The following is a 115,343-nucleotide window of genomic DNA, read 5'->3' as shown; positions in this document are numbered from 1 at the left end:
CCCGTATCATCGCCTTGTTGGCTTCCGGGATCTTATCTGCATCTTCTCCGCATTGATCTAAAAATTCCTGAAATAGGGCATCAATCTCAGCCTGACTCTTTGGTTCTTCACAATGATCTTCCCCAAAGCGCTCATAACCAATATGATATGGGTCACCAAAGATCAAATCTTTTTTCTGGCCCATAGGTTCCATGGTCGCAGGATCCAACTCTATCCCCCAGATAGGTGTCGCATTTGCGCATCCCCAGTAAAAATAGAGTCTGCCATCATCATCCTGGAACAGGTTCGGATCCCAATAATCCATATAGCCCGGTATTTCTTCATACGGCCCATGGATCGGATCCTTGGTGCGATAAAAACTACACTTTACATCCCGGCTAGATGCCGTAAAATACAGATACTCACCTATGGCACGCACATCCGGTGCATAGTCATAAATTGGCATATTTTCTGGCAAAGGATAACTATCCCAATGCGCCATGTCCTCAGAGACCCACACCGAACCTGTCATAGAAGCAAACAGATAATATTTGCCTTGAAACATAACCATCGAAGGATCTGCCGCCTCCCGGTTGACTGTCATTTTATACCGATCCCGTGGATCCTTTTTAAACTGATAAGCATAGGGTACATTTACCGGATTACAATATACTCTCATTTGACCTCTACCTTTCCATAGAAACTTCTGTCTCTGCCATCAATCCATGCATTTTCTGTGATCCGAATGCTATCCTTCAGACGGATATCTTTGCTGGAGGCTCCGATCAAAAGATCAATATCACCCTTTTCTATCTTCCACTTCATATCCTTATCTAAAAATGCAAGTTGAGACGGCGAAATGTGACAGATAATCTCCTTTTCTTCATGCGGTTGCAAAGGAATACGCTCAAAGGCTGCCAATTCCATGACCGGTCTGGTACGGGATGCAAATCGATCTGATACATAAATCTGCACCACTTCATCACCTGCACAGTCTGACACATTTTTCAAGAAAAAACTACATACAATGTCGCCCATGGTATCTACTTCTCTATTTTCTATATGCAGATCCCGATAATAAAACTCTGCATAACTTAAGCCATGTCCAAACGGATAGCGCGGACTATGCGACATATCCACATAATTTGCAAAGCCGATACTGCCACTCTGTGACTCCGCAGACCCCCACGGATGATTGTAATAAATAGGGATCTGTCCGCTTTTATATGCTACCGATACCGGCAAACGTCCCGCCGGATCATTCTCACCAAACAAGGTCTGCACAATCGCCTCCGCACCACACTCAGCACCATTCCATGCCTCAAGGATAGCATGCAATTTTTCATCGGCTATATCAGAAGAAATCGGTCTACCAAAGATATGGACACCCACAAGCGGCTTGCCTATTTCCGCTGCCTGTTCAATAAATGCAACCTGACACTCCGGAAGATTGATATCTGTTGCATCCACACCTTCTCCCATAGATGCCAGAGAGCAGGTGCCGTATTTTCCTCCCAGAGTAAGAATTGCCAGATCTGCCTGCCCGATCATCTGCAATGCCTCATCAAATCCTGATTGATCCTGACCGGCAATATCATAGCCCTTGGCATATACGATCTCGCAGGATGGTGCATACGCTTTCAAATATTCCAAAAGAGACGGACAGTCCGGTTTCTGGGTACGCAAAATAGCATCATACTCTTCCCCCTGATCCAACTGGATATCAGTCCCCGGAACCGTTGGAATAGTCTTACCGGTCGTATTTTCAATCCCGGCAACCCCTGCAATACTGTTCGCCACCGCATAAATAGATTCCATCATAGATATGTGCGTATAACCGCCAAAGAACATACGCGCATTATCCGCATGGGGACCGATCACAGCGATCTTTTTTATCTTATCTTTACGTAAAGGTAAAATACCGTCGTTCTTGAGCAGTGTCATGGATTCCATGGCTGACTGTCTGGTCAGCTGCTTTCCTTTATCCGCCTTCCGATAAACATTTTCCAGTTTGTCATCCATAAGCGGGTAAGGATGTTCAAACAAACCCATGCGAAACTTGGCACAAAGGACACGATATACCGCCTGATCTAACACGCCAATATCCAATGCCTGATTTGCAAATCTTTCCTGTAATTCCTTGCCATAACCGGCAGGACTTGGCATTTCCACATCCATACCGGCAGCCAGTGCCATCTCCCCTGCATCTGCCATACTTTCACCAATACGCTGATAATTATGGCTATTTTCTATGCCACCATAATCACTGATGCACAGACCATCAAATCCCATCTGTTCCCGCAACAAGTCTGTCAAAAGTTTATGAGAAAGAGAAGCCGGCTCTCCATCAATGGAGCAATAGCAAGGCATGATTCCTCTTAATCCGGCTTCCTTGATCGCCGCCTGAAAAGGTTTTCCATATATTTCCTGTAAAAGTCTTTCGGGTGTATCACTATGGGTTCCATGGATTCCACCTTGCGAGTTATGAAATGCCAAAAAGTGCTTCGCCACACTTTCCGCCTGTCTGCCATCTACACTTGTTTCCTGAATTCCTTTGGTATAGGCTACCCCCATGGCACTTGCAAGAGCAGGATCCTCTCCATAACTTTCTCCCTGCCGACCCATGCGGGAATCCCTAGATATATCCAGAACCGGCGCCAGAATATGGGTAATACCACAAGCCAATTCCTGCTCGGCTACACAAGATCCTATTTGTTCTTCCAGATCCGGATCAAAAGATGCCCCTCTGGCAATACCGGACGGAAAACTGGTCGCCTCCTGGATAAAGGCTCCGCAAAGTCCCTCCATGTGAAAAATCGCAGGAATATGATGCGGGCTCTTTTCCATAACCAGCGTCTGCACATCTTTTACCCACTGCGCCGCGCCTTGTAAGGTCGGTATGCGCCGCATTTCCAAGGTACTGACCTCGCCGATACCATAAGGCACTCTCTCAGCGATCCATGCAAGATCCATGGCTTTTTTATCGAATGGGAAAACACAGTTGACCTGTGCCATCTTTTCTTCCAGCGACATATCCAAAAGCAGGTCTTTTGCCCTTTCTTCTACAGATCTCGTTTCATCCAAATAAATTTTATTCTTTCCATGTAAACTCATACTTTCCGTTCTCCACCATCTCAATTTCTTTATTTGCCAGTACTACCCGACAGCTTGTCCCCACCGGAACCTGCACTTGCAGATCATACAGATCATCCTCCCGCTTTTCCCAGCGCACACGGATGATCCCATAAGGGCACCTGTGCCAGCATTCAGCAAAAGTAAGATCGCCGCCCACCAATGGTTGTACCCGGAACCGGCGATAGCCTGCCTCCTCGGCTTCCAGACCGCACACCCTGCGGTAGAGAAAATCTCCGACAGCGCCATATGCATAATGGTTCATGGATCCTTCTTTTATCTCACCGGATTCTGTAATAATGTCCCACTGCTCCCATGTCGTTGTGGCACCTTTTCGGATCTGATATAGCCATGACGGATTGGTGTCCTCCAGTAAAAGTTTGTATGCCTCTTTTACATAACCATGATCCGCAAGCGCAAACAATAAATAAGGTGTTGCCGTAAATCCTGTCTTCAGATGTCCACCATCCGCCTGGATACACTTCCACAGTTCTTCTACCATTGTCTGATTGACCTTCTCAGCCTTTGCCAAGGAAAAATATAAAGGCAAGACATAGCCCGTCTGAAAAGCCTCCGTGTCCGGCATTTTCCCCTTGCCCTGCATAAACTTATCTATATAAGTGTCTGCTACTTTCTCACCTAATCTCCGGTATTCATCCGCATCCCGGTCTTTTCCCAGAATCCGTGCAATTTTTTCCATATAATCACAGGCATGCGCATAATAGGCAGTTCCCGTCCATTTTCCTTTTGCAAGCCAGTCCGGCAGGCTGCCATAAGGTGCACACCAGTCACCAAATTGAAATGGGAGGGAAAATACATAAGGTGTCTTGTTGGCAAGAAGCCCCATATTAGCCCACCTGCGGACATCCTTCATGTATTTTTTCATGACCGGATACATTTCTTCCAAAATCCGCACATTTCCACTATAGCGATACAATTCGTATGGAACGATAATACAGGCATCTCCCCAGCAACTGGTCGTCATGCTCGGTGTGATACCTTTTCTAACGGGAACAACAAAAGGAATGGATCCCGTTTTTCCCTGCTCTGCCTTCATGTCCTTCAGCCATTTCATCAAAAAGTGATCCATGGCAAAATTAAAACATGCGGTAGAAGCAAACAAAGCAATATCTCCTGTCCAGCCCTGCCGCTCATCGCGTTGCGGACAATCTGTCGGAATATCCACCAAGTTACTTTTTCCGCTCCATACAATATTGTTCTGTAATTGGTTCAGATCCTCATTGGAACAGGAAAAACCGCCATCTCCCAGAAGATCGGAATAAACCGCCTGTACCTCTATCTGCATCTGTTCCGGCCGGATGCCTTTGACAGCAATATAACGAAATCCCATATAGGTAAAACGCGGCGAATATGTCTGTTCTCCATCCTTGCAGTGATATTCTATGATCTGCTTGGCAGAACGAAGATTTTGCACATAAAGATCATCACCATCCAGAACTTCCGCATGACGGATGGTAATGACATCTCCTGCTTTTGCCTGCACCGTCATTCTTATGACTCCTGCTAAATTCTGTCCAAAGTCATATAAAAATTCTCCATCCCTGGTCTGTCCGATATACTTTCCCGCAAAGATCTCATGTCCCAAAACAGGCTCTCCATAGCGAACCTGAATAGTTGGTTTTTCTTTCAACTGTGTGTCTTCTGCCTTTTTCCATGCGTAGACAGCACGGCTTGGATCTGCCTCATAAATCTCACCATCATAGAAATCTGCAAAAAGGTATGTCCCGCTTTGCGCCACTTCAAAGGACGCATCGGTACCGACACATTCACTTGTTCCATCCATGTATTCCACAAAAACGTCAGATAAAAAAGCCTGCCTGTCTGCCATCAAAAGAGATCTGCTCTTATTGGTATCCTGTATATAGGTAGACCGTCCCACTGCCCAGCCAGCGGCGACGATCGCCCGCAACTCATAAGTGCCCGGCTGGATATTTTCCAATGGGTAGATACCATATTGTAAATGATGATCATAATCCGTAAATCCCGGTGCAAAGTATTCTGTATTGATCCGTTTTCCATCCCAATACAGATCATAGATCCCTATGGCTGTTGCCATAACTTTCAAGGATCTTACCGACTTTTGCAAAATGATCTTTTTGCGAAATTCCAGAGGTCTCGGTGATAAGGGTGACGTATTAATGATCGATGAATCCGTGATCCAATTCCCCTTCCAAGGTAGTTCCATGCGACCTGTTTCAAAGGTCGCATGGGCTTCTGTATGGTTACCGTCTGTCGTTTTTACCTGCACACGGATCGTATATGTCTGCATCGGCAGGAGTTCTTCTCCCCCATAGATAACATAGGCGATTTCGTCTATTTCCTCCTGCCATCCATTTAAGGAAATACATGCCTTCTCTACACGAATCTTTTGTTCATCACTTTCCATGCAAAATCCAAGCACTGGCTTTGACTGATCCGTATAATAAATGGTATCTTTCCTTTCCAATAAAGAACGATAGTCGATCGTAATATCACTAATTTTAATCATATTTTCCTATCCTTTATTCTTTCACGGCTCCCATCAGAGATCCTTTTTGTAACTGTTTTTGTGCAAATGGCATTGCGATAAGTACCGGCAAAGTGGCAATGATGATCACACAGTAAGATACCAGATAACGGTTCCAATCCGGTGATGTTGCTGTAGTAAGTGTCGCATTATCTGCCACGATCTGCTTGATCCACAACTGTAAAGGCCACAAATTCTTATCACTTGGAACATAAAGCATTGCATTGAACCATGCATTCCAAGAAATGATCGCTGTGTTGATCATGGTTACCGTTACCAGTCCCATAGCCTGCGGAAGCAGAATACGGAACATGATGGTAAAGTGTCCTGCCCCGTCCAACTCGGCTGCTTCGATCGTTGATTTTGGCACCTGTTTGAATGCATTAAGGGTCAAAATGATAAACATGGCATTGGTACAGTCCGGCAGGATCATAGACCATACGGTTCCGGTCATTCCCAGATTCCGGATGACCATATAGGTCGGTACCGTTCCACCATTAAACATAAGGGAAATAATGATAAAGAGCATCATAATTCCGGATGCCTTTGGCTTACGATAGATCACATAAGCTGCGATCACATTTAATACCAAACCGACCAGGACATTGCCCACCACATATAAAATGGTATAGGCATAACTCTTGATAATCGCCATATCATCATAAGATAAAGTCTTAATATATCCGTCCCAGTTTGGTTTTCCGTCCGCTGTTACCCATTTCCATAAGACTCCGTTGTGTGCCAGGAGTAAATTGCCATCGGACAAAGACGCCATCAGGGTATGCCACATCGGAATAATTGCCAATGCCATGCAAGCCAATAAGATAATCCCGATAATGACGTCTGCTACCCTCTCTCCAAGGCTCGGGTGTACGACCATTCCTTCTTTGTATTTCGGTTTTCTAGCCATCTCTCATTCCTCCTTAGAACAGCGACATTTTCGTTGCTTTTTCAGACATTTTGTTACCAAAGATCAGTAACAGGGTTCCGATAATAGACTGCAACAAACCGGATGCTGTTGATAAACTAAAGTCATTTCCTGAAGAAAATGCCATTCGATAGGTGTATGTACTCAGGCAATCTGAAAATTCATAAGTTGTCGGCATATACAAAAGCAATACCTTATCAAATCCTGTCATAAATACCAATCCAATCTGCATGGTAAACATCATAACAACCAGTGGCACAATACTTGGGATTGTGATATTCCATAAGCGCTGCCATCTGCTTGCTCCATCAATACAGGCTGCTTCATAGAGATTCTGGTCAATGCCATTGATGGCTGCTATGTAAACAATAGCTCCATAGCCTGCCCCCTGCCAAATGCCAAGGAAACAGTTAATGAACCAGAACACCGGTGAATTGACTGCCAGCCAGTTCTGGTTTGGAAGTCCAAACATAGTCAGGAACATGGTGATGGCCCCACCTTCTTTTAAAAACTCCTTTGCCAAAGTACACACAACGACCGGTGCAACAAAATATGGCATATATGTGATGGTCTGTACCACACGGGATCTTCTTTTATTTCTGACCTGACTGATCAGAAGTCCCAGGATAACCGGAATGATAAATCCCAATGTCAGATTCAATAGTGCCATATAGACCGTGTTGCGAAAAGCATAACCAAATTGTGCCCCCGCAAACAGTTCCTGAAATTTATCCAGTCCGACCCACGGACTGTCGAATAAGCCTTTCGCGACTTTATAATCCTGAAATGCCATCAAAATCCCCACCATCGGAATATATTTGAAGATCAAGAGAAATGTAAATGGGATCAAGAAGATCAGATAAAGCACTCCATTTTTCTTCAGATCATATTTCCATGTGTTTTTCGGGTTATACGTCGCCGATTTAGATTTTGTTTTTGCCATAGAACCTTCCTCCTTGTTTCTGCTTATACTTTATCATAGGCATCATTCTATGTATTATGTTTTTCATTTTTTGATTGTAAATATCATTTTCCGCACAGGGTAACCTGTACATCATGCACCTTGTTGTCCTGCATATCCGGAAGGATATTGCCTGTAATCTCCTGGCCATCCATAAGAATATGTGCTACTCCCTGCTCCAGATGCATAGGATTATGGATGCAGATCCGATAATCTGCATCGCGGAAATGCCGCACTACCGTCGCCTCATTCCAATCTGACGGAAAACACGGTGCGATCCTTAAACCTTCGTAAGTTCTCTGTAAACCCATGATTCCTTCATAAATACTGCGCAAAGCCCATGCCGATGTACCTGTCGTCCATGACCAGTAGGATTTTCCATAATATCCCGGGTGCGTAGCGTAGCAATTTGTAAACACATATGGTTCTGCCCCGGAATTGCTGGATGGGTTTTGCTCACTATCCGGCATGATCTTTTTCAAAGTACGGATTGCCTTATTGGCGCGTCCCAATTTACAATCCATAAAGATCTTAAAACTGGTCGCATGGCAATATACACCGCCATTTTCAAACAAGCCCGGAAGCATACCGGACATACGCCCTACATTTGGTGAATATTTTTCATAGGCTGGCATATTCAGTGGAAAGCCGAAATCTCCTTCCATGCCATCCACGGAAGCAACCACATCTGCCATACGCTCCGGCGGTACAATCTCTGCCAGCACCGCCCATGTCTGCGCGTTGAGATAAATCTTGCTCCCATCGCTATCCTTTGAACCAATATTTTCCACCTGACTGAGGGCACGCATATACCATTTGCCATCCCACGCATAGGTGTTGATCGCCTGTGCCAATTTTTCATATTCCTGTCGCAAAAAGACGGCATATTCCTCATTGCCGATATAATGCATCAAGGCTTCCATCTCCAGCAGTGCCATACAGAACTGTTCCGACAGCATCACGCTTTCTGCCTCCGGATCGGTCGTGATATTTAAGGCATCGTTCCAATCTGCAAAATAGATCTTGACCAGACCGTGCTTTCCTTTATCACGGATCAGACAGGATACCGCTGCGCGCAGATGCTCCATGACCGTTGCCTGACCGCCATCCTGCCAAGAGATCTTTTGTTCCAGGAGAGAAAGATCCCCCGTTTCCTTGAGCAGTTCGCACACTGCCCATATGATCCAGAACGGCTGATCCGAATAGCGGGTATCATCATATGGATACCATGTCAAGACAGCATGACCATTCTGAAACTGATGGCGTAAACATTCTAAGATCTCTTCTTTTGCCTTTTCCTGCCGGTAATTCAAAAGTCCTACCGCAATCTGCAAATTGTCTCGAACTCCTTTCTTACCGACAATGCAGCAATCCACCTGCTTTTTGATCCACTCTTTCATGATATGGTTCACTTTTGCATCCGGGGTTTCCAGTATAAGGGAACTGTACTTATCCACATTATAGGCGATCGCCTTTTGCAGACTGTCCTCCACAGCCTTTTTCTCTTTATACTGTCTGCCCACAGAAATGGCTTCTTCTACGGATTCGCTCACTCCCATGACCATATAAATTTCTTTACTTTCACCCGGCGCAAGGACGATCTTATGTTGCAGGACTGCCCCTAGGACAAATAAGGCCGCCTCGGAATTACTGCAATCCAGTCCCTTCACAACAATGTCCGGACGTTGAAAGAGTGCATATGCCGACGCATCTAACTTAGTGATCGTTCCTACGCCGCCGCAAAACTTTGAAAGATCTCCGTCAAAAGCAAAGACCGGTTCCGACGAGGCAAGGAATGCGTTATACCGCTTATGCGGAGCAAAAGGATGATCGGAAGAACAGTAAATCCCATTCAGATCCCTATCAAAATGTGTTTCCATGCATCGATAATTTTCATAATATCTGGGATAGGAAAAGCCTTCCAGTTCAAAACTGGTCGCCTCAAAAACACTCAATTTTCTTGTCCGCTGGCTCTCATTTTTTATGCGTATCCGCCAAACCTCGTGATAAGCATCCTTCGGCACATACAGGCACCAGAAAGATGTGATCTGATCCACCTGAGAAGACAACTCTGTATATCCCAGATGATGCGTGCATTTGAAATTTTCCACTTCTTCATTGAGCGGTGCCGCACCTATATTCCAACTCTGCATAGACTCATCATCACGGATATAAACATAGCGTGCATCATTATTATTCAGCATACACATATCCGCTTTCTCATTCAGGTAATAACTTCGTCCATGCCCATTCTGGGAAATCTGCGCACAGTAGCCTTTCTCACTCCAAAGATAATTAAACCAATAGCGTGGCAGTTTGGGCTGATAGATCACGCAGGCTTTTTCATCTTCCGAAAATTCATATAATTTATCTTCCATATATTACCTCTTTCTAATCCATCCACAGATGATAAAATACACTGGCTACATTTCCCGGCAAGTCAAAGACAACCTGACCATTTTTCGCTGCTTTCTCCACAGAAGAGATCACATTGCCCTCAGTATCTAAAAACTCCAGGACTGCCTTATTCTGTGCCTTTATGATCATGCTTCCCTCTAAGGTCTCCGCATATAACTTTCCGTTCATTGTGATACAAGTCATCGTGATACCCGGTGCATACTCCGGTCCGTCTGAGATCACGTTATCATCATTGCCACATCGTCCAAACGCAGAAATCACAAATTCATTGGCATCTGCCAGCTTCATTTTGTCCCTTTCCTCTTGATATAGCGGCATGACGGAGAGTGAGATTCGGTCATTGCATGCCTTGACCAGAATACGATCATCCAGCACAATATTTTCTTCTGGCGCACCACTAAAGTATGCGGCATACGGTGTATGTACCTCAAATCTTGCATATGCCGGATCGAAACAGATCTCTCCTGTTGCCGAAATCAATTTTCCATCCACCAGACCTGTATCCTCCGGGATTAGTTTCCAACACTTCATTGCCTGATCCAGTTTCTCTGCAAACTCTGTATAATCTCCCATACCTGCCATCTGACGGATATCTCTAATGACAAGATTTTTTTCGTCCAGATAAATCTTGGCATCCTCTTCCATGCAGCCTTTACTAGCCTTAGGAAGTCGCTGGTCATCCGGGAATCTTCGAAAAGCATCCCTATCCTTTGACCATGCAAACTGCACAGCATGCTTTGCTTCAGATAAATCTGCAGTATTAAAGTAGCCCGCATTGATCGCAAGATCCGCATCTCCCCGATATTTATGCCCATTTTCCACAAATGCCGCACGCAGACCGGTAATATATGGTGCGATCAGATTGACCATGGCGTACCAATTTGGCAATGTCTCCAAATCCTCCATGGAAAAGACCTGCTCTACTTTGACATTGCTTTTGGCTACCAATCCCTTCAAAAACACATTTGCCATGAACCCCCACTGGCACATAACTGCCGGGTCATTATAGCAATCAAAGACATCATGGATCTCATCATCCGGTTGGTTGTCCTTGTCCGATGTATGATGATTATAGAGGATCAGACCATCCCAATCATTCAAACAAGCGTAGGCGATCATCTGCACAAAAGAAGTCGACCGGAACGGATGTAATCCATAATCATTCCATTCCGTAATCATAAATGGTTTCCCTTCGACACAGGACACAGATCCCAGTGATAAAAGCGTTGTTGCCATCTGTCCAATATATTTTTGTACCGTGAGCGGATTCACTGATACACTTTCCGAGGGCCGCCCCGTCATAAATGTCCTTCCATAGACCGGCAGGATCGGGTGATTAAAATACGTATTATTCTCCATGAAATCACCGTCAATATGTCCATAGACATCCGCGGCACCCGCGATCAGATTGCTGGCAGCAATCGGTACTTTGACTCCCAGAGAGAGCAGATAATTTTTATATTCCCGGTAAAAACGTCGATTGGACCAAAGTCCAAATTCCATATAATCTGCATAACGCGCCGGGCTGACATCGCCTGCCCAGTCATCCCATGCATTGTTGGTTGGCTGGTAAAAAGATCCCCGCACCATCTTAACCGTATTCTTTGCCGGATCCTCATCCTCGCGCAGGGCACATACTCCATCACTGGTCCATGCTCTTGCCAGTTTTTCCCGGTTGTCATACTTCATCAATAGGAAATAATTAAAGCGCCTTTGTACCTCTTCCATATAAGGCAATAACTGTGGATTCTGGTCTACTTCATCAATACCTTTGATCGCCGAATCCTCATTATTCATCTGCACGACAGCTACCGCCGGATCATCCTTATAGGCAAGCCCTGTATAAGGATTGACGTGGCAAAGAAACTTCTTTGCATAGTCTCTTTGCAGATCGATCAGACGCTGGTTAAACATAGGAAAACACTTGATACAAGGAACCATATCTCCCGGATATTCCAGTCCGTCTCCAGCTAGAAATTGGCGGGCAATCAGAAGATCAAAATGCAGATAAATGCCTTTTTCCTTTAATTTAGCTGCCAGATAATCAAAACGATCCAGACCTTCCGGGTTAAACTCTATGCTGGACCCCTCACTATATTTTAGGAGAGGTGCCTCTTTACAACTGCTCCAGGTGCACTCCTCCTGACCGATCGGTGCATCTGCTGCATGCATGCGGATGATATTTACTCCCATGCTTGCAAAGTGGTCTGCCAATTTTTCTGCCAGTTCGTGACTCGGTGTGTTGGATCTCGCTGCAATGTTAAACCCCAAAAAACGTGCTCGTGTACCATCTTCAAAATAGAAATGGTCATCTTTTATCTGCAAAAATCCATGTTTGCCCGCAGGCGCATCCAGTAAATGTGAAAAATCCAAGACTCCCTTGTTGACTTGTGTCTTAGAAAGTTTGATATGCTGCTTCATGTTTTTCTCCTTTTTCCTGAAATTTTGGTATAAAAAGACCGCCATACCGGTATGACGGTCTTAAATATCCTATAAGGCAATATCTTTTTATTTTGCTTTGTCAATCTGTTTCTGCAAGAGTTCGCAAACGCTGGATGGATCATTTGCTTCCATACCTGCTACATATTCATCCCATGTCTTTTCTCCACGGATTACCTGCGGCAGATTCTGGCTCATATAATCTCTAACTGTAGTCTGCATTGTACTCCATGTCTGTGAATCATCCGAATTTAATAAGGATGCATAATCAGATGCACTTCCGGTATCTTCATACTTGGTCCATAATTCATATGCATGCTTTAACACTGCGGATTCGTCTTGCTCTATGGTATAGTCATCTGTATTACCATTCAGCTGCAATCCTACACACATTCTGGTTGCAGTCACAGCACCACCTACAGCATCGTCAAGTGGGATCAGTTGGGTATAAAGCGGCTTTCCATCATCCCCTGTTGTCAATTCATAACTGCCCTTGTATCCATATTCTTCATATAAGTTTGGATCCAACTTGGTTTCGCTGATCTGCTCTTCTGTCAGTCCCAGGTTTGTAAGCAAAGCGCCTTCCATTGTGTAAGTCCAATCAAAGAAGGTAAACAGTGTTGCTAAATCCTTATCCTCACATTTGTTGGTAACACCAAGTGCTGCTGCCTTTCTGCTGTCATGATACATGCAGTCAGGATCTTTAAATTTCTGTGCATCGCTACCGTAAGTATCATTGATTGGAAGTGGTGCAGCCATTGCATAGGCATCTTCCTTATCTGACTCATCCATGCAGGTATCACGGATCACAGAACCTAAAGCGGTTCCTGTGTAAGCAGACCAAAGACCTACCTTACCCTGACTAACGCCTGTGGTATTGATCATATAGAAGATATCTGTTCTGGTATAGAACTGCTTATCCAACCATCCCTGATCGTACCAATTCTGCATACATTCTGTGTATGTCTTAAAGTTTTCAGAAGTTCCGTCATACTCTACCGTTCCATCATTGATGTAATAGTAGCCGTTACCACCACCAAAAGAAGAAACCAGATCGCCTAAGGTACTATTTCCCATATAAGAAATAGAAATGTCATAAGCATCATCCCAGCCTCTTTCTGCGATTGCCTTGTCAAATGCTTCAAACATCCACTCCCAGTCGCTGATGGTCAGAGGATCTGATGTACCACTTGGGAAGATAACATTATCTTCATAGGTATTGTCCGGATCATCTCCATCGCTTGCGCTAAAGGAAGTCACTTCATTTTTCTTCCATCCGGTCAGATTGTTCTGTTTCTTTGCCTCAGAAAGAGGTGTTACTTCCGGATGACCATTTTTCTTTACTGTATCGCTATCCCAATCCCATACATAATCGGTCGGTGTAGCATACTTTACGATCCAGTCACGACGATACATATAGCCCTGCCAAGGATCTCTAACGGAATCGCCCAACATACAGATCTGATAATAATGTGTCTTGCCTTCATCATCTGTTGATGTGCAAAGCATCTTGAGTTCCGGGTTCTGCTCCAGATATGCAACATAATTTGGCATATATTTTTCTACATATTCTGTGATATCCATAAGGATTCCGTCATCTGCCAAGGCTTCTGCATTTTCAGATGAAACCGTAAGATCCAAAAGATCAGGATAATCACCTGTGGAGAGCAGTGTATTAAAGTTATCTGATTCTGATCCGGCAACCGGCACCTGAAAATCAAAATCCAGGCTCTCACCATCGCCAATACCACCATTTTCCGTATCCCATGTCTGCGCCTCTATGTACTGTACTGCTGCGGAATCGTTGTAATCCGTATAATACTTGCCCGCGCCATCTGTCTGAAAGATCCACATTGAGAAATGATCCGGATCATTCGATTTGCTACTCGATTTACCACATCCGGTAAAAACCCCTGCTACCATGGTTGCAGCAAGTGCTACCGATAGCATTCTCTTCCAAGTTATTTTCTTCATAAAAACCTCCTAAAATTGTAGATTCCATTTTCGCGCGCTTGTCATCTTTTTGATGATACAAGAATATCATAGGATTTTTATTCAATATTGCGCTTTTCATTTTGTTATTATGATTTTCATTATTGATTTTTCTTTTTTTTCATTTAAACTGACTTTAAAATCATGATCGGAGGATATATTTTATGGATTATCTTAATTTTTGTAAAAGTTATTTTTCTGCCACAAGTATTCCTGTCAATCTTTTAGACAATGTGAACATACTTTATTCTTCCGTACGGACAGTAACCAATATTCCTCAATATAATGACTATTATGTCCCGGATGATCTTCCAAACTTCCCCTGTTTTAGTCACTATGATCCTTCGATCGAGTATGGCATTGTCCGCGTCCAAGACACTTCCATACACATCGTGATTGGTCCCGTGTTCGAGACTGAGATCACACCTGAGATCCTAAATGCCTACCTTCGTGAAAATAAAATCCCATTCTCTGAAAGAGATAAGATCCAGGATTTTTTATGCTCTATCCCGCGTATGAACCAATTACAATTAGCCAAGCACTTAATTTTTCTTCATCAGGCAATCAATAATGAAACCTGTGAATTATCACACTTTTTTCCGGATTATACCCCGTCAGCAGATGACATGGCGACCAATACCAGATCCAATATCGGAGACGAAGCCAAAGAATATTTCAATACCTATTCCAACGAACTGCGACTTTATGAAATTATTAAAATGGGAAATGAGGAGGAATTAGAAAGTTATTTAAATCAGATTCCATTGAGTATTCTGGCAAAGCCTATGGCAACATCGGCGCTGCGCCAGGCAAAAAATATGTTCATTAGCACCATCACCAATATCGTTATGATCGGAGCCATTCCCGGCGGTGTTTCAACAGAAGTTGCATTTGAATTGATGGGACAATATGTGCAGGAATGTGAAAAACTCCAATCTATCCACGAGATTGAGACTCTACGCTACAATATGCTGGTTAAATTCTGCCAACTTTCCGGCAAGAGCCACATCCCACTTGGGGTATCCAGTGATGTATTCAATAGCATGAATTTTATTCGCAGCCATACAAACGAACCGATCACCGTAACAGATGTTGCAGATAATATCGAACACAGCACTTCCTATGTTACAAATTGTTTCCGTAAAGAACTGGGTATTTCTCCGGGTGCCTACATTTCACGTTGTAAATTGGAAGAAGCCAAGAGCCTTTTAATGTATACCAACATGTCTTTGACGGAGATCAGCAATTATCTCTGCTACTCCAGTCAAAGTTATTTTCAAAATGCCTTTAAGAAAAAATTTCAGTTGACCCCATTGCAGTATCGAAAAAAAATGCAACGGATCAACTGAAATCCTCTGTTTTTCATATTTTATTTATAAGCAAATACCTTCAATTTCACCAGAGTATAGTCATTGTAGCAGAAACGGGATGCCTCATCGCCATTCAAACGACGACCGGCTTTCCACTGTCCATCTACAAATTTGCCTTCTTCCAGTGCGATGATGTCATAGTTTGGTTTTTCCGGGTTTGCAGAAAATGGCGTGATCATGCAGCCATTCGCCAGGATATAATAGGTATCTTCCTCTGCCTTCAATATCAGGCACACACCGTCTTTTCTTGTCACAAGCGGTATGTTCATCATGACCTTGAAGCCAAAGCCGCCAAACATCATGGTGTCATTTTCCGGATCACTATTTGCCATCATTCCGGCAAAGCCCTTAGACGGATCGCTCGGCGTCATATCCATTTTTTCGGAGATCACTGCCTGCAAATCGTTTGTGCCATAAGCCCCTGTCAGAAGCGGCATCATGTCATTTAAGGTTGATGCACACCAGCGATAGTCCTCGACATTCTGTGGTGTCTGTAAGAGCGGATCGGATACGTCCACCCCAAACAGATAGGCAGAAATATCATCGAAAGGCTGCCCCATATCCTCAAAGCCAAACGGCGCAAAACAGGTTGCGTGATAATGGCCGATCGTATAGATCAGACGCGGTGCGCAATGTGAATGTGTCGCTGTCTCCGGGATAAAGAGCGGATTGTCCATCTTGGTGTAGGTATCACAGATCTCGGTAAAGTATGGCACATAGATATCCGGAGAGATCACATCGATCGACGGTGCTGCGTAGCGCCATACCTCCATGACCTTAGCTACCGGTCCACCGGTCGGATATTTTCCAGCTTCTTCGCCCTTATCCAGCCAGCAGTTTGCAGAAAACGGCAGGTCATATACTGCCTTGCCTGCGGCAGCCACTTTCTCCACATAAGATGCCACATAGTATGCAGTAAAGATCTCTCCAGCACATGCTCCAAAGACCTGCTCCCAGTTTCCGGCATGAGCGCCATTTTCCACGGCTTCCCTGACATCGGCCTCCATGCTGTCTGTATGAGCCTTCATATAAGAAACAAATTCTGCCGGAACTTCCTCTGCAAATTTTTCATCAGCAAAATCGGAATGTTCCCGGTCAGATCCCTGCATACCGGTCTCGTTTTCTACCTGCATGCCGATTACAGTACCCACGTTTTCATCGACTTCCTTGATATGTGCCATAAGATGAGCAAAAGCATTCGCATCAGCCTTCACTGTCTCCTCACCAAAAGCGGAAAGCGTCGTGTATTCCATGCCGTAAAATGCCATCAGTCTGGTCTTATTCTTGCCCTTTTCCATCTGGGCTCTCGGGAATCGCACCATATCCTTTTTCACCCATTCCGGCGCATACATACACTGGGCATTCTTCCATGTACCAAACCAGAGGAAGATCAGATGCATTTTTCTTTCTCTCGCCTGGTTGATAAGTGTATCAACTAATGTGAAATCAAATTGTCCTTCCACCGGTTCTGTCAGTTCCCATGTCACAGGGAGCAGTAAGGTATTTAAGCCTTCCTCTTCTGCCTTATCCCATACGCCCTGCATATAGGCGGCATCGGATGAACTGGAGTTGTGTGACTCTCCGGCGATTGCGATAAAAGGTTTTCCATCTACGGTAAATACGGTTCTTTTACTTGTCATAATCCTATCTATCCTTTCTATTTTACTTTCTTTATGATGACTCCTATCCTAACCTCATTTTCCATCGATTGTAATTTCCATTGACGCACACTCTGTCGCTTTTCACTTACCAAATCCGACATGGTATTTTCTTTTTTCCTCCGGCATGTTATACTTTCCCCATGAACATTACAGAATTACTCTCAAAAACAGTTGAAAAAAGCACGGTAGATCAGCCTGTCGTCAATTCTTACGCCGAGCATCAGGCATTTTTAGATACGACTTACCATTTCCAAAATTCTCCGCGCCGCCTGACCTACGACCTGGTCACCTTGACCGGCTGGCACACCAGTCCTCGGTCTAAGCAGGAGTTTTTCTATGCCACGATCTCTGCACCGGACGCTTACACTTTTTTGATTCCTTTTGAAAACGGTATGCGCTGTGCCCTCCATGCACATACACATATTGAACTCATCTACATTGTCGAGGGGTCTTTGCGCATCCATATCGAAGATCAGGACGTCAGCCTTTCACAGGGAGAAATGCTTTTGATCTCTGCCGGTGTCATGCACGGAGAATATCTTCTCGCCAGAGACTGCACCATCCTGTGTCTGGATGTAGACGATTCTTTCTTTGATCAATATATTGGCGCCGACCGCCGCACCGACTATATGCAGGCACTCCGAAAACTTCTCAACCAAAAAAGAAGCGAATATCTCTATATCCGCTTCTCTCCTTTTGATCAGACACCTCTGACCTATCATGCTTTTTATACCATATTGGAAGAACTGATCGCCTGCCGCCCCGGCAAAAAACATATCATCATCGGCTATGTCGAGCGCATCATTGACCTTTTAACACAGGAATTTCGTATGCAGGTCATGACCGAAGATACCAAGGCATGGCACAATGCCCTGCTTTCTGATATCAAGCAGTACATCAATACCCATCTTGCCACTGTGTCAGTATCTGCCGTTGCCAATGCCTTTCACTATAGCCCGGACTATCTGAACCGTCTTTTTCGCGGGGCAGAAGATATTACCCTCTCTGCCTACATACAGGAGATCCGGCTTGCCAAAGCCATGCAGTTTTTACACACGACAGACCGATCCATTGCCTCCATTGCCGAGGCTGTCGGCTACCATAATCAGGGCTTCTTTTACCGAAAGTTCAAGGAACGCTACGGTCTGCTGCCGGGGGATATACGAAGGTGATCCTACTCCGTCTTTCCCAACTCCTTGCAGATACGGTCATATTCTTCCTCATCCAACTTGTAATGCTTCTTATAGAGGAAATAAGAAAGTAGCATCAAAATGCCCGGCACGATGGACATAAAGATCAAAAGCCCCATAGCCTGCTGATTGGTCACATGAGAAAGCACCGCGTCGATCTGGGACAACTTGCTTGCCTCTGTGATCAGGTTCTGATTGCACTGCTGCTCTAATTCTGAAATCTGGTTGGTATAATCGGTAACCCCCAGCAAAATATATGCGGCTGATGTGACCGCTACAATGATGGCTCCACCCAGTTTGGTGATAAAAGGACGTAGGGATGTGATGATGCCTTCATCACGCGAACCAAATTTGAGTTCGTTGTACTCGACCGTATTCATAATAGAGATCATCATAATCAGATAGTAGCAATACTGTCCGAAATTACAGAGCATATAGCCGATCATAAGCACCACAAATTTGCCCATGCCCTTGCCCGGCATCAGCCCGGAGGCAAAGATCATGACATAACCGATGGTTGCGATCACAGCCATATAGCCCATGAGTTTCTTACGATGGATATGGCGTGAAATGGTCGGATAAAAGATCATCAAAAATGCCGTAACCGACATACCGACGGTCGTAAACAAAGAATAAAGTCCACCTTCATATCCATAGATAGAATAAATATAAGTTGAACCGATACCTCCCACGATCAATCCATTGCCGATCTGCTGGATCAAAAAGATGACTGCTACCCAGATCAACTGATCGTTCCGAAAGATCGCATGTACCAGTTTCTTGAAACTGAACTTCTCTTTTGCCTTATTCTCCTGCGCCGTATCGCGGTGCTCCTTAGTACCAAAAATGGTGATACAAAGAAAAAGCGGTGCTAAGATACCGATCACCAGCGCAATCCTACCGTATGCGTAAGCAGCGTTACCGCCAATGGTATTCTTGCCTGTCGTAAAAAGCGGTATCAGGATCGTTGCCGCCGTACCACCAATACCGGCAAAAAGCGTAGCTCTCGAGGCAAACTGGTTTCTCGCATCTGCATCGGAGGACAGCGCCGGAACCATGCCCCAATAAGAAATATCGTTCATGGTATAGGTAATACTAAAGGCAAAATACATGACACCAAAAAATACCACGAACTTCCAGCCCTGCAACTGCACATTAAACATCAGATAAATAACCACCGAGGTCGATAAAATGCCTGCCAAAAGCCATGGCTTGAACTTACCATATTTACTTCTGGTGCACTCGATGATATTGCCCATGATCGGATCATTAAAGGCATCAAAGACACGCGCTCCGATCATAATACCGGTGATGGCGGTCAACTGCGCTGCTGTCAGCGAATGGGTAAACAAGACAAAGGTCAAAAGATAACTGTTAATCAGTGCGTAAACCGCATCACGTCCCATCGTTCCCAGCGGATAAGTAATCAAATTCCGCTTTCTGAGTTTTTCTTCATTCTCCATAAAAAATACCCCTTTCCTACTCTCCATATTATATGTGTATATTCTACAACGAATAGAAAAGATACGCAATTCTTATGTGCAGTTTTCATAATTTATATCCTCTTTTTACAAATATCCGCCAGACAGCATTTATCACAATAAGGTGCAGTCCGCGCGGTACACACGGCACGCCCGTGATCGACAAGACGATGGCAGAGTTCACTGCCCTCCTCCGGTGGCACGATCTTCCAAAGTTCCATCTCCACTTTTTTCGGATCCTTGATGCCGTCCACCAGTCCGATCCGGTTGCAGAGCCGGATACAGTGGGTATCCGTCACGATCGCCGGCTTGCCAAAGACATCCCCCATGATGAGGTTGGCACTTTTTCGCCCCACGCCGGGCAAAGAAAGCAGGGCATCAAAATCATCCGGCACATGGCAGTCATACTGATCGCGCAGCATCTTCATACAGGCACTGATGTCCCGCGCCTTACTTTTGCCCAGTCCACACGGATGGACATATTTTTCGATTTCTTCCGGGGTCGCCTCCGCCAGCGCCTCTACGGAAGGATAAGCCGCAAAAAGATCCTGCACTACAACATTGACTCTGGCATCCGTACACTGGGCAGCCAGACGCACGCTGACGAGCAGTTTCCACGCATCATCATAATCCAGGCTACAATGAGACTCCGGGTATTCTTCCTTTAATCTTTCTATGACAAGTTTTGCTAATTCTTTTTTTCGCATCCTTTTCTCCTCTACTCATACTCCGGCAGATGTATGCTTCCGCCTTCAAATATTGCCTTGACCTCTCCTATAAAATAAAGAGATCCAAAAATAATAATACGTTCTCCTTTTTCTTCTCCTAAAGCGATCGCCTTTTGGAGCCCATCCAAAAGATCTCCACTTACCACAGCAGACATTCCATCTTCCAAAAGATTCTGACACAACTCGTCCGCCTGTAAACTGCGACTGGTATCAACCGTAGCACACAAAAAGGTGTCCGCCAGCGGATACATGGTCCGCATCATGGCTCTGTAGTCCTTATCTGCCATAACTCCTACCAAAAAGACAAATTTTTCATCCGGAAACATATTTTTTAGTGAGTTGAATAACGCTTCAACTCCTTGTGGATTATGAGCTCCATCTGCCAAAACATACGGTTTTTCGGACAAAACCTCCATTCGTCCTGGCCACTTGGCTTCCGCTAACCCTTGTCGAATGATTTCCTCTTTTTTCGACAAAAAGTTATCCCCGAGATATCCACAATGGTTATTGAATAATGTTTCCACTACCCCCACAGCCAATGTGGCGTTAGCCCTCTGAAATACGCCGTTTAGCGGTATTTCGTAGGTTGAGATTTTTGTCAACAAGTTATCCACATTTGTAATGGGGACATCCAAAATCTCCGCCTGTTTTTTTATCACATCCGCTGCTTTTTCATCCATAATTCCAAGAACAGCATGGGTACCTTTTTTCAAAATCCCGGCTTTTTCCGCTGCAATTTCTTCTATGGTATTTCCAAGAATTGCCGTATGATCATATCCAATATTTGTAAACGCACAAACCTCAGGAACAACTGATAATCCCGCAGTCGAATCTTTCGCCCCACCGAGTCCCGTTTCTAAAACAACGAAGTCACAATTCTTCTCTTTAAAATATAGCACTGCCATTCCCAGGCACAAATCAAACATCGTTGTTTCCTGTCTCATCGGAAGTGCTAACACACGTTCTCCTAATCGTATGACATCATCTTTTCCAATTTCTTCTCCGTCAACAACGATACGTTCTGTAAAGCGGATCAGATGTGGTGATGTAAATCTTCCTACAACAAAACCGGCAGCATGTAATATACTACTTACAAATGCTGCCGTTGATCCTTTTCCATTGGTTCCGGCAATATGAATGATTTTCATGCCCGTTTCCGGATGTTCTAAACGTTCCATCATTTCCGCGGTCACATCTCTTCCATATGCCTTTCCAAATCTTCTTTTTGATTGTATGATTTCGATAATTTCTTCGTATTGCATGTGCGCTATACCACCATGATAATGCCTCCATCATTGGCATACATACTGCTGACACCTGCCGTATCAACAATAAAAATATCCTTAAAGGAGGCTACCTTTTCTATTTTTTCTTTTAATTGTAGCGCACGCTCCCTACAGTTACAATGGGAAATTGCCAGAACACGGTTCTCACAGTTCTTGGTCACTTCCATCATGGACTGGACCATACGATCCAATGCCTTATTCATGCCTCTTGCCTGCGCCAACTGTTGAATGGAGCCTTCCTCGGTCGATCCCATGATCGGCTTGATGTTGAGGGTGCTGGCAAGTTTTGCCTTCAGATTGCTGAGACGACCTGCTTTGCGCAGGGTCTCTAAGGTCTCCAGTACAAAGAAAGTGTGCTGGTTTTCGATGTAATTACCGACATTTTCAACCACTGTCTCAAAATCCATACCGGCTTCTTCACAGGATGCAATATAGAGTCCGATCAAAGATTCCCCGACAGAAGCGGACTTGGAATCGATCACACAGATCTTCTTATCCTCATGGTCTTCTAAGAAAAGATCCTTTGCCAGACAGGCACTGTTGTAGGATCCGCTCAACTGTGATGACAGGGTGATCACATAAATATGGTCTGCATCACAATCCATCGCCTGCATATAGGCATCCGGGGAAGGACAGGCTGACTTTGGGCTCTCCTCACTGGCAGCGACCTTTTTCAAAAAATCTGCCTGATCAAAGGTCATATCATCAACGATCTCTGCATCATCGACCTGTAATGTCAGCGGAACATTGGCAAAATGTCCGTTCTCTTTCATTTCTTCTGATAATTCTCCACAAGAATCAATGATTATTTTATACATAAAAACGCCTCCCAACCTGTTTGTGGTTTTGTTTTATTTCTCACGTGGTTTTCATCACCACATCATAATAATATATAAAACCACTTTTGTAAATACTTTTTGCGCATTTTCCAGCAAAAGTGGCTTTTTCCTACTCTTTTACAAGACAAAAGTCAAAATATAGAGCGATTGATTTTCAAAATAGGTCAGTTCCTGCTGCCCCTCCAGATATGTAAAGATCCTATCCTGCCCGATCAGATCGTCTTTTACTTGCAGGTAATCCTGCAAATTTGACATACGAAGGGAGATTTCTGTCGCACCTCGTCGATATTTTTCCCTGATCCGGCTGCCAATAGCAGACAAATCTGCTGTCTCAAAATACAGACCTTCCTGATAAAAGTAATTGTCCGTCACGGATTCACAGGCAGGCAGGTCAAAGGGCATATCCGCCGTATGGGTCGCCGCCAGATCCTGCGTACTGGCGCCCAGATAGCCGTAATCGATCTTCTTGGCACCCTGCAATTCTCCCAGAAAATGGGTGTTGCCCCAAGTGGTATCAATATAATAGTATTCTCCGTCCAGATTGACCAGATTCCATGCATGGTTATCGCCACCTGCCAGACCGGTCACCACGATAGACGACACGCCCAGTTGCCACAAAAGATATTGCGTCGCATCCGCATAGCCCTGACAAACCGTCTTCTTACCTATAAATACGCTGATGATATTCTGATTATTCTGGCTATCGGCATCATAATCCACCTGACTGATCAGTGTTTCATAGACATACTTGACTTTTTCATAATCGGAGGCATCGCTGTCGATCCCAGCCAGCCAAAGGTCTGCAACATCATCGATCTGCGCTTGCAAGTCCTCCCGCTCCTGCTGGGTATAGATATAGGTCGGCATAAATTCCATGCCGATCACCTGATCAAAACTGGAATAGGTGTTGTACTGGTAACCGGATGTCCAGAAAAGCCCGCCGTAATCTGCCATCACACAGCGATATGCCTTGTCTAAGACATCCTGATCCTTGGTGGATACCGTCACGCAATCGGTATGATGCTGGATGCAATCTAAGATCTGATCGTAGACTGTCTGCTCCTCTGCCGACAACTGCTGGTAGGCAAAGCGGTCTGCCGAAATGGTCTCAACCTCTTTTGCCTCGCCCACAACGACCTTTTCCAGCCGCCCATTGACGGTCTCCTGTAAAAAATCCACCGGACCGCAGGCAGTAAGAAGTAAAAGGCAAAGACTGCATACAAGCCCCAGACAGGCATATATTCTATTATGTCCTTTTGTATTTTTTCTCATTCTAATTTCCAAAGGTTAAAAAATCGTTAAAGTTCAGGCTTCTCCATAAAAAGATACGATCAGATCTTTCAGGTTGCCGTAATCTGCCTGCCCCATCAATTCTCTTGCGGAATGCATGGCAAGCATAGGTACACCCACATCGATCGTGCGCATCGGTAAAAGTGCAGAGGAAATGGCTCCCAAAGTACCGCCGCCCACAATGTCAGATCGATTCGTATATTTCTGGTAAGCGATCCCATTTGCCCGTGCGATCTGTTCTACAATGCCAATGGCTTCGCAGTCCGTAGCATAAGATTGAGAAGCAGCCTCCTTGATGGCAAAACCATCTCCCATGATCGGCTGTGATGTGATGTCTGCTTTTTCCACATGATTTGGATGCAGGGCATGCGCCACATCCGCAGAGACCATCAGTCCCTGATAAATGGCATCTTTTGCAGTCCGAGCCGTCCATCCCATAGATTCATAGATCTTTTCGATGACATCGGTGAGAATGGCAGATCCTGCGCCCTGCTTGGTCCGGCTGCCGATCTCCTCGTGGTCGTAACAAATGCCGATATTTAAATGCTTGTCACAAGTTGCCTGACACATAGCCTCCATGATCGCAGCACAGGAACTGATATTATCAATACGCGGCGATGAGATCATATCCTCTCGCAGACCGATCTGAGCCGGTTCTTCCCAGACATAGATAGACAGTTCAAAGTCCAGAATATCCTCCACCGGCACTTGCAGTTCTTTTGCCAGAAATGTCATAAAGGCATCCTCATCCTCGCCCATGCCAAGCAATGGCAGCATATCGGCCTGGCGGTTGAGTTCTATGCCCTTATTGATCTCACGGTTCATATGGATGGCAAGGTTTGGGATGGTTGCCAATGGTCTTTTACTGTCGTACAGGCGCATCTGCGGATGTAGGCACTTATCTGACCGCAGTGCCACGCGTCCGGCGATCCCCAGCGGACGATCCAGCCATGTGTTCAGAATGGCTCCGCCGTAGACTTCCACATTCAGTTTATGATATTTCTTGGTCTTGACATCCGGGCTGGTCTTGATCCGCATACAAGGATAATCCGTATGTGCCGCAGCAATGCGGAGTGCGATATTATCCTGACTTGCCAGCATCTCATCCTTTTTTGGCACGGTAAATGCCAGGATCGTTGTGCCATGATGATTGATATAATACTTTTTGCTTTCTTCCAGATGCCATGCTTCTTCCATGGCAAGCGGTGCAAAGCCTGCCGCCTCTAAGTCTGCTGCGCACTGCTGCACCAGATGAAACGGCGTGATCCCCGCCTTCAAATATTTCACTAAGATCTCATTCTTCATTCTACTTCCTCCATATATAGCATATCGCCTTTTCTTACTGTCATATGTCCTATCTGCGCAGGACGGGCAACACTCTTTGTATAGGAAACAATCTAGGGCAAGTATGACCGGGGGCACTGATGTTCCCATCCTGCTCAGCCGCCGCAAAGCAAAAGGCGACATGCTATGCACGCCGCCTTTCCTTAATCATGCTGTATCCCAATTTCCTGCTCAATTTAAATCAAGATGTATAAACTAAAAAGGTACATTGAAAACGGTCTGATTAATACTTCGTAGATTAGCCTACTACTGTTACGTTTACTGCCTGTGGTCCCTTAGCACCATCTGTAACATCAAATTCTACAGCAGCGCCTTCTTCTAAAGACTTGAAGCCCTCCATGTTAAGGCCTGTGTAGTGTACGAAAACATCATTACCTTCTTCGTCAGAGATGAATCCGTAACCCTTCTGGTTGTTGAACCACTTTACTGTACCCTTGCTCATTACAAGTACCTCCAAAAAAATTATCTATATTGGAAACCAATATGTGATTAGAGTAGCACACAAGCGCCGAAAAGTAAAGGCATTTCGGTCTTTCTTACACGGCTTTTTCCACTGCGATCGAAAGTCTCCCAAAAAAGGCTAATACCCATGTTTTCCATGCTTCTTCCATGCTTCGATCCAGAGAAAATCCCTGCATGGTGCAACCTGCCGTCACCAGTAATTCTTCCCCGACATAGCGTAAATTCAGGGTCAGATTGGCTACCTCGGACGGCTGGACGGAAAGACTCTGTCCCTCTATGATCTCGCGTAAAAGTTTTTGCGGACATAGAAAGGTAAAATGAAAAGATGCCGGTTTGCGCTTGCCCTTGATCATATCAAAGCACAATTTGCGCACATAGCCATAAGGCACACAGCGCTCCCCGGACAGTCCTTCCTCCAAAAGTTCCTCCTCGGTTAGATAGCCCTTGGTCAGATGTCCGTCCAGAGAATAAGTCATCCTGGTCGTGATCGTCGCATCTGACAACAAGAAACGATCAAAGGCTTCCGACGCCAAAAGGTCATTCATGCAATTTTTTACATCTAATACTTTAAGTGCTAACATTCTCTCTCCTTGGTATCTGTGATAGGTCACTGCCTCTATTTTAACAGAACTCCTGCTTCCCGCCTATCCTTATTATATACGCCGGAAAGATTCATACAGATCCAGCGCCCCATAGCCCCACTGCCTGTTGGGATAAAGGTCACCGGGGATCGCCCTTGCCCCCCGGATCAAAAAAATTTTAACTTGTGTCGTATTGACCAGAGTATCCTGCCGTCTGTCGCACCATTGCAGATAAAGTGCCGCGGCCCCTGATGCGATCGCCACAGCCCCGCTGGTACCGGTCTGCCTTTCATACCGGGCTTCCGCCGGGAAATTGCCCCTGCCTGCTACTGCTCCTTCGACCGCATAGCCCGGTGCCGCCAGATCCGGTTTGATCCGCCGGTCTATAGTATAGCCACGCCCGCTTTCCAAAAGAATAGCATTTTCCACGGCATTGTAGCCTGCAATGGTCAGAACGCGGTTGGCATTCGCCGGATTCATAATGGTCGTATCCGGGTTGGATGCCAGAAAGTAGATGCGCCCACATGTCAGCGCCTGCCCCGGCAGATACATATGAAATTCTCCCGGCTGTCCGTTTTCGCTGTAGACCCGGATCCGCCATATGCCCTGCGCCGGTTTTGTAAAACGATAATAGATCAGTTGGTTGCCTGCCGTGGCTTCCGGGAAACTGTAGTCCACTTCCACCGTCGTTCCATCCAGAGGAAAATCATAGATCTGACTACCCGCCGTCTGGATCCCGACCGCCGGATGTACCTCCCCGGAAGGCGAAACGATCGCCACCTCATAGCGGGCAGGTGCCAGACACCACTGTTCCATGACAAAACCGCAGACATCTTCTTCCACCACAACTTCCACCTGCCGGTAGGCCTTTTTCCCCAGTCCTTCTTCTATGTCCTCCGCCGTAAAGACTCCCTGAAAATGCTTTCTTGCCGCCGCAAGATTTCCGGTCGCCGTCACTACACATCTGCGGTAGGCAACCGCCAGATCATTCAGATAAAGTGCCAGGGAATTGTTGCCGCTGTGGCTGCTGAGCCCGCAGCCCAAAGACATACAGATCACGAGCGCCTGCCCCCGCATCCTTGCCAGTTCATCCAAAAACTGTATGCCGAACATGATGTCATTTTCCGCATAGCAGGTCGCATCCTCCGGGATAAAATAATACTGGCGCAGATAAGGTTTTGCCTCTTTTAAATGCACCATGGCGATGTCCGCCGCCGGTGCCGCCCCACTGTGATCTCCTACGTCACTGCCTGCAGCCACGCTCGCCACATAAGTTCCGTGCCCGGTCGCATCACGATTTCCATAGACAGAAAGGCTATCTTTTCCATACACTCTGCCGTAATAAGGCTGTGGCAGGTCATCCGCCGTTCTGACCGTGCCTTCGTTTTCTTCCACATAATTCTGATCCCAGACCGCGACGATTCGGCTTTCCCCAGCGGCATCCAAAAATGCCGGATGGGTCGTATCGATCCCAGAATCCAAAAAGCCGATCAAAACGCCTTTTCCATCCAAGCCCAGCGCCGGGTTTTCCCGCACCTGCAGGATCCCTGCTGCATCCAGGGCTTCCATGGACAGAGGCTGGTAGCAGTTTGGTATGGCATTATAGTGGTAATTTGCCACCCGAAAGTCGGGATAGCGATCGCGCGAGACAAAAAGAATGGTGTAATTGTTCCCCACATCCAGACCACAGATGCCATCCGAAAGCGGAGGCAAATATGCCGTGTTGCGCACGATCAGATCGTAATAATCATTTCCATAGATCATATCATAACAATTCATATGATATCTTATGCTATGATTTGCTTTCTATATCCAATTCCTGCAAAAATTCTTCCAGATAAATCTCGCCTTCCTCATAGGCAAAATCCATAAAATACGCATGGGTCTGCTCATAGGCAGCCTGCTCGCTTTCCGGCAGGGCGATCTGCCCCAAGGTCTCCAAGCCCCGCTCGATCGATCCTGTATCATAGGAAGCAAAAGCCTCCTTGATCTCCTGCCAAAGATACTGCCTTTTGTCGCAAGACATGACCTTTTTCTGCTCCGACTCCTTTTCCGTCTTTGCCAGAGCATCCTGCATATAGGAAAGTTCCGCCCGCACTTCCTCTAAGGCATCATCCATACAGGAAAGGAGTTCCTCGATGTGGCGATCGATGTATTTCTGATTGCCTACGATCGCCGCCATTTCTAAAACTTCCGCATATTCGCTGAGATATTCCTTCTTGATCTGTCGGCTGGCACTCTTGACACCATGCACCTTGGCACGGAAAAGTTCCCGGTCCTCCTTAGCATAGACTGGTAGTTCCTCCCGCAGTTCTTCCATCTCATCCAGATAGGTCTGCAAAGCCCGCGCATAGATCTCGATATGATGTGCCTGCCCTGCGTTGTCCCGCAAGACGACCGGCGTCTGCTTTTCTTTGGGCAGCAATTCCTCCAGCGTGTTTTTGAAGCGAAACATATCGATCGGCTTGCCCAGGAAGGCATCAAATCCCTTGTCCTTAACAGCCCGTAAAATATCTTCCTGATCGCTCGCCGTCAAAAGCACCAATGGCACTTGACTGTATTTGCGGATCTCGGCTCCCGCTTCCAGCCCATTGACTTCCGGCATAAGATAATCCAAAAAGATCAGATCATAGTCCTCATGTCTGGCAGCCTCAACTGCTTCCATACCGTTCGCCACGATGTCCAGTTGTACTTTCCAAGGGGCTATCATATGGCGGAAGATCTGCTGATTGATGACCATATCATCTGCCAATAAGACCCGCGCCGTCGGATAGACATAATCCGGGCAGACATCATCCTTGTAGTTGACTATTCTATCAACCAAAGTAAAGTGATTGATCTCACCCGGCTGGATTTTGCCTTCATCCGCCTTTCTATGGCAGAAGGTCACCTCTACCCTTGTACCCTTTCCCTGCTGGCTCTCCACCTTGCAATCGCCCTGCATGAGTTTGCACAATTCCTTGACAATAGTCATGCCAAGTCCTGTACCCTCCTGTCCGTCCACGGTATAGGTCCGATAGGACTCAAACATATGCGCCATCTGTTCTTCCGTCATGCCCGCTCCGGTATCCTCGATCAGACAGCAGAAACGCACCCGGTCATCTTCCAGATCCTGACAGGACAGGGTCAGGTCGATCTGACCGGATTTGGTAAATTTGACCGCATTGGAGATCACATTTTGCAGGATCTCCCGCACATGTTCCTCATCCCCAATGACTGTCTGCGGGATCGGCGTTGCAAACCGCGCCCGACAGCCGACATCATGCCCATGCAAGTTGTATAAGAGCATCTGCATGAGTTCCGTGATCAGGTGTTCCATGGAATAAGCGTGTTCTTCCAATTCCAAACGTCCCACTTCCATCTTTGAATACAAAAGGATCTGATCGATCTTTTCTAAAAGATCATTGCCTGCCCCTCGCACATAAGAGATCATGGCACGGTTTCTGGCAGAAATGGCATGGCTGGTCATGAGGATGTCACTGGCTCCTATAATGGCATGCACCGGTGTCCGCAGGTCGTGGCTCATAGTCGCAAGCATGTGGCTTTTCATCTGTGCTTGCCACTGTGCCGCCTTGCTCTCCTCGGTCAACTGCTCCAGACGCGCCCGCTCTGCCGTCACATCTGCAACCGACAACTGATAGCCTAAAAGCCGCTTGCCCTGACAGACGATACGCTCTTTACATTCATAAGTCTTGTCCCGATAGACATAATCGCCCACACCGCCGTCCTGCACAAAGATCATATCCTTATGTTTCCAGAAGAAGTCATGGATATCCTCAAAATTGCAAAACTCCTTGCCATCCAGGAAAATATCCATCGCCATACCATTGGCATCGATCAATTCCAGGTTTTTATCCAGCAAAAACTGCGCCACACTGGAATTTGCAAAAGCATTCTGCTGCATGACCACGCTGGTCGCCACCAGACGATTGGCAAAGATCAGATATAAGATGATAAGACAACTTGCCAGACATACCACCAAGAGCAGGGAATGTCCCCGTGTTGATTTGACCTGCCAGGTACTGCCCACCACAGACGGCAGACAAATGGCGATAAACATAAGGGCATTCGTGATGCTGTCGCGTTTGGAAAAATGCTGTGTCTCATATGAATATAAGGCTCCCGCCGATACAAAAAGCGCGTTAGAGATCGTAAAGAAACGAAATGCCACCACATAGGTATCCGGCTGGTCGAAATGTAAAAATATCAGGATAAGTAAAACGATCAGATAAAGAAATAAGCCCACATGGATAGCGTGAGGCAATTTGATATGCAGATAATCGACCGCATAATAAGAGATAACGGTCGTCAGCGTCAGTATCAGTAGATTTTCCAACTGGGCAAAAAGACCTACGGCTCCCGTCAGCATCAAAACGATCCGATAAAAATCAAAGACGGCGATTACGCCTAAAAAGAGAGGCAAAAGACGATGTTCTCTGGAATACACATGATGCGCGATATAGGCAAATACCGTGACCAGTGTCACCAGCAAACATACCACTTGAAATCCAAATACCATCTAATTTGCCTCCCATCGGTTTATGATACGCTCGATCTCAGAACGTATGTAAACCGGCTTGTATGGTCTGACGACATAGCCCGCCACATTTAAGTCCTTGCATGCCATGATCGTCTTGGTGTCACAGAGTGCAGATACAAACATGATCGGCACACTCTCCTTTGTCATATCCATGACCCGCTTTGCCGCCTCGATGCCATCCATCTGCGGCATGTCGATATCCAACAGGATCAGATCCGGGTATGGATTCTTCTCTAAATATTTGATCAGTTGTGCGCCCGACTTCAAAAGCGTCACCTTGTAATCATCCTTTAAAATGTCATAGATCATCTGTAAATTGGTCTTCATATCATCCACCGCGATGATATGAACCTCCCGCTGATGCTTGATCATTTCCTTCCGCTCGGCCTCAGAAGAAGTAGAAACTTCCTGCTTGCCCTTTGGCGGTAAGATGGCGATCGACATATTGGCACGGTCAGACAGATCCAGTGTCGTGCCATCCAAAAGCCGCACGATCGGTCGCAGATTGTGGGCATCCGCATTCTCCTTGATCACACCGACCCTGCCATCGGACAATTCCACCTCGGTGCCCTTTGGATAAAGAGGGATGGAACGCAGCATGACCTCAACAACCTCCCGGTCAAAAAGGATCCCGCAACCGCCCATGAGATACTCTGCCGCTTCACACGGCGCATAAGGCTCTTTGTAAGGACGCTTGGAAACCAGCGCATCATAGACATCTGCCGCATGTAAGATCTTGGTAAAAAGAGTCTGCTCCTCACCCATGACACCATTAGGATAGCCTGTCCCATCGACATTTTCATGGTGAAAGAGAACCGCCACCTTGATCTGTGCAGAAAGGTCAAAACGATCCTTGATGAGTTCATAGGAAATGACCGGATGCTCCTGCATGCGCTTGTATTCTTTCTGGGTCAGACGCCCCGGCTTGTTGAGGATCTCCCCCGGGATGGCAAGTTTGCCCAGATCATGCAAAAGGGCTGCCGTGACCAGTTGTGCCATCTCTTTTTCATTCATGTGCATTTCCATGCCGATCACACCGCAAAAAACACCTACATTCACGGAATGTGCATAGGTATAATCGTCATAGGAACGCAGATCCAGCATATCCAAAGAAATCCTTCCCTTGGAAAGGATCTCTTCGACCAACTTTTCTGCCACGACCTTGCAGCCGTCAATATCTCTTTTTTCGATGCAATCCATGCCCTCCGCACGCAGTTGCGGCGAAATGGCATCCTCCACCTCAATGTCCTGTGTCAGTTCATCCTCGATGTAGATACCCGCATAGCCGTATTCGATCAGTTTTTCGATGTAATTGTCCGTCAGCAGGATATGACTGCCAACCAGCGTTCGCCCATTACTATCATATAGGCTGGTCGCCAGCTGCATCCCTGCTTTTGCTTCCGTCAGTGCGATGTATCTCATGTATATCTACTCCCTCAATACCGTAAAAAATTATCCTTCGATCAGATTGGCTTCTGCTCCGCGCATAACGATCTTTGGTCCGCCCTTTTTCGTCACATAGTCCTCTGTGATAATGACTTTCCCGATGTTGTCATCCTTAGGGATCTCATACATGATATCCAGCATAAACTCCTCTATGATGGCACGCAGGGCTCTTGCGCCAAGTTCTCTCTGCTTTGCCTGTTTTGCAATGGCATGCAGTGCCTCATCCGTAAACTCCAACTTGACCTCATCCAGTTCCAGTAACTTCTGATACTGCTTGATGATGGCATTCTTTGGCTCTTTCAGAATACGGACTAACATATCCTCATCCAGTGCCTCCAGTGAAAAGAGGATCGGCAGACGTCCCAGAAATTCCGGTATCATGCCAAAATTCTTGAGGTCTTCGACTGTCGCCTTCATCAGGATATTTTCTTCCTTGTCGTACTTATCCTTGAGATCTGCCATAAAGCCCATGGAAGATGCCTTGTTGAGTCTCTCCTTGATGATAGAATCCAGATCCGGGAAGGCCCCGCCGCAGATAAATAAGATATTCTTGGTATCTACGATGGTCATCGGCACCATGGCATTCTTGCTGCTGGCTCCGACCGGAACCTCAACCTCGGCTCCCTCTAGGAGTTTGAGCATGCCCTGCTGTACGGATTCCCCGCTGACATCACGCTGATTGGTATTTTTCTTCTTTGCCAGTTTGTCGATTTCATCAATAAAGATGATACCGCGCTCTGCCTTTTCCACATCATTGTCTGCTGCCGCCAAAAGTTTGGAAACAACGCTTTCGATATCATCACCGATATAACCTGCCTCGGTCAGAGAAGTCGCATCTGTAATGGCAAGCGGCACATCCAGGAGGCGCGCAAGTATCTTTACCAGATAGGTCTTACCACTACCGGTCGGTCCGATCATGAGCATATTGGACTTTTCGATCTCGATCTCATCCATGGTCCCGGTTGCCACACGCTTGTAGTGATTGTAAACGGCAACGGACATAACCTTTTTGGCGTATTCCTGTCCGACCACATACTCATCCAGTTCTGCCTTGATCTTGTGTGGTGGCGGAATATTCTTGATATCCAGCACAGGTGCTTCCTGCTTGTCTTCTTTCTTTTTCTTCTTTTTCAGACGCTGTGAGTTTGGCATGTTCGGCATGAAATCAGAAAGATCCGAAAGATTTACCATGCTGATATTTGGCATCTTGGAAAAATCAATGTTGTTTAAACTTGCATTGTCCCCACTGCCAAAGCCAAAACCTTCCATGGAATCAAAGGTCTTTTGCATACAGTCGTTGCAGATACAGATGTTATTTGGAATGTGGATCATCTTGCCGGCAACAGACTCCGGTCTGCGGCAGATATAGCAGATGTCCTCATAATCATCCTTTTTGTCGTTATTCGGATCTGCGACGCTTGGGTCTACCGTAGTATCGCCTGTCACTTCTACGACATCCGCATTCTTGTCTTCTTCTTCATCTATTACTTCTCGAAAATCATTATCGTGTTCTGACATATTTTTTCCTACTTTCTGTTTTTACTTATATTAGAGAATTATAAAACAAAAAAGGGGGAAACTCAACCGAGTTTCCCCATATTTGCATCTCTGTTATCGAATTTCTTCTATGTAATGGATCGAATCGTTCTGATTGAGTCCATTGATGAAGTCTGCATGCGAACATCGCTTGTTCAGATCGATCACGACCATAAGCACCGTGTCCTTGCCCTGTAAAGATTGCCGCTTCTGCTTGTCAACGGCAGCAATCTCGTAGCCATTCTTGGTCACATAATCATACAGCACCTCAATGCCGTCTGATTTATCCACTTCCAGATACAACTTAATCTTGGTGTTATGCTCATCCACATAATGGCTTAAAGCTGTCAGCACAGTCATAACGAAAGCGATGAAAAAGAAAGCCAGCAGGCTTCCTGCGATATATCCCGCGCCGATCGCTATGCCAAGACAGGCGGTCGTCCACAGACTTGCCGCCGTCGTCAATCCCTTGACGTAATTCTTTCCGGTTACAATGATCGTACCTACGCCGAGAAAACCAATGCCGCTGATGACCTGTGCCGCCAGTCGGGCAGGATCTCCCGTGCCATATGTCACAACCAGATATTCATCTGTGATCATGGCAATGGTGGCTCCCAGACAGACCAGCGCAAAGGTGCGCAGACCTGCGGGCTGCCCATGCGATCCACGCTCCAAGCCGATCAATCCCCCCAAGACCGTCGCAAGCGCCAGACGCACAAATACAGAGAGCAAATTAAACTGCTCTAAATATTGTAACATTTCCATGTCGTCCCCTTATTGTATATTGTCTTAGCCGACTACCTCTTTTGCGATATCCGGGTAGTTAGTGATGATAGCATCCACGCCGTACTGACAGCACATTTCCATATATGGTCTCTCGTTGACTGTCCATACGTTGAGTTTGAGTCCTTTTTCCTTGCACTCTTTGACAAATCCGTCATATTGCAGATTGTAAAGTGCAGGATGGAGTGCGTTGACACCGTGCTTTACGCCGTAAGACGGCATATCGATCGGACCGTCTGCATATAAAAATCCAACCTCTGCATCCGGCTTCAACTCGTGGATACGTGTCACTGTGTAATGATTGAAGGAAGAATAGCAAACGCGGTCTTCCATGCCCATTTCCTTGGTCAGGGCTAAGATCTTTTCCTCGATCTTTTCATAAAATACCACACCGGTCTTGATCTCAATGTTGATGAAAAGCCCGGTTGGCTTTAAGAGTTCAAACACTTCTCGCATGGTAGGGATATCAGCATGCTTATACTCCGGTTTGGTGCGGTTGTAATTGAATGCCCGCAATTCTTCCAAAGTATAATCCTTGACCCATCCCTTGCCATCGCTGGTACGGTCGATCGTCTCATCATGGATGACGACAATCTGGTCGTCCTTTGTCAACTGGATATCCAGTTCTACTCCGTCAGCGCCTAAATCTACCGCCTTCTGAAAAGCGGCAAGTGTGTTTTCCGGTGCATATCCGCTGGCTCCTCTATGCGCCCATACAAGTGGTTTTGTGCTCATTATGTATTACTTCCTCTCTCTTAATCTTCAAAATCAAATGCATCAATCCCCTGCTTGATACCTTCTCTGCTGTCGCCGTGTTTTACAAACTGCATGGTAATAAATGCGATCACCATAAAGACTGCGGCATATGGGAACAGCGCCTTGTAGCCGACATGCTCCATCAAAAAGCCTGCTACGATCGGTGTAACGATCTGTGCTGACATACTAAAGGTATAGTAATAGCCGGTGAACTTACCGATGTCACTTCCCTTACACATTTCCAGAACCATCGGCAGACTGTTGACATTGATGCCTGCCCAGCCAAATCCTACTAACAAGAAGAGAACATAGAGAACCGGGCTGAAGGTGTCACTCATAAGTGAAAATGCAAGTGCCACGATAAAACTGATCAGCATCAGGATGATACCACTCAAAATGGTCTTCTTACGTCCAATCTTGGCTGCGATAGAGCCGACCGGAACATAGGCTAAGATGGCGCCACCGGTTGCAACGGTAAGGCAAAGGGATGCCTGACCGGTCGTCATTTCCCATACGCTCTTTGCGTAAGTGGTAAACCATGTCTCCAAAGCATTGTATGCGAAGAACCAGAAAGCTACGGAAAGGAGTAAGAAGATCAGACTTCTCTTGACATCCTTTGGCAGTTCTGCATTACCGGACTCATCCTGTACTTCCAGATTCTCTTCCGGATGTGCAGCCTCATATTCGCGCATCTGCTTATTTAAGTCTACTTCATCTACCGTGATCATAACGATCATGACGGCTACGACCATGATACCTGCTACGATCAGAAAGATCGGGAAGTAGTTCTCATGCTCGCTCTTGGAATTCAAAGTCACACTGGCGATCACCAGATACATGATACCGCCCAGTGCTCCCATCAGATTGATGATGGCGTTGGCTCGGCTTCGCAGTGGCTTTGGTGTGATGTCCGGCATCAAAGCAACCGCCGGGCTGCGGTAGGTTCCCATGGCAACCAAAAGTGCTCCCAATACCCCAATAAAGAGTGCCAATTTGGCTGTCGACGGGTTCTCATAGTAAGAATTATCGATGAGTGGGATCAAAAGCATCAGGATGACTGCTGCGATCGTTCCAAACAGGATAAATGGCTTACGCTTGCCCCATTTGCACTTGCACCGGTCGGAAATACCACCAAAGAGCGGCAGTAAGAACAAGGCAAGTACATTGTCCGCTGCCATGATGGCACCGGAGATCGTCTCATTCATATGGAATGTGTAGGTCAGGATGATCGGAATGATGGCATTATACATCTGCCAGAATGCACAGATGGATAAAAACGCGAATCCGACCTGGACCGTCTTTTTTACGTTTAGTTTCATTTGTAAAAAACCCCCTTATTTTTTAATAATACACAAAGATTATACCATTTCGCCCCATGTGGGTAAAGTAAAAAGAACGTTAAATAATAGCCATAGTTTCCATCCCGGAGTTGTAACTTTTTTCCCATCATGCTAGAATTTAGATAGAAATTTTCAGATGCGGGGTTTTACTATGTATATTCAACTAAACGGACAGATATTATCTTATGAAAAAGAGGGAGAAGGCAGCCCCATCATTTTTTTGCACGGCAATGGAGAAACACACGCGATCTGGGATCGCATGATCGCAGAAATGTCCATGGATCATACGGTTTATGCCATCGACAGCCGCGGACAGGGTGAAAGTGCCACCCCAAAAGAATATCATTATAAAGATATGGCAGCAGACGTCATCTGCTTTATCGAGTCCTTACATATTGAAAAGCCGGTCTTGTGCGGCTTTAGTGACGGCGCCATCATCACACTGCTCGTAGCCTTAAAACGCCTGGATCTGCTTTCCGCCATTGTTCTGTGCGGAGCCAACCTGAGCCCTAAGGGTCTGACCGGCTCTGCCAGACGCGAGATCAAATCTCTTTACAAAAAGACAAACAGTCCACTGGTGGAAATGATGCTGTTAGAGCCGGACATTGCGCCGGACAAATTGCGTTCCATCAACCTTCCTGCTCTCGTCTGTGCTGGCAGCAAGGATATGATAAAGCCCAAGGAGACCCAGACGATCGCCGATCACCTGCCACAGGCGACCCTGCATATCTTTGAGGGCGAGACACACGGCTCTTATGTCGAGCACACCGATAAACTCGCTCCGGTCTTACGCAAGTTTTTGTAGGGTTTTCATTTAAGACAAAAGGGAAAATCCCATAACGGCAATGCCCAGGACAACCAGAATGATCCCGGTTACTCGGTTTAAAGTCTTTGGCTTTGCCTTATTTGCAAAAGTGGCAGCGATCCGCGCCCAGATCAGGGTAAAGACAATGCAGAGGATCCACACGGTCACGTCCGGCAAGCCACCGATCGCAAAATGTGATACTGCCCCGGTCAGTGCTGTAAATGTCATAATGAACACACTGGTGCCTACGGCGGTCTTTAATTCATAACCCAAGACAGATGTCAGGATCAGAAGCATCATCATGCCGCCTCCTGCGCCGACAAATCCACAGATAAAACCGATCAAAACGCCACAGATGATCGACTGGATCACACGTTTTTTCGGTGAAACACTCTCCATAGATTCTTTTGTCGTCATGACCGGTCGGACAATAAATTTTATTCCCAGTAAAAAAGTCATAAAGACAGAGAAATTTCCCATGGTTTTCGATGGTACCAAACTGGAAATGTAACTTCCCACGACCGTAAAGAGCAGAACGCTTGCCATCATGATCAAGCCATTTTTTATGTCCAGATTCTTGTGTTTTCCGTAGGTGTAGGCAGAAATTGCACTCGCCAAGACATCAGACGATAAAGCAATGCCGACTGCCATATAGGGGTCTATCCCCAAAAATGTGATCAGCATGGGGCTGATGACCGCGGCTGCACTCATCCCCGCAAATCCGGTTCCGAGCCCCGCTCCCATTCCCGCAAAAAAAGTAACTAAGATCGTAAGCAACAAATTCATCTTTACGCTTCCTCCTCAAGTATATAATCAAGATTTTCTTCCATTTTTGTCATACTGCCTAAAAGGATATCCCTTGTCTCTTCATCAATCCCCGCAAATAAAAGTGCAACAAAATTCTGCTGCAATTTTCTTCCCTGTGTGATGATCTCATCGGCTTTGGATGTGCATAAAAGTTTCGTCTTGCGACGATCCTCTGCCACTTCCTGTCGCACCAGATAGCCTTCCCTCACCAGTCGGTCTACATTGACCGATACCAGATTTGCTTTCAATTTTCGGATCTCAACAATATCACGGGCAGTTGTAAACTCCGGGTTATTTGCCAGAAACATAAGAATATCCAGGGCTGTCTGCGTCAAATGCCACTTCTTGCACAAAGGTTTGCAAAGTGCCATATATGCAGTGTCCACTTTTCTGCTGAATTCAAGTCCTGTTTTCATATGCATTTCCTTTCAAAATTGAATTGTTCATTCTTGAAGTATTTTAAGAAAATTACCTCCTTTTGTCAAGATGCATATTTTCATTGTCTCATAAAAAAGGTACTCTGCATCCTACAGAGTACCTCAAATAAAAACCTATATTATTATGTAGGGAAGATAACTTCCCGCTCCTACTTGGCTGCAATGACATCCTTCATATCATAATGTCCTGCCAATTTGCCTGCTAAGAACTTGGCTGCCTCTACAGCACCTTTGGCAAATACGCTCTTGGAATATGCCGTATGCTTGAAGGTGATGACCTCGTCCATACCGGCAAAGATGACCTCATGCTCGCCCACAATGGAACCGCCACGCACAGCAGAAATACCGATCTCTTTCTTTTCACGCTTCTTGCGCTCCTGAGAACGGTCAAACTTGTAAACATAGGAGTTGTCCAACTCCTCGTTGATAGCATCTGCAAGTGCCAGTGCCGTACCGCTCGGTGCGTCCAGTTTCTGGTTGTGGTGCTTTTCTACGATCTCGATATCAAATCCAGCCTCCGCAAACACATCGGTTGCCTTTTTCAAAAGATCCATCAAGGTATTGATACCCAGTGACATATTAGCAGACTTTAAGACTGCTACGTTTTTCGATACTTCCTCTACACGGGCAAACTGCTCGTCCGAAAGTCCGGTCGTGCAAAGTACCACCGGTGTCCCTGTCGTCTCACAATAATCTAAGAGTGCATCAACTGCCTTGGCATTGCAGAAATCAATGACAACATCTGCTTTGACATCACACTCTGCCAGGCTCTTATAGACCGGATAGTCGTTTGGCAGGCTGTCATTTAAGTCAATGCCTGCTACGATCTCAATATTTTCATCTTCTTTGCAAATGGCTGTAATGACCTGACCCATATGACCATTACAGCCATGCATAATCGCTTTTACCATGCTTAAAATCTCCTCTTCCGTTATCTAGTCTGCCCGATTACAGCAGTCCGTATTCTACCATTGCCTGCTTTAAGACAGCCGCATTAGCATCTGACATTTCGCAAAGTGGCGCACGCAGAGAACCAACTTCCATGCCAAGCAGGTTCAGAGCACGTTTTACAGGGATCGGGTTGACCTCGCTAAAGAGTGCATCAACGAGCGGCAAAGACTTCATCTGTAATTCTAAAGCCTTTTCACGGTCGCCAGCCATATAACTTGCACACATATCATGTGTCTGCTGTGGTGCAATGTTGGCAATAACGGAGATCACACCGATACCGCCGATCGCCATCAACGGTACAACAAGTCCGTCCTCGCCGGAATAAAGGTCCAACTTGCCGTCACACAGGTACATAGTCTTGGATGCCTGTGCCATATTGCCGGTTGCTTCCTTTAAGCCTACGATATTTTCATTCTCGCGAACCAGCGTTGCCACGGTCTCCGGCTGGATATTGCATCCGGTACGTCCCGGTACATTGTAAAGAATGATCGGCAGTTTTGTCTCTGATGCGATCTGGCTGTAATGCTTGATCAAGCCTGTCTGTGTTGCTTTATTGTAATACGGTGTCACGATCAGTGCACCGTCTGCACCGTCTTCCTCTGCTTCCTGGGTAAGCTGGATCGCTGTCTTTGTGCAATTAGAACCGGTCCCTGCCACCACCGGAATACGATGTCTGGTAAACTCCACTGCCGCGCGGATCACGTTTCTGTGTTCTTCCATGGATAAGGTCGCGCCCTCGCCTGTCGTTCCGGCGATGACGATACAGTCCGTGCCACCTTTTACATGAAAGTCAATGAGTTCTTCCAGTTTATCGTAGTTTACCTCTAAATTATCCTTCATCGGTGTAACGATTGCAACTCCTGAGCCTGTAAAAATAGCCATATTCTTCTCCTCCTTTATACAGTATATGCGACCTGTTTGCCTCGTGAAACAATGCATATATGTTTTATCTCTATCTTGTCATAAGGTCTTGCACATAAAAGACCAGCTCTAAGGAGCTGGTCAATACATACGCATCCATGATAGCTCCCCATCTCTTACGAGATGACAGTCACAAGCCTATTAAACTTGCGCCCAAGAAAACATCCGCAGAAGACGTATCCTTTCGGCGTGCCTCCCTTTCCTTCACACTCCACTGTGCCTGCCACATCCTGTGAATTACTAATGAATTACGCAACCTCTACCTTTTTATATAATACTTTTAAACTATAGCATTACGCTATTACCTTGTCAATAAATATCGACGGTTCAGACTTTCTCCGGTACGATATTTAAAATGTTGTCTGCCATATCAAATACACGCGGTAATGAATCCCTGCCTGTCAGTATCACATCTGTGTATAAGGACTTTGCCTGCAAGACCTCTAAGATCTGATCTTCCGTTGCCATGCCTTCCTTTACCAGTCCTAAGACCTCATCCAGAACCAGCATATCGCACTGTCCGGTCACAAGGGCTTTTTTTGCAAAATTCAAGCCATTTTGGATGTTCTGCTTCTGCTCCTGCTTTTCTGCCTCATCCAGCGCATCAAATCCCTCGCTGCAACGTTCAAAGCGAAAGACCTTGACCTCCGGCTCCAGCCTTGTCAGATATTCCGTATCCAGTTGTCCTTTCATGAACTGCACCACATAGGCACTCTGTCCGTTACTTGCCTTGCGGATGGCATTGCCAAGTGCTGCAGATGTCTTTCCTTGTCCCTCTCCGTAATAAATCTGAATAATACCCTTATCCATAATTCCTCCTACGACGGTTGAAATTTAAAAATACATCACCAAGTGCACTCAGTTTACCACAGATTGTAAAATATGGCAATTATGTGAATTTTTAGTCCAATTCTTCAATCTTGCATACAGATACCTCATATGCAATTCTGCGTTCTGCCTCGTCCTCCGATAATTTCTTTACATATTCCCGGCTTTGGATACGACCGATCACGCTGACATGACTACCGATCTCAAATGTCGTGGCATAACGGGCATTTCTGCCCCAACAGATGCATGGAATGTAATCTGATTTTCCATAAGAGCGGTTAACTGCCACCAGAAGATCTGCGATCTCCCGTCCCAGCGGCGTTTTACGATAAACCGGGGCTTTGCACACATAGCCATCCAGTGTGATGTAATTGCTCTTTCTTTCCTCATCCTCGTTTTCCATATATTCATCTACAAATTCAAGTTCCCTGACAAAGACAGATAAGATCAATCTGTTCTTTGTTTCTTCATGGCGATTATACGAGCGAAATTGTCCCGTCACATGGATCTTTTCACCAATATAAGACTGTGTCGTGTCAATTAATCTTTCAGATACCATGAGTGGAATGTAATCTGCATAATTGCTCAGACGGTTCACGGCTACTTCCACCACAAAAAAACCTTCCCCATACACCTCATGACTGTAAGAAAAATCCGAAACAATTTCTCCCACGATTGATACCTGATTGTTTTCTAACACTTTATCTGCCATTTGATTAGCCTCTCCCTTCTTTTGGATCTTTCAATCTTTTCTCCATTATGGTTTACCATGTGCAAGGTAAAAAGTGACAGGCATTTTGTCGATAAACTTGTAAATCCCTAAATTTGTGGTAAACTAGTACAGTATGTGTAAATTTGTATTATATTAAGGAAAGACCTTATAGAAAGAAGGATGACATGAAGCAATCAAGAGATGACATTCGTAACATTGCCATTATCGCTCACGTCGATCATGGTAAGACGACACTTGTAGATGAATTATTAAAGCAAAGCGGTGTGTTCCGTGCCAACCAGGAAGTTGCGGAACGCGTGATGGATTCTAACGATATCGAGCGTGAGCGTGGTATCACCATTTTATCCAAAAACACAGCCGTTTATTATAAGGATACCAAGATCAACATCATTGACACACCGGGACATGCAGATTTCGGTGGCGAGGTAGAACGTGTCCTTAAAATGGTAGACGGCGTTGTCCTAGTCGTTGATGCCTTTGAAGGTGCTATGCCACAGACCAAGTTCGTGCTCATGAAGGCACTGGATCTGGATCTGCCGGTTATCGTATGTATCAACAAGATCGACCGACCGGAGGCAAGACCGGACGAAGTTATTGATGAGGTATTGGAACTTTTCATGGATCTAGATGCCTCTGACGAACAACTGGACTGTCCATTCGTTTATGCTTCCGCAAAGGAAGGCTTTGCTGTCTTAAATCTGGACGACGAAAGAAAAGACATGGTTCCTTTGTTTGAGACCATTTTAGATTATATCCCGGCACCAACCGGTGATCCTGACCTTGGTACACAGGTTCTGATCAGCACGATTGACTACAATGAATATGTGGGACGTATCGGTATCGGAAAGGTCGACAATGGTTCCTTGCGTATCAACCAGGAAGTTGCCGTTGTCAACCATCATGAGCCGGACAAGTTAAAGAAAGTCCGCATCAATAAGTTATATGAATTTGACGGTCTGGAAAAGGTTGACGTCGAGGAAGCCCGCATCGGTTCTATCGTTGCCGTATCCGGTATCGCGGACATTCACATCGGAGATACCATCTGCAACCCTGACGATCCAAAGCCGATCCCATTCCAGAAGATCTCTGAGCCGACGATCTCTATGAACTTTATCGTCAATGACAGCCCGCTCGCCGGACAGGAAGGTAAATACGTTACCTCCCGTCATATCCGCGATCGTCTGTTCAAGGAATTAAACACGGACGTTTCCCTGCGTGTAGAAGAGACCGATTCTCCGGATGCTTACAAGGTTTCCGGACGTGGAGAACTGCATTTGTCCGTTCTGATCGAAAATATGCGCCGTGAAGGTTTTGAATTTGCCGTATCTAAGGCAGAGGTACTTTATCACACCGATGAGAACGGCAAGAAATTAGAGCCAATGGAGCGCGCTTATGTCGATGTACCGGACGAATTTACCGGTGCCGTTATCGAAAAACTCAGCCAGCGCAAGGGTGAATTGCAGAACATGACCCCGATCACCGGCGGCTACACACGAATCGAATTTTTGATTCCTGCAAGAGGTCTGATCGGTTATCGTGGCGAGTTCATGACCGACACCAAGGGAAATGGTATCATCAATACGATCTTTGAAGGCTACGCACCATACAAGGGCGACATTGCTTACCGTAAGCAGGGATCTCTGATCGCCTTTGAGTCCGGCGAATCCGTAACTTATGGTCTGTTCTCTGCCCAGGATCGTGGAACCCTCTTTATCGGACCTGGCGAAAGAGTCTATGCCGGTATGGTCATCGGATCTTCTTCCCGTGCGGAAGACATCGAGTTGAATGTCTGCAAAAAGAAGCATCTGACCAATACCCGATCTTCTTCTGCGGATGAAGCACTGACACTGGTTCCACCAAAAGTCCTTAGTCTGGAACAGGCGCTGGACTTCATCGATACGGATGAACTGCTTGAAGTAACACCGGAAAGCCTGCGTATCCGCAAGCGTATCCTGGATCCTACTTTAAGAAAGAGAGCCAACTTTAATAAAAAGTAAGGAAACGAAATAAACGCGCTGGGTTGATAGATTTCTATCAGCCCAACGCGTTTTTTATTTATTCTCCACCGTATCATTTTGCCAACAAACAGGTTGGCTACTTTTATCCTTTTTCTTCATCTACCACGCACCATCTTGAAAAGTCAGCACATATGTTTCTCCCGGAATCAAGTCATAAATTGTCAATGAATCATCCGTAAATTTATCTCCGGTTCCAAGTGCTTTGTCTATAAAAATTTGACCAGAATCTACCACATATCCATTTCCGTCACATAACTGGTAATCTATCATGTCATAGCCCAAACTCGTACGACTTCCAAATGTCTTTTCTCCAGATATACTAAAAGTAATACCTGCCATCATATCAGATGATGTACTATATGTTACATCCGTGATCATAAGTTTTGCTTTCACAGAGCCATCCCAATCCTTTTGGCATATTTCTTGTGGCAATTCCTGTACATCTATCGTTATTTCTTTCGTTGGCAGGTTATATGCCTCGCAACGAACCTCGTCAAATACATAATCACTTCCACTAACCGTAAAATAGACCGTACCATTCTCTGAACTTCCTTCTGCCATTTCATCTGTGCCAATTCTAACATCAGCCAGAAAATGTTCACCAGCCGCCTTGCTGTCATAGGTTCCGAAATCTGATTTATCAAATGCCTTCTTTCCCTCATAAACAACCTGACCATTCTCATTTTCTATTCGAATACTAACTTTTCCGGATGCCGCAACTTCTCTTTCTTTCGTATCACATAGCGCGAAGAAGAGACTATAATCATCTGTGCTGTCATTATATTGAAAAGACCAGTTTGCTAATGTATTCACACGATGTGAAGAAATCTTTCCAATGGCTATCACCAGCACCACTACAATGATGATCCCTATGATTACCTTCACTTTCTTTTTCATTCGCATCCCCATGTCTCCTTTAATGCTGCAACTCGGTCATACCACATATTAATTTCTAAAAATGTTTCTTTTAATGATGATGGCACTTTTTGCAAATCTACTTTTATCATATTTGTCAGAAAATATTCCATTTCTTTTTTGCTGCTGTAAAAAAAAGAAACTATGTGATTATCCTTCGAAAAGTTAAAGTAATTTAAAGTTCCCACTTTAATACTTTTCTGAATGTCTTTATATATTTTATTGTCCTCCTCCCACGTTCCACACCACTTCTGCTTTTCTTTCCACTCAATTTCATATGCAGCATCCAGCATGGAAACCACTTTTTTATATGTTTTTTCATTATGTTCTAAAACACGTTTTGCCAGAAATTTTGCCTTTTTTTCTTCATGCAGACATGTCAACATTCCTAACAATTCACCGCAAAAAGGATATATATATGTATTTTTCCACTTCTGACAATTTTCAACTTCAAATTCCTGAGAGAAATAATCCAAAATATCTAATGGCGCACCGGCGATCATCCTGACATAATCTTCGCTATAATATTGGTATGCATTATCTCTATCGTTATAAAATGTTACCCGGTGTAAAAAAGGAGTTTCTCTGGCCAAAAATTTGTCTAGAATACCATAATCCTTATTCTCCAATGCAAGCGTTAGAATTTGCGTTCTTAACTGATCATCATATTTCACCTGTAATGGTACAGCATTATCCATGTCCCATGGAGCACGCTTTTCTATGCTTGTTCCACCACCATATGAATAACCAAATTGACGATATTCACTATTATCTACAAGCCATATAAATTCTTCATCCAACAACCACTTAATAAATGGATAATTTTTAAACTCTATTGCATAGTCAATCACGGTTTTTCCATACTCATCACTATTCAAAAACAGTTTATCTTCACGCTTCATGTAACTAGACCATAATTCTTCATCTTGTGAAAAAGCAATGTCATAATTTGTCATATGACCAGATATCGGAACACGCCTTTCTCCTGCGCTTAATATTTCTTCGCAGGATACCCCCAGTAAATCTGAAAAAATCAACATATCCTCCATCTGTATTCCATTTTGTCCATTACAAATCTGTGATAGTCGGTTATTCATTCTATTGAGTTCCACATCATCTGGATCAGTGCATCCCATCATTTTCAGACATGCCTTGCCAAATTGTCTGTTTGAGGGATATTGATTTTCTTTCACTAATTTTTTTAAATATGCGCCCACCTTTTTCTTATCTACGATATAATTCATCTTTAAACCTCCCTTCGTTCTACTAATAGTCTAAATGAACTTTTTTCGTCTGACTATCCATTAATTTATGTACATGAAAAGCATATGTCTTCACAGTTATGTTTTCATGTATGCTTTTTGCATATATCAACTATATTTGACTTATATAAAAAAAGGAAGATCCCGCGGATCTTCCTCTTCATCATATATAATATTGTTCTGCGCAAACTCTGAATCGTTCAAATAACGGTATATATTCATTTACAATTATCGAAAATTCCGCTGTAGCCAAACTGCCATCATAGTCATGTGCTAACTGATTTCTAATGCGGAGCATCTGCATCCATTTATCATCATCAATCAAACGATTGGTAAATGCCTGCTGCAAGGTATCGCGGGGTGATCCGATTGCGAAATCAAGGATTCCCAATTGCTTTACCAATATATCTTTCATTACTTTCCATGAAATGTCAAAAGTGAGATTAAAATTCATGATGGTTCCTTCCAACACAAAATCTTCATTTGGATTTGCCTGCTTGCTTTTTTTTAAATTATCCAGACATTTACAAAATGTACGATAACGATTAATATATTTGTTTTCCATACTTACGAATATCCTCCAACAAGAACTCATTGTTAATACTATTATAATCGAAAATATCTATCTTTCGCAATGTATCAATCTGCTCCAAATCTTCTTCCAATTTTGTTATATTATCACAATCGTACACCACAAAATCAATATCACTCGTAGGTACTGCTGTTCCTGTCGCGAATGATCCAAATAAATCTAATCGTTTGCATCCATGTTTTTTGCAAATAGTTGCAACATGATCAATAACTTCCGCTATTGGCATTGTGTTCATATAACTAACTTCCTCCATGCTTTTCACAGCGTCCTATGAAAAATACTTTTCTTTTATGATGTCCACCGGCATTTCCTGTCCTGTCCACAGTTCAAAAGATGCTGCTCCCTGGTACAAAAGCATATACATACCATTGGATGTTTTACATCCTGCTGCCTTTGCTTCGCGCAGAAGTCTCGTCTCCTTTGGATTGTAGATGACATCAAATACGAAAAGATCCGGTTGGAACATTGTCGTATCTGTAATAATGGTTGCATCCGTCTTTGGAGCCATGCCAACCGATGTACCGTTGACAAGAATCGCACTGTCCGCAATGGCTGCGCGAAGCACCTCTGGGTCTTCATAATCATGCAGCGTCACTTTACACGTGGTACGCTCATTCAACTGGTTCACAATATCCTGCGCACGCTCCCAAAAAGCATCCTTGATATTAAATACCTGAATCTCAGCCACACCATCAAGCGCTGCCTGCACCAAAATAGCTGTTGCAGCTCCGCCGGCACCAAGAAGTGTCATCTTCTTTCCAATGATATCTACACCCTTGTCCTTAACAGCACGCATAAAACCTACGCCATCCGTCGTATATGCAGTCAGTACACCATCCTCATTAACAATGGTGTTGCATGCACCGGAAATCTCAGATGCAGGCGAAAGCTTATCTGCTAATTTACACATAATATTCTTTCCCGGCATCGTAATATTCCAACCTCGCGCTCCCATGGTACGAAGTCCCTCTACCGCCTGCGGCATCTTCTCTTCCGGCACATCAAACGCTAAGTACGCGTAATCCAATCCCAACTGCTTACATGCTTCATTGTGCATTGCCGGCGATATACTGTGTGCCACCGGGCTTCCAAGCAAACATAAAAGCCCTGTATGTCCTGTAATCTCTTTTCCCATCTTTTTTCCTCTTTTCTATATGTTGTAGTTTATTCTCGTATCAACAACATCATGTGCTACTGATTGACCTTTGTAATGATTTCCTCACAAATATCATAGACGCTCTTACCATCGGTAGCAATGACGATATCAGCAGCTGCTTCATAAGCTTCCCGGCGCTTTTCCATCAGTTCTGCAATATAATCTACGTTCTTATTATTTTCCAGAAGTGGCCTGTCATGGCTATGCTTGACATGTTCTAAAATCGTCTCCGGGTTGGCTGTAAGAAGCACTACCTTACCACTCTTTTTCATCTCATCCACATTCACCTGGCGCATCGGTACACCACCGCCGCACGACACGATCATGTTCTTTTTTTCGCGACTTTCTCGCAAAAACGCAGTCTCTTCGTTACGGAAATATTCCTCTCCGTGTAGCTCAAAAATCTCTGATATACTCATACCATTGCGTTTTGCAATAATCTCATCCATTTCCACCACATCCATGGCGAACATACGCTGTAAAGCCTTTGAAACTGTACTTTTTCCAACGCCCATAAAGCCAATCAGAAAAATATTAAAATCTAACTTCTCCAAATCTTTCATTTTTCAAGTCCTCTGCCTTCTTTTATGTAAAATCACAGATATCTATATGACTTCACGAATTTCTTCCATCATAACGTATGGCAGGTCTGAATTCAAGTACTCTTTGACTTTAAAGTGATAAAGTCATTTTTTATCAAAAGGCAGTTGCATTTATGCAAAACAACGAGTACATTCATTATAGTTAGGTTTTACATGCATATTATAGTAGGAGAATACATTATGAATCCTGTAAAAGTAAAAAATATCGAAATCGGTACTGGAATGCCAAAGATTATCGTTCCCATCGTCGGTGTGACAAAGGAAGAAATTCTTACTACAGCACGTTCCTTTCATACCATTCCACTTGATGTAGTAGAATGGCGTGCTGATTGGTTTGAGGGCGTCTTTGACTTTACGCAAGTAGAAGATGTATTAAAAGAACTTCGTAACATCCTTGGTGAAACACCACTGCTCATGACTTTCCGGACTTCCGCAGAAGGTGGCGAAAAATCTATTTCCGTTGATGCCTATAAAGAATTAAATATTCATGCGTCCCAAACCGGTAATGTCGATCTTATTGATGTTGAGATTTTTATTGGTGATGATACAGTATCCGAAATCATTGCCGGTGCGCACGCTGCTGGTGTAAAAGTCATTGCTTCTAATCATGATTTTTACAAAACACCTTCCAAAGAGGACATCCTCCAGCGTCTATGTAAAATGCAGGACATGGGGGCTGATATCCCCAAAATCGCTGTCATGCCACAAAGCAAAAAAGATGTTTTGACACTCCTCTCCGCAACAGAAGAAATGACACGCTGTCATGCCACAAGTCCAATTATAACCATGTCTATGGCAGATACCGGTGTCCTCAGTCGTCTCTGCGGTGAGGTATTCGGTTCCTCCATGACATTTGCCGCTGCCAATAAAATTTCTGCCCCTGGTCAAATGGATGTGGATGACGTAAATACAGTGCTTACTCTGCTGCATAATGCTATACAATAAAAAATATCTACGGCACATATAAAGCATATAAAAAAGAAGCCTCGCGGCTTCTTTTTTTATTCTCCCGGATGACTGGAGATTACTTTTCCGGTATTCCACAAGTCTGCAGCGCGCTGTGCTGCATCTTCGCGTTTTGCTTCTTCTTTGTAATCAATATTTACAGAACGGCTGCCACAGTCCATACATGCTACATAAAAGCTGTTGCCATTCTCCTCTTCCAACAATCCTGCGCCTCCGCAGATTGGGCAATCCTGTAATTCAACCTTATCAAAAATATCCATTTTGATGCTCCATTCCTTATTTATTCTCTGTGAGTTCATCAATCAGTTCGATGGACTCCTTAATCATATTATCACAATGTACCTTTTTCTCGCCACCTTTTCTGGCATTTTCCTGCAATAACGCCGCACAGTCTGTCAATCCATCATGCATACCTGCCATACGTTTGCGATATTCTCCAACAACTTTTGGCGAATCTATGCCCATAGCGCCTAACACCATCAGTCCACTTGTGATTGCTCCACAAGTACCACCGCATTTCATGCCACCGCCAAAATTGCAGCCGATGGCCGCCGCCTGTTCCTCATTCATGCCAAGTTCATCTGCGTAGACACGCATGATGGTCTGTGCACAGTTATTTACCATTGGCATCTCGTTTCTTAACTCCATTGCTTTATCTACATGTTGATTCATATTTTATCCTCCATTTAGTATAGATGCACTTTTCGATTTTATACAAGTATAACACGAGCAAAACACTTTCCCTTGTTCAAAATCAGAAACCTCACAACACCTCTACCATGAAAGCGAAAAAATGCTGAGCCACCAAAAAAAAGGCAGCTCAACTATATAAGTGAAATTATGAAATTTTAGTTTTCAGCAACAATCTTCTTGTAATGTGCTGTTTCTGTATAAAGTTCATCCTTAAGTGGGTTCTTCTTATTCTTGCGAATAACGTATACCTGATAGATGAAAAGACCAGCGTTACTTGCAAGTGCAAGGAAGCTTACGATAAAGAATGCTGTTGGATTGTGTGTTGTTGGTACTGGTGCTACGCGATCTGCGAAAGTAGGTACTGTCATGATAAACATAATCCAAAGTGCCAATGTCTGTGCTCTGTGCTGTAACCAGCATCCTCTCTTGATGAAGAATGAAGGAATAGTACAAGACAAAAGAAGCAACATTCCACAGTATACAGAATGGTCTGAAATACAGTTGTATGTATATGCAAAGTTCCACAAATCATAGGTCAAAATGTAGATCCAGTCCATATCTGGCCACATCATATCACGAGATTTTTCTTTTGATACGAAGATTCCTGACCAACCACAGATCAATAAGATATTGAAGATACCTGCAATACCATTCATTACGTTCCAAGGTCCGGAAATAGTCCATAAGTTGTCAACGTATCCGCCTTCTGTCAATCCCCATGAGAATACCTGGAAATCACGCATAACTGCTTCGCAGATATTTGCTGCCAAAATAATTGGTGGGAAGTACATAGCAAACTTGCTGTGCTCAATCTTTGGACAGAAACGAATCAACATAAAGCCGACACAACCTGCCAGTGCAGAGTAAGTCTTAACCCAGTTAAACCAGTTACCTGTTCCATATTCATTACCCGGTGCAGCTGTTGTAGGCCAGATTGCAATGGTAAGCACCAATGGTACAATAACAAATAATAAGATTCCTCCCCATTTTTTTGTTCTGCCCAGTTCATTAAAAGCGATCAGTGCTAATAAAACAAACGCCATAAAGCCCCAGGTCTTTAAATCCGGTACATTGTACAAAATACCCATACCAAACCCCTCCTTAATAATTTCTGCACACTTTGTGCATTTTTATGTTATTATTATATAGACATATGGGCGAATAAAACAATCGCCAACCATCATACAAATGAGTAGAAATGCACAGCCTGTACCATTTCTGTGCATTAACTTTGGGGGAGTTTTTATCATGGAAGGAAAAAAAGCACGAAAAACAGACAGACGCATCGAAAAAACAAAACAAGCAATGCGCCATGCTTTCGTAGAATTACTCAAAAAAAAGCCTTACAATGCAATCACAATCTCAGAATTGACACGTGAAGCAGATATTGACCGGCGGACTTTCTATTTGCATTATGAATGTATTGAAGACCTCGTTTCAGAAATGCAGCAACTTGCACGTAACATGATTGCAGAACAGTTAAAGAATTGTGAAAACGTACAGCTCGATACATTATTTGATGGGCTGACCAATGTCGTGCGGGACAAAATGGATTTTTACCGCGTGATCTTTACAGAGCCAAGCTGCTCTGCCTTTTTCGAGGATGGTGTCGCTGCCATCAAATACTGTATCCTCGCATCCAATCCGGACAGTACACTTTCGGATCAGCAAAAGGAGTATTATACCGAATACATAGCCAATGGCATCATGGGACTGTACGCCTACTGGTTCCGCCAGAACAACCCGGAATTGTCCTTAGATGCGTTTACCGAAATGGCAAAAGCATCCATGACGGAAAGCATACGCCTGATCCGCCATGGATGATCTTAGCATCCTAATTACTCTGTTACTTTATATAATTCCACATAGTCTACATTTGGTACCGAATACCCTATCACTGTCCAAGTGATCGTATTCGTCCCCGCCTGCAGATCTACCTGCAATGGACCATATGTAGCGAACTGATTATATTTCAAAACACCACTACCCAGAATTTCTATCTCCGATACATCCGTTTCCACGCCGTTGACCTGCATATTGATCTGCTTACTTAACGCCACATCTTTCCCAATCAGATTTGTACTTGCCAATGCCATAGTCAAATCATAGGTTCCTGCCTCCGCTACATCAAATGTCCATGTTGCCACATTGCCTTTCTTGGACAGATTGCAGAGCACATATCCCTGACTTGCACCATCTGCTTTTTCCGTAAACCCGGCATTCTTGACAGACTTGCCCTTAACCTTTGCTATCTCACCCTCAATGTGTATGCTTTCCGATGTGCCCACCTGCCTAGAGAATGCACTGGATGCCATTTTCATATGGATAATGTCTCTCACACACGCTCGCATGGCTGTACCAAAGGCTACCGGATTTTCTTTATACTCCTGCTTCATCGCCTTTTTGATAGATAAAAACTGGACTGCATAAATACCTGTCAGATTTGCATCATTCTGCGCATATGTCGCCTGTAAAGGATTCATATAACTTCCATACAGACCATGTACGGAAAAGTCTGAGATCACATAATCGGAATAGCCCCACTCTGTACGCAAAAGATCCTTTAACAGTACATCATTTCCGCCGCACCAGGTCTTTCCCAAACGGCTGTAAGCAGACATGACACCTCTTGCTCCGCCTTCCTTGATCGCTATCTCAAAAGGCTTTAGGTATATCTCCCGTATCGTCTGTTCATCCGCCCAGGTCAAAATCCCCCAGCGGTTTTTCTCCTGCTCATTTAAGACCAGATGTTTTACTGTAACTGTCAGGTTTTGTGACTGCGCCCCCTGCACAATGGCACTTGCCATCTTTCCGCAAACGATCGGATCTTCGGAAAAATACTCAAAATTTCGTCCGCCCTTTGGATTTCTATGTATATTTGCCGTCGGTGCATACCAGATATTTGTACCTATATTTTTTGCCTCGATACCACAGCGCACGCCATGTGCATAAGCAAGATCTACATTCCATGTGCAGGCAAGGCACACTCCCGCCGGCCATGCCACACCGGAGTCCCGATACAAAAGACCGCCTGCTCCTTTTACGGAAGCCGGTCCGTCATTATCATTTGTCTTTGGGATTCCCAGACGATCTACGCCCGGTGTCTTATAGCCGCAGTTACAGATCAGATCGATCATCTCATCCAAAGTCAACTGATCTAAAAATACCTCCTCTAATGATGGATCCACAGCCACTTCCTGCAGCATGATCTTATCCTCATAAATCGCTCCGATCGTCGGTGCCACGGCATCCGCATCCGTTTCCGGTGCTACAGCAGCATCCATATCACTGATATCAACCGGACAGGTCTCATTGACAGGTGTGGTCGGATAAGTCCCCACCGGATCCATTCTTGACAGAACCGTCATCTGATCACAGAAAGCATCCGAAAATAAATTCTTGATCTCTGCACCGGATACTTCATCCGTTTTCTTTACCAGTTTTTCCCCAAGTGCATAAGAGAAATCACACTCACTATCTTTTACATCATGTGCCACACGCACCGTATAATCACCGGCATCTAAAATATATGCCTGTTCGCCGTCAGCATCATAAGAAGAACAATCCCATATGTCAAAGGTTGCCGTATAGCGTGCACTTGCTCCCGGCTCCAGAAGATCCGTTTTGACAAAAGCCACCAACTGTGTCGCCGTTTTTTCCACACCTCCTGCCTGATATGGCAGGCTGACATAGATCTGGACCACATCTTTACCGGCACGTTCTCCGCAATTCGTCACCGTCACTGCCACCTGACAGTCCCTTCCGTTTTTATCAAAGCTGATATCGCTCCATGCAAATTCTGTATAAGAAAGTCCAAAGCCAAACGGATACTGGACCGGAACCCCAAAGGTCTCAAAATAGCGATAGCCGACATAAATGCCTTCCTCATACTCCACAAAGTTGGCTTTCTGATCCGCATAAGTATAATCGCCAAAATTTGCTGTAGATGGATGATCCGATACATGATATGCGATCGTATCCTGTAGTTTTCCGGATGGATTTATTTGCCCTGCCAACATCTGTGAGACCGATTCCATGCCCGCTTCACCGGGTGTCCATATGATCGCAGCCCCCTGGATCGATGGGTAATTTTCTAAAAATCCCATCTCCATCATATTTGCAATATTAAACAATACGATCACATGATCAAAAGTCTTTGCCACTGTATCGATCAGACTGCTTTCATCCGCGCTCAACTGCAATTCTTCCAGGGTAAGGTCATTTCCTTCGCTCCCGGATCTTCCGATCATAAGAATCGCTGTATCGGCATATTCCCTTGCCTGGGTCATATCCAACTCGCTGACGGGCATTTCTTTATGATTGCCGTTCTTTCCATACCAAGTCCGGTAAGATTGATAAAGGGTATCATTATATGTAATACCTGCTGCAGAAAGCGCATCATAAAATCCGATCATGGTATCCGACTTGATCGATCCGGAACCGGAACTGCCATAATACGGATCGATCGCTGCGCTTCCAAAGACACTGACAGCCTGCTCTGCTGCAAGTGGCAGCACCCCGTCTTCATTTTTCAAAAGAACGATTCCCTCTGCTTCGACCTGCTTTGCCACCTGTAATGATTCCGCTACGATTGCGGCATCAATGTCCCCTGTAGACGCCTCGACCAAAGATGTTCCCAAAGTCGTCACTGTAAGAATAAGGGTCAATAAACCAGCCAGACATCTGCTTGCTATTCTTCTTTTCATAAAAAACCTCTTAACTTTCTTTTACATTTCCATCTGCTCCTTAATCTCTTTTTCTGTGCAAAGTTTCTGACAGGTCTTTGCCATTTTCTCTAATTCGTCTATCCTGTGCCTTGCCAATTCTGCTTTTACTGCAGCCAGCATGGCAGCATTCATACTGAGTTTTCTCGCGCCAAGTCCGACCAGAAGTGCCGCCCCCTTGGGATTTCCCGCCATCTCACCACATACAGAGATCGGCTTGTTTGCCTTCTGAAAACTTTCAAAAACAAAGCCCAAGAGCCGAACCATCGCCGGTGCATAAGTCTGATAGTAAGGCTCCATGGCAGCGTTCATGCGGTCTGCCGCACATACATACTGGGTCAGATCATTCGATCCGATACTGGCAAAATCCACCTCCTGCGCAACAAGATCTGCCTGCAAAGCCAGACTTGGGACTTCGATCATGACACCGATCTTAACCTTTGGATCATAGGCAATCCCCTCCTGCTTCAGTGCATCCATGACCTTTCTTACCGCTTCCTTTGCCCTGCGGATATCCTCCATACTGCCTACCATGGGAAACATGATCTGTAAATTTCCATAGACAGATGCCCTGAGTGCCGCACGCATTTGCGTCTCAAAGATCTCCATGTGGGAAAAACATAAACGCAGCGCCCGCTCTCCCAGAAATGGATTATCCTCTTTTGGCAGGGAAAAATACGGCAGGGTCTTATCCCCTCCGATATCCAGCGTCCGCAGGGTCACCGGCTTGCCTTTTGCACCTTCTAAGATACGACGGTAGACACTGAATTGTTCTTCTTCCGTCGGCATATGGTCGTTTTCCATATACAGAAATTCCGTCCGGAAAAGACCGATAAAATCATATGCCGCCCCTGCTGTATCGTACGCATCCGATCCTACATTGATCCCCAGCGCGATCTTTACCTCATCTTTGGTTGCTCCCGGACGAAGCAAATAGGTCTGCTCCTCCTCTATCTGTTTTTTCCACAACTGTCGCTTTTGTTCATACTGCTCTTTTTCTTCTTGGGAAAAATCCAGCCATATCTGACCGCTCAGACCATCCAGGATCAGGTCTTGTCCGTCCTGGATCTGCGTCATGGCATCTTCTGCTCCCAGTATCGCCGGAAGTGAAAAACTTCTGGCTAAGATCGCGCAGTGCGAATTGGAACCACCCACTTCCGTGATCAGACCTTTGACATGGTCGCGATCCAGATTGGCAGTGTCGCTCGGCAAAAGGTCATGTGCCACCACGATCACATCCTCAGCAAAATGATCCAGTCTTTTTTCTTCTTTTCCCAGTAAAAGACGAAGCACTCTCGCCTTAACATCCAAAAGATCTGCAGCTCTGCCTGCGATCAGGGGATCCTCCACCTGCTTTAGGAGATCGGCATACTGGTTGAATATTGTATCAACTGCACTTTCAGCCGTCAGACAATCCTCTTTTATGACATTCTCCGTCTCCTCGGTCATTTCTTCATCTTCCAGGACTTCCTGATGCGCCACAAAGATCTTCGCCTGGTCCGGGTGTTCCTCCTCTAAGGCTGCATAAAGTGTCTGCAATTCCTCCTTTGCCTGTTCCCTTGCCGACTGAAAGCGCCGACACTCGGCTTCTGTCTCCTCCTTGTCGCACTTGCTTTTGCTGACCTTCAGATCCAATGGTTCATATCTATATGCTTTTGCGATCGCAATCCCTTTGGATACGGCATTACCACATAAAAACTTCTGTCTCTCGCCCATAGTCGCTGTCCCCTTATTCTCCAAATCCGCTGGCAACCAGAACTGCCAAAGCCTCGATCGCTTCTGCCTCATCCGGACCTTCTGCTGCAAGTTCCGCTTTTGTTCCCTGCCCGATTCCTTCTGCCAAAAGACGCACGACCGACTTGGCATTGACCGGCTCTCCACCTTCCTTACAGATCGTGATCTTAGACTCATATTTTTTTGCCAGCATGACAAAATCCGATGCCGGTCTTGCATGAAGTCCTGTCTTATTGATAAATACCACTTGTTTTGTAACCATATGATCCACCCTCTTATTTCTATAATTCCTCGCCATGGCTGGCAATACACTTCTGATACCAGTAAAAGGAATCCTTCTTTATACGTTTTCCGGATCCTTTGCCCTCATTATCCAGATCTACATAGATAAAACCATAACGTTTTTTCATCTCTCCTGTGCTGGCACTGACCAGATCGATACAGCCCCATGGCGTATAACCGATCAGGTCCACCCCGTCTTTCATGGCTTCCTTCATCTGTTCAATGTGTGCCTTGAGATATGCGATGCGGTAATCATCATGGATACATCCGTCCTCCGTCAACTGATCGACCGCTCCCAAGCCATTTTCTACCAGCATGACCGGAATCTGATACCTGTCATAAATCGCATTGAGCAGATAGCGCAGCCCCTTGGGGTCGATGATCCATCCCCATTCGCTGGCCTTTAAATACGGATTTTGCACGCCCAGCATCATATTGCCGGCAGTCTTTTGTACCTCGGCATTTCTTGTCACACAACGCGAAGTATAATAACTGAAACTGAAAAAATCCACACAGCCCTTTTTTAAAATGTCAGCATCCTCTGTCTTGCTGACAATGGCAATAGCATTTTCTTCAAAAAAACGCTCCATATAATAAGGATATGCCCCGCGGATGCAGACATCCCCACAGAACCAGTTGCTTTTTTTCATCTGCCACTGTGCCTCTAACATATCATCCGGTGAACAGGTATATGGATAGACTCCTGCCGCCGACAACATACAGCCCACCCGGTTTTTCGGATTGATCTCATGGGCTAAGGCTACCGCCTTTGCGCTTGCCACAAACTGATGATGGAGTGCCTGAAAACGCGCCTGCATTTCTTCCTTTGTCTCCGGCGTCTGCATACGACCAAGCCCAAACATATCTGCTCCATCTTCCGGCAAAATTCCTGCTCCCAGCAGGGTTCCAAAACGACTGACTAAAGTATTCATCTCATTAAAGGTCAGCCACAGATCGACCTCATCCTGATACTCTGTAAAAACCGTCCGGCAATAACGCAGGAAAAAGTCTATAACTTTACGATTTTGCCAACCGCCATATGCCTGACACAGATGGTAAGGCATTTCATAATGTGACAGTGTCACCAGCGGACGGATGTTCCATTTTTTACACTCAGCAAATACGGCGTGGTAAAAATCCAATCCCTTTTGGTTTGGCTTTTCCTCATCCCCCATAGGAAAGATGCGTGTCCACGCAATAGACAGACGCAGTACCTGAAATCCCATCTGCCCAAACAGGGCAATATCCTCTTTATAATGATGGTAAAAGTCTATGGCATGATGGCTGGGATAGTGTTCGCCTTCCCTCACTTCTTTGGTAAATCGCCGCGGAGACGTTTTTGTCCCCGCGGTGATATGGTCTGAGATCGACTCTCCCTTCCCATCATCCTTCCATGCACCTTCTACCTGGTTGGCAGCGATCGCGCCACCCCATAAAAAGTCTGCATTCATTAAGCCACCTCTTTTGCTTCCTGCTCCTTTGCGATCAGATCGCGCTCATATACCTTAAAGAATGGACGATATACCACCCATGCCACGATAAAGGCAATGACCGGAATCAGGATATTGGTCCAGGATAAGGTACACAGGTATGGTGATACGCCGACCGGTAAGGTCGCTGTAATCATGGTAAACGCCGGTTTAAAGAAGCCGACCATATAACCAAAGTAGCAAATGATCATGGTAATCAATGGGTTGATCACAAATGGAATAGCAAGTGTCGGATTATACATGATCGGATAACCGAAAGTTGCCGGTTCATTGATATTAAAGATACCCGGTACAACAGCCGCCTTGCTGACTGCTTTGATCTGCTCAGACTTGGAGAAGAGACCCATGACGCAAAGTGCCAAGGTATTTCCCGTTCCGCCACAGCAGTTCATGATACCAAACAAAGCAACCGGTACAAAGACGAGTGCTTCACCCTTGGATACATGCTCAGCATTGTTGGCTATGTACTCCATGAGCGGTGCCATAATGGCGATATAAACAACCATGGTTCCATGGATACCAAAAGTCCAGAGGACATTTGCAACCAATACGACAATGATGATACCCGGTACGCTGGTCAGTGCGCCAAGCGGTGCAGATAAGAGATAAGAGATCGCGTATGGCAGAGAGATCGTCATGACATTCAAGCAGATGCTTCCGATCGTATGCCAGATCGCGATGTTGATAACCAGTGGAATCAAAGATGCAAAGGTGTCCTGCAAAAATTTCGGCACGACATCCGGCATCTTGATCATCAGATGATGCTTTTCACAAAAATGCGCCATCTTGACGGTACAGAGCGAAATGATGATGGCTGTGAACATACCCACAGCACCCAGGCAGGAGTTGTCAATACCGGTAAAACTGCTTCCGTCCGCCAGTTCTACCGTCTTGATCGGTCCTGCAACGATCAAAAAGATCAACATGGCATTTAATGCGTTGGTCAGTGCCTGCATCTTAAGCGACTTGGCATAAGAATAGGCAATGGTAAATGCCATATAAACAGAGATCAGCCCCATAGACAGATCATATGGTACCAATAAGATGTTATAGATCGCATCGTCCGTCGTCCACGCCCCAAAGAAAGTCGGGATGATCGCGATCAACTGGAAAATAGCGCCGATCAGGATGATGCCCATTGCCATCATCATACCGGCAGATACTGCTGCGATCGCTTTGTTACCCGCACATTTTTCGCCTATGGATTTTACTTTTTGCATGAATTTGCTTTCATATAAATTACTCATATCCTTCTCCTTTTCCTTTCCCTAAAAACCCTTACCGGATGTTACTGTGGATAGATCTCATCCACTTGTTTCATGATGTTGTCTACATTACCGATAGCGTAATCATAGGCTGCGATCACGGCGATCGGCATCTGCGTTACCTGTGCGATCTCCTCCTTTTTGTAAGACACCTGCGGTCCTAAAAGGATCACATCATAATTTTTGTAGGAATCTTCGTATGCGGACATCCCCACTGCGTCGATCTTGAGTTCAATGCCTTTGTCCTCTGCATACTTTTCCATTTTCTTCATCAGAATCCCGGTTGACATGCCCCCAGCGCATATCAATAACACTTTCCTTTCCATATGCCCCTCCTTATTTTTCCTTGTATAAAAGGATCATTTCCTTGATGAGATCCCCCGCTAATGCGCTTCCCATCAGATGATCCTGTGCATGGCAAAGCAGAATGCTGACGCTGTCCACTTGACCTTTTGCATCCATCTGCAAGAGTTTCCGGTGCGCCTCATGGGCTGTCTGTAAACTCTTTTCCGCGCTTTCCATCAGTTGATCCGCCTGTGCAAAATCCTTCTTTTTGGCAGCCTGTAAGGCTTCAAATGCCGCCGATCTGGCTGCTCCGGAATTAGCAATGATCAACATGGAAATCTCTTCCAATGCTTCCTGTAATTCTTCGCTCATAGTAACCTCCTTTGTTTTATATCTGATATATGATCATCAGCATATTTGCCACCTCGTCGTCGCTAAAGATAATGTGAAAGGCTTTTTCCATCGGTCTTAGCATCCGAAGCAGCTGCTGAAATTCTTTGTGATATTGATGCAGGATTGCCTTGCGCTTTGGATTTTCGGGTGAAGTCTCCCCGGATGCCAAACGCTCAATACAACAGGCAGTATGAACCAATAGTCCCATCTGTGCATCCTGCGTCATATGTTTTAATTTCTGATCGACCTCCTGTAAAAATGCTTCTACCGATGTCTCTACCTTTTTTATCTCCACATGGCTAAACTGCCCGGCAAGATAATGAAAGACTTCCTGATGATCGACCTCATAATCCTTAGACTCGGTCTTTCGCAAAAGTTCCGGCAAACGTTCTTTGGGTGTCGTAAAAACCTCCGTGATCGAGCAGAAAGGAATGGAATATAACTTTGGATCAAAGGTTCCTACCACACAAAGTATGGTTCCACGCCGCATCAGGTCACGAAATGCCTCCTGCAAAGCCTTGGGATTACTCATGGATAAAGGAATGATCTGCACATCCTCCATGTGACCGTAGCGCTCAATATAGGTCTTTAATTCCTCCGCGCCACCCTTGCCCGTAGTACATAAAGTGATGAGATACTTCTCATGGCTGGTGGCAAAATCACCGACACTTTTCATGGCATCCCGATAAACGGCATCCAGATTGGATGAGATCATTGCCTTTCTCGCCAGTTCGATCCCCAGGGTCGTCACCGGTGCCGGGAAAAGACGGATCATAATACCTGTCTCCTCAGAGATCTCCTCTGCCACTTTGGACACCAGATCACTGTCATAGACTATGAACACCCCTTGTTTTTGCTCAATCTCCAAAATACATTTTTTCAAAGACTCATAGATCTGCGTCTCGCTTTGACGGTGCGATACCTCAAAGGAAAAAATATGGTTAAATCCTGTGATCTCGGTGATCGTACGCACAATGGATGCTGCAATGTCCTTGCCATAAAAGGCGTAGAGGATAACCGTCTGTCCCTTGTCCGTCTGCTTTGGCGGTTCGTAGCACAAAAACATGGTGATCAAAATGACCTCGTCTATGGTCAGTTGTCTGCCATAGACTTCCTGTATCTCCTCCGCAAAGGCAAGGCTTAGCATATATTCCTGCTTGTATCTGGTAACGACCTCAGATATTTCCAGCCGATCCATGGATTCTGTCGTCTTTGTACCATTCACTACATTTTTCATATGCACACAAAGTCCAAAAAATACGGCATCGTCAATCTTTTTGTTCCTTGCGTTCTCCACTTTTGCCAGAAATCCCTCCACCATGTCGATCAGTTCCTCATCTACAATGAGTTCCAATTCTTTCCGGCTGCGGACTTCATGGATCAGTTTTTGCTGATATTTGCCAAAGGCTCTTTCCACTTCGGTGCTGAGCAGCATCTTAATATCCTCACCCTCAATGCCCTCCGACTCCAGTTGCTTTGCCTTTTGCCGCAATTCCTTGTAAATATTTTTGGTCTCTGTCTCACTGACACGCATCCGACTGCCGTCAAAGGTAAAGGTGCTGTTTTCCGGGATCAGTCTTTCGATCTCCTCCCTCATCTGTCCGAAACGGGACATGCCCTGACGTATGGTCGGTTCAAAATCGCTGACATAGAGGGTGATCCTCCGGTCATTTGCCAGTTCCCTCACATAAGCATTGGCACAACCGATCTTGATATCCCGCTTCAACTGTTGAAAATTTTCAGGACATTCATATAAGAGCAGGCAGCGCATCAATTCTTCCTTTACGACCAGTTCCCTGCCTACCCGCGAGGCTTCGGTCGAAAAAAGTGTCTGGATCATTTCCATACGTTCTTCGATCGGTCGTTCTGTGATCCTCGGCATTGTAATAACGATTGGAAATTCACTCTGAAACTCCTCCTGTGCCGGCTGTGCGTCCGGTGTGCAACTGGCGATCAAAAGCCCTTTCCTTCCGGGCTTTCCGCTGTAGGAGGCGATCTCCCGCAAGAGTCCACCGTCCAGATACTGCACATTATCCATGTATAAGATACCGCTCTCCGCATCCTTTAACATGCCACTCTGCCGCTCGCCCATGAGTTTTTCCCTGGCATCTTTGGCACTGCCCTGATAGTCCCTGCAATTCATCTGTAAGAAAGGACTCTCCGCTGAAAAAATTTGTTTTACCAGACAATATTCGTAGATAAGGTGTGCGAACTCTTTCTTTCCGGTTCCCTTTTCTCCCACGATCAGGATATTCAGGCTTCTGCCCGGATATAAGACTGCTGCTTTGGCTAACTGGATCGGATGCTGTAAACTGCCCTGCCATCCTGTCATCTTGCAAAAACATTCTTCCTCATCCCCCCGGCTGACACCGGCAATGGAATAAAGAACTGGTCTGCCATTGGATTTATGTATCCTTCCCTCTTCCACGAGAGCATTCAAAAGACTGCTGACATTGGTTCGCTGTAAAGATAGCGCCTGTGCGATATATGTCGTTGACACACCTCCCTCTTTTTCTGCCGTATCATGCATCTGAATAAAGTCATAGATCTTTTCTTTGTTTGATTTCATAAGCGGATCTCCTCTGCCGGTTTTGTTACTGTATATACAAGAAGAACTATACACTTTATACAATAAGAAATCTACCATGACCTGTTTTTATCGTCAAAACGCTTAGTGTATGGTATTTCCACTGTAATTTATATACATAAATACAGTAAATTTGCATAAGTCTTTGTACTTTTTGCATATTTTCTTTTATCTCTATGCTTAGTGTATATGTTTTATGTCAGTAGAGCATCTAGTGTATAAAAAAACGGATACGTCTGGGTTTCCAAACGTATCCGTCGTATGAATTTATTTTTTCTGTTTATTTTCTCAATTTGATGACTTCCTTTAAGACTGTCATGGCATTCTGTTGCAATTCTGCCTTGGTCAGGGCATATGCATGCTCCTTATTGGTCAATGCGTCCAGAATGTCCGCAAGATCACTCGATCCGCCCGGCATGGTGATATTGTTGCCAGCCTTGACACAGCCTGCGGCAGATCCTGTCTCATACTTGTTATCACGGTGTTCTGCACCATTGCCCATTCCACCGGTCACAAACCAGTCTGTCATGACAATGCCCTCATGTCCCCATTCATTCCTAAGTACGTGGGTCTGGATATCCTTGCTGTTGCAGGTATGCTCGCCATTTACCAGGTTATAGGATGACATGATAGCCTCCGGCTTTGCACTTCTGACGCAGATCTCAAATCCCTTGAGATAGATCTCACGCAGGGCACGTTCACTGACAACAGAGTTGGATAAGAAGCGGTTGGTCTCCTGATTGTTGCATGCAAAATGCTTGATGGTAACCCCGCAGCCCGGATGCTTCTGCACACCGCGCGTCACGGCAGCTGAGGTACGTCCGCTGACGATCGGTTCCTCAGAATAGTACTCAAAGTTTCGTCCGCAAAGCGGGGAACGCTGGATATTCTGTGCCGGTGCCAGCCACAGATGCACACCGAACATTTCCATTTCCTGTCCGACCATATCGCCACAGATCTCCGCGACATCATCATTCCAAGCCTGTGCCAAAGCCGTGCCGATCGGGATTGCGATACAGTACTGGTAGTTTTCCGGTGCTGCAAGTTCCGCTTCCGATGGCTTTGGTACCATAGACGCCATCATCTCGAGTTCTTCCTCGCCCATAAATTCCATAAAGTTGGCAAAAGCATTGGCATTGCCCTTGACTTCGCCATCCACGATCTTGTAGGAAGTAGCAAGACGCAGTCCTGCCGGACCATCCGCCATGTAAAGTCCGCCAACGCCAAGATCTTCCAGACGGCTGGTAGATTCGCCTGCGGCACCTGCCACATGGGATCCTGCTGCACCGATGACTGATTCTACCCCCGCGCCTTCCGGTACATCCTTATAATTGCCAATGGCAAGATAAGCCAGTTGCTTATCCGAAAGTCCTGCGACAAATTCCTCCAAAGTCTTTTTACCGGAAAGCACTTCTGCAAAATCAAAAGTCTGTCCCTCCGGGATCTCCGCTGCCACTTCCGGGTAAGTATAAGTCACGGTCTCAAACTTGGCTGCGGATAATGCAATATGTTTTACAGCCTCTTTCTGTTCTTCCTCGCCATCTGGGTTGAAAGCAACTTTTTCCGGCACAAGATCATCAAAGCCCCAGCCTTCACAGATGTGCTTGGTCTTTTTCAGGACTGCCTTGTCATCTAAGGTCAGGATGCCTGCTACCATGGTATCTCTGGAATGACTTCCCAGACGGATGACATATTCACCTGCCTCCATGATATAGGCGCTGTCCTTCTCACTAAAGGAAGCAAGGATCTGGGTTGCAAAAGTGACAGAAACTTCTGTGCTCTCTCCGGCTGCCACTTCCTTGGTCTTGGCATAGCCGACCAGTTTCTGATAAGGCTGGTCAAGGTCTCCTTCCGGCAGGCTGGCATAGACCTGTACCACTTCTTTGCCTGCGCATTTTCCTGTATTTATCACCTGGGCTGTGACTGTGACTTGCTTTTCATCTGCGACAATATCCTTTGTCTCAACAGCAAATGTCGTGTAAGAAAGTCCGTAACCAAACGGATAGGTCACTTCTTTTCCGACAGTATCAAAATAACGATAGCCCACATAGATACCCTCACGATAGTAGGTATCATCCGGATCGCCAAAGCCCTCGGTTGATGGATATTCTGCGATCGGCGCCCAGGTCATAGCCAGTTTACCGGATGGGTAAGACTTGCCAAGGACAAGGTCTGCCAAAACATCGCCGGTCGGTGTTCCCAACTGTCCTAAGAGCAGGATATTTTCTACGGTATTTACCGGTGTCAGATCTACCATGCCACCAACATTTAATACCAAAAGGAACTTGTCATACTGCTTCTGTAATGCCAGAATATCGCGGATCTCGGTCTCGGTCAGATTGATATCGCCCGCTACCATGGTACGGTCAGCGCCTTCACCCGAATTTCTTGCCAGTACATAGATGGCGATGTCCGCGTCGCTTTCCAATGAAAATTCATAGGCAGTTTCCGGCATGACCTTTCCCATGCAATACATAATACCATTGATGCCTGCGGCTGCCGCCTCTGCCTTCATGGCGGTGATCCATTCTTTTCTTGTCTTTGTCATATGTTCTTCGTAAGCATCCAGCCAAGCCTTGCTCACCACCTCAAAGCCAGCATTCTCCAATCCCTGCTCTACGGTCGTATAGGCTCTGACATTGACATCCCCGGATCCGGTTCCGCCCTTGATCGTCCTTCTGGCGCCACTGCCAAAGAGCGCGATCTTGCCTGCTGCATCCAAAGGAAAATCTCCATTGCTCTTTAAGAGTATCGCACATTCCGGTGCAACCTCGCGCACCTTTGCGATATGCTCTTTTTCAAATTTCTGCATACTTGCATCTGTAATATGTACCATCTTCTTGTCTCCTTTTCTTTTATTCTCATACAAGGCTGCTTGCAGTCTGAATTTTCTACACCAGATATTTTCGGAAGAATGCACATTCATCCTGATTGATCTCTTTTGCCTCTTCCAGATTCATATTGACATGGCAGACATGCGCCATATATTTTTTATCCTCTGAACCATAGCATTTCCATGCACAAGGGATGCCCTTGCCTTTTAAAAATTCATACATAGGCTGGGCGTTTTCCTTCAAAAAGTCATAATAGGATGTCATGACATAAGTCGGCGGATAATCGGCGGTGATATGCCCCAGCACATCTATTTTTTCATTGGAAAAATCAAAATCTTTGCCCAGATAATCGCCATATAATTCCTTGTTCATCTTGTTGACCTTGCCATCCTTACCCAGAATGGTCAGGGTGTACATACCACAATTCAGACCAAGGGCACGTATCTTGATTTCCTCCGGCACCGTAAAGGGGAATAATTTTGCGTAATCTGCATTGGTCGCGATGGCTGCGTACTGGCTTGTCATCTGGGATCCGGCAGAATCGCCCACCAAAATGACATTATTTAGATCCAGATGATACTCATCAGCATGATCGCACATCCACTCCATCACCATATTCGTTTCCGTCAACTGGGTCGGAAATTTGGCTTCCGGTGCCAGATGGTAATTGAAATTGACAAAAGTAAATCCCTGCTGGGCTAAATACATACCGTAATATTTGTAGATTTCTTTGGTTCCATAGACATAGCCGCCCCCATGGATGCTGACGATGACCGGCAAAAGATGATCGGTGTCCTTTGGATAATACACATCCAGTAAGTTATAAGCATCCGCATTCCCGGCGTAATTGATATCATAGACTGCGGTTACATCCTCCGGTACGACTAAGTTTGCGTCACGCTTGGCATCTGCCTTTCCGGATACCATGCGAAACATCTTTGCTGTAAATGACATAAACCTCTCCTATCTCTGCGCTTTTTATATTTCAAAAAGTACAGTCTCTGCTATTTGTTACACGCATTCTAACAGACATTGCACTTTTGACTTATTAAATTTTTACGTTTTTTTTAATTATTCGCTTTCTTCTTACTGTGCCTCATGCTTTTTTGCAAGGTCAGCCTTGATCTGTGGAAGTTCTTTATCCAACTTGTATGCAATACCAAGGATCAAAAGTACAACCATCAGAACCATAGGTACATAGTTAAAGAGTACCTGGATAGAGGTCAGAGCGGATGCTGACTGGGTTGCAAGACTTCCATCATATCCGGCAAGTCCCATAATCAGTCCTACCAGGCCAGATGCGATACCACTTCCCAACTTAGAAGCAAAAGAGTTGACAGAAGCAAGCATACCTTCTACTCTGGTTCCGGTCTTCCACTCGCCATAGTCCATGGTATCGATCAGATAAATAGAGATCATCATGGTAACCGGTAAAATCGCAACACCACCAATAACAGAACCAAGTGTCAGAGTAACCAGATTGGTTCCACCAAGAATACGGATGCCATAACCAACAACGCCTAAAACAGCACCTGCACGCAGGATCGGAACGGTTCCGAACTTTCTGGAAAGTACCGGGAAGATCAGCATGATGACCGGTGTCAGCATACTACCGATAGAAACCAGTGTTGCCAGACCGATATTACCCATGATGTACTTGAAATAATATGTATTTACGGCTGTACCGATATTGGTTGCCAACTGTACGACTAAGGTCATACCAGCCAGAATAAAGATGTATTTGTTAGAGAATACACACTTTAAACTCTGCTTGAGCGGGATCTTCTGTACCTCCTCTTTCTGCTGGTCGGATGGCTGATTGTCATCTACCACTTCCTTGACAAAGATGAAACGGAACATACCGATAATAGCACATGGAATGGCAAAGATCAGTGCCATGGTCGTCCAGCCTTCCTTGGTAGATCCCATGCCTGCGATCAACTGTGGCAAAAGCATGCTGATTACGATAGAAAACAGCATGATGATACCACCATTAAAGGACATAACGGATACACGATTCTTCTCGCTTCGAATACTTCTTGCCAGATATACGGCATCGCCACCATTTAAGAAAGTAGCGCAGACGGAATTGATCAGTGTATAAAGTACAAATACAAAGATTGCTTTTCCGGTCGTACTCATCTCCGGTGCAGAGAAAAGAAGTACGGTGAGTCCCCATACAAAGACGATAAAGATCTCATACGGTCTTGCCTTGCCCCATTTGGTATGCGTCGCATCGATGATAAAACCAACAAACAAATCTGTCACACCGTCAAAGATCTTGGATGCCAGAAGCAAGGTTCCGACCAGTGTTGCCCCCATGCCCAGCATGTCGGTACAATAATAGGTCAGTTGCATGATCAAGATAACATTGAGTGCCAGAGACAGTCCTCTGGATGTCCATGCCCACTTCAGATAGCCCGGCAGGACTTCATTTTCGGCTGTTGTACTCGGATCCAGCCAATTTGCTTTTTTCTTCATAAGTAATACCCTCCTTGTAAGATCATGTGCTTTCACATGACCATTTCTTGTATTTATCATACCAATTCCTTGTGTTTTACCCTGTTAAAATTTCGATATTTCTAACAATATTTCATTAAACATTATAGAAAATTTAACAAAAGCGTGCTAGGATATGGATAATACAAGATGAGAAAGAAAGGACTTAGCATGTATCAGACACAAAAACTTACTTATTTATTCGACTCTTTATATGCAGTAAATAATATCTGCTTCTGGCACTATACAAAGGATTGGGAACTCCTGGATACCAACTGTCCCTGGATCAACGAAGTCCGCAACTTCTTTTTTGACTCCAAGGATAATGCCTTAAAGACCTATGCTTCCAACTCCACCATGCCCATCCTCTACCCGGACCGCCTCTGCCTGACCTGGGCGATCCAGCCTTATATTGTAGATGACAATTTAGACTCTTTCTACGTCTTAGGTCCCTTTTTAAACTCCTCCGTATCGGAGATCAATTTCAAGCGCCTGCTGGACGACTGGCATATGTCCATATCCTCTCAGCACCGCATGATGGAAGTGCAGAAGGAGATTCCGGTCATTCCCTATAGCCTCTTTTTGCAGAGCGTGCGCATGCTCTACTACACTCTTTATGGAAAAACACCGGGAAATCTGACCACCACCTCTTTTCCCACCCTCAATCCACTCAGTTCCAAAAATACCTTGGCTCCAACCAAGAAAAATGGCAGCACAGCACACGATATTACCATCACCGAACACAGTAGTTATGCCATGGAATGTGCTATGCTAAAACATGTCGAGACCGGCAACATCCATTATCAGGACGAACTGCAAAATACGGAATTATCTGCAGACAACTACCTGGTAGGACTTATGAGCCCGGGCGATATCGTCAGACAGGAAAAGGATGCGATCATTGTCTTTGTGGCACTCATTACCCGCGCCGCCATCCGTGGCGGTATGGATCCGGACGAAGCCTACTCTCTCAGTGACTACTATATCCAGCAGATCGAATCCCCTGACTGCACAGACCTCAACAATATCATGGATATCCATTTTCTTGCCTATGATACCTTTATCCACCGCGTGCATGAGATCCAGTTACAGGGAAAGGAATACTCTCCTTTTGTCAATGACTGCATCGCACTGATCCACCGCAACATCTATGAAAAGATCACTCTGGAGGATCTGGCAGAAGCCCTAGGCTATTCCACCTATTACCTGTCCTCCCAGTTTAAAAAACAGACCGGGCAGTCCATCGGCGATTACATGACAGATCTGCGCATAGAAAAAGCCAAGGAAATGTTGACCTATAACAACATTTCCCTGACTGATCTGAGTGCCAAATTACATTTTTCCACGCCGTCTTATTTTTCTTCTGTCTTTAAGAAGCGCACCGGGCTGCCCCCATCCGCATATGTGCAGAGCCTTTCTAAGCCTGCTTCTTCATCGCAACCGTGATTTTAAAGAGATCACCGTCAATATCGATGGTCAGTTGTCCGTCCATGAGTGCGGTCAGGCTGGATGCGATGGAAAGTCCCAAGCCGTGACCTTCGGTATTTCTCGATGCATCACCTCTGACAAAACGTTCCATCAACTCGTCACTGCTGATGTTGAGCGGATACTTGGAAATATTCTTAAAGATCATGCGCACCTGGTCACCTGCATCTTCCACATTGACATAGACTCTGGTATGGTCCTGTGTATATTTGCAAATATTGCTCATGATATTATCAAATACCCGCCACAGATGTCTGCCGTCTGCCATGATGTTGGCAGGATTCTTTGCTTCATTTACCACAATCTCAATATCCTGTGCTTGCAGTTTATCCTGATACTCTCCGACCACCTGCGAGATCATCACAGCGGCATCACAGGCTTCCATATGCATCTCTACATTACCGGTGGATGCCTTGGATGCTTCTAAGAGATCTTCAATAAGTTTTTTCAAACGAGCTGACTGGCGATCCAAGACCTCGACATACTCTCTTACTTTTTCCTCAGAAATACCCTCCTTTTTGATCAGATCTACATAGTTGATAATAGAGGTCAGCGGTGTTTTGATATCATGCGACACATTCGTGATGAGTTCTGTCTTGAAGCGTTCACTCTTCATCTGTTCTGCCACTGCAATCGCAATTCCCTCGCCCACATGGTTGATATCTTCGCCGTGTTCTCTCATAGGAGCAATCATATGTGTGGTATCGATCGGCTCATTATAATTGCCACTGGCGACACGCTTTCCACCATCTTTTAATTTCTTTGCCATCAAGACCAGATAGAAGATCAAGGCTGTCTCGGCTATCTTATATAAAAAGAAAAGGAAAACGCCTGCGCCATAAATACCGGTTGCCAGTAAGGCCATCAGTTCCACCAAGGCTAAAATGGCAAGCCCCAGGCCTAAACGCGTGCTTAGTTTTGTATTTTCATGTATTGCACGATGCAGCCGTCTGATAGGATCGATCAGCCATTTTCTAAAAAAGGCTGCAATATAATGCCAAAGTGTATGTTTCCAGAATTGACCTGACTTGATACGCGTTGCCGTACTCATGCAAAATGCCAGTGCAAGCAATGTCCAAAGGATTGCAAGCACAATGGACAAAGTAACGAACTCTGCCAATGCCAGAACCCCACTATAATAGGCCATCCACAATCCTATATTCCCTATCACGCCTAAGCATACACCTGTTGCAACTACAATGCCGTAAATACCATAAGGTACGCGATCCGCCCATCGTAGGTAAATCGCATCATCTTCCTTGCGATGTCCGGACATGGTCATCAGAAAAACAAAGGAAACGATAAACAAGAGCAACGATACCAGAAGGAGCGGCAGATAAACCTTCTGCAACATAGTCAGTATGGCAGTAAGTATATACGGAATCCACAGATAATCACTCATGCCATTGGCAAAGACCAGATCATCTTCATATTTTTGCAGACGATTGATGACTTCAAAGAAATTGCCTGAATCCAAAGCGCTTTTCCCATAAGAAAAAGATCCCATAATGGTGATTGCCGCATCGCGGTAATTCTCTTTGACTACATCCTGCTGTTCATCCGTCAATTGCGCTGTATCATTTGCCTCCCAAAATACATCTTCCAGATTTGGAATCATATAAATACGGTAGAAAGTATACGTTCCTTCCGGCGGCAGTTCTCCTGCAAGAAGGTCTCCTGCATTATTCCCTTCATTTTCGACATCATCCGACATATTGTCTTCATCTGTCAGATTTTCTCCTATATTATCTGCATCTTCACTGTCTACGTCATAATCATAATACTCCAACCGATCTCCATTTTTGCTTTCATCCAGATAGACTTCATCATTTCCAACATACCCATAGACATTGGTCTGCATGGCTCCCAACCAGGTATCCGTGTTATAATGGTATTCATTTTTATTGAAAAATACATTTTCATACACGCCATCCATTTCCCGATGGTTTTTATCCTGCAGCCACTGGATCAGATAAGGAGATCCATAGACAAAATTATTGTTCCGCACAACATTGAGTTTGTCGCCATCTCCTGTTACCTGAAAATCAATCTGCTCTACTGCGTAGGTCAGCAAAGAGCCATCCAAAGCATCCCAGGAGCCGCCCTCTTCGGTTGCACTCTCCTTCAAATAGGCTGCATAGTTGGAAACCATATGTTCCTGCATGAGTTCTGCGATCGTATCATTTTGATTCCCATATTCGGCACGTAAACCGATACTGAAGATCATCATGATAGCGGCAAGCAGTGTAGTTATTCCGGTTATACAAGCAATCAAAAGCGCAAAAGCCTTATACGCCGTTTGTCCTTTCCAATTTTTTTTCATATCAAATTCCTCACATTTCTTCCTGTTTTATTTCATCGTGGCAGTTTGTACGGACGGGCTCTATTTGTCTTCAACCTTGTACCCTCTTCCCCACACAACCTTAACATACCTTGGTTCTGCCGGATCATACTCCAGTTTTTCACGCAGATGACGAATGTGAACAGCAACGGTATTTTCTGTGCCAAAGGCATCTTCCTTCCAGACCTGTTCATAAATTTGTGCCGGGGAAAATACTTTTCCCGGGTTTTCCATCAAAAGATGCAGGATATCATATTCTGTCCTTGTCAGATTGACCAGTTCTCCATCTAACGTCACTTCTTTAGCCCGATCATTTAATACGATCGGACCGATCGCGATGATGCCATCATCACCGGAAGCGCTTGCATGGTTTCCCCCCAGTTGCATGTAGCGGCGCAACTGTGATTTGACCCTTGCCTGCAATTCTACCGGATTGAAAGGTTTTGTCACATAATCATCTGCGCCGACATTGAGTCCTAAAACCTTATCCGTATCCTCACTCTTTGCTGTCAAAAGTATGATCGGAACATTAGATGTCTCGCGAATCTTTGCCATGGTCTGGATCCCATCCAGCCGTGGCATCATCACATCCAGGAGCACCAAATGTATTTCTTTTGTTTCCAGCACTTCCAGCGCTTCTAAACCGTCATATGCCGTATAGACCTGATAGCCCTCACTTTCCAGATAAATCCGCAGTGCAGAAACAATATCTTTTTCATCATCACAAACCAGTACGTTTACCATTTTATCCTCCAGAGAATTTTGTTGTGTTTTTTAAGATGATATCTGATGCCTTGCAAAATTATGCATCCGACACACAAAAACCGCCACAACATGTATTGATTAATCATATACATATTGTAGCGGTTCATCATTTAATTTCCAAGTAGGGAAGTCTTTAAGACTTTCTTAAGTTATCCCTTATTTTCAACTTCATATTTCAGGAATTCGTAGGAATACTCTGCCTCCCCTCCTGTAATAGAGTGAAGTGTTGTCCCGATACCATAGAGTGTTGCATAGGGAATCTCTGCCTCAATCCTTTGCCTGCCATTCTCCTGCTCCGGATTCATGCCCATGATCCTGGCACGGCGCTTGCTGAGTTCTCCCATAACATCACCAACTTTATCCTCCGGTACACGCACCTGAAGCGATGCGATTGGCTCCAAAAGGACAGGATCGGCTTTCATGAGGGCATCCTTTAAAGCCATGGTGGCTGCTGTCTTAAAGGCTGCCTCTGACGAATCCACCGAATGAGATGAGCCGTCGTAAAGATTGACATGGATGCCGACCACCGGATATCCTGCGAGCGGTCCTGCCTGCGTTCCCTCGGCAATACCCTTTTCCACTGCCGGAAAGAAATTCTTCGGTACGGCTCCGCCGACAACAGTCTCTTCAAATTCATATGCGCTGGTCAGATTTCCTGACGGAGATACTTTAATTTTGACATGCCCGTACTGTCCATGTCCACCGGATTGCTTCTTGTGCTTGTATTCGACATCCGCACTGCCCCGGATAGTCTCACGGTATGCTACTTTCGGTGCTTCTAATTGCATCTCGACATTATATTTGGCTCTTAGTCGGTCTGCGACCGCCTGCAAATGTTGTTCACTGATGCCATATACAAGCGTCTGACGGTTTTCACTGTCATTTTCCACCCGAAGTGTCCTGTCTTCTTCTGCCAGTTTTAAAAGCGACTGCGTCAGTTTGTCATCCTCCTTGGCATCGGCCGCAAAATAGCGCATTGCACAATATGGCGTGGAAATTGCGGTCGCCGGATAAAGAACCGGCGTTGCCTTGGTCGAAAGTGTCGTGGAGGTCTGCAAGCCCGACACCTTGCTGAGGGCACCCACATCGCCCGCGTGCAGTTCCTCTACTTCTTCTGCCTTGCTTCCCTTCATGACATACAACTTACTGATGCGGATCTCCTGTCCTTTGACTGGGTCGTATAGGTTATCGTCTGACTTGATAACACCGGACATGACCTTAAAGAGGGAATACTTTCCAATAAAAGGATCCATGATAGTCTTAAATACATAGGCTGTCTTTGCCTTAGCAAAATTATAATTTGCCTCGAAAAGTTCCTGGGTCAGAACATTCATACCGGTTGCACTGCGCTGATCCGGTGACGGCAGATATTTGATGATGTCTGCCAATAGTGTATACATACCTCTTTCCATGGTATTGGAGCCCATCATGACCGGTACGATCGTTCCCTCGGATACATTGACGCGGAGTGCCTGTCGGATCTCGTTCTCCGAGAAAGTCTCGCCTGCAAAATAGCGGTCCAGAAATTCTTCACTGGTCTCTGCTACCGCCTCCATCAGGGCTTCCCGATAGATAGAGAGATTTTCCATAGAATATTCCGGCACTTCTGACTTTACAACCGTTCCATCGGATTGCCAACGCTTTGCCCGCTCTTGGATCACATTGACATAACCCACAAATTCCTCATTTTCACGCAGCGGAAAATGAAAAGGTGCAATACACTTGCCATACAATTCCTGTAAACCCAGTACAACATTTTTAAAAGAGACATCATCAATATCCATGTCGCTTACATAAACGATACGCGGTAAATGGTATTTTTCGCACATAGCCCATGCCTTGCGCGTTCCGTTCTCCACACCATTCTTACCGGAAATAACGATGATGGCAGCATCTGCAACGCCTACGGCTTCTTCAATCTCCCCCACGAAATCGAATGCTCCCGGCACATCCAGAATGTTGATCTTGTGATCGTCCCACAAAATCGGCTGCACAAGCATCTGCGTTGTTGCCACCGGTTCTGTCATGCGTTGCTTGGATGCGGTTGCAATACCATTCATCGCGGACACCAGACTGGTTTTGCCTGCCCCACTGTGCCCCAGAACAACCACATTACGAATTTTGTCCGTTGTAAAAACCTTCATGTCACATGTCCTCCTCGCTTCGTTTTCTCTTACTGCTATTGTAGCAAGGTGGATGGCATATTACCACTCTTTTTTCAGAATTTTCTGTTTTTTTATCGCTTGTACATTAGTTGGCAGATATTTGTCCCATAAAAAAGAAGAAGCACAGCGATTGGCTCACTGTGCTTCGATATGTTTCTTTTTGACACACTAATGCTTTGGAACAAGCACTGTCTTACCGCCCATGTATGGCTGTAAAGCCACTGGAATATTAACAGAACCATCTGCATTTAAGTTGTTCTCTAAGAATGCGATCAACATTCTTGGTGGTGCAACAACCGTGTTATTCAAGGTATGGGCAAAATACTTACCATCCTTACCCTTTACACGGATCTTTAAACGGCGAGCCTGTGCATCCCCAAGATTTGAGCAGGAGCCTACCTCGAAATATTTCTTCTGTCTAGGTGACCATGCCTCTACATCACATGATTTTACTTTCAGATCTGCAAGATCTCCGGAACAGCACTCCAGGGTACGAACCGGGATATCCAGACTGCGGAAGAGATCAACGGTGTTCTGCCACAACTTGTCATACCAAGCCTTGGAATCTTCCGGCTTACATACAACGACCATCTCCTGCTTTTCAAACTGATGGATACGATAAACACCACGTTCCTCGATGCCATGGGCACCTTTTTCCTTACGGAAGCAAGGAGAATAAGAAGTCAGGGTATATGGTAATTTTTCTTCATCATTCAAAGTATCAATGAACTTACCGATCATAGAATGCTCGGATGTACCGATCAGATAGAGGTCTTCACCCTCGATCTTATACATCATGGCATCCATTTCTTCAAAACTCATAACACCGGTAACCACGTTAGAACGGATCATAAACGGTGGTACACAGTAGGTAAATCCACGGTCAATCATGAAGTCTCTTGCATAAGAGATCACTGCAGAATGCAGTCTTGCAATGTCTCCCATCAGATAGTAGAAGCCGTTTCCAGCAACCTTTCCAGCGCTCTCAAGATCAATGCCGTCAAAGCGTTCCATGATATCTGTATGATATGGAACCTCAAAATCAGGAACGACCGGCTCGCCAAACTTCTCGATCTCGACGTTGCAGGAATCGTCCTTGCCGATCGGTACGGATGGATCAATAATGTTTGGAATGTTCATCATGATCTGTGTAACCTTTTCCTGTAATTCTTTTTCTTCCGGCTCTAACTCCGCAAGTCTCGCAGAAATACCGGCAACCTCAGCCTTGACTGCTTCTGCCTCTTCCTTCTTGCCCTGTCCCATCAAAGCACCGATCTGCTTAGCGATCTTGTTCTTCTTGGAACGGAGTTCATCTGCTTCCTGCTGTGCAGCTCTCGCCTGCGCATCTAACTCGATAACCTCATCTACCAGATGAAGTTTGTGCTCCTGAAACTTATTCTTGATGTTCTGTTTTACAATTTCAGGATTTTCTCTTAAAAACTTAATATCGATCATTTTGTTTTCCTTCCATTATCAAAAATCTATTGGTAATCCCACTGCTTCGCAGCAAAGTTATTACTTCAACGGATATTTATCTGTGAGTTCGTCCACAATCTTGCGCGCCTTTGCCACGCCATCTTCGCCTTCCTTGATCACGCTGGCGATTGCCTCTGCAACACGATCAAAGTCGTCTTCCTTCAAGCCTCTGCTTGTAGCTGCCGGTGTACCAAGACGGATACCGCTTGTAACAAATGGGCTCTTCGGATCGTTCGGAATGGTATTTTTATTGGCGGTGATGTGTGCATCATCCAGCCACTTTTCAACTGCCTTTCCTGTCAGATCATATGGGGTCAGATCGACAAGCATCAAGTGATTGTCAGTACCACCGGATACGATCTTGATATCTCTATCCTGCAAGCCTTTTGCAAGTGCCTGTGCATTGTCAGCCACCTGTTTCATGTAGACCTTAAACTCCGGCTGCAAGGCTTCCTGGAAGCAGACTGCCTTGGCTGCGATCACATGCATGAGCGGACCGCCCTGTGTTCCAGGGAATACAGCCTTATTGAAGTTATATTTTTCATTCGCCTCTGCGGTAGCCATGATCATACCACCACGCGGACCACGTAAAGTCTTATGGGTCGTTGTCGTAACAACATCCGCATAAGGAACCGGACTTTCATGCAAACCTGTTGCAACAAGACCGGCAATATGTGCCATATCAACCATGAGCACCGCATCTACCATATCGGCGATCTGACGGAAACGCTTGAAATCAATGGCTCTTGCATAAGCAGATGCACCTGCAATGATCATCTTAGGATGACATTCTTTTGCAAGGCGCTCCACCTCATCATAATCAATAAATCCCTCATCATTCACACCATAAGGAACAATATGGAAATAAGTACCTGAGAAGTTGACTGGTGATCCATGGGTCAGATGACCGCCGTGATCCAAATTCATACCCATCACAGTATCTCCCGGCTTTAGTACGGCAAACTGCACTGCCATGTTTGCCTGAGCCCCGGAATGTGGCTGTACATTGACATAGTCGCATCCAAATAATTTTTTAGCACGCTCTCTTGCCAATTCTTCTACCACATCAACACACTCACATCCGCCATAGTACCGCTTTCCGGGATAACCCTCTGCGTACTTGTTGGTCAGTACACTGCCCATTGCCGACATCACGGCCGGACTCACCCAGTTTTCCGAAGCGATCAGTTCGATATGGCTGGACTGTCTGCCAAACTCTGCCGTAATGGCATCTGCAATCTGTGGATCTACTGCTTTGATATCTTCTAATGTGTACATCCTTTCCTCCTTATGATGTGCATGTTTACAAGTAACCTATCTTAGTTTGCCTTCTTTTTTCCCTTAATATGTACCTTCATCACATACCATAATTCTGTAGCGATGCAGATAGAAGAATAAGTACCGCATACAATACCAACCAAAAGTGGCAATGCAAATTCGCGGATACTTGTTACACCAAGAATCAGAAGCATAAGTACCATAACAACTGTCGTAAAGGAGGTACTGATGGATCTGGAAAGTGTCTGCGTGATACTCTCATTTGCCAGTGTCTGCAGACTCTCCGGTGTCTCATCACGAAGTACTTTTTTATTTTCACGGATACGGTCAAAGATAACGATCGTATCATTGACAGAATAACCGATAACCGTAAGCATACATGCAATAAATGCGCTGCCCACAGAAATACGTGCAACTGCATAAAGTGCCAGTACCACAAGCACATCATGGATCAGGGCAATGATGGCACTACTTGCAAACCGGATATCTTTAAAGCGGAACCAGATGTAAAGAAGCATAAAGAATGCTGCTACGATAACAGCAAGCAAAGACTGTGAACGCATCTCTCCACTGATGGTAGAACCAATATTGGAAGAAGTGATCGCGCTCTCGTCTACACCATAATCATTTTCTAACATGGTATTGAGTGCTTCTCTCTGCTCCAGATCCAGACTTCTGGTCTTAAAGATGATCTGATTGGTATTATCAACAACCTGTGTCTGGACGTCATTATTGCCGATGACCTCAGCGATCTTTGGCACGATTTCATCATCTGCCTGTGCCAAAGTGTAGGCTTCGTTAAATTCTACGGTTGTTGAAGTACCGCCCAAAAATTCCAGACTATAATTTAATGCCTTATCTCCCTTTGCACCATGTACGCCCATGCCGACAAAGCCGACACAGATCACCAGGATAGAGCAGGCAAAGAAGACTGCCTTCTTGCTCATGAAGTTGATATTCTTCATTGCCTTTGCCTTGCCATAGAACTTCTGATCACGGAGTCCTACTGCATACAGAGCGTTCATCAAAATTCTTGTGATGACCAAGGCGGTAAACATAGAAAGAACAACACCAAGCGCTAAGGTAATGGCAAATCCCTTTACCGTACCGGAACCTAAAACACCAAGAACCGCTGCTGCGATCAATGTTGTCACATTACCATCAACAATGGCAGAAAGTGCTTTCTTAAATCCAATCTCAATGGCTGCGATCACACTCTTGCCTGCCGCAATCTCTTCACGGATGCGGGCAAAAATGATAACGTTGGCATCCACCGCCATACCGATGGAAAGGATGATACCGGCGATACCCGGCAATGTAAGGGTAATATCAAATGCCCACAGGATAAATAACATAAGTCCTGTGTAAAGTGCTAAAGCAAGGGACGCTGCCACACCCGGCACACGGTACATGATCATAAGGAAGATCATGACAATGATCAGACCGATGGCTGCTGCAAGCAAACTGGTAGATAATGCGCTGCTTCCCAGTTGTGCGCCTACGACTTCTGACTGCAACTCTTCCAGTTCCAGATTCAGACCACCAATACGGATATAAGAAGCAAGACTGTCTGCCTCATCAAAATCACTCATACCCTCGATAACACACTTGCCATCTGTGATGGCTGCATTTACCTTTGGTACACTGACAAACTGTCCGTCATAGTAGATACCGATAGATTCACCTCTTGCGTAAGCCGTTGTGGTTGCATCCGCAAATGCCTTTGTTCCGGCATCTGTCAAGCTAATAGATACCACCGGCTCTGTTGCTCCTGTTGTCTGGTTCTGCTGATTGGTAGCCGTAGCATTTTTTACATCAGACCCCTGCAAAATAACGGAACCATTTGCGATCAGATCATTCAGGTCATAATTCAACTTATAACCACCGGTCGTGCTGTCATAAGAATAGTTCTGGTTTCCAGCAGCATCTGTCTGCGCGATGAAATAAATAGAGCCCGGCGTTCCCAGTTCTGCTAAAAGTGCATTAGCATCCTTAACACCTGGAATCTCAACAGTGATTCTGTCATCACCGACCGGATAAACACTCGCCTCTGTTGTAGAGGAGTCGGATCCCAGTTCATTTTCGATACGCTTCTGTAACTTGGTGACCGTATCGTTTAAGTCTTCGCTGGACGGGGTATCTCCCACAACCTGATAAGTAATGCTGACACCACCTGCAAGGTCAAGACCCAGACGGATGTCAAAATCATCTTTGCCGGAAACGGTCGCTGTCACAATATTCCATGCCAGATAACCAAATCCGACAATGCAGGCAAGCAGGACTACAAGCCACGCTACTCCCTGCCCTTTCTTTAATCGTTTCATACTTCTTCTCCTTCTTTTGCAGCCAATGCCGCTTTTATCATAATGGCACATTCAACACGTTTTTTCTGAAGTGCACATCCTATATCGTATGCATTATGGATATCGCCATGGAAGTTGTAAGAATTGGCTGCACATCCACCACTACAATAAAACCTTGCAAAACATTCCCTGCACTTGTCCTTGGCATAGACATTGCAGGACTTGAACTCGTCACGCAGGTCTGTATTGACCACGCCATCATCCACATTTCCCATCAAAAAGTCGGTATTTCCAACAAACTGATGGCAAGGATAAAGATCACCTGTCGGTGTTACTGCTAAATATTCCGTTCCTGATCCACAACCTGACAAACGTTTTGCCACACAAGGACCGCCTTCTAAATCGATCATAAAGTGGAAGAAGTTGAAGTCATTTTCTTTTCCATGACGTTTTACCATCTCCAATGCCAGATTTTCGTATTCTTCCATCAACTGTGGCAAGTCCTCCTCGCGGATCGCATAGGAATCTGTCTCCTGTGCAACGACCGGCTCTACCGAGATCTGCTTGAAACCAAGGTCTGCTAAATGCAGGACATCCTTAGAGAAATCCAGATTGTTATGGGTAAAGGTTCCACGCACATAGTATTTTTCCTGATGGCGGCTGTCCGCGAACTTCTGGAACTTCGGTACGATCAGATCATAAGATCCTGCCCCCTTGCGGAAAGGTCTCATGCGGTCATGGACTTCTTTTCTGCCGTCGATACTCAAGACCACGTTGCCCATCTCTTTGTTGGCAAATTCCATGATGTCATCATTTAAAAGCACGCCATTGGTCGTAAGCGTAAAGCGGAACTTTTTGTCATGTGTTTCCTCCAGACTCCTGCCGTATGCGACCAGATCCTTAACAACCTGAAAATTCATCAGCGGCTCTCCGCCAAAGAAATCCACCTCTAAGTTGCGGCGATTGCCGGAATTGGCAACCAGAAAATCCAATGCCTTTCTGCCGACTTCGTAAGACATGAGTTCACGTTTGCCGTGATACTCGCCCTCCTCTGCAAAGCAATACTGGCATGCCAGGTTGCAATCGTGGGCAATATGTAAACACAGTGCCTTGACAACCGTAGGTCTCTTGGCAAAATCTGTGATATAAGGCTCGTATGAGTCCTTTGTAAATAATTCCTCTGCGGCGATCAGTTCTGCGATCTCGTCCCAGACTTCTGCGATCTCATCCTTGTGATCCGGGTAGCGTTTTGCCATCTCTGCAAAAATGCTGTCCTTATCGGATGACTCATACATCTCAATCATATCGTAGGTCATGTCATCCACCACATGAATGGCTCCGCTGTTGACATCGATCACGATATTGTAACCGCCCATTTTGTATTGATGAACCAAAATAGTCCTCCTTCTATAAACGCACAAATGACCGAACGCTATCAAGCGTACGGTCGCGTGTACTTTTTCTTGTTTTAACTACAGAATGGAGCCTCCCACGAAAAGTAGGACGCTCCGCATTGTACAAATATGATGATTAGCGATTGTTCTCGCAAGACTGGTTACCTACAGTACAAGATGTCTTGCATGCAGACTGGCAAGATGTCTGGCACTCGCCGCATCCACCCTTCTTTACTGTGTTCTGTAACTTCTTTGTATTTAATGTCTGTACATGTTTCATTGTAAATATCTCTCCTTTACTGCTTGATTACGCTATATTATAGCATACAAGTGCCTAAAGGAAAAGCATTTTTTCTGCTTCCTCAACTCAGCATACCGCCCAGCATTGCCGATCCGATGCAGATGGCAGATGCAGTTCCCATATAGGGGATGGGCGGCAGGCTTCCTTTCTGGATCCAGAGGGCTGCCCCAAGCAGGGTTGCCACATATAAGATCCCAACCAAAAGCCCCCACAAAAACTTCTGCCTTTTCTTCCATTTTCCCAGGACAAAGCCCCCGATACCGCAGGAAAGCACATAGATGACGATCACGCCGACCTGGGCGACTGCATCCTCTTTTTCCACACGTGACACGATAAGGGCTAAAAGTACCAACAATAATCCACTGATAATATACATGACAAGCAGGCTGCGCACAACGCATCCCCTTCGCACCTTTGTCTCTTTCATTTTTCCATCCTTTCTCCACACTGGGATCGGATCCGTCCCATCATCCACTATGAATTTATGTAAATTCCATCTACAATATGACACATCCATTGCTTTTTTAGGGGAATAATGCTACAATGAACTCCGATATTTTTAGGAGGATAACGGAATGAGTACTGGTTGGATTGTATTGATTGTTGTATTGGTCATTCTCGTTGCGCTGATCATTGGATTGTATTTCCTTGGCAAGCGTGCCGAAAAGAAACAGGAAGAGCAAAACGCACAGGTGGAGGCAACCGCCCAGAATGTGACAATGCTTATCATCGACAAGAAAAAGTTACGGATCAAAGATTCCGGTCTGCCGGAGCAAGTGATCGCACAGACACCTTTCTATGCAAAGTTGTCCAAGTTGCCGATCGTTAAGGCCAAGGTTGGTCCAAAGGTCATGTCACTGATCTGTGATGCGACGATCTTTGATGAGATTCCTGTAAAGAAGGAAGTCAAGGCAAGAGTCAGCGGACTTTACATCACAAGTGTTCGCGGATTGCACGGAAAAACAGAATCCGAAGATGGCAAAAAGAAGAAAAAGGGGCTTCGTGCTTGGGCACTGCGCAAGCAGAAAGAACTCAATGCCAGCAAATAAGACATATCAAAAAGGCTTGTCCGATACGGACAAGCCTTTTTCTTTGCTCTCTTTATGCCGGTTGCACACGGACTTCCAGCCGGTTCTCTGCCAGTGTATTTCCACCGACATAGAGATCATAGACCAGTAAGATCTGCATGTGTGGTTCTTTTTCCTTGACAACATCCAATTCATAGACATGCGTGACAATATCCATATCCATGCATCCCATAGGGGTCCGCATCTGCGTGCTTGTGCGCTGCCCCGGAAGAAATTCCATGACCCGTCCCATATCTCCTGTCGTCGTCATGCGGCAGCCGCCGTCCCAGACTTCCAATTTATTGCGGGTACGCCCCATCTCATCCACCTGCATATATTGAAGGATTGCTTTTCCATCCGTTTCCTGATATCTGCCGTGGTAGGTAAGCCGATTGGTATCCGCCTGCCCATCCACGGTCTGTATACTTGTCATTTCTATAAGAATACGATTATCCATTGGTATATCCTTTGTCTTTCTGTCTTAGTCTGTCAGCCCCGGTGCTTCCCGGATGGCTCATATAGGATTATACCCTATTCCTATCTTCTCTTCCATGGCATTTTTATCTGCACATTTTACGGACATCAGAGATAACGGAAACGGATCTGCTTGTCCTCGGACTCGATGAGTTTTTTATACTGATATAAGGTAAAGACCTGGTACATCTGCTCTTTTTCATCCTCTCCCACGACCTCATATGTATTGTCCCGAAAACACATATTGGGATACATGACGCACCACCAGTTTTTGCCCTGCGCCTGACCGATCCGCACCTGTAGGGAAGTATAATTACCTGCAGGCAAATGATAAATGCCGTAAAACTTCTCCGGAAAATCCACATCCTCGATCGCCGCCGTGACCGGATAGGTATAACCTTCTTTTGCGATCTCCTGCCCCGCGACCTTCTCAATCTCTTTCAGATGCGCACGGATGATGCTCTCTGTCTCCTTTTTATCGCTTGCTGTCGCAAGCAATCCCGAAACATAAGCCCCCACCTGATCCCGCACCTGCAATTTGAGTGCCTGATCTTCCTCAGTATCACTGTTGGCGATCACATGAAAACGAAAGACTTCACTGGCGTAGTCCTCCTGCAAATGCCGGCTCTGCCCTATGAGGACAAGTAGTCCTACGATCAAAAGTCCTGCCACGATCCTTATATTTTTCCTTTTTGCATACATATCTGCTTCCTGCTCTTTCTGTCTTAAGATTAGAAACACCGGACATCCATCCGATGTTTCTAACCAAAGTATGCAACCAAATTTTTCTTTTATACAATCCTTATTCCACGACACGGAATTTACAGATTGTTTCCAGATGCAGATCTTTCCGATAAGCCCCTGCCCGCCCCTGGTATTTTTCATAAAGATCCAGATCATGGCAGCGCAGATGTCCATAGGAGTTGGCAAGATCCAGCCCCTTTTGCTCGTATGCATTTTGGATCATGCCCGCCAGATAGGCAGCGGCAGCCTCCTGCAATTTCTGGGCAGAAAGATCAATGCTGTCCTTTTGTATGATGTCTCCGCGAAAGGTCAACTGACAGCCGACACCGGAGTTTGTCGCCGTATATTCATAAGAGACTTTGACATTTTCCAGATGGATCTGCCCGCCGTCCACGTCCATATCCACCATGCCAATAGCACCACTGCACAGTCCTGCCACATAGCCTTCTTCTGCGGTCACTTTTCGCAAGATCTGGTCATCTCCACTGACGTCGGTCTGCATGAGATAGTAGCCCTCCACGACCGGCAGATCGTCCTGCACGCCAAGACTCGGCAGGATAGTACTGCTGCCCCCATTGTACCAGTCACAGATCAGGCTCTTAAAAGTCGCTCCGCTGGTATCCTCGTAATTGGGATTGCCCTCCAGCATCTCTGCCAGATAATTGCCCAGATCTTCGTCCATTTCTTCTTGCAGATTGCTGATGGCATCCACATCCTCCGCCACAAAAACGATCATGTTGCCCGGCAGATCCACACCGCTGTTTCCGATCTCCACCAGTTCCTGCATAAAATCCTTTTCTTCCAGAAATTCTGCCTCCAGCAAAAGGACTTTGACATGGTTGAGGTCTAGGATCTTTCCGTTTTTCTCATCCATACGGCGGATGACACCTCTCACGGAGGATGACCGTACAGTCAGTTCATCACTGCCCTGCTTGGTCTTTTCTTTTTCGGACACCCGGGACAGATCCATATATTTATAGGTAAGCACGCAGTCGCCGTCCTCCGCGCGCAGGGTCATGACCATAGGGAAACTCTTATTTTCCAGTTCCTGCACACTACAGCCACATCCAAACAAGACCATTCCCAGACAAAGGACCGCCAGTGCCATCCCTCTTTTTCGCTTTTTCCTTTCCATCAGGAAAAAAGGAAAACACAGGGCAAGGGCTGACAGCCAAGCCAGAAGCACCACCAGTCCGCCGCTTTTTCTACCGTAATAATACTGTCCCAGACTGATCAGAAGCATGGCAAGGGCTGACAGCCAGACAACTGCCTTTTCCCCTTTCTTGTGTGCTTTTTTTTCCAGTCCCAGCCCTCGCTTGATGCAGAAGATCCCATAATGCAGACCACTGCCGCAAAAAGCGATCAGCCCCGCGAAACACACGCCTGCCACCAGGGCTTCCTGCCGCCGCAAAAAACCGCCGGGAATGACAATGTTGCTGGTAAAGATCATGATCGGTGTCTCCGCTGCCGCCAATGCCTGGCTGCCGAAAGAGCCAAGCAGCATCTCATAAGTCAGGAAGAGGACAAGGGCTGACAGCCAGATCATCTCACAGGTTCCTTTCCACTGGGCTTTCTGGTCCACGCCGTCTTCCAGACCATCCCCCATAAAAAAGACAAACTGGCAGGAGGAAAAGACCAAAAAAGCAGGATACCAGCCCAGAAAGGCAAAGCCCTTTTTGGAAAGCTGCAGTGGGAAAAGATTCATGCCACGCAGGCTGCTTGCCCCCAGTGCCAATAGGATGATCAAAAGCAGGAGCATAGGCCAGAACAAGACCTCAAAGGTCCGTCCCCGCCCTTCCAGACCGGCGCGCCTGCTATAGAGCACCAGAAGCAGGATCAGGACTGTGAGCAGGAGAAAGGACTCCTCCGACAGCAGGAAGGTATGCACCAGGTCTGCCAGAAGGTATAGCCCAAAGGCTCCCACGAAAAGCAGATAGATCCCATAGGGAAGATAGAGCCAGGACCGATCACGTACCCCGCCCCGCATACAGGCAAGCAAAAGCCCGCCATACAGGCTGGCGAGCAGGGCTCCCAGGAAGATAGAACATCCGCCTGCACGCTCTGCGTGTCTTGCCAGAAGATCCGGCAGGATGACCAGTCCCAGACCGACCATGTCAAAAAAGAGCAGTCTTTTATACTGGCGCAGGGAAATTTTTCCGTTTTGCATCTGCATGGCTATTCGTCTCCTTTCCGACGGAATTTTCTTTTCTGATCCCATTTTGCATGTACCGACCGGTAGAAGATTTTTCCCAGTGGAAAGCGAATCAGTGAGTCCTTACGTCTGGTCTCTTCATCCCCTTTGGCCCCGATAAAAGGTAACAGATAAGGCTGACCGAAACTTTTCAAAAGTGCCAGATGAATGAGGATGGCAAACATGGACCATAGGAAGCCAAAGAAGCCCAGCCACGCGCTCATAAGGATGACAAAAAACTTAAGCATCCTAAAGGCTCCTGCGAATTCCTCATTGGGGATGGAGAAGGAACACAGGGCGGTAAACGCCACCACAATCACAACGATAGGACTGACAATATTGGCATCCACTGCCGCCTGCCCGATGATGAGTCCGCCCACGATACCGATGGTATTACCCATGGCTCCCGGCAAACGCACGCCCGCCTCCCGAAGAAGTTCAAAGGATAATTCCATCAAAAGGACTTCTACGACAGCAGGAAAAGGCACGCCAAGACGAGCCGCCGCAAAGGACATCAGCAGGGTCGTCGGCAGGATGCCGGTCTGAAAATTAGTAACCGCCAGATACAGCCCCGGCATAGCGACTGCCAGAAAGGACGCCACATAGCGGAGCATCCTGCCAAAGGAAGCCACGATCGGACGCTGATAGTAGTCATCGGCGGTCTGGATAAAGGAGTTGTAGTCTGACGGCACGATCAGCGCCGCTGGAGAGTTATTGCAGAGGATGAGGACTTTTCCATCCAAGACTGCCATGACTGCCCGATCCGGGCGCAGGGTCGACTGGATCTGCGGGAATGGGGACAGCCAGGTTTCTTCCGTCAACTGCTCTGCCATCCCGCTGTCTAGGATCCCATCAATGACAAAATCAGATAGTCTTGCCTTGACATGCTCCAGTAGTCCTTTTTTCACGATTCCATCCATATACACCAGGTTGACCAGGGTGTTAGTGCGCACGCCCAGACTCATATTTTCCACTTTCAGATCTGTGGATTGCAGGCGTTTGCGTAGAAGGGCTGTGTTGATCTTGACATTTTCATTGAATCCCTCGTTAGAGCCACGCAGGACTTTCTCTGAGTCTGTGTCCCGCACAGTCGCCCCCGGATAGCCCTTGTCCGGGATCTTCATGGCATGGGCAAAGCCGTCGATCACCAAGATAGCATCCCCGGTCAAAAGACCGGCGGCTGCCTCCTCTGCCGTGTCATATAAGACCATGTCCGAAAGTCCCTGCCCATTTTCTGCCAACTGCCGCCGAATCTCATTTTCCGGCATGACAGATAACCGGGTCAAAAACTGCCCGATGGCTGTGGTTTCAAACATAACGGACGACATGGTGATCTCAATGTAAAGTAAAAAGCAGTCAATGCCGTGCTCTGCTCCCAGCGTCATATCCCGCTGCAGGATGTCGTCGCAATTTGCGAAGATCTTTTGCATTGCACCTTTGTCTTCTGCGATCTTTCCTGTGAATTTATATCCTTGCTCCATCCTAACTACCTCTCAAACATTAAAAGAGACAGGCTCTCGCCTGTCTCTTAGTATGGTCTGATAATTTGAAATTTATTCCTGCTCACGGATAACCACGCGCACAGCCTCGATCTGATTTTCCAGATGCGTATGCATGATCGCCTTGACATACTCGCTGTCCTTTTTCTCAAAGCCCGCGATGATCTTGGCATGCTCATCGATCAACTGATTGTAAGTGCTATTGCCCTTGACATATTCATAGCGATAACGATAGGTCTGCTCACGCATATTATTGACGATAGTCTCCAACTTTGGATTGTCCGCCATGCGATAAATGACATTGTGAAATGCCTCATCTGCCTCCACGATCTTTCGCACATCCCCGGATCTCGTTGCGATCTCAAAATCCTTCATAGACTCTTTGAGTTCCAATAACAATTCCAGTGTCATACGCTGGCATGCCATGCTGACCGCCAGTTCATCCAAAGCATCCCGGATCTCTAAGACATCCTGCAGATCCTTTTCCGTCATCTTAGCAACCTGAGCTCCCTTGCGCGGAATCGTCACGGCAAGTCCTTCCTGCTCCAGCATACGAATCGCCTCACGGATCGGTGTTCTGCTGACTCCCAATTTATTTGCCAAATGCATTTCCATCAAACGCTCGCCCGGCTTGAGATCCCCTCGCAGGATCGCATTACGCAGGGTATTGAATACCACGTCTCGCAGGGGCAAATAGGAATCCATGTCCAACTGTAATTCTTCACTCATTCTCTATTATCTCCTATTATTATATATGGTCGTGCATTGTACGCGATTGGCAAGTCCCGATGCCTCTACTGCACGCTTTGCTCTCTGTAAAGTCTCCTCATCATCAAAAAAACCAAAGACGGTCGGACCACTGCCGCTCATCATGGAAACCACGGCTCCATTCTGCCGCATCAACTCCTTGATCTGTGCGATCACCGGATATTTCTGAATAGTCACATCCTCTAAGATATTTCCCATATGGGATCCCAACGCATGCAGGTCTCCCGCTGTAATATCTGCGATCATGGCATCTATGTCCGGGTGCACCGGATCCTCGATCGCATCCAGATGCTCGTAAACATACTTGGTAGAAACAGAGATGGGCGGTTTTGCGATCAAAACCGGACAACGCATCATCTGGGGAAGTTCTGTCAACTCCTCACCGATCCCTTCTGCCAAAGCCGTCCCCCGCATCAGGCAATAAGGTACATCTGCACCGATCTTTACGCCTCGCTCCATCAGTTCTTTTTTGGTAAGTCCCAGTCCATGGATCCGGTTCATACCATATAAAACGGCTGCCGCATCTGAACTGCCTCCAGCCATGCCTGCCGCAACCGGAATCCTCTTGCTGAGTCGGATCTGTGTACCATCCGTAATGGAAAATTCATCTGCCAGCAACTTGGCAGCCTTAATACAAAGATTATCCTCATTGGTCGGCAGATACTTGGCATTGCTCGTCATGGAAATGCCTGCCTCTGCACTCTTAGACACCGTCACCAGATCATACATATGCACCGTCTGCATGATCATGCGCACCAGATGATATCCATCCTCCCGCACGCCAGTCACATCCAGACCGATATTGATCTTGGCGAGTGCCTTCACTGTCATCTCATCCATATAAACTCCTCATCGCTTTAGCGATGTATTTATTTTAGTACAATCCCTATTGTATCATTCTCTTTCCAACAGTTCAACCTATTTTTGTATTCAAAAAACAACAATATGCAATGCTACAGACAAGAAAAATCCCAGTCAACCTTCCTTGTTGACTGGGTAAGCAATTCTACTTTTCTTCTGCTTCTTTTTTCTCCTGCTCCTCTTTTGCCTTTAAGATCGCCTCATTTAACATGAGCATCTTTTCGTCAAGTTCGGATACGATCTTGGAACACTCCTGTAAGTCATGGCTGATATACGCCGGTGCATGCCCCTCGAATTTATAATAGATCTTATGCTCCAGACTCGCCCAGAAATCCATGGCGATCGTACGGATCTGGATCTCCACCTTGGTATCTACCATGCGATCGGACAAGAAGATCGGGATCGTAACGATCATATGATAACTCTTATAGCCGCTCGGCTTTGGGTTTTTGATATAATCCTTGATGGATAAAACGGTGATATCACTCTGTCTGCCGATCATATCCGCCAGACGATAGATATCGGATGTAAAGGAACAGACAATACGCACACCTGCGATATCGTTACAGTATTCGATCATATTCTGAATGGAATCCTCGTATCCATAGCGCTTCAATTTCTTGACAATACTCTCCGGCGATTTCAATCTGGTCTTGACGTATTCAATCGGATTGTACTGATGCACATGCTGGAATTCATCATTTAAGATCTCAATCTTTGTTCCCATTTCTTTCAGTGCTGAATTGTATAAAAGCATTGCCGTATTCCACGACAAAACCGAATCGTCCTGCATCATTATGCTTTCCATTTCTAACTACCCCCTGCTTTTCGACCCATCCTAGTCTTCCTCAATGACATCGATCTCTAAATAATCAAACGGAACTTCTTCCATAAAACAATCTTTGGTAAATCTGGCTTTTGCCTGGCGTTTAAAATCACGCACCGTAACATCCAGCCATAAAGGTCTGCCCAGATCCATATCATAACACGCCTGATCCAGTGCGCCAAATACCTTGTGCGTTCTCGTCTCATCCGAATTGTCCTCAATGACCAGATCCCGCACCATACGGCTGTCTTTCCACTGTTTGAACCATATACGCAACTTCTTACGTCCTCCTACTTTTGTCTTCTCTGCCTGTTGACCTCATACATGAGTATGCCTGCCGCCATTGCCGCATTCAGAGATTCTACCGATCCCTCCATCGGAATACGCAGATAAGCGTCCGCCATCGCTGCCGTCGCATCCATCAGACCATTACCCTCGTTTCCGATCAGGAATCCGCAATCAGACCTATAGTCAAACATATCATACATTTGCTTTCCTTGCAAATGCGCTGCATATAAAGATATGCCTGCCTCCGAGATCCTATGCAGGTCTTTTTCCCAGTCTTCTGCCACATAAAAAGGCACCCGGTAAAGGCTTCCCATGGTCGAGCGCACGGTCTTGGGATGAAAAAGATCTACCGTCGTCTTGTGCATGATCACACCGGTAACGCCTGCGCCTTCCCCGGTGCGAAACATGGTCCCCAGATTTCCCGGATCCTGAATTCCTTCCACCAAAAGCAGATGTGCCGGGCGCCTGGCAAGAATATCCTCCAGATCATAGGAAGGTCTTTTTACCACAGCAAGCACTCCCTGTGGGGTCTGTGTATCCGACATAGCCTTCATCACCGCGTCACTGACGATCTCATCTACCGGTCCATCCCAGGTATCTTCAAAAGACTCTGCCACATAGATCTCTTCCAGCATTTCTTTTGGCGTCTCAATGACCATGCGCGGGCCCTCTGCGATAAAGACATTTTCCTCGCGACGAAGCCGCGCTTTTTTCTGTAATTGTATAATGTGTTTTACCTGCTTATTTGCGGTGCTTGTGATCATACTTCCTGCCTTTCTGTATGGTAGAAAACCAAAAAAGGGATGATGCACGCGGCACCACCCCTCATATCATTCCTGTTATGAATTGCAAAGCGTATTGCAGATCTCGAACTGATATTCATCAATTCCCTTTGTCATTGCAAGTGCCTCATCAATATCAAAATCAACGAACTCGCCATGACGATAACCTACAACGCGGTTAGATGCTCCCTTGCAAAGCAGGTCAACTGCCAATGCACCCATGGTAGATGCATAAACACGATCCTTACATGTCGGGCTTCCGCCACGCTGCATGTGTCCTAAGATCGTTGCTCTTGTCTCAATACCGGTAGCAGCCTCGATACGTTTTGCCATAGAAGCAGAATGTCCGATACCCTCGGCATTGATGATGATGTGATGCTGCTTGCCCTTTTTCTTGCCCTCGATGATATGGTTGACAAGTGCCTGCTCGTCATAATCATATCTCTCCGGAAGCAATACATCCTCGGCACCGTTGGCAATACCGCACCAGAGTGCTATGTAACCGGCACCACGTCCCATAACCTCGATGATAGAACATCTCTCATGGGAAGTAGAAGTATCACGTACCTTGTCAATGGCTTCCATTGCTGTATTTACGGCTGTATCAAATCCGATCGTGTACTCTGTACATGCGATATCCAGATCGATCGTGCCCGGCAGACCAATCGTATTGATCCCCAGTGCTGCCAACTTCTGCGCTCCCTTGAAGGAACCGTCACCACCGATAACGACCAATCCATCTATTCCATGCTTCTTGCAGATGTCTGCTGCTTTTTTCTGTACTTCTGGTTCAATGAACTCCAAGCATCTGGCTGTCTGCAAGATCGTACCGCCTCGCTGGATGATCTCAGATACACTATGCGCATCCATATCTATGATCTCTTCCTGCAAAAGTCCGGCATATCCACGCTTAATTCCCTTGACCTTTTTACCTCTGGCAATCGCCTGTCGCACGACTGCACGGATGGCTGCATTCATTCCCGGTGCGTCTCCACCACTTGTTAAGACGCCAATTGTCTGTACTTCTTTTGCCATCGTAACTTCCTCCTATAATTTAATCCATTCACTCGACTTATATTCTAATATCTTTTTCTTTGAAATTCAACATTCTTTTCCACAACTTTTACATTTTGTCTGCCAAAAATCTGTGATATTTTCTCCATCGCATCCTCATTTATGGAAATATTCCAATTTGTCGGCATGCGCTTCATCGCCTTGATAGCAGAAATATATACCACAATGTTATCTTCCCCATCCATATCGGCAATGGCATCGAAGAGAGTCTGCTGTTTTGCTTCAAACTCCTCCTTGGTCGCAAACTGGATCCAGAGTTCCTTGCGCACTTCGTCAAATCCATGCATTTCCGTACAGATCAGTTTTGCATTCTTTTCTTCCTCTGCCTGGGCACGTCCCTTGATCAGGACCTTGTTGTCCACTTCCAGAAGATTTCGGTATTTTTCGTATTCTCTGGCAAAGACGATCACTTCCACACTGCCCAAGAGGTCTTCTATGGTGATAAAAGCCATGGTCTGGTTGTTTCTGGTATATTTGATGGTCTTGTCCGTGATCATGCCGCCGATAATGACCATTGCCCCGTCTGCCACAGTCGCCTTATGAGTCTCCTCATCCAGCATAAAATCTCGACAGCCTGCAGTCACGTTCTTTTTTAAAAGTTCTGTATATTTCTCTAAAGGATGCCCGCTGATATAAACACCCAGCACCTCTTTTTCCAATGCCAGAAATTCTTCCTTATCGTATTCTTCCAGATCCGGCATCTTGATCTCAAATTCTTCTTTGATATCATCCGATGCGATGTCAAAGAGAGTCATCTGCCCTGCCATGGAAGATTTTTTATCACTGCTAATCCGATCCATGATGGATGGGAATACCGTGATCATCTGGTGGCGGTTGCCGTCCAGTCCATCCATGGCTCCCGCCTTGATGAGGTTTTCCACCGCACGCTTGTTGACTTCCTTGCCACTGACACGCTTTAAGAAATCCTCGATAGTCTTGTAATCGCCGTTCTGCTGACGCTCTGCCACAATGAAATCCACGACCGGACGTCCAATACTCTTGATCGCATACATGCCATAGCGGATCTTTCCGTCCGATACGGCAAACTTGCCCTCTCCCACATTGATATCCGGTGGTAGGACGTCAATGCCCATCTCCCGGCAGACCATGATGTACTCAGCAACCTTGCCTGCATTATCCAGCACCGAAGTCATGAGGGCTGCCATGAATTCAACCGGATAATAATATTTCAAAAAGGCTGTCTGATATGCCACAACTGCGTATGCTGCCGCATGGGACTTGTTGAAAGCATACTTGGCAAAATCGATCATATCGTCGTAGATCTTATTTGCCACAGCCTCACTGATCCCGTTGGCAATGCAACCCTTGACGCCCTCTTCCTCATTTCCGTAAACAAAGTTCTGGCGTTCCTTTTCCATGACCTGGGTCTTTTTCTTGGACATGGCACGGCGCACCAGATCGCTCCGACCCATAGAATAGCCCGCCAGATCACGCACGATCTGCATAACCTGTTCCTGATATACGATGCAGCCATAGGTCGGGGCTAAGATAGGTTCCAGTTGCGGACAGTCATAGGTGATGGATGCCTTGTCGTTCTTGCCCTTGATATAGGCAGGGATAAAGTCCATTGGTCCCGGACGATACAAAGAGATTCCAGCGATGACATCCTCTAAACTCTCCGGGCGCAGTTCCTTCATGAAATTCTTCATGCCGGCACTTTCCAACTGGAAAATCCCTTCCGTCTTACCGGATGAGATCAGGTCTAAGACCTTTTTATCATCATAATCAATATGATCCATATCCAGCGATACGCCATAATTTTTCTTGACCAACTGGACAGCATCATCAATGACGGTCAAGGTACGAAGTCCCAGGAAATCCATCTTCAAAAGTCCCAGTTCCTCGATCGTCGTCATGACGAACTGGGTTGTGATCGTACCGTCTCCGCCACGCGATAACGGCACATATTCATCCATTGGTTTTTGGGAGATAACGACACCTGCCGCATGCATTCCCGTATGCCTCGGCAGACCTTCCAGACGTTTTGCCGTATCGATCAGCCGCTTGACCTCCGGGTCATCCTCGTACATCTTGCGCAGATCCGGGCTCATTTTCAAAGCCAGATCCAATGTCATGCCAAGATCATCCGGCACTGCCTTTGCGATGGAATCCACATAATTGTATGGCATATCCATGACGCGTCCAACGTCCCGGATGACGCCCTTTGCCTTGAGGGTTCCAAAGGTGACGATCTGGGTCACACAGTCCTTGCCATATTTTTCAATGACATAATCAATGACCTCACCTCGGCGGTTGAAGCAGAAGTCGATATCAATATCCGGCATGGATACACGTTCCGGGTTCAGAAATCGCTCAAACAATAGATTGTAACGGATCGGATCGATATTGGTGATACCGGTCGTATAGGACACCAGACTTCCGGCTGCACTGCCTCGTCCCGGTCCTACTGGGATATGATGTGTTCTGGCATAATTGATAAAATCCCAGACGATCAAAAAATAATCCACATATCCCATCTTTTGGATGGTCTCTAATTCATAAGTCAGACGCGGTTTCAATTCCTCTGCCCGGTCTCCGTAGCGTTCCTGCAAGCCTTCAAAACAGAGTTTGTTGAGGTAGGTCCAGGAGTCGTAGCCCTCCGGCACCTGATAATGCGGCAGTTTTGTCACGCCAAATTCAATCTCTACATTACAGCGGTCAGCGATCTTTTGCGTATTGGCAAGCGCCTGTGGTGCATAAGGAAAAAGTGCCGCCATCTGTTCTTCGGATTTGACAAAATATTGTCCACCCTCGTAACGCATACGGTCGGTGTCGGTCAGTTTCTTGCCGGTCTGGATACACAAAAGGACATCATGCGGCGCCGCATCATCTGCATAGGTGTAATGGATATCGTTGGTGCAGACCAGTTCAATGCCGGTCTCCTTGCTCATGCGCACCAACTGCTGGTTGACCAGTTCCTGCGCCTCGATCCCATGGCACTGCAATTCCAGAAAATAATTGTTTTCTCCAAAGATGGCACGGTGCTTAAGAGCGATCTCCTTTGCCTCCTCATACATGCCACGCTGCAGATAACGGGGTACCACGCCTGCTAAGCAGGCACTCAGGGCGATGATGCCTTCATGGTATTTTTCCAGTGTCTCCATATCCACACGCGGTTTGTAGTAGTAGCCATCCACAAAACCAATGGAAACGATCTTGATCAGGTTTTGATAGCCGACATTATTTTCTGCCAAAAGCACCAGATGATAATAGCGGTCGTCCCCATGCGACAACTCACGGTCAAAGCGGGAACCCGGTGCCACATAGACCTCACAGCCTAAGATCGGCCGGATGCCCTGTTTTTTACATTCTTTATAGAAATCAATGACACCATACATGACACCATGATCCGTAATGGCAGCCGCATTCATGCCAAGTTCTTTCACGCGCGCCACATATTCAGTTATCTTGTTGGAGCCGTCCAAAAGACTGTACTCCGTATGTGTGTGTAAATGTACAAATGCCATGTCTTTCCCTTTCGTAGTTATGATAAATTACGCCATATTTTTGGCATTCTTGTTCAAGAGCAAAATGCCAAGATAAGTAGCCACCATAGAGCCAAATAAGATACAGAAGAACTGCATCGGTCCATTGCCGCCTAAGGCCAGACCACCGCTCAAAACGCCCACAGCATTGAAACTCATATGCAGGCAGATGCCCATGGAAAGATTGCCTGCCTTTTCCACAAAATATCCAAGCACTAAGCCAAATAAAAAGGTATATACTGCCTGCAGCGGATTCATATGCATACCGGCAAAAAGCAGTGCCTGTACCACATTGGCTGCCCAAAACGGCATAACACGTCTGGCATAAGAAAAGGTCAGTCCGCGGAAGGTCAGTTCTTCACAGATCGGTCCGATCACGACCGTGTAGAGTACCAACGGCAGGGTCAGTGACTCTGACAAGCCCATGCCGTCCATCAAGGTCTCATACTGGGTCAGCCAGCTGGGAAAAAGAACGGAAACTACATTCATCAGATAAGTACACAGATACTGCATCCCAAAAGAAAGCAGGATCACGCCCACAATACAGGTCGCCGGATTTGCCTTCAAAAGCGCAAAGGCTCCCTTTTTTGCACTCTTATCACACACTTTTTTGTAGTACCAGAAGAAAAACAATACGGCTGCAATAGCGGCATATACCAACATAACGCCCACGTTAAAGTCCGTTGATGTCACCGCGTTATAGTAACCCTGAAAGAAGTCCGAAAAACTTCCACTGGTATAAGTGTGTGCCTTATAACAAAAGACAAAAAACATCCCCACAAAAGAAATCGCCATCTGTAAAACAAAGATACAAACGCTCGGCAGAAAGCACTTCCAAATATTTGACAATTTATTTTCCATTTAAAAATTCCTTTATCTGACTCATCTGTTTTTGGGCATCCGCGATCCCGTTATCATACAACTGCATCATTACCGCCGGGTCGGTGGTGTAGGTGCCGATCTTGATGTCTGCGGACGGACAGAAAGTCATAACCTTTCCTTCTTTTTCTAATGTGTCTACCATATCCATCTGCCGGTTATAGACTTCGTGGCGATGGTTGAGATCCTCTACGATCTTTGGGTATTTATGCTTGAGCCCAAGCGTATAGGCGATCTTGCCGCCCTGCGGCTTCATGCGAAAGCCCCGCGGCTTGGAAAAGATCACGATCAAACGGTCGCAGCCATGCTCTAGGGCATGCTCGATCGGCATGGAATCCGATACCCCGCCGTCATAATAGACATGTCCCTCATAAGAAATCGGACGGCATGCCACCGGAAGGGCACAGCTCGCCATGATCGGCTGGTATTCGTTGCGCCGGATCTCATTTTTATTAAAATAGTGAGGCAGCCCTGTCTCGGCATCCGTTGCCGGCAGATAAGCCTCCGTCGGATTGTTATGATAAGCATCATAATCCAGCGGATCGCCGCCTCCCTCATTTGTCATCGTTCCATAAATGTATTGCAATCCAAATAAGGATCCTGTTGTCAGCAGACTGCGCAGACTGATATAGCGCGGATCCTTGACATGTTTGGTGTAATAGCGCATGTTTCGCTCACGCTGCCCTGCCAGAAAAGACGCACTGTTTGCCGCGCCCGCAGATACACCGATGCAGTAATCAAACTGAATCCCCTCGTCTAAAAAGATGTCCAAAACTCCTGCGCTGTATGCGCATTTCATGCCTCCCCCTTCAACGATCAATCCCGTTTTCATCTCTTTGCTCCTTGTGATAGCGTACGCCATAAGCACACGTTTATAAGACGCAATATAACAGCGAGCCGCAGGAAAGCGACCGCTGTCATATGTGCGTAAAAATATTTATTATTTGTTTACTGTGATCTTATCCAAATGCCAGATATCATCCACATAGTCCTGAATGGTGCGGTCAGATGAGAACTTACCAACATTGGCAACATTTAAAAGTGCCTTCTTTGCCCATCCGGTCTCATCCATATAGGCTTCCATGACACGCTGCTGTGCCTCTGCATAAGAACGGAAGTCTGCAAGTACAAAATAGGTGTCCGCGTACTGCGTACACTGTGTATTCAAGAGTGAATTGTAAAGGTCACGGAAGAGTTCAGAATCGCTGCCACTGTAAAATCCGTTGACTAACTGGGTCAGGACTTTACGGATATCCTGATCATTGTTGAATATATCCATTGGGTTGTAATCACGGTTCTTCTCATGCGCAATGACTTCCTCTGCACTCATACCGAAGATAAAGGCATTTTCCTCGCCCATTTCCTCAACCATTTCCACATTGGCTCCATCCATGGTACCGATGGTCAGCGCGCCGTTTAACATGAACTTCATGTTGCCGGTGCCGGATGCCTCCTTACTGGCGGTAGAGATCTGTTCAGATACATCCGCCGCTGCAAAGATCCACTCTGCGTTGGATACGCGATAGTCCTCGATAAAGACAACTTTGATCTTGCCTTCGATACTCTTATCGTTATTGATGACCTCTGCCACATTGTTGATCAGTTTGATCGTCAGTTTGGCATTCTTATAGCCTGCTGCTGCCTTTGCGCCAAAGATAAAGGTGCGTGGATAAAATTCTTTTTCCGGGTGCTCCTTGATCTGGTTGTAAAGATACATAACATGCAAAATATTGAGCAACTGTCTCTTATACTCATGCAGACGCTTTACCTGCACATCAAAGATAGATCTCGGATCGACCTCGATGCCATTGTGCTCTTTGATATATTCTGCCAGGCGCAGTTTGTTCTGGTATTTGATGTTCATGAACTCATGCTGTGCCTTTTTATCATCCGCATAGAGTTCTAATTTCTTCATCTGGGACAGATCGGTGATCCATTCCTTGCCAATGTGATCTGTCACCCAGTCTGCCAAAAGGCGGTTTCCATGTAAGAGGAAACGGCGCTGTGTGATACCATTGGTCTTATTGTTGAATTTCTCCGGGTACATATCATAGAAATCTTTTAAAGACTGGGTCTTTAAGATCTCTGTATGGAGTTTTGCCACACCGTTGACAGAATAGCCTGCCGCAATGGCAAGATGCGCCATCTTGACCTGTCCGTCACGGATAATACCCATGCGGGCTACCTTACCCTCGTCTCCCGGGAAGCGGTTGCGGATCTCGATCTCAAAACGACGGTTGATCTCCTCAACGATCTGGTAAACTCTCGGCAGTAAGCGGGAGAAGATCTCGATCGGCCATTTTTCCAGAGCCTCTGACATGATGGTGTGGTTGGTATAGGCACAGGTCTTGGTCGTCACTTCCCAAGCCTGATCCCAACTCAAGCCCTCCTCATCCAAAAGCAGGCGCATGAGTTCTGCAACTGCCAAGGTCGGATGGGTATCGTTCATCTGGATTGTGACTTTTTCGTATAATTTACGAATGTCGTCATGATGCTTTTTGTAGCGGCAGAGAATACGCTGCAAACTTGCAGATACAAAGAAGTACTGCTGCTTTAGGCGGAGTTCCTTGCCATAGATATGATTGTCGTTCGGATAGAGAACCTCGACAAGATTGCGTGCCAGATTTTCTTCCTCGACTGCCTTATCATATTCCCCTTTGTCAAAGGAATCCAGACGAAAGACTTCCTTTGGCTCTGCATCCCAAATCATCAGGGTGTTGACCATATTGTTGTCGTAGCCGACGATCGGCATATCATAAGGAACTGCGATCACAGAAGAATATCCCTCGTGGATAAAGTGCAGGTTGCCGTCCTCGCCCTGCTCGGTTCTGACATAGCCGCCAAAACGGACTTCATGTGCATATTCCGGTCGCTTGATCTCAAACGGATAACCGTTCTTTAACCAGTTGTCCGGCACTTCTTTCTGGTAACCGTCCTCAATCTTCTGCTTGAACATACCATAGCGGTAGCGGATGCCACAGCCATATGCCGGATATCCCAAAGTAGAGAGGGAATCCATAAAGCAGGCTGCCAGTCTTCCCAGACCGCCATTTCCAAGTGCAGGATCCGGTTCCTGATCCTCGATCGCATTGATATCAAATCCCAATTCATCCAGACATTCTGAAATCTCATCATAGCAGCAGAGATTGAGCATATTGTTGCCCAATGCCCTGCCCATTAAGAATTCCATAGACATATAATATACGGTCTTGGGATCCTTTTTCTCCATGGTCTTCTGGGTCGCCAGCCAGTTGTCAATGACTTCGTCTTTGACTGCCAGCGCAACTGCCTGATAGACTTCCTGATCGTTTGCCTCCTCAAACTCCTTGCGATATAAGAGTTTGACATTTTCCTTGATCTGTTTCTTAAACGCTTTCTTGTCAAAAGTATGAACCATCTGCTCAGGCTCCTTTCTTCTCAGCAATCTCATTATTGTTTTGAAACTCCCAGAGTAACTTTCTCGCCATTGATGTTCCATTCTTTATTGTATTCGCCCTGGTCGCCTGCTGTGATCTCTGTTGCTAAAACTTCTTTCTTGATTGTATCACAGTTCTCGGCAAAGATGTGACCGACTTTTTCGGCTCCCTGATAGAATACCTTGATCTGATCCATAACTTCAAAGTCTGCTTCCTTACGCATGGTCTGGATCTTGCTGATCAACTCTCTTACAAATCCTTCTTCCAGTAATTCTTCGGTCAGGTTGGTATCCAATACCACCGTCATATCTGCATCGTTTTCTGTCACATAGCCCTCTTTCTGGGTCATGGTGATCAAAAGGTCTTCCTCAGAAAGTTCGATCGATGCATCTACCTCCGGCAGTCTGAGCACGCCATCAGCCTTTAAGCCTGCCATGGCAGCGTTGCCGTCCAGATCTGCAAGTGCCTGCTGGATGCCCTTTAAGAACTTGCCGTATTTTGGTCCTACGGTACGAAGCTGCGGCTTGAAGGTATAGGTAGTAAAGTCTGCCACGTCACCTGTAAAGGTCACTTTCTTGACATTTAACTCATCTGCAATGATATCCATATAGAATGCCGGCAGATCCTTTTCTGCCTTGACATACATCTGACCGATCGGCTGACGGTTCTTGATGTTGGCTGTATTTCTGCAGGCACGTCCCATAACGACGATCTTCAAAAGTTCGTCCATGTTGCTTTCCAGTTCCTTGTCGATCCATGCCTCATTAACAACCGGATAGTCGCACAGATGGATACTTTCCGGCGCTGCTGCATCAATGCTTCTGACAAGGTTCTGATAGATCTCCTCTGTCATGAACGGGATCATTGGTGCTGCTGCCTTACAGATGGTAACCAGACAGGTGTAAAGTGTCATGTATGCATTGATCTTATCCTGCTCCATGCCCTTTGCCCAGAAACGTTCACGGCTGCGGCGTACATACCAGTTGCTCATGTCATCAACAAAAGCATCCAATCCCTTTGCTGCCTCCGGAATACGGTAGTTTGCCAGATTGTCATCCACATCCTTTACAGCCGAATTGAGGCGGGAAAGAATCCACTTATCCATAATGGATAATTTGTCATATTCCAGTGTATATTTTGTTGCATCAAATTCATCGATATTAGCATATAGTACAAAGAATGCGTAGGTGTTCCACAGGGTTCCCATGAACTTTCTCTGACCTTCCTGTACCAGTTTGCCGGAAAATCTCTTCGGGATCCATGGTGCACTTGCTGTATAGAAATACCAGCGAATCGCATCTGCGCCGTAGGTCTCCAATGCATCAAACGGATCTACCGCATTGCCCTTGGACTTGGACATCTTCTGTCCGTTTTCGTCCTGTACATGTCCAAGTACGATAACATTTTCATAAGGTGCCTTATTGAAAAGCAGGGTGGACTCTGCCATCAGGGAATGGAACCATCCACGGGTCTGATCCACTGCCTCAGAGATAAACTGTGCAGGGAACTGCTGTTCAAATAAGTCTTTATTTTCAAATGGATAATGGTGCTGTGCAAATGGCATTGCTCCGGAGTCGAACCAGCAGTCGATAACTTCCGGTACACGGTGCATGGTCTTTCCACAATCCGGGCAGGTGAAGGTCACGGCATCGATATATGGACGATGGAGTTCTACTTCTGCTGCCTTTGGATCACCGGCACGCTCTGCCAATTCTGCACGGCTTCCGATACATTCCTGGTGTCCGCACTCACATTCCCAGATGTTGAGTGGTGTTCCCCAATAACGGTTACGGGAGATCGCCCAGTCCTGAATGTTTTCCAGCCAGTTGCCGAAACGTCCGCTGCCGATGGATTCCGGGATCCAGTTTACGGTGTTATTGTTGCGGATCAGATCATCCTTTACGGCTGTTTCCTTGATATACCAGGATTCTCTTGCATAGTAGATCAGTGGTGTATCACAGCGCCAGCAGTGTGGATAATCATGCTCAAACTTCGGTGCGGCAAATAACTTACCCTCTTTATCCAGATCGACCAATACATCCTTGTCTGCATCTTTGACAAACTTTCCGGCATAAGGTGTCTCTGCCGTCATCTCGCCCTTGCCGTCAACAAACTGTACGAAAGGCAGGTCGTAGTTGCGTCCGACATTGGCATCGTCCTCACCAAAAGCAGGAGCAATATGAACGATACCGGTACCATCACTCATGGTAACGTAGGTATCACAGGTCACGAAATGTCCCTTTTTGTTCTGCTTTGCAGCGGCTTCTGCTGCACATGCATAGAGGGCTTCGTATTCCTTGTACTCCAGATCCTTACCGGTCATGGTCTCCAAAACTTCGTATGCCTTCTCGTCATCCTTTGCCAAAGTTCCGAGAACCTTGTCCAAGAGTGCTTCTGCCATGTAATAGGTATAACCGTCTGCTGCCTTGACCTTGCAGTAAGTCTCATTCGGGTTGACACAAAGTGCAACGTTAGAAGGCAGTGTCCAAGGGGTCGTTGTCCATGCCAGGAAATAAGCATCTTCGCCTACGACCTTGAAACGGACGATGGCAGAACGCTCCTTAACCAACTTGTAGCCCTGCGCTACTTCCTGAGAGGAAAGCGGCGTGCCGCAACGAGGGCAGTAAGGCACGATCTTGAAGCCCTTGTAAAGTAGCTTTTTGTTCCAGATCTCTTTTAATGCCCACCATTCGGACTCGATAAAATTGTCATCATAGGTAACATATGGGTTGTCCATGTCTGCCCAGAAACCAACCGTGCCGGAGAAATCTTCCCACATGCCCTTGTATTTCCAAACAGATTCCTTACACTGCTTTATGAAAGGCTCCATACCGTATTCTTCGATCTGCTCCTTGCCGTCCAGACCCAGTTTCTTTTCTACTTCGATCTCGACCGGAAGACCATGGGTATCCCATCCAGCCTTACGAGGAACATACTTGCCCTTCATGGTCTGATAACGAGGGATCATATCTTTGATGGTACGTGTCTCTACATGACCGATATGCGGCTTGCCGTTGGCTGTTGGCGGTCCATCATAAAAGGTGTAAGTCTCTCCCTCTTTTCTATTCTCCATGGATTTCTTGAAAATGTCATTGTCACGCCAGAATTTCTCTGTGGCTTTTTCTCTCTCAACAAAGTTGAGTTCCGTGTTGACTTTCTTGTACATAGTCGACTTCCTTTCTATCATTTCTTATTCTGAACAAATGCAGTGCATAAAAGAAAAAACTTCCGTCCGTATAGGACGAAAGTTTCGTATACCACCTATAACGCTGTACTTAAAAGTGCCCCGCACCTTTGCATACATGTTCTCTGTAACGTAGAGACTCACGGCTTTCCTACCAGATAAACTCCTTCAGTCCGCTGCTAAGAAGTGATCTTCCACAGATAGATACTAATATCGGCTCACACCATACCCGACTCGCTCGACGTTCTCACCTCTGCGTACTGTCTTCCTCAACGCATTTGTCAAATCATATTTCGTTAAAAATTATACTTAGTGTAGATGCGTTTGTCAAGGATTGCCGGCGAATTACAGCGTATCGTCTTCTCCGTTCATATCAATGCCATACTGCTCAAAGAACTGCTGCATGTCCTCGTCATCTTCAAAATCATTCTGCATTTCTTCCTGCATCATATCCATAAATGCTGCATTACTGAACAAAAGCCCCCATGTGATAACTAAAAGTACCACTGATATGACAGCCGTCGCGATACCACCGATTGCCATGCCCTTTTTCTCACAGGTAACAATCTGGATCACACCAAAGACGATCGCCAGGATGGCTAAGATCACATTGACGCCACTGCAAAAACAAAGCAGGGATATGATACCAAGGACTAAGGATGCCACGCCAAAGCCTACACCCAGTTTCTTGCCATTTGGTCCCACCTGCGGTCCGGTCTGCCCGTTGGTATATGGATTGCTATTGTAGGAATACTGGTTATTCTGTCCACTGCCTCCATAAGGGTTTCCGTTATTCTGACCGGCATTTCCGTAAGGATTTCCATATGGATTGCCATATGGGTTACCATTGACACTTCCCTGATTGCTTCCGTATGGATTGCTTTGATTACCGTATGGATTGTTGTTCGTTCCATTGTCTCCGTATGTATTACCAGAATGTTCTGATGTATTTTCTGTAGTCTCGTCTTCAAACATATGCTCGTTATTATCCATGATGCTCCTCCAAATCTATTTGTGTAAGTCGATGATGTTATAATATATGCCCATGGTCCCGACAAGTAAAATAAAAAATGCCAGATACACGCCTGCACATATATAAGCCGTCACGACCATACCATTTTTACCAAAATGTTTTTGCACATAAATCCCAAGAACGATCGCAGCCACTGCAAAGACCATCCCCACATACCAATAACAGACCAGACATGGTGCCAATATGCCACATATCATGCTGATGACCGATAAAATTGTAGATAATTTCTGATCTTTCATATGCTTCTTATGCCCTCTGGAATTTGCTTTTAATCTTACCACTTAATCTTTCAAAATGCCATCCCTCATTTTTTCTTCCTTATTTTTATAAATTGGATTATAATGTAAGACAATTATACCATTTGTAAAAGAAGAAAAGGGGATATTTCATGAGCACATTGAATTTGACCCTGCTGACAGATCTGTATGAAATGACCATGATGCAGGGATATTTCAAAAACAACAACAATCACACCGTTGTATTTGACGCTTTCTACCGCACCAATCCTTCGGGTGGTGGCTATGCCATCTGCGCCGGAGTGGAACAGGTCATTGAATATATTGAGAACCTGCATTTTGATGCGGATGACATCAACTACCTGCGCGGACTGCACATCTTTGATGAGGACTTTCTCGCCTATCTGGCAGACTTTCATTTTTCCGGTGACATCTATGCCGTGCCGGAGGGTTCTGTCATTTTCCCGCGCGAGTCTTTGATCAAGGTCATCGCGCCGATCATGGAAGCGCAATTAGTTGAAACCGCCATTTTAAATATCATGAACCACCAGTGCCTGATCGCGACCAAGGCTGCCCGCGTCTGCTATGCGGCTGAGGGGGACGGCGTCATGGAATTTGGTCTGCGCCGTGCACAGGGCCCGGACAGCGGTACTTATGGTGCCAGAGCCGCCATCATCGGCGGTTGCAAGGGGACTTCCAACGTACTTGCCGGACAGATGTTTGACGTGCCGGTGCTTGGCACCCACGCCCATTCCTGGATCATGAGTTTTCCGGATGAATATACGGCATTCAAGGAATACGCAAGACTATATCCAAATGCCTGCACACTTTTGGTAGACACCTACGACACCCTTGGTTCCGGCATTCCAAATGCCATCCGCGTTTTCACGGAAATGCGCGAAGCAGGCATCAACCTGACCAATTACGGCATCCGTATGGATAGCGGCGATCTCGCCTATCTTTCAAAAAAAGTGCGCAAGATGTTAGATGATGCCGGATTTACCGATGCCATCATTTCCGCTTCCAATGACCTGGACGAGTATCTGATCCAGAGTTTGAAAAGTCAGGGAGCTACCATTACTTCCTGGGGTGTTGGGACAAACCTCATCACCTCCAAGGATTGCCCTGCTTTCGGCGGGGTCTACAAGTTAGCAGCCATTGCTGATGATCAGGGAGGCTTTATCCCTAAGATCAAATTATCTGAAAACACCGAAAAAGTGACCAATCCGGGAAATAAGACCTTCTTCCGTATCTATGATAAGGAAAGTGGCAAGATCAAAGCCGATCTGATCTGTCTTCACGATGAAACCTTTGACACCGATCAGGATATGAAACTCTTTGATCCAAACGAGCCTTGGAAAAAGACGACCCTGCCCGGTGGGTCTTATACCATGAAAGAAATGCTCGTTCCTGTGATCTGCCAGGGCAAGCGTGTCTATGATACCCCGCCTGTTATGGAGATCCAGAAGATCTGCAATCAGGAAAAAGAGACCCTATGGGAAGAAAACAAGCGTTTTACCAACCCGTCCAAGATCCATGTGGATCTGTCACAGAAATTATATGATATGAAGCAGTCCCTCCTCTCTGAGATGAGCCGCTAAAAGGAGCAAAAAAGCAGTAGTGAAAAATCCTTCACTACTGCTTTTTCTTAATTAAATCCCATAAAACGCTGTGAGATCTTGTATGCTTTTACAGATAAGTAACGACCAAATCTGCCCGGCAGATTCATGGCATGCCCCAGTGCACCCCAGCGCAGATGATGATAAGTGCGCGGATCCTTATCCTTGATGTATTTCCAAAGATCTTTGACCTTTTTCAAATTGACCGGATCATTGGATACATAGCCGATACAGGTAGAAACAACCGTGATCGTCTCCAGATAGGAAAGCATATACTCACGCAGATGTTCTTCCTCGATCTGCCACAGGTCATAAGCATCCACCATACGCTTGTTGACATACAACTGCTGGTCGATACGTTTGATCATGTTCTTTTCGTTGACCGACTGTCCGTCACGTCCTATGTAATAACGATAAAAATCTACATTCAGATAATACAGTGTCTTTACAAACGGCAATGGCTCATACACAAAGAGGTTATCAACATAAAAGGTATGTTTTGGCAGTTCCAAGTGACAATCACGAAGCAACTGCGTGCGATAGGTCACGGAATGCATCAAAATAGAAAATCCCTTGATGTTATGCTTCATATCATGCCAGCCCATGATCCTCTCCTGCGGGAAAAGCAGGGTGTAAAACATGGTGCGCTGATGATGATAATCGCCCTCGATCTTTTCATAGACATAATTGGTCAAGAGCATATCCACAAGCGTATCGTCTGCAACGAATTTCTTCAAAGTCTCCAAGACCCTCGCGTAGGCATCCACATCCACCCAGTCATCACTGTCAACGACCTTAAAATAAATACCGCTGGCATTGGCAAGTCCGGTATTGACTGCGCAGCCGTGTCCACCGTTTTCCTGATGAATTGCTTTGATGATGGTCGGATATTTCTCGGCATAAGCATCCGCAATCTCCGCCGTGCGATCACTGGATCCGTCATCTACAATAATAATCTCAACATCTTCTCCACCCGGGAGCAATGATTCTATACATTTTGACATATAGCCTTCCGAGTTATAACACGGAATGGCAAAGGAAACTATCTTCATGTTTCTTCCTCCTAACAACCGTCTCTTATTATATACACAAAACTTTTGTAAAATAAAGTATTTCTTTTAGTCCATCCGGTGCAAAGCAATAAATTCCGCATATTTATCAAAGGCTGACGGGATCGCATACTCCTTTCGGGTCTTATCGATATCAACCAGCAAGTAGTCCTGTGGCCCCTTGGAAAGATCCTCATCCTGCTGGAAACTGTCGACATCTGCCACCTGTATCAAGAAGCCCTGCATAAGCCATTCAATATGAGAAAAAATATGTTTTGCCTCCGGCAGTTTCTTGATCTGCAAGGGAGCCAGATTTTGTCCGCGCACAAAGGCAAGCGCTTCTTCCTCCGTCAAATATCCCTCGATATTAGGCAGTTCGTACAGTCCTGCCAAAAGTCCCTTGGAAGGGCGTTTCCGCAGAACGATCTTTTGTCCATCCTGTATCAGAAGGACGGTTTTCTCCTCGATCCGTCTGGGTTTTGCCTTGGTCTTGACCGGCAGACGGTCGTAAGTATCGTTTTTATATGCCAGACAAAAAGGCTGCCAGGGACAAAGATCACATTTTGGCTGTCCATTGGGTATGCAAACCAAGGCTCCGATCTCCATCAATGCCTGATTAAAGGCTCCTGCCTCCTTGGGCATAATCTGGGAAAGCTGCGCCGTCATGCGCTTTTTTGTTGCATCTTTTAAAATGTCGCTGTCATCCTGACTGACGCGCGATAAGATACGGAGTACGTTGCCATCCACCGCCGGCACCCGCTCATCAAAGGCGATGGAAGCGATTGCCCCCGCTGTATAGGGTCCGATGCCGGAAAGCGCCACGATTCCATCATAGGTCTGCGGCATCTGACCACCATATTCTGCACAAATGGTCTGCGCCGCCTTTTGCATATTGCGGACGCGATTGTAATAGCCCAAGCCTTCCCACAGTTTCAAAAGTGGGTCCTCCTGACACTTTGCCAGTGCCTCGATGGTCGGCAGGGCTGTCATAAAGCGCTCGTAATAGGGGATCACGGCTTCCACACGGGTTTGCTGTAACATGACCTCCGAAACCCAGATATGATAGGGATCTTTATCTTTTCGCCACGGAAGGTCGCGCTTATTTGCCTCATACCAGGTCAGGGTCGGCTCTACCAAAACCGATAAATCTGTATTTTCTATCATCTTCTATCCTATTATAACAGGACTGGTCTGCCTGTTATACTTTCTGTCATAAATTGCACATTCTGTCTCTTGATCTGATTTCTTGTACCTAGTATAGCATATCCCCGCCTACCTTGGTCGGACTTCCATAATTTTTCAAACAATCTTAAGAAATTTTAAGAGTTGGCGGAATAATAGACACGTCAAACAAAATGTGTAATACTATACTTATAGTTTTTAGATAGCACACGGAGGACAAACATATGAATACAGAGACCCGCAGACATTTTTCCCGCATCGGCATAGCCTACTTTATCGGTGCACTTCTTTTTGCCGGTGTCCGCACCTTGACACCGCTCGCCCTTACACATCTGGCGCCCACGCTCGCCGCAGATCAGACCCTGAGTTTTCTGATTTCTATGCTGACAACCTATATCATCGCCGTGCCGCTCATGATGCTTGTCATCAAGCGCGTTCCAAAAGAAGGCAGCATCCAGCCTTGTACCATGACCGGCAAACAGTGGATCGTCACCTTTCTCATCTGCTATGCCGGCATGTACCTGGCAAACATCGCCGGAAATATCATCACCAATATAGTCGGCAATCTCAAGGGTTCCACCGTCACGAATGAGATCGTGGAGACAGCCCTTGCAAATGCAGCCTGGGTCAATATCCTTGTTATGGTGCTGCTTGCGCCTGTCTTAGAGGAGTTGCTTTTCCGTAAGATGCTTATTGACCGCACCATCAAATACGGCGAGGGCATTTCCGTTTTGATCTCCGCCCTCTTCTTCGGACTTTTCCACGGCAATCTCAACCAGTTTGCCTATGCCTTTGTGATCGGCGGCGTTTTTGCCTTTGTCTATGTCAAGACTGGCAATGTCAAATACACCATCTATATGCATATGCTGGTCAACTTCCTCGGTTCCGCCGTCAGCATGGGACTTCTAAAACTGTCTGGTATGGATCAGTTGGCGCTTGCCGCCACAGATCCCGAAAAGATGGCTGATGTCTCTTACCTGACCAATATCTTTATGTCGCATCTGAGCGGTATGTTACTGCTCTGCCTCTATGCACTTGTGCTGATCATTCTGGTGATCGTAGGCATCGTATTATTCTTTAAAAATATCAAAAAGATCCACCTGCTGACCTCGCCGAACAGCGTTGCTCCCGGCGCACGCTTCCGGACCTATTTTCTCAATGGCGGCATGATCCTTTTTATCGTATGGTGGCTGGTCCAGATCATCTTGCAATTACTGATGTAAAAGATATGTCAGAGATATGTCAAAAAGACCATGGTACTTTACAAAGCACCATGGTCTTTTTTCATGTCATTTTATGTATCGTTTGTCAATTTGCTTTTTAGAAGTCTGTCAGATCTGCTGCGCGTCTTTCCAAAAATGCAGTCATGCCTTCTGTCTTATCATGTGTAGAACATGCCACACCAAAGAGGTTTGCCTCCATCTCTACAGCATTCTTGATGTCCATGTCATAGCCGTTGTTGATCGCAGCCTTGGCAACAGATACTGCATAACTTCCCTTGCTGCAGATCTTCTTAGCCATTGCTTTTGCGGTATCCATGAGTTCTTCCTTGGCAACAACCTTATTTACCAGACCGATGCGGTATGCTTCCTGTGCATCAACAGAGTCACAGGTAAAGATCATTTCCTTTGCACGTCCCATACCAACCAGACGAGCCAGACGCTGGGTTCCGCCAAATCCAGGAATGATACCAAGGCCTGTCTCCGGCTGACCGAAACTAGCGTTTTCAGATGCGATACGGATATCACATGCCATGGAAATCTCGCATCCACCGCCAAGAGCAAAACCATTGACAGCAGCGATCGTAACCTGACGCATATTCATCAACTTGAAGAATGGAACAGATGCTCTCATACCAAAGGCTCTTGCTTCTGCTGCGCTAAAGTTGACCATCTCTGCGATATCAGCCCCTGCTACAAAGGACTTGAACTCATTGCCCTTCTTATCAGGACCACCGGTCAGGATCAGAACCTTGACATCATCTCTAGCCTCGATCTCTGTCAGTGCTACATTTAATTCGTCCAATGTCTCACTATTTAAGGCATTGAGGGCTGCCGGACGGCTGATGGTCAGGACAGCGATTTCATCTTCTACGTCTAATTTTAAATTTTTGAATTCTCCCATGTTTCTTTCCTCCTCGATTGACGACAGATCAAATTATCTGTCAATTATCACTTATCCTCACTATACTACTTTGATAATTTTTTGTCAATCTTATTTAGAGGTTATTTGGGATATTTCTGATATGCCCATGTCAGCACCGATAAAGATGGTTTCGTGATACCAAGTTTTTCAAAGAAAGCGTGCATGCCGCCATTGAGCAAGACCAAAAGAATTGGCAAGAGGGCTATGAATTGTGTTGCTGATACTCCATGACTAGTTCATCTGCCAAATACGCATCACTCATGCAATGCATAAAAGAAGCGCGTTCTGCTGACGAACGCGCTCGTTCTGATGCTCTTTTACTCTTACAAAGTCACAAAGATTGACTCTTAATCCCCATCAATTTTGCATTTTGATTGAGGGACATTCTTGGTTCCGTAGCATTGATCGTTGCGATAGCAACGCCAGCATACTTTAGCCATCGAAAACTGCTTTCCAGTAAATCTTATTCCTTACTCATATCCCTTGACTTCTGCACGCATGCCCGCTGTGCCTCGATCACAGAGGAACGCAGTCCCGATTTTTCCAACTCGGCTACGGCTGCAATGGTCGTGCCACCCGGTGAACAAACAGCATCTTTCAAAACGCCCGGATGCTCTCCTGTTTCTAATACCATCTTGGCTGCCCCAAGGACAGACTGGGCTGCAAATTTATAAGCCTGCTTTCTTGGCATGCCGTCGGCAACTGCAGCATCCGCCATTGCCTCGATAAACATATAGACATAGGCAGGGGAAGATCCGCTCACGCCAACAACGGCATCCATCATAGTCTCCGGCACGATCTCTGCCTTGCCAAAACTTTCAAAGATTGCCATGACTTCCTGCAATTCTTCCGGGCTGATCTTTTCATTCGGTGTCACGGCACTCATTGCCTCACCCACCAGTGCCGGTGTGTTTGGCATAGAACGCACCAGTTTGATCTGCCGTCCAAACAGATCTGTAATGGACGCCAGTGTCTGTCCGGCTGCGATCGATACGACCACCTGACCTTCTTTACAGACATCCCGGATCTGTGGGATCACCGTGGCAAATACCCCCGGCTTTACGGCAAGGAATAAAATATCTGCCTTTCTTGCCACCTCAGTATTGTCCGTCGTTGCAACAATGCCAAGTTCCTTTTCTATTTTTTCAACCGTTTCCTTGGTCTTTGCAGATGCCAGGATCTGCGACGGCGCATAAAGCCCTGCCGCGATCATGCCGCCCATGATGGCTCTGCCCATATTTCCACTACCGATAAATCCAACTGTCTTTGCCATATTGTCCTCCTGCTTTTTATCATTTGCTCCATTTTACCACATTTGCCGTTTGATTTGAATGGCATGAAAAAGCCTAATAAGTCAACCCAAAGTTCAGTTCGTAATAATTACCTGCTGCATCACGATATGCGTATGCCCTTCCATTCTCATCTTTGAGTTCATCCGGCATATACAGATCCTTGTCATAGCCCGGCACATCATTCGGGCTGATACACCTGCCATCTGCTCCCACTTTGATGACGGCATCATTCTTTGGGAAGGTGATCGGAAGTTTACCCGTCGGAGCATATTTGCCAAAGATCACATCCATGATTGCCTCATCATAGGTATCAAATCCGACCGTAAGCGCATCTGAAATTGTCTCCACATTTCCCAGTTCCCATGCAAGCGTCACATTGACATTGGATACGACCTTTCCGCCATGTGCATGGATACTTGCGGCGATTTTCTGCAGACGCTTCATACCGCTGACTGTCGTTTCCTTATGAGTCGTAGCAAGCGGTCTACAATTCTCATCCACATCGCAGACTTCCTTATCCTCGCAAAGATCCAACTCCAGATAGCCCGGTGTTGCAGAAAAATATGCGCCGGATGACGGATGCACCATCAGGATCGCAAGATCGGCTTCCTCGTAGGAGTCTGTCAACGTGCCATAACCTGCTACCAGTTCCCGCAAGGTCTGGTTTTCTTTTTTTGCCTGTTCTTTATTCTTATAAAATGCCTCAACATAAATCTTTTTACCGTTTGCATCATATGGTAAAGTTCCATCATTTTTCAAAAGTACAACAGACTTTCTGTGCACCAGTGCTGCCGCTGTCCGGTCAGTTTCATCTGCAATGACACGCTCTGCCTCAGCCGCATCTCGGTAAGGATCTTCAAACATGCCAAGGGCAAACATTTCTGTCAATGTGCGTATCACAGCTCGGTCAATGGATGCATCTGTTAAGATAAGGTCTTCTTTTACAAAGCCCTCCGGCACTTCATGACTGTCGTAATAGCCATTTTTGCCCCTCTCATAGGCTTCCATGGCAAGGTCATTGTCAAACAGACCGCTGATCAGGTCAACACCGGACTGCGTCACAGCAAAACCAATACGCTCCGGCTTATCCAGTGCCTCTACGCCCCAGCACATATTGTGCACGATACCGGTGTCGGAATTGATATAGCCCTTGAAGCCCATCTGTCCACGCAAAATGGTATCAATAAAATATTTGTTATAAGCAAATCCGTAAGGAGCAAAATCAATATCCTGTCCTTTTGGATCCTGTTGCACAAAACTTTTTTCCTTCGAAGGCTTTGAGTAATATGGCATGATAGACGCTGCATTGTGGCGGATTGCCGGGTAAAATCCCTTGATATGGTATTTCTCCAGACTGCCCTCTGTTGCATAGACATTCCACTGTCCGGCAGCATAATGCGGATCAAAGCCATTCTCTCTTGCTCCGCCACCCGGAAAATGCTTGACTGTCATGGCTGTTCCATCGAAACCTGCCCCATCTGAACCATTTTGAATGGCAGGAATCAAATGATCAAACGTTTCCTCAATCAATGCCGGATCCTCACCAAAAGTGCCATAAGTTCTCTGCCATCTTGGATCGGTCATACAGTCTGCCATATACATATAGCCCTTGCGAAGACCGCATGCATTCCATTCACGATTGATAATCTGTCCGAATGTATCAATGACATCAAAATTGCCGTCTCCCTTAACTGCTGCTGCAATGCCAAGAGTTCCCGGCCAGGTTGCGAACACACCGGCTGCATCATTCATACCAAAAACAGGCTCGGCATTTTCATTTCGAGAATTGGATACGACCTGTACCGGTACAAAATGATCGCACTCCTCTGCCACTGCCTGTAACTGGTTCAAAAAATCTACCAGATCGGTAGGCGTTGGGTTTGCACGCAGGATCAGATGTCTGGAAAACCAGTCCTTTAACATCGTCTCCGTGCCCGGTAAATGTTGCTCGCCGAAAATGGTTTTTCCATCTAACTGCCCGTTATCTAAAACACCGGATTCATCCAACTGTGGCTGATAACCCTCTACGCCACACGGATATTTTCCCATACGCCAGTCCGAGATAAACAATTGGGCTATTTTTTCCTCTAAGGTCAGTTCCCTGACATATGCCTCGGCTCTCTCCTTTGCCGGCAGACGCCAGTCATCAAAAGGCTTGAACTGTCCGGAGCCATCGATATCCTTAAAATATAGGCCATCTTTTTCAATCAGACGGTCTGTTACCATGGAAATATCCGGTCCGTTTTCATTTTTATATCTTTTTAAAATTTCACTTGCTTTTTGCATATTGTCCCTCCTGCTTCACACATATGACGCACGGTAAGTTCTTGTTCTGTCTCCCGATTGACCAACACGGCGCGCCAAAAATATTACATATTTTAATGCAATTTTCTCATCTGAAACAAGTCCTATTTTGCTGTTTTTGGTATGATTTTTGTATAAATTTGTTCTTTTGCAAAAAGAAAAAGCCGCATTCTTACGAACACGGCTTAGAATGTAAATACTACATTTTTTCCTGCAATTTTTGGATTGCCTTCTTTTCAATAAGTGAGCACGCGATATAACATATCATTCCTGCAAAAGCCACTCCCCAATAGCGTAGCACACAGTATAGATTGTAAGTATATGATTGTTCCAGGATTACGCTTTGATACCACCAATCAATAACTATTGTTGTACTGCTACACAAAATCATGATTCCCAAGCATGTCCTGATTATCATCTTTTTTCTGGAAAGAATGCATGTTTTTCTAATCAAAATTCCTGCCATACCTAATGCTATACATGCCAAAAAGATAGAAGTACCAAACCACGAGAACCATCTTTGCGCCTTCACTGCCCATGGACATTTTTCCTCGACCGCCCTATATTGTCTTTCCGCTTCTTCGTCAAATCTTCTACGAAAGCTTTCATACTTTTCTGTCTTTCGAGC

The 115,343-nt window shown here is 45.8% G+C and carries 92 protein-coding genes and 1 riboswitch (2 of these 93 running past the window's edge); of the genes, 10 read left to right on the top strand and 82 right to left on the bottom strand.

The features are described 5' to 3' along the window. From H8R94_RS09710 to H8R94_RS09675, 8 genes are all read right to left on the bottom strand, one after another. A protein-coding gene (locus H8R94_RS09710) for a family 43 glycosylhydrolase (protein ID WP_178011253.1) crosses the window boundary here: on the bottom strand, window positions 1–658 show its 5' portion. Its footprint begins 1,160 nt before the window's first position; 658 of the gene's 1,818 nt are visible here — the first part of the coding sequence; the start codon lies at window positions 656–658; the stop codon falls past the left edge of the window. Then, window positions 655–3,093, bottom strand: a complete 2,439-nt coding sequence (locus H8R94_RS09705; RefSeq protein WP_186854540.1) for a glycoside hydrolase family 3 N-terminal domain-containing protein — start codon at window positions 3,091–3,093, stop codon at window positions 655–657. The genes H8R94_RS09710 and H8R94_RS09705 overlap by 4 nt, the downstream gene beginning before the upstream one ends. Continuing rightward, a complete protein-coding gene (locus H8R94_RS09700; protein WP_186854539.1) occupies window positions 3,071–5,620 on the bottom strand; it encodes an alpha-L-rhamnosidase in 2,550 nt (849 codons plus the stop codon). Before H8R94_RS09700 ends, H8R94_RS09705 begins: the two co-directional genes overlap by 23 nt. 13 nt (window positions 5,621–5,633) lie before the next feature. After that, window positions 5,634–6,548: a carbohydrate ABC transporter permease gene (locus tag H8R94_RS09695; protein WP_118281762.1), complete on the bottom strand. Its 915-nt coding sequence runs from the start codon at window positions 6,546–6,548 to the stop codon at window positions 5,634–5,636. A 13-nt stretch (window positions 6,549–6,561) separates the two neighbouring features. Continuing rightward, complete coding sequence (locus tag H8R94_RS09690) at window positions 6,562–7,509, bottom strand: ABC transporter permease (RefSeq protein WP_118281761.1); 948 nt, start codon at window positions 7,507–7,509, stop codon at window positions 6,562–6,564. An 83-nt stretch (window positions 7,510–7,592) separates the two neighbouring features. Next, the gene (locus H8R94_RS09685) at window positions 7,593–9,905 is read right to left on the bottom strand and encodes a GH36-type glycosyl hydrolase domain-containing protein (protein ID WP_186854538.1); all 2,313 of its coding nucleotides are present in this window, start codon (window positions 9,903–9,905) and stop codon (window positions 7,593–7,595) included. A 13-nt stretch (window positions 9,906–9,918) separates the two neighbouring features. Next, window positions 9,919–12,366, bottom strand: a complete 2,448-nt coding sequence (locus H8R94_RS09680; protein ID WP_243238493.1) for an alpha-amylase family protein — start codon at window positions 12,364–12,366, stop codon at window positions 9,919–9,921. 87 nt (window positions 12,367–12,453) lie between these two features. Continuing rightward, window positions 12,454–14,358: a type 2 periplasmic-binding domain-containing protein gene (locus tag H8R94_RS09675; RefSeq protein WP_147403379.1), complete on the bottom strand. Its 1,905-nt coding sequence runs from the start codon at window positions 14,356–14,358 to the stop codon at window positions 12,454–12,456. Window positions 14,359–14,540: 182 nt separating this feature from the next. On the opposite strand from H8R94_RS09675, the gene H8R94_RS09670 reads away from it, so the two are divergent. Further along, window positions 14,541–15,725 carry a helix-turn-helix domain-containing protein gene (locus H8R94_RS09670; protein ID WP_186854537.1) on the top strand — a complete coding sequence of 395 codons (1,185 nt, stop codon included), beginning with the start codon at window positions 14,541–14,543 and terminating at the stop codon, window positions 15,723–15,725. A 20-nt stretch (window positions 15,726–15,745) separates the two neighbouring features. Here the strand turns inward: H8R94_RS09670 and H8R94_RS09665 are convergent, their stop codons facing one another. Then, the gene (locus H8R94_RS09665) at window positions 15,746–17,386 is read right to left on the bottom strand and encodes a GH35 family beta-galactosidase (protein WP_186854536.1); all 1,641 of its coding nucleotides are present in this window, start codon (window positions 17,384–17,386) and stop codon (window positions 15,746–15,748) included. A 161-nt stretch (window positions 17,387–17,547) separates the two neighbouring features. Here H8R94_RS09665 and H8R94_RS09660 point away from each other — a divergent pair, with 161 nt between their 5' ends. Beyond that, the gene (locus H8R94_RS09660) at window positions 17,548–18,579 is read left to right on the top strand and encodes an AraC family transcriptional regulator (RefSeq protein ID WP_186854535.1); all 1,032 of its coding nucleotides are present in this window, start codon (window positions 17,548–17,550) and stop codon (window positions 18,577–18,579) included. Between the two features lie 2 nt (window positions 18,580–18,581). On the opposite strand, the gene H8R94_RS09655 is transcribed toward H8R94_RS09660, so the two are convergent. The 15 genes from H8R94_RS09655 to H8R94_RS09585 all read right to left on the bottom strand — a co-directional run bounded on the left by H8R94_RS09655 (window position 18,582) and on the right by H8R94_RS09585 (window position 36,988). Beyond that, the gene (locus tag H8R94_RS09655) at window positions 18,582–20,060 is read right to left on the bottom strand and encodes an MFS transporter (RefSeq protein ID WP_158573062.1); all 1,479 of its coding nucleotides are present in this window, start codon (window positions 20,058–20,060) and stop codon (window positions 18,582–18,584) included. A gap of 92 nt (window positions 20,061–20,152) precedes the next feature. Next, window positions 20,153–20,785, bottom strand: a complete 633-nt coding sequence (locus H8R94_RS09650; protein WP_178010085.1) for an endonuclease III domain-containing protein — start codon at window positions 20,783–20,785, stop codon at window positions 20,153–20,155. 11 nt (window positions 20,786–20,796) lie between these two features. Continuing rightward, complete coding sequence (locus H8R94_RS09645; RefSeq protein WP_186854534.1) at window positions 20,797–22,068, bottom strand: bifunctional folylpolyglutamate synthase/dihydrofolate synthase; 1,272 nt, start codon at window positions 22,066–22,068, stop codon at window positions 20,797–20,799. Between the two features lie 5 nt (window positions 22,069–22,073). Beyond that, entirely contained in the window at window positions 22,074–22,910 is an 837-nt protein-coding gene (locus tag H8R94_RS09640) for a DegV family protein (RefSeq protein WP_118281752.1), read from the bottom strand. Between the two features lie 138 nt (window positions 22,911–23,048). Continuing rightward, window positions 23,049–24,203: a transglutaminase domain-containing protein gene (locus H8R94_RS09635; RefSeq protein ID WP_186854533.1), complete on the bottom strand. Its 1,155-nt coding sequence runs from the start codon at window positions 24,201–24,203 to the stop codon at window positions 23,049–23,051. A gap of 33 nt (window positions 24,204–24,236) precedes the next feature. Beyond that, entirely contained in the window at window positions 24,237–25,526 is a 1,290-nt protein-coding gene (locus tag H8R94_RS09630) for a M18 family aminopeptidase (RefSeq protein WP_186854532.1), read from the bottom strand. A gap of 277 nt (window positions 25,527–25,803) precedes the next feature. Next, complete coding sequence (locus H8R94_RS09625) at window positions 25,804–26,007, bottom strand: cold-shock protein (RefSeq protein ID WP_118281749.1); 204 nt, start codon at window positions 26,005–26,007, stop codon at window positions 25,804–25,806. A gap of 94 nt (window positions 26,008–26,101) precedes the next feature. After that, complete coding sequence (locus H8R94_RS09620) at window positions 26,102–26,608, bottom strand: DUF5721 family protein (protein WP_186854531.1); 507 nt, start codon at window positions 26,606–26,608, stop codon at window positions 26,102–26,104. A 72-nt stretch (window positions 26,609–26,680) separates the two neighbouring features. Then, window positions 26,681–28,387 carry a S8 family peptidase gene (locus tag H8R94_RS09615; RefSeq protein ID WP_186854530.1) on the bottom strand — a complete coding sequence of 569 codons (1,707 nt, stop codon included), beginning with the start codon at window positions 28,385–28,387 and terminating at the stop codon, window positions 26,681–26,683. A 13-nt stretch (window positions 28,388–28,400) separates the two neighbouring features. Continuing rightward, a complete protein-coding gene (locus H8R94_RS09610; protein ID WP_186854529.1) occupies window positions 28,401–31,127 on the bottom strand; it encodes a hybrid sensor histidine kinase/response regulator in 2,727 nt (908 codons plus the stop codon). Continuing rightward, entirely contained in the window at window positions 31,128–32,570 is a 1,443-nt protein-coding gene (locus H8R94_RS09605; RefSeq protein WP_186854528.1) for an HD domain-containing phosphohydrolase, read from the bottom strand. 30 nt (window positions 32,571–32,600) lie between these two features. Further along, a complete protein-coding gene (gene clpX, locus H8R94_RS09600; RefSeq protein ID WP_186854527.1) occupies window positions 32,601–34,112 on the bottom strand; it encodes an ATP-dependent Clp protease ATP-binding subunit ClpX in 1,512 nt (503 codons plus the stop codon). 93 nt (window positions 34,113–34,205) lie between these two features. After that, a complete protein-coding gene (locus H8R94_RS09595; RefSeq protein WP_186854526.1) occupies window positions 34,206–34,895 on the bottom strand; it encodes an MgtC/SapB family protein in 690 nt (229 codons plus the stop codon). A gap of 24 nt (window positions 34,896–34,919) precedes the next feature. Next, window positions 34,920–35,648, bottom strand: a complete 729-nt coding sequence (locus H8R94_RS09590; protein ID WP_118535286.1) for a glycerophosphodiester phosphodiesterase — start codon at window positions 35,646–35,648, stop codon at window positions 34,920–34,922. Between the two features lie 20 nt (window positions 35,649–35,668). Further along, window positions 35,669–36,988: an MFS transporter gene (locus H8R94_RS09585; protein ID WP_186854525.1), complete on the bottom strand. Its 1,320-nt coding sequence runs from the start codon at window positions 36,986–36,988 to the stop codon at window positions 35,669–35,671. A 172-nt stretch (window positions 36,989–37,160) separates the two neighbouring features. Here H8R94_RS09585 and H8R94_RS09580 point away from each other — a divergent pair, with 172 nt between their 5' ends. Then, window positions 37,161–37,814 carry an alpha/beta fold hydrolase gene (locus H8R94_RS09580; protein WP_186854524.1) on the top strand — a complete coding sequence of 218 codons (654 nt, stop codon included), beginning with the start codon at window positions 37,161–37,163 and terminating at the stop codon, window positions 37,812–37,814. Between the two features lie 9 nt (window positions 37,815–37,823). On the opposite strand, the gene H8R94_RS09575 is transcribed toward H8R94_RS09580, so the two are convergent. The 6 genes from H8R94_RS09575 to H8R94_RS09550 all read right to left on the bottom strand — a co-directional run bounded on the left by H8R94_RS09575 (window position 37,824) and on the right by H8R94_RS09550 (window position 42,470). Further along, on the bottom strand, window positions 37,824–38,600 hold the full coding sequence (locus tag H8R94_RS09575; protein ID WP_186854523.1) for a sulfite exporter TauE/SafE family protein: 777 nt from the start codon (window positions 38,598–38,600) through the stop codon (window positions 37,824–37,826). A gap of 2 nt (window positions 38,601–38,602) precedes the next feature. After that, window positions 38,603–39,037, bottom strand: a complete 435-nt coding sequence (locus tag H8R94_RS09570) for a MarR family winged helix-turn-helix transcriptional regulator (protein WP_186854522.1) — start codon at window positions 39,035–39,037, stop codon at window positions 38,603–38,605. Window positions 39,038–39,207: 170 nt separating this feature from the next. After that, window positions 39,208–39,969: a 4-hydroxy-tetrahydrodipicolinate reductase gene (gene dapB, locus H8R94_RS09565; protein WP_186854521.1), complete on the bottom strand. Its 762-nt coding sequence runs from the start codon at window positions 39,967–39,969 to the stop codon at window positions 39,208–39,210. A 37-nt stretch (window positions 39,970–40,006) separates the two neighbouring features. Continuing rightward, entirely contained in the window at window positions 40,007–40,891 is an 885-nt protein-coding gene (gene dapA, locus H8R94_RS09560; RefSeq protein WP_118281736.1) for a 4-hydroxy-tetrahydrodipicolinate synthase, read from the bottom strand. 133 nt (window positions 40,892–41,024) lie between these two features. Next, a riboswitch (Lysine riboswitch) is annotated at window positions 41,025–41,200 on the bottom strand. Window positions 41,201–41,257: 57 nt separating this feature from the next. Continuing rightward, the gene (locus H8R94_RS09555) at window positions 41,258–41,740 is read right to left on the bottom strand and encodes a cob(I)yrinic acid a,c-diamide adenosyltransferase (RefSeq protein WP_118281735.1); all 483 of its coding nucleotides are present in this window, start codon (window positions 41,738–41,740) and stop codon (window positions 41,258–41,260) included. 91 nt (window positions 41,741–41,831) lie between these two features. Then, window positions 41,832–42,470, bottom strand: a complete 639-nt coding sequence (locus H8R94_RS09550) for a single-stranded DNA-binding protein (RefSeq protein WP_118281734.1) — start codon at window positions 42,468–42,470, stop codon at window positions 41,832–41,834. Between the two features lie 185 nt (window positions 42,471–42,655). On the opposite strand from H8R94_RS09550, the gene typA reads away from it, so the two are divergent. Beyond that, complete coding sequence (gene typA, locus H8R94_RS09545) at window positions 42,656–44,488, top strand: translational GTPase TypA (protein WP_186854520.1); 1,833 nt, start codon at window positions 42,656–42,658, stop codon at window positions 44,486–44,488. A 120-nt stretch (window positions 44,489–44,608) separates the two neighbouring features. On the opposite strand, the gene H8R94_RS09540 is transcribed toward typA, so the two are convergent. The 6 genes from H8R94_RS09540 to H8R94_RS09515 all read right to left on the bottom strand — a co-directional run bounded on the left by H8R94_RS09540 (window position 44,609) and on the right by H8R94_RS09515 (window position 48,997). Then, complete coding sequence (locus tag H8R94_RS09540; protein ID WP_186854519.1) at window positions 44,609–45,406, bottom strand: hypothetical protein; 798 nt, start codon at window positions 45,404–45,406, stop codon at window positions 44,609–44,611. After that, window positions 45,403–46,668 carry a protein-tyrosine phosphatase family protein gene (locus tag H8R94_RS09535; protein WP_186854518.1) on the bottom strand — a complete coding sequence of 422 codons (1,266 nt, stop codon included), beginning with the start codon at window positions 46,666–46,668 and terminating at the stop codon, window positions 45,403–45,405. Before H8R94_RS09535 ends, H8R94_RS09540 begins: the two co-directional genes overlap by 4 nt. A gap of 181 nt (window positions 46,669–46,849) precedes the next feature. After that, window positions 46,850–47,251, bottom strand: coding sequence for an HI0074 family nucleotidyltransferase substrate-binding subunit (locus H8R94_RS09530; RefSeq protein ID WP_186854517.1), 402 nt, complete (start codon window positions 47,249–47,251; stop codon window positions 46,850–46,852). Beyond that, on the bottom strand, window positions 47,232–47,513 hold the full coding sequence (locus tag H8R94_RS09525; protein ID WP_118281729.1) for a nucleotidyltransferase family protein: 282 nt from the start codon (window positions 47,511–47,513) through the stop codon (window positions 47,232–47,234). Before H8R94_RS09525 ends, H8R94_RS09530 begins: the two co-directional genes overlap by 20 nt. A gap of 33 nt (window positions 47,514–47,546) precedes the next feature. Then, complete coding sequence (locus tag H8R94_RS09520) at window positions 47,547–48,413, bottom strand: shikimate dehydrogenase (RefSeq protein ID WP_186854516.1); 867 nt, start codon at window positions 48,411–48,413, stop codon at window positions 47,547–47,549. Between the two features lie 56 nt (window positions 48,414–48,469). After that, a complete protein-coding gene (locus H8R94_RS09515) occupies window positions 48,470–48,997 on the bottom strand; it encodes a shikimate kinase (RefSeq protein ID WP_118281727.1) in 528 nt (175 codons plus the stop codon). Between the two features lie 219 nt (window positions 48,998–49,216). Here H8R94_RS09515 and aroD point away from each other — a divergent pair, with 219 nt between their 5' ends. Then, window positions 49,217–49,981 (top strand): type I 3-dehydroquinate dehydratase, encoded by a 765-nt coding sequence (gene aroD, locus H8R94_RS09510; RefSeq protein WP_186854515.1) that lies wholly within the window; start codon window positions 49,217–49,219, stop codon window positions 49,979–49,981. Window positions 49,982–50,037: 56 nt separating this feature from the next. Here the strand turns inward: aroD and H8R94_RS09505 are convergent, their stop codons facing one another. From H8R94_RS09505 to H8R94_RS09495, 3 genes are all read right to left on the bottom strand, one after another. After that, on the bottom strand, window positions 50,038–50,262 hold the full coding sequence (locus H8R94_RS09505; protein WP_186854514.1) for a Lar family restriction alleviation protein: 225 nt from the start codon (window positions 50,260–50,262) through the stop codon (window positions 50,038–50,040). A 16-nt stretch (window positions 50,263–50,278) separates the two neighbouring features. Continuing rightward, window positions 50,279–50,674 carry a C-GCAxxG-C-C family protein gene (locus H8R94_RS09500; protein WP_118281724.1) on the bottom strand — a complete coding sequence of 132 codons (396 nt, stop codon included), beginning with the start codon at window positions 50,672–50,674 and terminating at the stop codon, window positions 50,279–50,281. Between the two features lie 176 nt (window positions 50,675–50,850). Beyond that, entirely contained in the window at window positions 50,851–51,783 is a 933-nt protein-coding gene (locus H8R94_RS09495; RefSeq protein WP_186854513.1) for a DUF5692 family protein, read from the bottom strand. A gap of 160 nt (window positions 51,784–51,943) precedes the next feature. Between H8R94_RS09495 and H8R94_RS09490 the strand changes: the two genes are divergently transcribed. Beyond that, complete coding sequence (locus H8R94_RS09490; RefSeq protein WP_186854512.1) at window positions 51,944–52,519, top strand: TetR/AcrR family transcriptional regulator; 576 nt, start codon at window positions 51,944–51,946, stop codon at window positions 52,517–52,519. A 14-nt stretch (window positions 52,520–52,533) separates the two neighbouring features. Here H8R94_RS09490 and H8R94_RS09485 read toward each other — a convergent pair whose 3' ends face one another. From H8R94_RS09485 to H8R94_RS09435, 11 genes are all read right to left on the bottom strand, one after another. Further along, a complete protein-coding gene (locus H8R94_RS09485) occupies window positions 52,534–55,401 on the bottom strand; it encodes a glycoside hydrolase family 3 C-terminal domain-containing protein (protein ID WP_186854511.1) in 2,868 nt (955 codons plus the stop codon). Between the two features lie 21 nt (window positions 55,402–55,422). Beyond that, window positions 55,423–57,135 (bottom strand): phosphoenolpyruvate--protein phosphotransferase, encoded by a 1,713-nt coding sequence (gene ptsP, locus H8R94_RS09480; RefSeq protein WP_186854510.1) that lies wholly within the window; start codon window positions 57,133–57,135, stop codon window positions 55,423–55,425. A gap of 13 nt (window positions 57,136–57,148) precedes the next feature. Further along, a complete protein-coding gene (locus H8R94_RS09475) occupies window positions 57,149–57,415 on the bottom strand; it encodes an HPr family phosphocarrier protein (RefSeq protein ID WP_186854509.1) in 267 nt (88 codons plus the stop codon). 19 nt (window positions 57,416–57,434) lie between these two features. Next, window positions 57,435–58,886 (bottom strand): glycoside hydrolase family 1 protein, encoded by a 1,452-nt coding sequence (locus H8R94_RS09470; protein ID WP_186854508.1) that lies wholly within the window; start codon window positions 58,884–58,886, stop codon window positions 57,435–57,437. Continuing rightward, window positions 58,886–60,172 (bottom strand): PTS sugar transporter subunit IIC, encoded by a 1,287-nt coding sequence (locus H8R94_RS09465; RefSeq protein WP_118281717.1) that lies wholly within the window; start codon window positions 60,170–60,172, stop codon window positions 58,886–58,888. The genes H8R94_RS09470 and H8R94_RS09465 overlap by 1 nt, the downstream gene beginning before the upstream one ends. A gap of 41 nt (window positions 60,173–60,213) precedes the next feature. Continuing rightward, complete coding sequence (locus tag H8R94_RS09460) at window positions 60,214–60,516, bottom strand: PTS sugar transporter subunit IIB (protein WP_118281716.1); 303 nt, start codon at window positions 60,514–60,516, stop codon at window positions 60,214–60,216. A gap of 10 nt (window positions 60,517–60,526) precedes the next feature. Further along, complete coding sequence (locus tag H8R94_RS09455) at window positions 60,527–60,847, bottom strand: PTS lactose/cellobiose transporter subunit IIA (RefSeq protein WP_118281715.1); 321 nt, start codon at window positions 60,845–60,847, stop codon at window positions 60,527–60,529. Between the two features lie 16 nt (window positions 60,848–60,863). After that, entirely contained in the window at window positions 60,864–63,437 is a 2,574-nt protein-coding gene (locus H8R94_RS09450; protein WP_186854507.1) for a PRD domain-containing protein, read from the bottom strand. Window positions 63,438–63,735: 298 nt separating this feature from the next. Beyond that, a complete protein-coding gene (locus tag H8R94_RS09445) occupies window positions 63,736–66,291 on the bottom strand; it encodes a glycoside hydrolase family 3 C-terminal domain-containing protein (RefSeq protein ID WP_207722477.1) in 2,556 nt (851 codons plus the stop codon). A gap of 55 nt (window positions 66,292–66,346) precedes the next feature. Further along, window positions 66,347–67,243 carry an alpha/beta hydrolase gene (locus H8R94_RS09440; protein ID WP_118281713.1) on the bottom strand — a complete coding sequence of 299 codons (897 nt, stop codon included), beginning with the start codon at window positions 67,241–67,243 and terminating at the stop codon, window positions 66,347–66,349. A 132-nt stretch (window positions 67,244–67,375) separates the two neighbouring features. Then, window positions 67,376–68,770 carry an MFS transporter gene (locus H8R94_RS09435; protein WP_186854506.1) on the bottom strand — a complete coding sequence of 465 codons (1,395 nt, stop codon included), beginning with the start codon at window positions 68,768–68,770 and terminating at the stop codon, window positions 67,376–67,378. 168 nt (window positions 68,771–68,938) lie between these two features. Between H8R94_RS09435 and H8R94_RS09430 the strand changes: the two genes are divergently transcribed. After that, a complete protein-coding gene (locus H8R94_RS09430) occupies window positions 68,939–70,234 on the top strand; it encodes a helix-turn-helix domain-containing protein (protein ID WP_186854505.1) in 1,296 nt (431 codons plus the stop codon). Here the strand turns inward: H8R94_RS09430 and H8R94_RS09425 are convergent. From H8R94_RS09425 to H8R94_RS09385, 9 genes are all read right to left on the bottom strand, one after another. Then, window positions 70,206–72,596, bottom strand: coding sequence for a sensor histidine kinase (locus tag H8R94_RS09425; protein WP_186854504.1), 2,391 nt, complete (start codon window positions 72,594–72,596; stop codon window positions 70,206–70,208). The two genes, H8R94_RS09430 and H8R94_RS09425, sit on opposite strands and share 29 nt — an antisense overlap. Before the next feature lie 60 nt (window positions 72,597–72,656). Then, complete coding sequence (locus H8R94_RS09420; protein WP_186854503.1) at window positions 72,657–73,358, bottom strand: response regulator transcription factor; 702 nt, start codon at window positions 73,356–73,358, stop codon at window positions 72,657–72,659. A 170-nt stretch (window positions 73,359–73,528) separates the two neighbouring features. Further along, window positions 73,529–75,523: an elongation factor G gene (locus H8R94_RS09415; RefSeq protein ID WP_186854502.1), complete on the bottom strand. Its 1,995-nt coding sequence runs from the start codon at window positions 75,521–75,523 to the stop codon at window positions 73,529–73,531. Window positions 75,524–75,712: 189 nt separating this feature from the next. Further along, window positions 75,713–76,999, bottom strand: coding sequence for a serine--tRNA ligase (serS, locus tag H8R94_RS09410; RefSeq protein ID WP_186854501.1), 1,287 nt, complete (start codon window positions 76,997–76,999; stop codon window positions 75,713–75,715). 60 nt (window positions 77,000–77,059) lie between these two features. Next, complete coding sequence (gene glyA, locus H8R94_RS09405; RefSeq protein WP_186854500.1) at window positions 77,060–78,298, bottom strand: serine hydroxymethyltransferase; 1,239 nt, start codon at window positions 78,296–78,298, stop codon at window positions 77,060–77,062. 41 nt (window positions 78,299–78,339) lie between these two features. Further along, on the bottom strand, window positions 78,340–80,622 hold the full coding sequence (gene secD, locus H8R94_RS09400; RefSeq protein WP_186854499.1) for a protein translocase subunit SecD: 2,283 nt from the start codon (window positions 80,620–80,622) through the stop codon (window positions 78,340–78,342). Continuing rightward, complete coding sequence (gene scfB / locus H8R94_RS09395) at window positions 80,619–81,995, bottom strand: thioether cross-link-forming SCIFF peptide maturase (RefSeq protein ID WP_186854498.1); 1,377 nt, start codon at window positions 81,993–81,995, stop codon at window positions 80,619–80,621. The genes secD and scfB overlap by 4 nt, the downstream gene beginning before the upstream one ends. A 136-nt stretch (window positions 81,996–82,131) precedes the next feature. Next, complete coding sequence (gene scfA, locus H8R94_RS09390) at window positions 82,132–82,275, bottom strand: six-cysteine ranthipeptide SCIFF (protein ID WP_118281703.1); 144 nt, start codon at window positions 82,273–82,275, stop codon at window positions 82,132–82,134. A gap of 82 nt (window positions 82,276–82,357) precedes the next feature. Continuing rightward, the gene (locus H8R94_RS09385) at window positions 82,358–82,723 is read right to left on the bottom strand and encodes a TIGR04086 family membrane protein (protein ID WP_158573058.1); all 366 of its coding nucleotides are present in this window, start codon (window positions 82,721–82,723) and stop codon (window positions 82,358–82,360) included. Window positions 82,724–82,871: 148 nt separating this feature from the next. Here H8R94_RS09385 and H8R94_RS09380 point away from each other — a divergent pair, with 148 nt between their 5' ends. Continuing rightward, window positions 82,872–83,345: a hypothetical protein gene (locus tag H8R94_RS09380; protein ID WP_118281701.1), complete on the top strand. Its 474-nt coding sequence runs from the start codon at window positions 82,872–82,874 to the stop codon at window positions 83,343–83,345. Between the two features lie 52 nt (window positions 83,346–83,397). Here the strand turns inward: H8R94_RS09380 and H8R94_RS09375 are convergent, their stop codons facing one another. The 17 genes from H8R94_RS09375 to H8R94_RS09295 form a co-directional block, all read right to left on the bottom strand. After that, window positions 83,398–83,820, bottom strand: coding sequence for a DUF1934 domain-containing protein (locus tag H8R94_RS09375; RefSeq protein ID WP_118281700.1), 423 nt, complete (start codon window positions 83,818–83,820; stop codon window positions 83,398–83,400). A 125-nt stretch (window positions 83,821–83,945) separates the two neighbouring features. Then, the gene (spoIIR, locus tag H8R94_RS09370; RefSeq protein WP_178010011.1) at window positions 83,946–84,539 is read right to left on the bottom strand and encodes a stage II sporulation protein R; all 594 of its coding nucleotides are present in this window, start codon (window positions 84,537–84,539) and stop codon (window positions 83,946–83,948) included. 100 nt (window positions 84,540–84,639) lie between these two features. Beyond that, window positions 84,640–86,754, bottom strand: a complete 2,115-nt coding sequence (locus H8R94_RS09365; RefSeq protein ID WP_186854497.1) for a GerAB/ArcD/ProY family transporter — start codon at window positions 86,752–86,754, stop codon at window positions 84,640–84,642. Window positions 86,755–86,756: 2 nt separating this feature from the next. After that, on the bottom strand, window positions 86,757–88,253 hold the full coding sequence (locus tag H8R94_RS09360) for a spore germination protein (protein WP_118281697.1): 1,497 nt from the start codon (window positions 88,251–88,253) through the stop codon (window positions 86,757–86,759). A 72-nt stretch (window positions 88,254–88,325) separates the two neighbouring features. Next, window positions 88,326–89,000 (bottom strand): GntR family transcriptional regulator, encoded by a 675-nt coding sequence (locus H8R94_RS09355; protein WP_118281696.1) that lies wholly within the window; start codon window positions 88,998–89,000, stop codon window positions 88,326–88,328. A gap of 6 nt (window positions 89,001–89,006) precedes the next feature. Continuing rightward, the gene (gene ispE / locus H8R94_RS09350; protein WP_186854496.1) at window positions 89,007–89,879 is read right to left on the bottom strand and encodes a 4-(cytidine 5'-diphospho)-2-C-methyl-D-erythritol kinase; all 873 of its coding nucleotides are present in this window, start codon (window positions 89,877–89,879) and stop codon (window positions 89,007–89,009) included. A 166-nt stretch (window positions 89,880–90,045) separates the two neighbouring features. Continuing rightward, window positions 90,046–90,708 carry a GTP pyrophosphokinase gene (locus tag H8R94_RS09345; RefSeq protein ID WP_118281694.1) on the bottom strand — a complete coding sequence of 221 codons (663 nt, stop codon included), beginning with the start codon at window positions 90,706–90,708 and terminating at the stop codon, window positions 90,046–90,048. A 30-nt stretch (window positions 90,709–90,738) separates the two neighbouring features. Continuing rightward, window positions 90,739–91,002, bottom strand: a complete 264-nt coding sequence (locus tag H8R94_RS09340) for a hypothetical protein (protein WP_118281693.1) — start codon at window positions 91,000–91,002, stop codon at window positions 90,739–90,741. Window positions 91,003–91,016: 14 nt separating this feature from the next. Further along, window positions 91,017–91,778: a TrmH family RNA methyltransferase gene (locus H8R94_RS09335; protein ID WP_186854495.1), complete on the bottom strand. Its 762-nt coding sequence runs from the start codon at window positions 91,776–91,778 to the stop codon at window positions 91,017–91,019. Between the two features lie 75 nt (window positions 91,779–91,853). Then, complete coding sequence (gene pfkA, locus H8R94_RS09330) at window positions 91,854–92,831, bottom strand: 6-phosphofructokinase (protein ID WP_118535314.1); 978 nt, start codon at window positions 92,829–92,831, stop codon at window positions 91,854–91,856. Window positions 92,832–92,875: 44 nt separating this feature from the next. After that, complete coding sequence (locus H8R94_RS09325) at window positions 92,876–96,358, bottom strand: DNA polymerase III subunit alpha (RefSeq protein WP_186854494.1); 3,483 nt, start codon at window positions 96,356–96,358, stop codon at window positions 92,876–92,878. Window positions 96,359–96,385: 27 nt separating this feature from the next. After that, window positions 96,386–97,237: a type II CAAX endopeptidase family protein gene (locus H8R94_RS09320; RefSeq protein ID WP_186854493.1), complete on the bottom strand. Its 852-nt coding sequence runs from the start codon at window positions 97,235–97,237 to the stop codon at window positions 96,386–96,388. Continuing rightward, complete coding sequence (locus H8R94_RS09315) at window positions 97,227–98,087, bottom strand: patatin-like phospholipase family protein (RefSeq protein WP_178009547.1); 861 nt, start codon at window positions 98,085–98,087, stop codon at window positions 97,227–97,229. The genes H8R94_RS09320 and H8R94_RS09315 overlap by 11 nt, the downstream gene beginning before the upstream one ends. A 108-nt stretch (window positions 98,088–98,195) precedes the next feature. Beyond that, window positions 98,196–100,652: a glycogen/starch/alpha-glucan phosphorylase gene (locus H8R94_RS09310; RefSeq protein ID WP_186854492.1), complete on the bottom strand. Its 2,457-nt coding sequence runs from the start codon at window positions 100,650–100,652 to the stop codon at window positions 98,196–98,198. A gap of 32 nt (window positions 100,653–100,684) precedes the next feature. Further along, window positions 100,685–103,837 carry an isoleucine--tRNA ligase gene (ileS, locus tag H8R94_RS09305; protein WP_186854491.1) on the bottom strand — a complete coding sequence of 1,051 codons (3,153 nt, stop codon included), beginning with the start codon at window positions 103,835–103,837 and terminating at the stop codon, window positions 100,685–100,687. 363 nt (window positions 103,838–104,200) lie between these two features. Next, window positions 104,201–104,848 carry a DUF4190 domain-containing protein gene (locus H8R94_RS09300; RefSeq protein WP_186854490.1) on the bottom strand — a complete coding sequence of 216 codons (648 nt, stop codon included), beginning with the start codon at window positions 104,846–104,848 and terminating at the stop codon, window positions 104,201–104,203. Between the two features lie 15 nt (window positions 104,849–104,863). Beyond that, window positions 104,864–105,127, bottom strand: coding sequence for a hypothetical protein (locus tag H8R94_RS09295; protein WP_158575269.1), 264 nt, complete (start codon window positions 105,125–105,127; stop codon window positions 104,864–104,866). 149 nt (window positions 105,128–105,276) lie between these two features. Between H8R94_RS09295 and H8R94_RS09290 the strand changes: the two genes are divergently transcribed. Further along, window positions 105,277–106,725, top strand: coding sequence for a nicotinate phosphoribosyltransferase (locus H8R94_RS09290; protein WP_186854489.1), 1,449 nt, complete (start codon window positions 105,277–105,279; stop codon window positions 106,723–106,725). A 47-nt stretch (window positions 106,726–106,772) separates the two neighbouring features. On the opposite strand, the gene H8R94_RS09285 is transcribed toward H8R94_RS09290, so the two are convergent. Then, entirely contained in the window at window positions 106,773–107,795 is a 1,023-nt protein-coding gene (locus H8R94_RS09285; protein ID WP_186854488.1) for a glycosyltransferase, read from the bottom strand. A 66-nt stretch (window positions 107,796–107,861) separates the two neighbouring features. After that, the gene (gene mutY / locus H8R94_RS09280) at window positions 107,862–108,956 is read right to left on the bottom strand and encodes an A/G-specific adenine glycosylase (protein WP_186854487.1); all 1,095 of its coding nucleotides are present in this window, start codon (window positions 108,954–108,956) and stop codon (window positions 107,862–107,864) included. 242 nt (window positions 108,957–109,198) lie between these two features. On the opposite strand from mutY, the gene H8R94_RS09275 reads away from it, so the two are divergent. Then, a complete protein-coding gene (locus H8R94_RS09275) occupies window positions 109,199–110,197 on the top strand; it encodes a CPBP family intramembrane glutamic endopeptidase (RefSeq protein ID WP_186854486.1) in 999 nt (332 codons plus the stop codon). Window positions 110,198–110,294: 97 nt separating this feature from the next. Here the strand turns inward: H8R94_RS09275 and H8R94_RS09270 are convergent, their stop codons facing one another. From H8R94_RS09270 to H8R94_RS09255, 4 genes are all read right to left on the bottom strand, one after another. Beyond that, entirely contained in the window at window positions 110,295–111,098 is an 804-nt protein-coding gene (locus H8R94_RS09270; RefSeq protein WP_118281680.1) for an enoyl-CoA hydratase-related protein, read from the bottom strand. 484 nt (window positions 111,099–111,582) lie between these two features. Continuing rightward, entirely contained in the window at window positions 111,583–112,392 is an 810-nt protein-coding gene (proC, locus tag H8R94_RS09265) for a pyrroline-5-carboxylate reductase (RefSeq protein ID WP_186854485.1), read from the bottom strand. 73 nt (window positions 112,393–112,465) lie between these two features. Then, window positions 112,466–114,697, bottom strand: coding sequence for a glycoside hydrolase family 3 N-terminal domain-containing protein (locus H8R94_RS09260; RefSeq protein WP_186854484.1), 2,232 nt, complete (start codon window positions 114,695–114,697; stop codon window positions 112,466–112,468). 217 nt (window positions 114,698–114,914) lie between these two features. Then, window positions 114,915–115,343: the 3' portion of a hypothetical protein gene (locus tag H8R94_RS09255; RefSeq protein WP_186854483.1), read on the bottom strand. Its footprint extends 519 nt past the window's final position; the window shows 429 of its 948 coding nt (coding positions 520–948); its start codon lies beyond the right edge, outside the window; it ends in the stop codon at window positions 114,915–114,917.

The organism is Roseburia lenta, assembly GCF_014287435.1.
Lineage (GTDB): Bacteria > Bacillota > Clostridia > Lachnospirales > Lachnospiraceae > Pararoseburia > Pararoseburia lenta.
This window is presented reverse-complemented; position numbering and strand designations above follow the sequence as displayed.

Excerpts from the sequence above, each read along its gene's own strand:
- H8R94_RS09705 (WP_186854540.1), bottom strand. The coding sequence starts at position 3,093 with ATGAGTTTACATGGAAAGAATAAAATTTATTTGGATGAAACGAGATCT.
- H8R94_RS09700 (WP_186854539.1), bottom strand. The coding sequence starts at position 5,620 with ATGATTAAAATTAGTGATATTACGATCGACTATCGTTCTTTATTGGAA.
- H8R94_RS09695 (WP_118281762.1), bottom strand. The coding sequence starts at position 6,548 with ATGGCTAGAAAACCGAAATACAAAGAAGGAATGGTCGTACACCCGAGC.
- H8R94_RS09690 (WP_118281761.1), bottom strand. The coding sequence starts at position 7,509 with ATGGCAAAAACAAAATCTAAATCGGCGACGTATAACCCGAAAAACACA.
- H8R94_RS09685 (WP_186854538.1), bottom strand. The coding sequence starts at position 9,905 with ATGGAAGATAAATTATATGAATTTTCGGAAGATGAAAAAGCCTGCGTG.
- H8R94_RS09680 (WP_243238493.1), bottom strand. The coding sequence starts at position 12,366 with ATGAAGCAGCATATCAAACTTTCTAAGACACAAGTCAACAAGGGAGTC.
- H8R94_RS09675 (WP_147403379.1), bottom strand. The coding sequence starts at position 14,358 with ATGAAGAAAATAACTTGGAAGAGAATGCTATCGGTAGCACTTGCTGCA.
- H8R94_RS09670 (WP_186854537.1), top strand. The coding sequence starts at position 14,541 with ATGGATTATCTTAATTTTTGTAAAAGTTATTTTTCTGCCACAAGTATT.
- H8R94_RS09665 (WP_186854536.1), bottom strand. The coding sequence starts at position 17,386 with ATGACAAGTAAAAGAACCGTATTTACCGTAGATGGAAAACCTTTTATC.
- H8R94_RS09660 (WP_186854535.1), top strand. The coding sequence starts at position 17,548 with ATGAACATTACAGAATTACTCTCAAAAACAGTTGAAAAAAGCACGGTA.
- H8R94_RS09655 (WP_158573062.1), bottom strand. The coding sequence starts at position 20,060 with ATGGAGAATGAAGAAAAACTCAGAAAGCGGAATTTGATTACTTATCCG.
- H8R94_RS09650 (WP_178010085.1), bottom strand. The coding sequence starts at position 20,785 with ATGCGAAAAAAAGAATTAGCAAAACTTGTCATAGAAAGATTAAAGGAA.
- H8R94_RS09645 (WP_186854534.1), bottom strand. The coding sequence starts at position 22,068 with ATGCAATACGAAGAAATTATCGAAATCATACAATCAAAAAGAAGATTT.
- H8R94_RS09640 (WP_118281752.1), bottom strand. The coding sequence starts at position 22,910 with ATGTATAAAATAATCATTGATTCTTGTGGAGAATTATCAGAAGAAATG.
- H8R94_RS09635 (WP_186854533.1), bottom strand. The coding sequence starts at position 24,203 with ATGAGAAAAAATACAAAAGGACATAATAGAATATATGCCTGTCTGGGG.
- H8R94_RS09630 (WP_186854532.1), bottom strand. The coding sequence starts at position 25,526 with ATGAAGAATGAGATCTTAGTGAAATATTTGAAGGCGGGGATCACGCCG.
- H8R94_RS09625 (WP_118281749.1), bottom strand. The coding sequence starts at position 26,007 with ATGAGCAAGGGTACAGTAAAGTGGTTCAACAACCAGAAGGGTTACGGA.
- H8R94_RS09620 (WP_186854531.1), bottom strand. The coding sequence starts at position 26,608 with ATGTTAGCACTTAAAGTATTAGATGTAAAAAATTGCATGAATGACCTT.
- H8R94_RS09615 (WP_186854530.1), bottom strand. The coding sequence starts at position 28,387 with ATGAATTGTTATGATATGATCTATGGAAATGATTATTACGATCTGATC.
- H8R94_RS09610 (WP_186854529.1), bottom strand. The coding sequence starts at position 31,127 with ATGGTATTTGGATTTCAAGTGGTATGTTTGCTGGTGACACTGGTCACG.
- H8R94_RS09605 (WP_186854528.1), bottom strand. The coding sequence starts at position 32,570 with ATGAGATACATCGCACTGACGGAAGCAAAAGCAGGGATGCAGCTGGCG.
- clpX (WP_186854527.1), bottom strand. The coding sequence starts at position 34,112 with ATGTCAGAACACGATAATGATTTTCGAGAAGTAATAGATGAAGAAGAA.
- H8R94_RS09595 (WP_186854526.1), bottom strand. The coding sequence starts at position 34,895 with ATGGAAATGTTACAATATTTAGAGCAGTTTAATTTGCTCTCTGTATTT.
- H8R94_RS09590 (WP_118535286.1), bottom strand. The coding sequence starts at position 35,648 with ATGAGCACAAAACCACTTGTATGGGCGCATAGAGGAGCCAGCGGATAT.
- H8R94_RS09585 (WP_186854525.1), bottom strand. The coding sequence starts at position 36,988 with ATGAAACTAAACGTAAAAAAGACGGTCCAGGTCGGATTCGCGTTTTTA.
- H8R94_RS09580 (WP_186854524.1), top strand. The coding sequence starts at position 37,161 with ATGTATATTCAACTAAACGGACAGATATTATCTTATGAAAAAGAGGGA.
- H8R94_RS09575 (WP_186854523.1), bottom strand. The coding sequence starts at position 38,600 with ATGAATTTGTTGCTTACGATCTTAGTTACTTTTTTTGCGGGAATGGGA.
- H8R94_RS09570 (WP_186854522.1), bottom strand. The coding sequence starts at position 39,037 with ATGAAAACAGGACTTGAATTCAGCAGAAAAGTGGACACTGCATATATG.
- dapB (WP_186854521.1), bottom strand. The coding sequence starts at position 39,969 with ATGGTAAAAGCGATTATGCATGGCTGTAATGGTCATATGGGTCAGGTC.
- dapA (WP_118281736.1), bottom strand. The coding sequence starts at position 40,891 with ATGGCTATTTTTACAGGCTCAGGAGTTGCAATCGTTACACCGATGAAG.
- H8R94_RS09555 (WP_118281735.1), bottom strand. The coding sequence starts at position 41,740 with ATGGATAAGGGTATTATTCAGATTTATTACGGAGAGGGACAAGGAAAG.
- H8R94_RS09550 (WP_118281734.1), bottom strand. The coding sequence starts at position 42,470 with ATGGCAGATAAAGTGTTAGAAAACAATCAGGTATCAATCGTGGGAGAA.
- typA (WP_186854520.1), top strand. The coding sequence starts at position 42,656 with ATGAAGCAATCAAGAGATGACATTCGTAACATTGCCATTATCGCTCAC.
- H8R94_RS09540 (WP_186854519.1), bottom strand. The coding sequence starts at position 45,406 with ATGAAAAAGAAAGTGAAGGTAATCATAGGGATCATCATTGTAGTGGTG.
- H8R94_RS09535 (WP_186854518.1), bottom strand. The coding sequence starts at position 46,668 with ATGAATTATATCGTAGATAAGAAAAAGGTGGGCGCATATTTAAAAAAA.
- H8R94_RS09530 (WP_186854517.1), bottom strand. The coding sequence starts at position 47,251 with ATGGAAAACAAATATATTAATCGTTATCGTACATTTTGTAAATGTCTG.
- H8R94_RS09525 (WP_118281729.1), bottom strand. The coding sequence starts at position 47,513 with ATGAACACAATGCCAATAGCGGAAGTTATTGATCATGTTGCAACTATT.
- H8R94_RS09520 (WP_186854516.1), bottom strand. The coding sequence starts at position 48,413 with ATGGGAAAAGAGATTACAGGACATACAGGGCTTTTATGTTTGCTTGGA.
- H8R94_RS09515 (WP_118281727.1), bottom strand. The coding sequence starts at position 48,997 with ATGAAAGATTTGGAGAAGTTAGATTTTAATATTTTTCTGATTGGCTTT.
- aroD (WP_186854515.1), top strand. The coding sequence starts at position 49,217 with ATGAATCCTGTAAAAGTAAAAAATATCGAAATCGGTACTGGAATGCCA.
- H8R94_RS09505 (WP_186854514.1), bottom strand. The coding sequence starts at position 50,262 with ATGGATATTTTTGATAAGGTTGAATTACAGGATTGCCCAATCTGCGGA.
- H8R94_RS09500 (WP_118281724.1), bottom strand. The coding sequence starts at position 50,674 with ATGAATCAACATGTAGATAAAGCAATGGAGTTAAGAAACGAGATGCCA.
- H8R94_RS09495 (WP_186854513.1), bottom strand. The coding sequence starts at position 51,783 with ATGGGTATTTTGTACAATGTACCGGATTTAAAGACCTGGGGCTTTATG.
- H8R94_RS09490 (WP_186854512.1), top strand. The coding sequence starts at position 51,944 with ATGGAAGGAAAAAAAGCACGAAAAACAGACAGACGCATCGAAAAAACA.
- H8R94_RS09485 (WP_186854511.1), bottom strand. The coding sequence starts at position 55,401 with ATGAAAAGAAGAATAGCAAGCAGATGTCTGGCTGGTTTATTGACCCTT.
- ptsP (WP_186854510.1), bottom strand. The coding sequence starts at position 57,135 with ATGGGCGAGAGACAGAAGTTTTTATGTGGTAATGCCGTATCCAAAGGG.
- H8R94_RS09475 (WP_186854509.1), bottom strand. The coding sequence starts at position 57,415 with ATGGTTACAAAACAAGTGGTATTTATCAATAAGACAGGACTTCATGCA.
- H8R94_RS09470 (WP_186854508.1), bottom strand. The coding sequence starts at position 58,886 with ATGAATGCAGACTTTTTATGGGGTGGCGCGATCGCTGCCAACCAGGTA.
- H8R94_RS09465 (WP_118281717.1), bottom strand. The coding sequence starts at position 60,172 with ATGAGTAATTTATATGAAAGCAAATTCATGCAAAAAGTAAAATCCATA.
- H8R94_RS09460 (WP_118281716.1), bottom strand. The coding sequence starts at position 60,516 with ATGGAAAGGAAAGTGTTATTGATATGCGCTGGGGGCATGTCAACCGGG.
- H8R94_RS09455 (WP_118281715.1), bottom strand. The coding sequence starts at position 60,847 with ATGAGCGAAGAATTACAGGAAGCATTGGAAGAGATTTCCATGTTGATC.
- H8R94_RS09450 (WP_186854507.1), bottom strand. The coding sequence starts at position 63,437 with ATGAAATCAAACAAAGAAAAGATCTATGACTTTATTCAGATGCATGAT.
- H8R94_RS09445 (WP_207722477.1), bottom strand. The coding sequence starts at position 66,291 with ATGGTACATATTACAGATGCAAGTATGCAGAAATTTGAAAAAGAGCAT.
- H8R94_RS09440 (WP_118281713.1), bottom strand. The coding sequence starts at position 67,243 with ATGTCATTTACAGCAAAGATGTTTCGCATGGTATCCGGAAAGGCAGAT.
- H8R94_RS09435 (WP_186854506.1), bottom strand. The coding sequence starts at position 68,770 with ATGAAGAAAAAAGCAAATTGGCTGGATCCGAGTACAACAGCCGAAAAT.
- H8R94_RS09430 (WP_186854505.1), top strand. The coding sequence starts at position 68,939 with ATGAGAAAGAAAGGACTTAGCATGTATCAGACACAAAAACTTACTTAT.
- H8R94_RS09425 (WP_186854504.1), bottom strand. The coding sequence starts at position 72,596 with ATGAAAAAAAATTGGAAAGGACAAACGGCGTATAAGGCTTTTGCGCTT.
- H8R94_RS09420 (WP_186854503.1), bottom strand. The coding sequence starts at position 73,358 with ATGGTAAACGTACTGGTTTGTGATGATGAAAAAGATATTGTTTCTGCA.
- H8R94_RS09415 (WP_186854502.1), bottom strand. The coding sequence starts at position 75,523 with ATGAAGGTTTTTACAACGGACAAAATTCGTAATGTGGTTGTTCTGGGG.
- serS (WP_186854501.1), bottom strand. The coding sequence starts at position 76,999 with ATGATCGATATTAAGTTTTTAAGAGAAAATCCTGAAATTGTAAAACAG.
- glyA (WP_186854500.1), bottom strand. The coding sequence starts at position 78,298 with ATGTACACATTAGAAGATATCAAAGCAGTAGATCCACAGATTGCAGAT.
- secD (WP_186854499.1), bottom strand. The coding sequence starts at position 80,622 with ATGAAACGATTAAAGAAAGGGCAGGGAGTAGCGTGGCTTGTAGTCCTG.
- scfA (WP_118281703.1), bottom strand. The coding sequence starts at position 82,275 with ATGAAACATGTACAGACATTAAATACAAAGAAGTTACAGAACACAGTA.
- H8R94_RS09385 (WP_158573058.1), bottom strand. The coding sequence starts at position 82,723 with ATGAAAGAGACAAAGGTGCGAAGGGGATGCGTTGTGCGCAGCCTGCTT.
- H8R94_RS09380 (WP_118281701.1), top strand. The coding sequence starts at position 82,872 with ATGAGTACTGGTTGGATTGTATTGATTGTTGTATTGGTCATTCTCGTT.
- H8R94_RS09375 (WP_118281700.1), bottom strand. The coding sequence starts at position 83,820 with ATGGATAATCGTATTCTTATAGAAATGACAAGTATACAGACCGTGGAT.
- spoIIR (WP_178010011.1), bottom strand. The coding sequence starts at position 84,539 with ATGTATGCAAAAAGGAAAAATATAAGGATCGTGGCAGGACTTTTGATC.
- H8R94_RS09365 (WP_186854497.1), bottom strand. The coding sequence starts at position 86,754 with ATGCAGATGCAAAACGGAAAAATTTCCCTGCGCCAGTATAAAAGACTG.
- H8R94_RS09360 (WP_118281697.1), bottom strand. The coding sequence starts at position 88,253 with ATGGAGCAAGGATATAAATTCACAGGAAAGATCGCAGAAGACAAAGGT.
- H8R94_RS09355 (WP_118281696.1), bottom strand. The coding sequence starts at position 89,000 with ATGAGTGAAGAATTACAGTTGGACATGGATTCCTATTTGCCCCTGCGA.
- ispE (WP_186854496.1), bottom strand. The coding sequence starts at position 89,879 with ATGGATGAGATGACAGTGAAGGCACTCGCCAAGATCAATATCGGTCTG.
- H8R94_RS09345 (WP_118281694.1), bottom strand. The coding sequence starts at position 90,708 with ATGGAAAGCATAATGATGCAGGACGATTCGGTTTTGTCGTGGAATACG.
- H8R94_RS09335 (WP_186854495.1), bottom strand. The coding sequence starts at position 91,778 with ATGATCACAAGCACCGCAAATAAGCAGGTAAAACACATTATACAATTA.
- pfkA (WP_118535314.1), bottom strand. The coding sequence starts at position 92,831 with ATGGCAAAAGAAGTACAGACAATTGGCGTCTTAACAAGTGGTGGAGAC.
- H8R94_RS09325 (WP_186854494.1), bottom strand. The coding sequence starts at position 96,358 with ATGGCATTTGTACATTTACACACACATACGGAGTACAGTCTTTTGGAC.
- H8R94_RS09320 (WP_186854493.1), bottom strand. The coding sequence starts at position 97,237 with ATGGAAAATAAATTGTCAAATATTTGGAAGTGCTTTCTGCCGAGCGTT.
- H8R94_RS09315 (WP_178009547.1), bottom strand. The coding sequence starts at position 98,087 with ATGAAAACGGGATTGATCGTTGAAGGGGGAGGCATGAAATGCGCATAC.
- H8R94_RS09310 (WP_186854492.1), bottom strand. The coding sequence starts at position 100,652 with ATGGTTCATACTTTTGACAAGAAAGCGTTTAAGAAACAGATCAAGGAA.
- ileS (WP_186854491.1), bottom strand. The coding sequence starts at position 103,837 with ATGTACAAGAAAGTCAACACGGAACTCAACTTTGTTGAGAGAGAAAAA.
- H8R94_RS09300 (WP_186854490.1), bottom strand. The coding sequence starts at position 104,848 with ATGGATAATAACGAGCATATGTTTGAAGACGAGACTACAGAAAATACA.
- H8R94_RS09295 (WP_158575269.1), bottom strand. The coding sequence starts at position 105,127 with ATGAAAGATCAGAAATTATCTACAATTTTATCGGTCATCAGCATGATA.
- H8R94_RS09290 (WP_186854489.1), top strand. The coding sequence starts at position 105,277 with ATGAGCACATTGAATTTGACCCTGCTGACAGATCTGTATGAAATGACC.
- H8R94_RS09285 (WP_186854488.1), bottom strand. The coding sequence starts at position 107,795 with ATGAAGATAGTTTCCTTTGCCATTCCGTGTTATAACTCGGAAGGCTAT.
- mutY (WP_186854487.1), bottom strand. The coding sequence starts at position 108,956 with ATGATAGAAAATACAGATTTATCGGTTTTGGTAGAGCCGACCCTGACC.
- H8R94_RS09275 (WP_186854486.1), top strand. The coding sequence starts at position 109,199 with ATGAATACAGAGACCCGCAGACATTTTTCCCGCATCGGCATAGCCTAC.
- H8R94_RS09270 (WP_118281680.1), bottom strand. The coding sequence starts at position 111,098 with ATGGGAGAATTCAAAAATTTAAAATTAGACGTAGAAGATGAAATCGCT.
- proC (WP_186854485.1), bottom strand. The coding sequence starts at position 112,392 with ATGGCAAAGACAGTTGGATTTATCGGTAGTGGAAATATGGGCAGAGCC.
- H8R94_RS09260 (WP_186854484.1), bottom strand. The coding sequence starts at position 114,697 with ATGCAAAAAGCAAGTGAAATTTTAAAAAGATATAAAAATGAAAACGGA.